This is a genomic window from Mesorhizobium sp. M0663, assembly GCF_040320585.1.
Lineage (GTDB): Bacteria > Pseudomonadota > Alphaproteobacteria > Rhizobiales > Rhizobiaceae > Mesorhizobium.
On sequence record NZ_JAMYPX010000010.1, the window covers coordinates 57,326 to 170,901 of the forward strand.

The window sequence follows — 113,576 nt, forward strand, 5'->3', positions numbered from 1 at the left end:
CCAACGGCCACTTCTTTTGCCGCTCGAGCCGCGCGCGGAAATCCCGACGCGGGCCGACGGCTCGTCGATCGCCTATCGCCGCTGGCTGAAGGAGAAGGGCATCACCTATGGCACGACGGCGCAAGCCGCATGAGCGGCAGCCCTTCCGATATTGTCATCGGCATCGACGGACGGGCAATCGCGCTCTAGCGCTTCGCGACGGCAGTGCGTAGCTGTTCTTCAGCGGAGGACAGGTGAGCGACCTGAGCGGCAAGACGCTTCTGGCCAGCGGCTTTCACGCGCCGGAGCGCGGGCTCGTGGAAGAGTTGCGCCAAGCCCTGATCGCAATCGATCAATCAGGCATCATCGCCTCGGTGCTGCATCCGCATGATGCCGGCTATGACGAGGCGCTGGAGGCCGCGCGCCGGACCGGTTCGCTGGCGACCTTGCCGGCACAGAGTTATCTGCTGCCCGGCTTCGTCGATCTTCACGTGCACGCGCCACAATATCCGCAGCTCGGCCGGGCGCTGGACGTGCCGCTCGAGGCCTGGCTCCACAAACACACGTTTCCCCTGGAGGCGCGCTACGCCGATCTCGCCTTCGCGCGGCGCAGCTACGGCTTGCTGGTCGACGACCTGATCGCTAACGGCACGACCACAGCGCTCTACTTCGCAACCATCCACCAGGACGCGACAAAGCTGCTCGTCGACATTTGCCTCGAACGCGGGCAACGTGCGCTGGTCGGCAAAGTGGCGATGGACAATGCCGACGAGTGCCCGGCCTATTATCGCGATACCTCGGCGGACGCGGCCATCGATGGCACGCGCGCTCTGATCGACTACGTGCATGGGCATCCGGACAATGCCACGGGACGGGTAAAGCCGGTCATTACGCCGCGCTTCATCCCCTCCTGTACCGACGCCGCCCTCGAAGGGCTCGGCACGCTTGCGCAGGAATGCGGCTGCCATGTGCAGACGCATTGCTCGGAGAGCGACTGGGCGCATGGCTACGTGCTGCAGCGCCACGGGATCAGCGACACGTCGAGCCTTGATCGCTTTGGCCTGCTGCGCGCCGGCAGCGTGCTCGCGCACGCCAATTTCATTACGCTTGCCGACATGGAGACGATCCGCGTGCGCAAGGCGGCCGTGGCGCACTGCGCCGTCTCCAACGCCTACTTCGCAGGCGCCGTGTTCCCGTTGAGGGCGGCCCTCGAGAAGGGTGTCAAGGTCGGGCTCGGCACCGACATTTCCGGGGGACCGAGCGCCTCGATGTTCGATGCGATGCGCGCGACGGTCATGTCGTCGCGCATGCTGGAAACCGGCACCGACCCGGCGCTAGCGGCCGAGACGCGCGGCACGGCCGGAACAGCACGCGTCGACTTTCGCGAGTCCTTCCACCTGGCGACGGCAGGCGGTGGCGCGGCACTCGGCTTGCCTGTGGGGCGATTCTCGCCTGGCTACCATTTCGATGCGATCCTGGTCGACACCGCCGCGCCCAGAGGCACAATTCACCTGTGGGACGAACTCGACGACGGCGACGGCATCCTTCAGAAGATCGTCTACTCCGCTTCCAGGGCCAACATCGCGTCGGTCTGGGTCGGCGGGAGAGCTGTTCTCGCCTAAGCGGACGGGAGGCTGTGCCGAGAACCAGGAATCTTCCCGTGTTATTCCTTACGATCGGGGCACGTCATGGATTTTAATCAGTATTCGCCGACGTCGATGACAGCCTGGGCAAAGGCTTGCGGGGCTTCTTGAGGCAAGTTGTGGCCGATACCGCCGGTGATGATCCGGTGCGTGTATCTGCCCGAGAATTTCTTGGCGTAGGAACTGCTGTCGGGATGGGGTGCGCCATTGGCATCACCCTCAAGGGTAATGGTCGGCACTGTGATCACGGGAGCTTCGGCCAGCCGGTTTTCCAGACCGTCATATTCCGGCTCGCCCTGTGCCAGGCCGAGCCTCCAGCGGTAATTGTGAATGACGATGCTGACGTGATCCGGGTTGTCCAAGGCTGCGGCGCTGCGCTGGAAGATTTCATCGTCGAAATTCCACTGCGGCGAAGCGAGTTGCCAGATGAGTTTGGCGAAATCGCGCGTGTATTTCTCGTAGCCGGCGCGGCCGCGATCCGTGGCGAAGTAATACTGATACCACCATTGAAGCTCCGCCTCCGGTGCCAGCGGCACCATGCCGACCTGCTGATTTCCGATGAGATAGCCGCTCACCGAGACGATCGCCTTAAAACGCTCAGGCCAGAGCGCGGCAACGACATTGGCCGTTCGGGCGCCCCAGTCGCAGCCGGCGATCGTGGCCTTTTCGATCCCCAGCGCATCCATCAGGGCGATCGTATCCGCGGCGAGCGCCGACTGCTGGCCATTGCGCATCGTCTCGTCCGACAGGAATCGCGTAGTGCCGTAGCCGCGCAGGTAGGGCACAATCACGCGGTACCCCTTTGCGGCAAGCAGAGGAGCGACGTCGGTGTAGGTGTGAATGTCATAGGGCCAGCCATGAAGCAGGATCACTGGAGCACCTTCGGCAGGCCCCAGCTCCGCATATCCGACGCTCAGTTTTTCGGCATTGACCTGTCTGAGCGAGCCGAATGATTCCGGCCTGGCTTGCGTCGCGGATGCCCTCGCCTCGACCATCCAAGTGGCTGCCGGCGCGCTCAAGCCGAGTTCGGTGGCGGCGAACGTCATTGCTGTCGCACCGACAATGCGCCGGCGGCGATGATCGACCGTGTCGGGAGCCTTACTCGCATTCATGATGAAGCCTCTATGATGACCAACAAGCGGGAACAACTAGACCGGCCGCTGCATCGGCCGACAGGAAATATTGCGCTTATTTCGACGGTGACTGCGGCGAATCCAGTATTGCAACCACTCGGCCAGGGGGCAGTGCGGCGAGCTCTGACTGAACGTCGGTAAGGTCCAGCGTTTCCTCGATTTCCCTCCGGAGAAATTCGAGACGTAGGCCATCCCCGCGCTTGGAAGCGGCTGGATGTAGCATCCGCAGGAACGGCAGCATGAGAATGACTCCTGATCTTCTGTTTGGGCGAGAGGATATGTTGCATCTGATCTTATGCTCGAAGTCGCCCTCGGCTTCAGACGAGGCCCTCACGATCCATTGCGATGCGCACGGCCGGTCGGGCAGCCATTCGGACGCGAAGGGCTTGCAAAGGCGCGGGAACAGGGACGTGGAAGCGGGCCGCCCAAAGCAGCATCACGAAAAGATAAAAATCCGCGACGCTGGGTTTGTCGCCGAACAGATAGTCGGTCTCGAGCCCGTCAGCGAAGAACTCGAGTTGGCTCGTAATCGTCGCGCTCGCCCTGGCCTTTTCGGCATCGCTGCTTTGGTGCCACATCGGCTTGAAGCTTCGGTGTATTTCAGTTGAGACGTAGGTCAGCGCTTCGAGAAGGCGGGTACGGCCCAACGGCCCCGCCACTCCTAGTGGCGGGTATTGCGACGCAATCCAGTCGAGGACGGCGATATTTTCCGTCAGCGTTTCGCCGCTATCCAGCACGAGGGCTGGAACGTAGCCCTTGCGCGTGACGGTAGTGAAATCATCCCCGGAGCCTGTCCGTTTGGTCTTGAGGTTCACACTTTCGCGCTCGAAGGAAACACCGGCCTCTTCCAGAGCGATGTGGTCCGCCAGGCTGCAGGCGAGAGGGCTGTAGTAGAGTTTCACCGCTTTCTCTTTTCTAAACCCGATTGAATCCCGCAATTGGTCGTCGCCGAGCGGAAAACCTGCCCCGCGCCACGCGAGACAACCGCTCCAGAAACTCGCACTTCGCGGAGACGACGATTACGACACCGACAGCCAGGCGTGCCTATGCCGAGGTATGGTCGGGCTGAAGTTCGGGATCGCCGTGCGCAATGCCGGGGCGTATGCCAGCTCAGTGGCCAACGTTTATCTGGAGGAATCCAGAACCTTCCATGATGGCATCATCGCCAGCCCTGCCAGTCCTTCGCTCAGGAAATCCTAAACGAAAGTATTGGACGCACGTGCCGTTGGCACGATGGCTCACACCCGGCCACGGCCGGCATATTTCACGCGACGTGAGCAGACTGGAAAGGCGAAAGCCGTGGCCTGCTTTTGCTCGATTGCCACCAACGCGATGACGCAGCTTCCAACAATAGGAGTCGCCATCATGGCCGACCTTTCCGAAACCCCCACAGCCGAGCACACATTGCGCGTCGAAGCGCCCGCCGCGATCGAGGTCGACGTCTCCTCGCTGACGCCGGGAACGTCGCTGATCGTCGACTGGCACGGCAAGCCGGTGGTCGTGCGCAACCGCACCGAAAAAGAGAGGAAGGACGGCCAGGCAGTCAGTCTCGCCGAGCTCAAGGATCCAATTGCCCGCAACGCCAACCTGCCGGCCGATGCGCCGGCAACCGACGCCAATCGAACTATGCCGGGCAAGGAAGCCTGGGTGGTGATGATCCAGGTCTGCACCCATCTCGGCTGCATCCCGCATGGTCAGGAAGGCGATTTCGACGGCTGGTTCTGCCCCTGCCATGGTTCGCAATACGACACCGCCGGCCGCGTCCGGAAGGGGCCGGCGCCGGAGAACATGGCGGTGCCGGTGTTCCAGTTCATTTCCGACACCAAGATCCGTATCGGCTGAGGCAGGGGGCATTTCGATGAGCGGCGACAAACACTCGACCTATACGCCCAAAACCAGAATCGAACGTTGGTTCGATGCCCGCCTGCCGCTGCCGCGGCTGGTCTATGACAGCTTCATCGTCTATCCGGTGCCGCGCAACCTGAACTACGCCTATACGTTCGGCGGTATTCTCACGATCATGCTGGTTTCACAGATCCTGACCGGCATCGTGCTGGCGATGCATTACGCCCCTGATACGGGGCTGGCCTTCAACTCGGTCGAGCAGATCATGCGCGACGTGAATTCGGGCTGGCTGCTGCGCTACCTCCATTCCAACGGCGCGTCGTTCTTCTTCATTGCCGTCTACCTCCACATCTGCCGCGGGCTCTACTATGGTTCGTACAAGGCGCCGCGTGAGCTGCTGTGGGTGCTCGGTTGCACCAACCTCCTGCTGATGATGGCGACGGCCTTCATGGGCTACGTGCTGCCTTGGGGACAGATGTCGTTCTGGGGCGCTACTGTCATCACCAACTTCTTCACCGCCGTCCCACTGATCGGCGACTGGCTCCAGCAGCTTTTGCTCGGCGGGTTCGCGGTCGACAATCCGACGCTGAACCGCTTCTTTGCGCTGCATTACCTGCTGCCATTTGTGCTTGCGGGCGTGGTGACCTTGCATATCTGGGCGCTTCACGTCGTCGGCCAGAACAATCCGACCGGCATCGAGGTCAAATCGAAAACTGATGTCGTGGACTTCACGCCCTATGCCACCGTCAAAGATGCCTTCGGCATCCTCGTGTTCCTGTTCTTCTTCGCCTATTTCGTTTTCTACCTGCCGAACTACCTCGGCCATCCCGACAATAGCAGCATCGCCAATCCGCTGAAGACGCCGGCCCACATCGTCCCGGAATGGTACTTCCTGCCGTTTTACGCGATCCTGCGGGCCATCACCTTCAATATCGGGCCCATCGATTCCAAGCTCGGCGGCGTGCTCGCGATGTTCGGCTCGATCGCGGTGCTGTTCCTGGTGCCGTGGCTCGACACCTCGAAGGTGCGCTCGGCGGTCTATCGGCCCTGGTACAGGGTGCTCTTCTGGCTGTTCGTTGCCAATGCCCTCTTTCTCGGCTGGCTCGGCTCCCGGCCGGCGGAAGGCGCATACGTCGTCATGTCCCAACTGGCGACGCTTTACTATTTTGCGTTCTTCATTATCGCCATGCCGGTGCTCGGGCTGATCGAAAAGCCGCGACGGCTGCCGAATTCGATCACCGAAGCAGTTCTCGAAAAAGACAAGGCCAGCGGCAGAGGCCCGATCGCCGGGCCGGAGACCAAACATTGAACTTGGCATCGCGGGGATCGTTCATGAGCTGGTGGAACTCTCCTCTGGTCTACATCGTGTTGCTCGGCCTCGCCGGGATCGTCGTTTGGTCCCTCATCCCCAGACGCTTCGCCAATGCGAAGCTGGTCGTCCAACTCGGCTTTTTCCTCGCCATGTCGGCCATGGTTCTCGACCTGCGCGTCGTGCCATACGAGACCGCAGGGGACAACGAGACAACCGGAGGAGCGATCCTCATCGGCTCGGTCAAGCTGCTCTGGTGGGTTCACCTTGCCTGGGCGCTAATCGGATTTGTCCGTATCTATCTCGTCTTCGAGCGAAAGCCGCGCGAGGCACGTCTCCTGCAGGACGTCGTGGTCGGTGTCGTCTACGCTGGAATGTTCCTGTCGATCCTGGCGTTTGTCTTTGCAGTGCCGGTCGGAACGCTCATTGCCACGTCGGGCGTGTTTGCCGTCATCCTGGGACTGGCGCTCCAGAATACGCTTGGTGACGTATTTTCGGCGATCGCGCTTAACCTCGGCCGCCCTTACGTGCTTGGAAACTGGATCATTCTAGGCGACGGAACCGAAGGCCGCGTTGTCGAGACCAATTGGCGGTCGACCCAACTTCTGACCCCGACACACAATGTCGTGGCGCTGCCAAACAGCCTTCTCGCCAAGATCGGGGTAACAAATCTAAGCGGTCCGGACGAGAGCCATGGACTTGCCGTAACCGTCAAGGTGGCGCCAACGAAGACGCCGGCGATCATCGTAGAGCTCATGCGCACTGTCTTGCTGAGCTGCAATTCAATCCTCCAGGAGCCTTCGCCTTCGGTCACCATCAGAAGCCTGGATGCCGCAGCTATCGAGATCGAGTTGTTTTTTCGCGTCGCAAGTATCGACCAGCGAAGTGCCGCTCGGAACGAAATCTTCGATCTCATTTATCGCCATTCAAAGTCGACCGGCATGCTGCTGGCGGAGCCATTTTCGGGCTCGATTGCCATGACCAACCGGCCGGGCCACGAGATGGCGGCCTCCCAAGGCTTCACCCCGATCGACCTCATCAATTCCATACCGGTATTCTCGGCGCTAACGGATACCGAGCAGGAGTCGCTCGCCAAAGCGGCCTCGGTTCGTACCTATCATAAGGGCGAAATCATCGCACGACAGGGAGAGATGCTGCCGTCGCTCATGATCGTACGGACGGGAGTCATCGTCCGGCAAATTGGCGAGGGCGATGATCAACTGCAGGAGATCGGCCGGCTTGCACCTGGCGATTTCTTCGGCGAGACCGGCTTGCTCGCCGGCATTGGCGAGATGTCAAGTTTGCGGGCAATGACCCCCATCACGGTTTACGAGATAGACCAGGAAAACTTTGCGCCGCTGCTGCACGACAGGCCCGAAATGGCCGAAGATCTTGCCGCGATCCTGTCGATGAGGGTGTCGGCTCTTAATGAAAGCGGCATCGCCGGACAGGACCACGCGGGCTCCAAATTCGCGCTCCTCAAAGCCATTCAGACAGTCTTTCGCGCCGCTCCGTTCAAGCGCGTTCGGGCACCTGGCTGATAAGGCATGCAGAAGGACAGAGATCCATGACCATCCGCCAAAGCGATATCACAGGCATCGATACACTCATCCAGCCGGCTATCCGTGATTTTGCGGACGGACTGAAGATAAGGCGCGTATTGCCGTCCTCGAATCGCCTGATGATCCGGCCCTTCATCCTGTTCGACCATTTCGGCCCCACTATGTTCGACGCAGGTCACGGTTTCGATATGGGACCACATCCGCATATCGGCATTGCGGCCGTGACCCACCTGATCGATGGCGAGATCGTCCATCGCGACAATTTGGGTAAAGTGCAGACCATCCGTCCTGGCGAGGCCAACTGGATGACGGCCGGGTCGGGCATCGTCCATTCCGAGCGCACGCCACCGGACGTTCTCCGACATGGTCTATGCCGAAATTGTGCTCACGAGCGGTGCGCGCTACCAGGTGAAACCCGAACACCGTGAGCGTGCGATCTACATCGTCGCCGGTGAGGTTGGAATTGTCGGCCAGCTCGGTACGTTTCATGAGCCGAATTAGTAGCTCTGGCGCGCGGCGTTGAGATTGTGCTCCAGGCGCCTGCCTTCCATGCGGCGAGACTGATGCTGATAGGAGGTGAGCCCCTGGCCGAGCCACGTCATATCTATTGTAACTTCGTCTCCTCTTCAGCCGAACGGATCGAGCAGGCAAAGGCGGATTGGCGCGAACGCCGCTTCCCCGGCGTGCCGGGAGAGCACGAGCTCATGCCTCTGCCGGATGGCAGCATGTGAGGGATAAGGCAGCGGATGGTGACCTCAGCGCCGCGACAGCTTGACGCCGGGTGGCGCAGGCAGACCACTACGACATCAAGTAGAGATCGTTCATCGTTTCCTCATCGAGCAAACCGTCGAACCAGACGTCGAAGATTGTCTCGAGCAGGAACTCGTCGTTGCTTGCTTCGGAAAACAGCGTCAGGGACGCGTGCAACTTCTTCGCATCAACGTCACCGAAGACAGCGCGAGCGCTTAGGCCGGAGAGCCGCTGCAGGGTGCCAACGCATTCCCGATAACGGCCTCCAAGGATCGGAAATGACAGATAGGCGCTGGCTTCGTCGAGCGATGTGATTGCATATGGCTCAGGCGCAGTACCGCTTCGCCTGGTGGCCAACCTTGGGAAGATGAACTCCATATAGGGAGTGCACATCATCCCTCGACGTAGAATGGCCAGCGCGTCGTCGTAGACCGGATCCTGTGCGCTGACGAACCTCTGCAAATCATACTCGTCAGGCATTTGGATAGATCCTTGGGAAACCCTCAACATTGGTGCCCTGACTAGCCGTCGACGACATCTGCATAGTCCGGGTGCTTGGCGAAAAAGCGGCTCATGAAGGGACATTTCAAGATCGCTTTACGGCCGGTTTTGCGGAGCAGTTCGAAGGTCCCTTGGGCCAATCGCGACGCGATCCCTTGTCCGGAAAATTCCGACGGGACTTCGGTGTGTATCAGCGCGACCTGCCCGCCCTCGAGCCGATAGTAGGCCGCCGCAAACATATCGCCGGCGATCGGCAACTCGAAACGGTGCTGTTGGACGTTTTCAACGACTTGTGCATCCATCTCTATCTCTCGATTGTATGTCACGTCTGTCACCGGGGGGAGATTGGCCGGCCGCTATCGCACCGCAGGCAACCGCAGAGTGACGGTCGTGCCTGCCCCGAGCGTGCTCTGAAGGTCGATGCTTCCGCCTGACTGCTCGACAAAGCGCTTCACCATCGGCAAACCGACGCCGCCGAGGCCTTCGCTTTTGGTGGTGAAGAACGGATCGAAGGCGCAGACCATTGTCTCGCTGGTCATCCCGATACCGTTATCCGCGACACGGATATCTACCTGACCGGCGGTAGAGCTTTCAGAGGCCAAGCCGGCATCGATCGAGATGAAACCGCCGTCAGGCATTGCATCGCGCGCGTTGAACAGAAGGTTCAGAACCGCATTTTGCAACCCAAAGCGATCGCATCTCACCAAAGGCAGGTCGGACCCAACCCGAAGCTCAAGACCGAAATTGGCATCCAAGGCGCTCCGCACGAGGGTTTCGATCTCAGCCAGGCAAGCATCTACGTTTGTGTATTCGATTTCCGCGTGGCTCTCTCGAGCCAGGCTGATGGTTTGCCGGACAAGGTCCCCAGCCCGTTCCAAAGCCGTTTTGGCGCCGGCAATTACAGGCCCAAGCGCCGGAGTCGCTTGGATGCTCGGATCGCGGGCCAGGTGGTTCAACGCCGACGAGGCGACCTGAATGAGATTGCCGAGGTCATGGACGATGCCGGCCGTCGACATTTGCACGGACATACCACTTCCAAGACCATCGGGCGGGCCGTCGAAGACATCTTCTTTTATGTCCGGACGAAACATTTCATAACCCCGTTGGCTCAGTCGACACCCATTTGCTTCAATACGCTATAATTTACGGCATTTATTGTCAATTATATCTAAGACGCCTCCGATACATACTTCTGTATATCCAAACGATAGACCAAGCTCTATTGATAGCCGATCCCGCTGATGTAGTTGGCAAGCAGCCGTTCCTGCAGTTCCTCTTGTTTGAAAAGCGCCTTCATCGCATCACGGATATCGAGGACGCCTAGCGGTTTCGAGTCAGCCCCTAGCACCGGCACATTCTGAAGGCCTTGCGCGGCCATGGTCTGCCAGACTGAATGAAGGTCGTCATCGGGACCACAGGACACGATGGACGTGCTCATCAATGCCGCAATCGGCGCTTCTGTTGGCCCTGAATTCGCCAGATGGCGGACAAGGTCGGACTTGCTCAGCACGCCTGCCGCCTCCCCACTGCCGTGGCACACCACGACCAGGCCTATTGCGGGCCCGGAAAGTGAGAGTGCTGCACTGCGGAGTGGAGCGTCGACATCAATCACCATGAGACGGGCCGATATTACTGGATGCAGACTGTCAATGCGCATGACGCCCTCCTGAGAGCGCCTCGCGGCCGCGGCCGGGAGGCTGAGATCGGTTCCAGTGTTGGTCGCCGAGCTCGGCGCCTTCGCCTGGCCGGTCAGAATGGCGCGCAAACAAGCGCCATTCTGACCCGTTCCAAAGATTAGCTCAGTGCTGCTTTGCTCAGGCCAAACTTCGCATCCCCCGAGCCCGGGACGGGTTTGAAGCCGATGTTCAGACGGTTCCAAGAATTGACCGCCATGACAACGAAGGTCAGATCGGAAATTTCCTTCTCGGAAAGCTGTGACCTGACCCGATCGTAGATCTCGTCGGGGACACCCTGCTCGGGCAGCTTGGTCAAGACTTCCGTCCATGCCAGGGCTGCACGCTCGCGAGGAACGAACAAGGTCGAATCCCGCCAGGCTGCCAGGTGGTAAAGGCGCAGTTCGCGCTCGCCATGAATCTTCGCCTGTTTGACGTGCATATCAAGGCAGAAGGTGCACCCGTTCACCTGCGCGGCTCGGACTGCAACAAGGTCGCGGATCGGTTCTTCGATCGACCCCTCTCGCGTCGCACCAAGAAATTCAATAAATTTCTTCAGAAGTTCCGGCGACTGCTCGGCATAACTCGCGCGTTGGGCGACGGCTTTTCCTTTCGGAGCGACCGGTGACGCTGCAATATTCATTACTTATCTCCTTGAGGTGTTTGCAATCCATTGCAGCGTAAGGATGACCGGTGAGACGAACTGTTGCTATCGTGCCGATGATATGTATTGCCACTCGATTGGGTTGGGGCGCCTAAACCGAAGTATAGGAGGTGGAAATTGGCACCTGACCGCTGCCCTCGGCAATTCGCTTTGGCGCAGGCATGCGACGGGCGCACGGCGTTTGGGTCACTTGAAGGGCGAGGCTGAACCGACCGGTGTCGATAGAACCTGGATCGAAACTGCGTTCACTCTTCGAAGGGAGCGTTCATCACAAGATCAACTGCCGAAGTCGCCTTGTAGCCTGAAACAAAGCGCTCGCCGAAGTCCCGGGCAAAGTTGTCGTAGGTGGTTTCGGGCCTGATCTCGGCGATATGGCAAAAGCATCGCGTCATCCGCCGCTTCATCCCGAGGCGCGGAAATTCGCCAACGATCTTTGCAATCTCGGCTGACGAAACGAGGCTGTATTGCAAGCCGACGACATCGAGGCAGATGCCGGCTGTGCAAAGCGCCACCTCAGCCTCCTTGTAGAGGCCGATTGACGGCGTCGAGTTGAGGGCGACGCTGTCCCAGATCAATTGGGCGCGCCGCTCGTCGAAGCCGCCCTCCCGAACGAAGGTGCGGGCAAGATCGGCGCCTTCCACTTCGAAACGGCGCGGCCCGGCGAAGTCCTCATTGAGCGTGACGTCATGCAACAGGGTTGCAACGGCAACAACCTCCGCGTCGTGCTGGATATTCTGAATCTGTCCGATCCGGGCCGCGAAAAGCCAGGATCGGACCACGTGGTTGAACAGGTAGGGTTCACATCGCTGGCGGGCATGTTCGATCGCTCGGCCAACAAGCGGAGTATCGGGGACCAAAATCCCCGCAAGTGTGCGGATGGCGATCAAATTCATGTCACTGACCGTCCCTTCGCGTACGCCCCGATGGTCCCGGGGGCTACGATTTCATTTCGCGTTCGTCGTAAGTTCCGTCTCGCTGGTGTCGACGACGAAAATAGCAAGCAGACGAGCGCCTTCCGTCTTGCTGGCGTTTTCGCTGACGGCATGACGGTCGCCAGGGAATTCCGAGAAACTCTCGCCGGCGCGATAAGTCTTCACCGGCCCGTCGTTGACCTGGCTTCGGATCGCCCCCTCCAGGACCGTGGCATAGATGAACGCGGATTTGGGATGGGTATGAGCCGGCGACGTACCCCCAGGCGCGTACTCGACGAGCACGGCTTTCATGCTCTTGCCGGGCACGTTTGGAAGAGCCTGGTCGTAGACAAGCTTTACGTTGGCGGCGTCATTGGCCATTGCTGCGGTGACGGAAGCGGAGGTGAGCGCGGCGCAGAGAAGTGTTTTGATCATGTCTGGTCTCCTTGTTGTGCGAATGGCGGGCCTATCCGATGATTACTTACTTCGGTGGTGTGTATCGGCTGAGCCAATCATCGAAACGCACGGCGCCGATGCGCGCGTTCTCGCCGGGCACCAGCGTTCGATCGTCGATTGCCACTTGGCCGTAGTAGAGCGCGCCGGGATCCGGGACGACTTTGCGCGGGTCGTTGGTGGCCTTCAGGAAGCGCTCGACAAGTTCGCTCATGCGAACACGCTCCGGGCCGGCAATTTCGATCATGCCGTTCAACGGCGCGGCAAGCGCGACGTCCGCCATCGCATCGGCAACATTATCAGCCGCCATGGGTTGGAAGTAGGCCGGCGACATATGAATGGTATCCCCGACGGCGCCCGTGTTTGCGATGGCGGCGGTGAATTCGAAGAATTGAGTGGCGTGAACGATGGTGTAGGGAATTCCGGACTCCCTGATCAGCTTTTCCTGAAGCAACTTGCCGCGGAAATAGCCCATGCCCTGCAGCCGGTCGGTACCGACGACCGACAGCGCCACGTGATGACGGACGCCGGCGGCCGTTTCGGCGGCAAAAAGATTACGCCCGGATGCCTCGAAGAACTCCAGGGCAGCCTTTTCCTCGAACGACGGCGAGTTCGCGAGGTCGACGACGACCTGCGCACCGGCAAGCGCGGCCGCCAGACCCTCTCCCGTAACGGTGTTGACGCCCGAATTCGGCGACGCCGCAAGCACGTCGTGTCCTTTGTTTCGCAGTCTCTCCACGGTCTTTGAACCGATCAGCCCGGTTCCGCCGATGACGACGATCTTCATGTCTGGTCTCCTGGTGTTGCGTGTCTATTTTTCGTTGCTCGATCGGATGCTGGGCGTTTCCGGCCTGCTACTGACTGACCGATGCAGCAGCATCCTCGATGAGTGACGTGACCTCGTCGGGATGCGAAACCATGAGCGCATGGGACGCACCCTCGATGACGACGGTCTTTACCGCATGCGCACGCTTGGCCATGAAGCTCATGACGGCTGCCGGGATGTTCCGGTCATCCGAGCCGTAGATCATGTAGGACGGCAGCGTCTTCCATGAGGCGACGCCCGAGGCTTCAGCCAGAGCCGCCTGCGCAACAGGGCGTTGAGTGGCAGCCATCAGCAAAGTCTGCTCTTGCGGAACGTCGGCGGCGAACTGGGCGCGGAACTTGGCCGGCTCGATGAAGAGGTCTTGTCCGCCGTCCGGCAACGCGACTGGAGCAAGCGCGCTCCCCAAGGTGCTGCCGGGAAACATGCTGGACAACGTAAGGCTCGATTCGCCGGTATCCGGCGCGAAACCCGCCACGTAGACCAATGCCTTCACATTGGGATTGCCATTGGCGGCCTCGGTGATGACAGGCCCGCCGTAGGAATGCCCCACCAGCACGACCGGCCCGGAAACCGACCGGACGATGGCTGAGACTGCTTTCGCATCGCTGGCAACGCCGCGGAGCGGATTAGCTGCGGCTATCGCTACATAACCGTCTTTGCTGAGCTTGGTGATGACTGCATCCCAGCTCGACGATTCCGCGAAGGCGCCGTGCACCAGTACGATCGTCGGCTTGGGCTGAGAATTCGCGGCCTGCGCCATCCCGCCGCCCGACGCGGCAAGCGCTGCGGTGAGGGCCAGGACTCGAGTTATGTTTCGCATTTGCTTTCTCCCGTGTGGCCTGTGGTGACCAATGCTCAGGAGAATGCGCCGACGCGGCCCGCCAACCTATTGTGCGGAAGGGTCTGTCATACAATGCCAAGGTGCAGGGTAGGTCACCAGGGAGATCAGGTGCCCTGCAGCATGATTGAGGTATCTATGCGGGGTGTGCATTGGCGGCGGTCGCCGGAACAGACACTGAGGGCGCGCGGCCAGAGAGTTGTGTTTGCAAGACGCCGCTGCCGCCGTGGCGAGAGCCTGGCGCGGTCGATCCGTTGAGCGCTGGTGAGCCGGCCGGATCGAACACGGCGGCAAAGCCTCCTCTCGTCAACGACATAGTTCCTGGCCTTCGGCCCGCATCGCCCAATGCCTTGGTATGGGTCAAACAGCCGGACCGGCGTTATTCGCCAGTCTATTGGCGCGACATCGCAGTCGTGGCTCAGAGCACTGCCATCCCGCCGTCGACCCGCAGATTGATGCCCGTGACGAAACTGCTCGCGTCCGAGGCAAGGAACAGGGCGGCTTTTGCCAGCTCTTCCGGCTGCCCCATCCGGCCCAGGGGTATTGCCTCCGCCATCGCCTTTTCAAACAGCCCGCGCTGCTCAAACGGTACGCCTAGCTTATCGAGAATAGCCGTATCCACCGGACCTGGGCTGAGCACGTTGACCCGGATGCCGCGAGACTTCAGTTCGATCGCCCAACCGCGCGCAAAGGCATTTATGGCCGCCTTCGAGCCCGCGTAAACAGCATGACCGTCCAGAACCTTCTCGCTGGCCAGCGAGCCTGTGAGGATGATTGCGCCGCCATTCCGCATGACCGGAATCAGCTTCTGGACGCCGAAGAAGACGCCTCGCGTATTGACGGCAAATTGCGCATCATATTCTGCCTCGGAGACGTCGGCCGAGTGCGTGATGGTGTTTATGCCGGCGTTCGCCATATAGATGTCGAGCGCCCCGAACCTCTGGCGGATCTGTTGCGCTACCTCGTCATGGTGCGACACGTCGGCCACATTTCCCTGAATGCCCAGCGCGCCTGCCCCGATCTGTGCGACCGCTTCCTCGACCGCCTGCCGCCGGCGGCCGGTAATGACGACTTGCGCGCCCTCGGCCGCAAAGATTTTTGCAGCCGATAGTCCGATCCCGCTGTTTCCGCCGGTGACCACCGCGATCTTGCCCGAGAGTGCGCCCATTTCGTTCCTGCCTTCGAAAAATAGTGCCGGTGCTGCTGCGATAGTCGCAACTGCTGGCCAAGAAAATTTCACGCCGAATTGAGACCGCCAAAATGAGCGGCAATCGCAAACGGCTACCGATTGATAAACTCCCGGCGCTTAGCCAGTTTGACGTCTTGGAGAGCGCTTTGGCCTTCAAGGCAGAACAAGCGCGCGGCGGCGACCCCCGACAGCGCGACGTAGTGTCGAACGCCGGCGATCGCCTCCGCGCTGCACAGGCGCAGTTGCCCGAGCGGCAGCCGTGGCGCAGCATATGTTTCGCGCCTCTGCCAGCGCTCCAGCTCGATGGCGCAGTGGTTCGGTTCCACAATCCGGGACATGAGCCGACAGAACCAGCATTCAGGCCACCGCTCGGCTATGCGAGCGCACAAGGTTTGACCTGGCGCGCCACCCGAAATGCGGTTCAGGGCGCGCGAAATATTGCCAAAGGTGGTCATCGGCGGCTCCAAGGAATTGCGGACAACATGCGGTCGTGACTGAGGGCGTGCTATCCTTTGATGAAGGCGAGCAGATCAGCATTGACCTGATCTTGGTGCGTGGCCGTGATCCCGTGGGGCGCGCCGGGGTAATAGATATCCTTTGCGCCTTTGATCAATCGGGCCGACTTGACTGCCGAGTCCTTGACAGGGACGATCTGATCGTCCTCGCCATGCAGGACGAGGGTTGGTACGTCGAACTTCTTGAGGTCCTCGGTAAAATCGGTCTCGGAGAACGCCTTGACGCTTTCGTACGCGTTCACGAGACCCGCCTGCATGCTCCAGAGCCAGAACTGATCCAGAGTCCCCTGGGAAACCTTGGCGCCCGGCCTGTTCGCGCCATAAAACAACGGTGCGAGGTCCCGGTAGTACTGCGAACGATCCTTGACGAGGCCAGCCCTTATGCCGTCGAATACCTCGATCGGCAGGCCTTCCGGATTGGCCGGCGTTTTCACCATGATCGGCGGAACAGCGGCGATAAGAACAGCCTTGGCCACCCGCTTCGTGCCGTGCCGTCCGATATAGCGAGCAACCTCGCCTCCTCCGGTGGAATGGCCGACCAGCGTGGCGTCCCGGAGATCCAGCGCCTCGATCACGGCTGCAAGATCGTCCGCATAGCCGTTCATGTCGTTGCCGGACGTGGCCTGGCTCGATCGGCCATGGCCGCGCCGGTCATGCGCAACGACGCGAAAGCCGTTATGGGCAAGAAAGAGCATCTGGCCGTCCCAGGCGTCGGAATTCAGCGGCCAGCCGTGCGAGAACGTGACGACAGGACCCTTGCCCCAATCCTTGTAGTAGATTTCGGTGCCATCCTTGGTCGTGATGGTGCTCATCGTCTTGGTTCCTTTGATTGAGGGGGAAGAGGGAAGGTTTTGTTTTCGGCTCGTTGCCGAAGCAGCGCGGGGCAGTCCGGCGGCAACCGTAGAGATCAGGCCTGCCAACAAGACATCGCGGCGAGATCCGCCGACGGAGAAAAGTCCGTCTTTGTTCATCATGTCCATCCATGTGCTTTGAACATCCTGCTCACCATCACGACCGTCGAGTCGGCCTGTGCGGTCGCGTTCGGGGAGGAGCGAGCGAGGAGCGGTAGAAACGCGACGGTCGTGATGGCTTGCGAGGAACAGGATGCATCGATCCGGGCCGCGAACCTATTCTACGGAAGCATCTGTCATACGATGCCAAGGTGCAGGGCAGGCACGCCGAAGATAGGGCCGGGCTAAGGCAAGCTCTTATAGACACACGTCAATTTAGGCTTGGGTAGCGGCGCGGGGACCGACGCGGCATCGCCGGCGTCAGTTGCTGATGCATGAAATGTTGCGAGTTTGTCGGTCAGACTGGCGCCGCCAAAGAGCGCCGCTCAGTGGTAACCGATGTTTGGCGCGGGCCTTGCCGCGAAACACCAACAGGACCACCGATGTACATCAGGATCACCCGCAGCAGCACGAGCGTACCAACAGGCAGGAAGGCCTGGGCGCGCTGAGAAAGCACCTGAAATGGCCGGGCGCGCCGGGCGATCCTATTGGATGGGGCATGGATCGGCTTGTGCCAAATTCTAGACTTCGCGCATCGGCGCGGGCAGCGTTTCCCACGCCCGGATCAGCTCACCGATGGAAGCGGCTTCCATCTTGCGCATGACATTGCCGCGGTGAAGCTTGACCGTCACTTCACTGATGCCGAGGTCGAAGGCGATCTGCTTGTTGAGGCGTCCGCGCGCCACTTCACGCAGGACCTCGCGCTCGCGCGGCGTCAGCGTCCCGACGCGCTCGATATTGCGCTTGACGATCACGGCATCCACCCGCCGCTTGGCATCCACCGCAATGCCGGCGATCACAGCGTCAAGCAGCGTCTGATCCCGCACCGGTTTGGTGAGAAAGTCCACGGCGCCGGCCTTCATCGCCTGGACAGTCATCGGGATGTCGCCATGCCCGGTCAGGAAGATGATGGGTTTGGGGTTGCCGTTTTTCGCAAGATGGTGCTGCAGATCGAGACCGCTCGTCCCCGGCATGCGCACGTCGAGGATCAAGCAGCCGGGGCTCTCCAACACGTCGGCGTCAAGCAATTCACGGGTTGAGGTAAAGCACACCGGCAGGAAACCCGCCGACAGGATCAATTCAGACAGCGCCTCCCGAACAGAGGCATCATCATCGACAATAATGACCAGCGGCTGCTCGGCTTCAGCCCTTCGCTGCTGTGATGACGGCGTCGATCTCGGTAAGGGCAATTGGTCAACTCTCATGTTTAGCCTCCGTTTCTGGGTTGCGTAAAGCGTCGCCGATCGCCGCAAGCAGTGCCTGGCCATCGAACGGCTTGCGGAAAAGCCCGCCAATGCCCTTGGCGCGGTGCTGATCCACTATCTCGTGGCGGCCGGTGATCAGGAACACAGGCAGGTCCGGACGCGCCTTCTTGACCAAGTCACGAAGTTCAAAGCCGTCCATGCCGGGCATCCCGATGTCGGTGATAAGCATGTCCAATCCAGACAGGCCGCTGACCAGCAACGCCCCCGCCGACGAGAAGCTGCGGGCCACATAGCCGGCGGACTCCAGAAGGTCCTCCAGCGACTCGAGCAGTCTTGGGTCATCGTCGACAATCGCCACGACAGGCCTCCGCTTGCTCACGCTCAGCTCCCCCCTGCCCTGCGCGAGTGCGTGATCGGTATTCCCAATCGCTCGGCGATGCGCACTAGGTCGGCGAGCGACGCCGCGACCATCTTCTGCATGACGTTCCTTCTATGAATTTCCAGCGTAACTTCGCTGATCCCCAGTTCAGCGGCGGCCTGCTTGTTGAGCAAGCCGCTGACCACCAGCGGCAGCACCTCACGTTCGCGCGGCGTCAGCTCGAGATAACGTTGCTTCAACACGCCCAGCTCGGCGCGCTCCGATCGCTGTACCCGATCCTGGGCAATCGCCGCATGGATTGCGGCCATGAGGTCTGCATCGCTGAAGGGCTTAGTCAGGAAATCCACCGCGCCGTGCTTGATCGCACGCACCGAGGACGGGATATCGCCATGTCCCGTCAGGAAAACGATCGGCGGATGATCGCCCTCGGCAATCTGCCGCTGCAGATCGAGGCCGTTAATATCCGGCAACTCGATATCGAGGATGAGGCAGGCAGGGACGTCCGGCTTGTCAGCGCGGATATAATCGCCCGCCGATCCGAACTCTACGGCACGCATGCCATGTGCGGCCAGCAGCTCACTGAGCGCCTCCCGGACGCGTTCATCGTCATCTACGATGAAGACAATTTGGCCGTCCGTCGTCATGACGCCGCTTTCGCTTCAATCGGCAACGTGAAGATAAACGTCGCTCCACGTGGTTCGTTCTTCTCGACCCATAAACGCCCGCTGTGCGACTCGATGATCGAACGGCAGATCGCCAGTCCCATGCCCATCCCTTGCTCTTTCGTGGTAAAGAACGGTTCGAATATCCGGTCGGGAAACTCGACGCCCCGGCCGCGATCTCTGACTTCGGTCTGGACAACATCCCCGATATGGCGCACGCGGATGCTGATAACTCCGTCATCCGCACAAGAGTCCATCGCCTCCATGCCGTTGCGGATGAGATTGACCAGAACCTGCTGGATTTGGACGCGATCGAACGCGACTAGCGGAATGTCGCTTCCGACATCAACGCTGATGCGAACGCCCCGCCGCATCGCTTCCTCGGTCACGAGGTCGCGTGCCTCTGCGATGACACTGCTGAGCGTCGCATTGGTCCTCGTCTCGGTGGATTGCTTGAACAGCGCGCGAATGCGGCCGACGACGTCCGCCGCCGAATTGGCGTCCCGTATAATGCGCTCGGCCGTAATCTTCGCGCGTTCGACGTTCGGCGGGACGGCGCCCAGCCAACGGTGGCATGCATGGGAATTGGCGACGATCGCGGCCAGCGGCTGATTCACCTCGTGCGCGATCGAAGCGGAAAGCTCGGCGAGACTTGCAGCCTGAGTGGCTTGCGCGAGTTTGTCGGAGGCTTGTCGCAGCGCTTCCTGGGCGCGCACCTCTTCGTCGATGTCGAGGGAAACCCCGTACCATTGCACAACCGCCCCGTCTTCATCACGCCGCGGCTCCACCCTGCACTCCGCCCAGCGATAGCCATCTGTTTCGCGCCAGCGAAACCGCATCGCGGAACCGCCGCCTGTTTCGAAACAGCTCAGCAACGTGCGCAGCACCTCGGGAGCATCTTCAGGATGAACCAGTTCTTGCAGCAATTCCTCGATGCGCGGCTCTCCGAGTGTTTCGAAATTGGCGATGACGGCGCGGAAATGGTCCTGGTATCGCTTGTTGAAGTAGACCGGCCCGCCGGTCGGCACCGCGCTCCAAATGCGGACCGGCACAGCGTCGATCATCTGCTGAAGCTGCAATTCGCTCCGCCGCAGCGCCTCTTCGGCTTGCATCTGATCGTCTATATCGTGACAGAGGCCGTACCACTGCACGATCAGGCCAGCGTGATCGCGCATCGGCTCTGCCCGGCTCGACATCCAGTGATAGACGCCATCGGCGCGGCGCAGGCGATACCTCATGGAGAAGCGCTCGCCGGTAGCAAGGCAGTGACTGAGCGTATCGCCGAATGCTGCGTCGTCGTCCGGATGGACGGTGGCCGCTATCATCGCCGCCAGCCGGCCGATGCCCTGTTTGTCCAAATCCGTTACGTCAAGGCCGAGAAAATCGACCATTCGCTTGTTGAAAAAGGTCGGCTCGCCGTCCGGCGTCAGGCGCCAAACGTGGCTCGGAACCATGTCGACAAGCTGCGAGAGCTCCCGCTCCCGGTCGCGCAATGCCTCCTGCGCGCGCACCTCATCGTCGATGTCGATGCTGGCCGTGTACCATTGCACGATCGCCCCACTCTGGTTCCGCAGCGGCTCGGCGCGGCCCTCCCTCCAGCGGTAGACACCGTCAGCGCGACGCAGGCGATACCGTATGGGATAGGGTTCGCCGGTGGCGAGGGAGCGGCTGAGCCATTCTCTCATCCTGGGTCCATCGTCGGGATGGACGGCTGCCGCGACTACGGTCGCCAGGCGGCTCGTGCCCGGCTTGTCCCAGCCCGCGATGTCGTTGAGGCCGATATAGTCTGTCGTGCGCTTGCTGAAGAAGGTTGGTTCGCCGTTGGGCGCCATACGGGCGATGTGAGCGGGGATCATTTCGACCAGCAACGAGAGTTCTCGCTCCCGCTCCCGCAAGGTCTCCACACTTTGGCGCAAAGTGAGCACCGCCGCCTGATGCTGCCTGGAAATGGCGGCCATGACGAGCGCCGAAAATGCAGAGATGGCCAGAAAAAGCTGCAGCATGATCTGGTTGTGCTTCTGGGACTCGGGATCGCCGGCAAATTGGCTGGCGCCGGATATCGTGAATACCGCCGTGATCAGAGCGAGAACGGTCAATGCTACGGCGGCGCCTCGGAACTCAAAGCGCACCGCGGCCCAAAGAAGAGGCGGCATGATGATGTAGGCGAAGGGCAGATAGCCGCTCAAGGAAAGGGCGGCGATACCAAGAAAGGTCAGCCCCAGGACGCAAGCTTCCATCCACCGCGCCGCCGAGAGCTGCGCCTTGCCGCGCCAGTTCTGGAACACGACCAGCGCCAGTGGCGCTACGATCAGGACTCCCGTCGCGTCTCCGATCCACCACAGCGGCCAAGCCGTCGCAAAGGTTTGCGATTGTATGCCAAACCACGCAAGCGCCGCACTTCCCACCGTCGCGCTTGCAACTGGCGCAACTCCAGCGGCCAGTGCGACGAATGCGAGAACGTCCCGCAACGTTTCCAGCCGAACTGGGCGCTTGCAGGTCTGGTTCACAAGCCATGCGCCGGCCACCGCTTCAAGAGCGTTGCCGGCAAAGATCAGGAAGGCCGCGGGCAGCGGAGTGTGGAACCACAAGAAGTTGCTGAACAGTTCTGCCACACAGGCCCCCAGCACCCACCACGGCCAGCTATACCTGGAGGCGAAGACAAGCGTAGCGATGAAAAGCCCGCTCGGAGGCCAAATGGAAATCCCTGTTCCAGGTATGATTGCGAGCGACTGGGCGAAGCCGCAGCCCAGGACATAGGCCGTAATAAAAAGCCCCAGATGCAAGAATTGGGGACGGTGCGACCAGGCGCGCGACAACCTGCCTCTTTCAAGATCGCTGATCATGTTGCCGCGAATCAGGCCCGGTTCATTCGTCGCGAAAGATCGGCCACTTCCCGATCCGGATCGGTCCAAGTCATGCGTTAACGCGCGCGTTGCGTTGGAATCGGTCTCGCCAAGTGAGTTGGGCGCTATCGTCATCGGGTGCCCCTGACGGACAAACAAACTCTGGAGATTGTCGGCGCTTCGTGTAGCACTTGCTCTTGATAGCTGGACTGGGCTGACGGACTCACGTAGCCACCCTAATCCCGCCACGCCCCAACCGCACCTCATGGAAATCCATGCATTGCACGGGGCGGCGGCGCCCCTTCACCGAGAGCCGAAAAAACCAAGCGCTTACTGAGCGCCGCCAGTTATTGCGCAGCTTTCGCTTCAACCGGGAGGGTGAAGATGAATGTCGCCCCACGCGGCATGCTATTCACCGCCCAAAGGCGTCCGCCGTGAGACTCGATGATCGAACGCGAGATCGCGAGCCCCATGCCCATTCCGTTCCCTTTCGTTGTAAAGAACGGCTCGAATATCTTGTTAGGAAGTTCGATACCCGGGCCTCGGTCGCGGACCTCGGTCTGGATCGTGTCCTCTATCCGGCGCACGCGCATTCCGAGAACCTTGTCGCCCGCCGTGGTGTCCATCGCCTCCATGCCGTTGCGAATGAGGTTGACCAGGACCTGCTGAATCTGGACGCGATCGAACGCAACCAGCGGAAGGTTGCTTTCGACGTCGATGTCCATGCGAACGCGACGCCGCATGGCTTCCTCGGCCATAAGGTCACGTGCTTCGGCAACGACGCTGGGGATCGGTGTGCTGGTTCTCATTTCAAGCGAAGGTCTGAACAAGGCACGGATGCGGCTGACGACATCCGCCGCCGAGTTGGCATCGCGGATGATACGCTCGGCCGTGATCTTCGCGCGCTCGACGTTCGGGGGCTCGGCGGACAGCCAACGGTGGCATGCGTTGGAGTTGGCGACGATGGCGGCCAGCGGCTGGTTCACCTCATGAGCGATGGATGCGGAGAGTTCGGCAAGGCTCGCCGCCTGGCTCGCACGCGCAAGTCTCTCTTGTGCCAGCCGAAGCTCCTCTTGTGTCCGCATCTCATTTTCGATGTCGAGGCAGATAACGTTCCACTGCACGATGGCGCCTTCAGCGTTGCGCATCGGCGCGGCGCGCGTCTCGACCCAGCGATATTCACCATCGAAGCGCCGCAGACGGTGCCGTCGCGCATACGGCTCGCCTGTGGACAGACAATCGGCATATCTCTCTTTGACACCTGTCAGGTCGTCGGGATGAACACCGGCGTCGAGTGTGCCAGCCAGCCGGGACTTTCCCGCTTCGTCCAATTCCTCAAGATTGTATCCGAGGAATTCGCGGAGCTGCTGGCTGCGATATATCGGTTCGCCATCCGGCGCGGCGCAATCGATCATTGCCGGCAGTGTTTCAACGAGCTGCCAGAGAGCCCGTTCTCTCTCGCGCAGCGCCTCTTCGACGCGCAGCTGATCGTCGATGTCGTGCGTAAGGCCGTACCATTGGACGATGCGTCCACCCTGGTCCCGCAGCGGCTCCGCGCGGCCCTCCATCCAACGATAAACGCCATCGGCACGGCGCAGGCGATACTTCATGAAGAATCGCTCGCCGGTGGCAAAGCAGCCGTCGAGTGCTTCCCTCAGGCTGGCTGCATCGTCGGGATGGACGACGGTGGCAATGAAGGCCGCCAGCCGGCTCGTGTCCGGCTTTTCCGCGTCCGCTATGTCCAGGCCGAGAAAATCTATCAGGCGCTTGTTGAAGAAGGTCGGCTCACCGTTGGGAGACAGCCGCCAGAGGTAGCTCGGAACCATGTTGACGAGTTGCGAGAGCTCTCGTTCCCGGTCGTGCAACGCGGCTTGCGTGGTCACCAGGTCATGGATGTCGACGCTCACGCCGTACCATTGGAGAATGCTGCCATCTTCGTCGCGCAGCGGCTCGGCGCGAGTCTCGGTCCAGCGATAGCCGCCGTCAGCCCGCCTCTGGCGATATCTCTGAACGTAAGGCACGCCCGTTGCGAATGAATGGCGGATCGCCTGCCGTGCGGCGTCGATATCGTCTGGATGGATCACGCTCAGCGACGGCGAGCCGTCCGGGGCGGTGATGTCGTGGAGCGTGGCCCCGGTTACATCGGTGAACCGTTTGTTGACGTAGGAAGGCGTCCCTTCCCGTGTCGTACTCCAGATCAAAGCGGGCACGGTGTCGATCAGCTGCTGGAGGCGCCGCTCACTTTTGCGCAACGCCGCCTGCGCGCGCACCTCATCGTCGATGTCGAGAGAAACCCCGTACCACTGCACGACCGTTCCGTCGTCATCGCGCCGCGGCTCGACCCTGCACTCAGCCCAGCGATAGGTGCCGTCCTTTTCGCGCCAGCGAAACCGCATCGCGGAGCCGCCGCCAGTTTCGAAACACCTCAGCAACGTGCGCTGCACCTCGGGCGCATCTTCGGGATGAATCACCTCGTGCAGCAACGTTTCGATGCCCGGCTCGCCGAGCACATCAAAGTTCGCGATAACGGAGCGGAAATGGTCCTGGTATCGCTTATTGAAGTAGACCGGCCCGCCGGTCGGCATCACACTCCAGATGCGGACCGGCACCGCGTCGATCATGTGCTGAAGTTGCTGCTCGCTCTGCCGCAACGCCGCTTCGGCGTGCATCTGATCGTCTATGTCGTGACAGAGGCCGTACCACTGGACGATGCGGCCAGCGTCATCGCGCATCGGCTCCGCCCGGCTCGACATCCAGCGATAGACGCCATCGGCACGGCGCAGGCGATAGCGCTTCGCGAAGCTCGCACCGGTAGCGAAGCAACCACGGAGTGCATCGCCGAATGCTGCCGCGTCGTCCGGATGAACGGCGGCCTGTATCATCACCGCCAGCCGGCTCATGCCCGGTCGGTCCAGATCCGCTACATCGAGGCCGAGAAAGTCGACCATGCGCCCATTGAAGAAGATCGGCTCGCCGTCGGGATCGAGCCGCCAGATGTGACTCGGGACCATGTCCACGAGCTGCGAGAGTTCCCGCTCCCGGTCACGCAATGCTGACTCGGCCCGCTTCTGGTCCTCAATGTCTATTGTCGTGCCGTACCATTGAACGATGCGCCCCTGGCTATCGCGAAATGGTCGTCCTGAGCTTCGAAACCAGCGATAGACGCCATCGGCGCGCCGCAGGCGATGCTCGGTATCATAGGGATCGCCGGTTTCGAGGCAATGCCGCCATCTGGCGGCTACAGGATCATAATCGTCGGGATGGACGGCTCGACGCCAGCCGAACTCATCGTCGTCTTCGGAAGTGTTGAGACCCTCATGCGTGTTGCCGAGGAACGCCAGGGTGTTTGGGCTGAGATAGGTGAATCTTCCGGCGGCATCGGCTGCCCACGCGTGGCCGGGCATGCTCTCGATGATTTGCAGCGCAAGCGTTGCTTCGGGGTCGATTTCGCCAAGTGAGTTGGACGCTGATGTCATTGGCTTCTCCTGTCGGACAAAAAAGCCTGGGGACGGTCAGCGCTTGATATAGCACTTGTTTTCAATATCTGGACAGGCGAACTCACCGCCTAAATCTAGTTCCGCCATGCCTCGGCTGCATCTCATGGAAATCCATGCATTGCGCGGAGATATCGCCGCTACGGGGACCCTAACGATGGCCTCGCGCGAGGAGCGACGCGGATCGATGCATCAACACCTACCACTGGGAATACGAGCCGGACAGGTAAGACGCTCGGCTGCCTCTTCGTCGGCTGCAGAGTGAAACCGGAAAAACCTCTGCATTCGTCATCCCTGTCTCGTCCGGTTAAGACGGCTCATGAGATAATCTGGAAGCCTCTCCCGACCAATAGATCTGTTCCAAAGTATAGGGCGTGGACGCGGTTTTAGTTCTGCGGAGCGGCTTGGCGGCCGAGCAATTGTTTGGCGACAATGAGACAGGGCGCAGCGACCGCGAACAGCAGGACGAGCGCGAAGAAAGCTTCGTCGAACGAGATCGTGGCGACCTGCTTCTCAAGCGCGCGCTGCAGCAGCGGCAGGGCGGCCTTTGTCGCCGCAGTGCTGTCGACACTGTTCGCCAGAGCATTCGCAGTTGCTCTCAAGCGCTGGTCTACGGCTGGATCGCCATTGACGAGGTGGGACGCCAGTATCGTCCGGTTGTGGACATTCTGGTGATCAATATACGTTTGCAAGAGGGCTGTGCCGGTCAGACCGCCCACCTGCTTGCCGAAGTTGAATAGCCCGATGCCAAACGGCAGCGCATTGGCGGCAAGGCCCTGCAGCGTAACCAGCGCCAGTGCCACGAACAGAAGGCCGAGGCCGAATCCTCGCAGCAGCAAGGGTCAGGTCCGGTGATCCGCTACCGCTCGTCGAAGCGGACAGCAGCCACATGGCGCCTGCGAAGAGCAGAATGCCAAATGGCGCAAGCGTGATCGGGCGCATCCCGGTCCTTTGGATGACGAAGCCGGACAACAGAACCTGATCGGTAGTTCGTACTGAACCTCAGCACAGGTCGTATTATCAGTCAGCCGGATTCCTCAGGCGCGCGAACGTGCCGGCGCGGACCTCCGTATTGCCGAAGACCGCCTACGAGAAATCCACTTTGAAGTAATTCCGGATCATCCCGTGGCAGCAATGATCGCAGAGAGCGCCCTCTTGAAGAGTTCGGTTGTCTTAACGTTCACCTATTTTGACAAGCGCAACACGCATTCGCTGTGCGCAGTTGCGACGGTTCATGAAAACAACCCGCTATCTTGCCGCCGGCTAACGCGGTGCGACACGCAGCCCGGCGGCATCGAAGAGATGCATGCGCTCCGGCGGCAGAGCGAGGTTGATCGGCGGCCCTTGCGTTTCAACGCCCTGCTGCTTGAGAACGGCGATAAGTTTGCTGTCGCCGGCAATGGTGGCGTGGACAACTGTTTCCGGTCCCAACGCCTCGGCCAGCGTTACCCGCGCTTCCACCGATCCCTTGCCGCCATTCGAAAGTTGGATGTCGTGTGGCCGGATGCCAAGCGTCGCGTCGTCTCCCGGTTTCAGCGCGACCCCGTCGACGGCGATCGAGGCCGACAGCCCGCCTGGACCTTCGACACGCACCTCGGCGCCGCTTGCCGAACGCACCTTCACCGGCAGCAGGTTCATCCGCGGCGCGCCGATGAAGCCGGCGACGAACAGGTTGGCCGGCGCGTTGTAGAGATCGAGCGGCCGGCCGACCTGTTCGATCCGCCCCGAGCGCATGACCACGATGCGGTCCGCCAGCGTCATCGCCTCGATCTGGTCATGGGTGACGTAGACCATCGTGGTTGCCAGCCGCCGGTGCAGGCCCGCCAGTTCAGCGCGCATGGTGATGCGCAGTTCGGCATCGAGGTTGGACAGCGGTTCATCGAGCAGAAAGGCGGTCGGATTGCGCACCACCGCACGGCCGATCGCCACGCGCTGCTTCTGGCCGCCCGACAATTGACCGGGCCGGCGGTCTAGATAGGGAGCAATTTCCAGCATGCGCGTCGCTTCCGTGATCCGCGCGTCGATCTCGGCCTTCGGCATACGAATGTTTTCAAGCCCGAAGGCGAGGTTCTGGCGCACGCTCATGTGCGGGTAGAGCGCGTAAGACTGGAACACCATCGCCAGACCGCGTTGCGCGGCCGAAACGTTAGTGACGTCGACCCCGTCGATCTCGACCTTGCCGTCGGTCGGCCGATCGAGCCCGGCAATCAACCGCAGCAGCGTGGACTTGCCGCAACCCGACGGGCCGACGAGGACCAGCATCTCGCCGTCACCGACGTCGAGGTTGATGCCGTGCAAGATCTTCATCTTGCCGTAAGCGCGATCGATGTTGGTCAGCGTTATCCGTCCCATGACATCCTCACTTCAGCCCGGTGCCGGCAATGCCGGAAGTGATGTAACGCTGCAGGAAGACGAAGACGAGGACGACGGGGATCATCGTCACCACGGTCATCGCCAGGATGTAGTGCCACTGCACGTTTAGCTGGCCGGCATAGGTGTTGAGGCCGACCTGGAGTGTGTAGAGTTCCTTGCGCGACAGCACCACCAGCGGCCACAGAAAGTCGTTCCAGCGCCAGACGACCGAGAAGATCGCCAGCACGGCGAGCGCCGGTGCTGCAAGCGGCAATACGATGCGCCAGTAGATCTGCCATTCGGAAGCGTTGTCCATGCGCGCCGCATCGAGCAGCTCGTCGGGGATGGTCAGCATATATTGGCGCAGCAGGAAGACGCCGGTTGGCGTCGCCACGGTCGGCAAAATCACGCCCCACAGCGAATCGAGCAGTCCGACGGCGCCCACCACCGAATAGAGCGGCACCAGGATGACCGACAGCGGCACCATCAGCGTACCGACGATCACAAGCATCGTCAGATCGCGACCGCGGAACTTGTATTTCGACAAGGCGAAGGCGGCCATCGAATTGGTGAGCAGCGTGATCAGCGTTGCCATTGCCGTCACAAAAACCGAATTGCGCAGATAGCGCAGGAAGTCGAAATGGACGAAGGGCTCGGTGTAATTCTCCGTCGCGAAGCCGATTTCGCGCACCGGCTGCCGGTCGGCGATGTTGACCTTCACGATATCGTTCGGCGCCTGCGGATCCACCATTTGCGCCACGATGCCGATGCGCCGCACCTCGGCCAGCACCTTGGTCGAACCATCCGGCAACTTCACCCTGTAGAGGGTCAGCGGCTTGTCGTAGCCTTCGACCCTCGCGTGTTGGCTGACATAAGGCATTATGGTCGGCGGGAACTCGGCGAGCTGTGCCGGCGTCTTGAATGACGAACCCACCAGCCAGACGGCCGGGCCGAACATGATGACAACGCCGCCGAGCAGCCACAGCCAGCTCACGATATCCGTCCAGTGCCAGCCGCGACCGCCGCGCCGGCGGGTCAGGAATGTCATCACGCCGCTCATTCGCGGGCTCCTTTCCGCTCACCCCGGCGTCCGACCTGCAGCTGAACCAAGGTGAGCACGACCAGCACCAACCCCATCAGGATCGAAGCCGCCGAAGCCAGCCCCGGGTTGCGCAGCAGGGAGGCGAAGCCGATCTCATAGATGTACTGCGTGATATAGAGGGTCGAGGTTCCCGGCCCTCCACCCGTCAGCACATAGACTTCGTCGAAGATCTGCACAGCGCGGATCAGCGCCAGTACGATAACGACAAGCAGATTCGGCATCAGCAGCGGCAGCGTGATGCGCCAGAACACCCGCGCCGGCTTCGTGCCGTCCATCTCGGCCGCTTCGTAAAGGTCGCGCGGGATCGCCTGCAATCCGGCAAGCAAGATCAGCGTATAGAAGCCCATATGTGCCCAAACCGAAACGCTGACCGCGGCGGTGAAAGCCCAGAAACGGTCTGTCAGCCAGTTGTGCGGCTCGCCGCCCAGATCATGGACGATCAGGTTGAGCAGGCCCTGGCGCTGCAGGATCCAACGCCAGATCAGGCCGGTGACGACGGGCGACAACAGCACCGGAAAGAAGAACACCGCGCGCCAGAAGCTGCGCCCGACGATCTCGCGGTTGAGGATCAACGCTGTCGCCATCGACACGACCGTCATCAGCGCCACCTGCACGACGACGAACAGGCCGGTATTGTGCACGGCCTTCCAGAAGAGATCCTCGTGGCAAGTGGCAGTGTCCAGGTAGTTGCCGCAATCGAGCAGGCGCTGATATTGCTCGAGCCCCACATAGGTTCGGTCCTGCAGGAAGTAGGCCGTTCCCGACGTGGCCGAATAGAAAAAGTTGATGATCATCGGCACCAGGACGAAAATGCCGAAGATCGCCATGTTTGGGGCGAGGAAGAACGCGGCCATGCCGCCGGTGCCCGTCGCTCGCTGCCAGAACTTCAGCGGCACGTTGACGATCGACGCCAGCCACACGACCGGCGCCGCGAGGGCGGCGCCAATCCCTGCCTTCAGTGTCGCGGCGGCGGTCACTTCGCCTCGGCAACCTTGTCGGCGATATCCTGGTCGATCCTGCCCCAGGCATCGTCGAGGCTGAGCTCGCCGGCCATCACCTGGCTGACGCGCGTCACCAGCGCGGCGAAGTAAGCGTTGGCCCACTTCCACGGCGGCAGCGCATCGGCCGCCGGCAGGGTTTCACCCGCCGCCTTGACGAACTTGTCGAGCGCCGGACCGACGTTCTTGTCGGCCGAGACCCATTTCAGCCCGCCCTTGTCTACGACGCCCTTGTGCGCGGGCAGAAACAGCGTGCGCTCGCTGAACTCTTTTACCACGTCTTCACGGGCCAGATAATCCATGACCTTGGCGACGTCCTTGGGATTCTTCGTGTATTTGATGGCGACCAGCGCCGCGCCGCCCTTCACGCCCGAACAGCCTGCGGTAGCGCAAGGCGAGCCGGTCGCCACCCAGTCGAAACTATCGCCGATCTTGGTCGATAGATTGGCGACCTGCCAGCTACCCGAATAATAAAACGGGATCTGGGCGTTGATGAAGTCGTCGGCGGCCGCGCGATAGGTCGAGCCTGCCGCCGAAACCCAGGTATCCTTCAGCATCAGGCCCTTGGCGGTCCAGTCGACGAGCTTGCCGACGAAAGCCTTGGTGCCGTCGTCCACTTTCGCCGGCATGCCATCGGGGCCGATATAGTTCGCTCCGAAGGAGACATTCGGACCCGAAATGCGGTGACCGGAACGGTCGATGGCGAAGGCAGCCGGAAGCTGCTGGCTCTTCGCCACCTCGGCGGCGGCTTTGACCCAGTCGTCCCAGGTCGCCTTGTCACCGGGCAGCGGCACGCCGGCCTGTTCGAACAGCGTCTTGTTGGCGAAGCCGCCGGTGAGCGTGAGCTGGGTCATGAAACCCGGGATGGCGTTGGAGCCGTCGGGGCGCATCCAGTCCAGCGTGTCAGCGAAATTGTCCTCCCAATATTTCGGATCGGCCACCAGTGGCCTGAGATCGAGCCAGTGCTGGGCAAGCTCCTTGATGTTTGTGACGCGGGCGATGTCCGGACCCTGGCCGGCTTCGAGCTGGATGGGCAACTGCTCCTGGATCACCTTGTAGGCGACGTTGTCGAGCGTGACGTGGATGTCGGGATTGTCCTTCATGAAGCGGTTCAGAATGTCCTGGATGACATCGCCCTCGACACCGTCCGAATACCACATGATGCGCACGTCGCCGGCAAACGCGCTGGTCGATGCGAGCAGGCTGACCGATAGCGCGGCCAGCAAAGTGCGGGTCTTATTCATGCTTCGTCTCCTCCTTTAGCGGGGCGGCGCCCCGATGGTTCAAGCCTGCTACGCCCTCCTCCTCTTGAGCGTCGCAGCCGATCTCCTCCCTACTCTCTGTGCTTCATGCGCATCGCCTCACCGCGCACGGTCCAGTTGGCCGGATCGAGTGTACGTCCCTCAGCCACGATCCTTGCGTCGGCGAGGAAATGCACCGTGCCGTATTCCGGATCCTCGACGATCAACTCGCCGCCGGGACCCGACCGCACCGACAGGTCCCCAAAAACGGCAGTCCAGGCGTCGAGGGCCGGCCGATTGGCATTCTGGTCACCGAGGCGAATGATCCATGTCGTCCTGCGTCCCGCCGCCCGCAACTCGTTGCCGGCCGTCGGGCCGGCCACTACCTGCGTGAGCGGAACATCCGTCTTCAGCATGACGAAGGCGTCGCCCGATTGCGCGAACGCCCGATCGCCACCCACTTGCACGGCATCGAAGGCACGTGCGGGAAACCAGGCGTGCGTGAAGTCGGGTTGTTCATCCGAGCAGAAGAAGCTGACGACGGCGAGGTCGCGGTATTGGTGAAGCCGGGGCAAAGTGCCTGAGCCACCCCAATATGATGGTCTGCCATATCCCGACTGCAGCACTTCGCCGGGGTGGTTGATCCAGATCTGCGCATCCGGATTCTTGCCCAGCCGGGCGTGAATGACGGTCTCCTGATAACCCCATTGGTTCCAGCGGTAGCCAGCGGCGCTGCCCATCGCATGGTCGCGCGTCTTGTAGTGGTAGAGCCGCGCGAAGCGGTCTTGTCCCTGCGCAAAAGTCCATTCCCACGCCGTATCGTCGGTGAGGGAAGCAATTGCTGCCAACCCGTCCGGAACGCTCAAATCGTGATCCCGCAGGCACAATGCCAGCTGCGGCAGCGCGTGAAAGCGCATGCCGTAGTTGCCCTTGCCCCAAAGCATGCGGCAGATGCCGGATAATTCCAGGGAACGCGCGGCGCGCAGCGTGTGCTCATAGGAGCGGCCCTGCGCCCCGGTGAGGATGCCGCGATGCGCCGAGCGGGCGACGATTTCAAGCAGGCGTATGATTGCCTTGCCGGCACGTTCGGCGATGTCCTTGTCCGGGGCCAGCGCGTAAAGCGCGCACAGGCCCTTGAGGTCGATCGGGAAATAAGGCGCCGAGTTGAACTCGGCCATCTCCCATGCCTCGAAATGGTCGAGCCAGGCGCGTACACGCGCGGCTCCAACCGCGGACTGTTCGCGGCCAAGGCGGCCCGACCGCACGAACCGCACATCAGGCAACAGGCCCCCGGCAATATAGGCGGCGGTGTGGAAGAGCAGCGCGTGGTTCTCGGAGAAGTACCACTGCACATCATTGCCGGGCTCGTCCATCCAGTAGCGATAGCCGAGGATGGCGTTGTCGACGCGCGCGCGCAGGCTCGCTTCCAGCCGATCGCCATAGGCCTTGCGGCACCACAGCAGCGGCACCAGGATGAAGTCGGCGCAATCGTGACAATCCTCGATCGCCGGCAGCGTGCCAGAGATCATGGCGTCGGTCTCGGCGCCCTGCCGCCCGATCGCCAGGCGCGCCAGCGCGCGCACGGTGTCGGCCTCGGCGTGACCGGCGACCTCGCGCAGGGCTTCATCTATACGCGCGGTAAGCGTTTCCGGCGCATCGCCCTGACGGCGCGCGTGGCATATCTCGACGCCGAAGACACGCGATACGGAATGGTCTGCGACCGTCAGCGCCACCTTGAAATGGCGAAAGTCGGCCGGCAGCTGCTCGGTATCGGCGATCGGCAGCCGCGTCTGGCCCGCCGGCAGATCGAAGGCGAAGCGCACCGGCGTCTCGATCGACATGAAATCGCCTTCGATCTCGATCTCGACTTGCGCGTCGCGCGGCAGGGCCACGCCGGTGACGAGCGCCACCTCGCCGCCGTCATAGGCGGGACGGTCGAAATGCATGTCGTCAAGGGCTGCTTCCATCGCATCGGCAACGCCGCTCTCGACTTCGATCGGCAGTGCCACCGAAGCAGCCGGACCGGATAGATAATCGAGCTGGAAATAGTAGCGGGCGTCGCGCTCTGCGAGATCGTCGAACCATATCCGGACGTCGTTGCGGCCAGCCTTCAGCGCGATCTTGAAATGCTCTGCACTTTCCAGGTTGCGGCCGTAGGGCGCCATCCAGCCGGCTTCCTCGCCATTGGCAAAGAGTGTGGCGCCGCCGCATGTGCGCAGCCGCACCAGCGCCTCGCCAGTCGAGGCCGCCTCGATGGTGGTCTCGGCCCAGGTTCCAAGCACCGTCGGCCGGAACCAGAAGCCCGATAGGTCGATGCGCGGCGAGGCGAAGGGCAGCCAGATGCGCTCGGCGCCGAATTCGGCGCTGACCTGTGGTCGCTTGCCGCGTCGTTCCGCTGCGAACTGCGTGCGGCACGGATATTCATGGGGAATGAAATTCTTGTGCTTGGTCAGGAAGAAGAAGGGATCCATCTCGCCTTGCATGGGCTGGTCGGCCACGTCGTAGCGTTGCTCGGCGATAGACCCGAGCCGCCAATAGACGATTGGCTGCCCCGCCATGAGCGGCCGGCGCAGCGTAAAGTCCGTCCGAACGCTTTGCGCGGCCTCGCTCATCGCAAATCCTTCACGGCAACTGGATCGACATCGGTGTAGGCCTGGTTCTCGCCGGTCATGCCCCAGACGAAGGCATAGGGGCCGGTGCCGGCACCCATATGGATAGACCAGGCAGGCGACAGGACGACGTCGCCGTCAGCGACCATCAGGTGGCGCGTCTTGTCTGGCCGGCCCATCAGATGGATTACACGGTCGGCCTCGGCGAGGTCGAAATAGCAATAAGCTTCCATGCGCCGCTCATGCAGATGCGGCGGCATGGTGTTCCACACACTGCCCGGCGCGAGGTCGGTGATCCCCATCAGCAAGAGGCAGGACGGGGCCACTTCGGGATGGATGTACATGCGCAGCGTGCGCCTGTTCGCGCGGGCCTCCTCGCCGAGCACAAGCGGCTTGGCTTCGCTGCTGACGATGAGACGGTGCGCAACATTGGCGCCGGCCGGCACCGAGTTCATGTAGAAGCGTGCCGGCCTCTCCGGATCGTCGCTCTCCAGCGTCACCTCACGCGCTCCGCGTCCGACATAGACGATGTCGCGGTTAGCCACGTGAAAGCGCCGGCCGTCCACCGCGACCGCGCCATTGCCGCCGAGATTGGCGATGCCCATCTCGCGCGCGTCAAAGAAGAGCGGGGTGCCGACTTCGGCCCCGTTGCCGAATGCCAGCGGGTTGGCCAGCGGCACCGCGCCACCGACGATCATGCGGTCGACATGGGTGTAGACGAATTCGATCGCGCCAGGCCGGAACAAGCCGTCGACGAGGAACTCGGCCCTCAGCCGGTCCGTGTCCATGCCGGCAATATCGCCCGGCGACGCGCCATAGAGCGCCCGCATCATGCCGCCTCCACCTTCGACTGCAGATGCCGCGCCCCTTCGGTCAGGCACAGAATGGCCAGCGCCTGCCCGTAGCCCGTCGGATGGATGGGTATATCGCGATAGAACTGCAGGTCGGCGCCCATGCGTGTGCCATAGGACACGTTCGCCACCACACCTTTGTCATCGATGTTGGCCACCACGGCTTCCAAGGCGCGGAGGCCGGCGGCACGGCACTCTGTCGAGCCGATTCCGAGCCGCGCGGCCTTCATCAACCCGTAGCCGAAGCCGGCCGTGGCGGAAATCTCCTCGTAAGATGTCGGGTCGTCGAGCAGAGTGTGCCATGCGCCCGAACCTGCCTGCACCTCGAGCAGGGCGTTGATCTGCGTGTCCAGCACGCCGAGCAGATAGGCCCGGACCGAAGGTGCAATTTCGGCGAACTCCACCAGTTCCAGGATGCCGACGGTAATCCAGGCATTGCCTCTCGCCCAACGCGCGCGGGCGAAATTGTGCCGTCCCGCGAACGTCCAGCCGTGAAACCACAGCCCTGATGCCGGGTCAGCGAGATAACGGGCGTGGACCAGGAATTGCCTTTCTGCTTCCTCGACGAAGCGACGCTGGCCGGCAGCCTGGCCGTAGGATGCGAGGAACAGCGCCACCATGAACAGCGTGTCGTCCCACAATTCGTCGTCATTGACCCGGTCCGAAACATCATGCTGGAAACCGCCTTCGGGCGTCCGCGGCAAGGCGGTGGCCACGCGCTCGGCCCATTCGCGCAGCACCGGCTCGAAGCGCGGCTGGCGCCGGCGCCGCCACAATTCGCTTAGCGCCAAAAGGGGCGCGGTGGTGTTGACGTTCATCGCAGGGAGACCGGCAGCGATGCGTCGGTCGTACCAGGCCTCGATCGTCTGCAGCAGCCGATCGTCGCCGGTCTGCGCCCACAGCCGAACCAGCCCGTAGAGCCCGACGCCTTGCGGCCATTCCCAGCTGTCGAAGCTGACATAATCGCCCGGCGTGCCGTCGAGATTCGGCTCATGGAACCGCCCGTCATGACGCAAGCCGGTCATGCCCGCCACGAGGCTGGCAAGCGCGGAATTCAGGCGTTCGGCCGATAGCGGCATCACTCCTCCCGTTTCTCCCGCTTCATCAGAACTGTTTCACAGCCATTTTTCTTGCGCAATCTGAAAATTTTTTGCATTAATCGGATGACTTTGCCGGAGACGACGGAGCGGATGAATATCCAGGGCAAGCGCGGCCGCCCCAGCCGCCGCATTCGACTTGAGGAGATCGCGGCGCGTTGCGGCGTGTCGGTCAGCACCGCCTCCCGTGCGCTGAGCGGTGTCGGCGGCGTGAGGGACGAGCTTCGCACCAGGATCATCGAAACGGCGAAGTCGATGAACTATGCCATTCCCGCCTCGGTTGCCGGCCGCAAGGTCATCCTGGCCGCAAGCAGCGTGGCAATGGTGGACAGTGCCCGCAATCAGTTCACCTACCATGTCCTTGATGGACTCAACGAGCGCGCCCGGTTGCTGGGCGTCGAACTCGTGACCCGGCCGGTTTCGGCGCCCGAGGACGAAATCGCGCTGCTGCGTGAATCCGAGCGCGACGACAGCGTCGCCGGCTGCCTGTTTCTGACGCTGGACGATGACGATGTGCTGACGCTGACAGCCGGATTCGCCAAGCCGATCGTGCTCGTCAACGGCGACGATCCCTCGATGCGCCATTCGAGCGTGACGCCCTGCAATCGCTCTGCCGCCATGCTTGCGGCGCAGCATCTGATCGGCCTCGGCCACCGCCGGATCCTGTTCCTGATGCGGCGTGGCCGGCGCACGATCGAGCGGCGCTATGAAGGTTGGCGCGACGCGCTGATCACGGCCGGCATTGCCGGCTTCGACGACTTCGTGGTCGAGGTGCAGGACTGGCTGCCGGAACTTGCGAGCAGGGCCGTGACCGAGCGCATCGCGGCCCGCGGCCTCGATTTCACTGCCGTGCTGACGGCCGGCGACAGCCTGGCGTTTGGTGCCATCGCCGGCGTCCAGGAGGCCGGATATTCGGTGCCTGGCGATGTGTCCGTGGTCGGTATGGACGACTTGCCGCTCGCTGCCTTCTGCAACCCGCCGCTGACGGCGATGCACATTCCCATGCGCGAGATCGGATCGGCGGCGCTTAGCCTGCTGCTCGACGATATGGCCCATTCGGGGTCGCCGCCGCGTCGCGTCGAACTTGCCTGCAATCTCGTGGTGCGCCAGTCGACGGCACCAGCCCGAAGCGGCGCCGGCGGTCATCAACTGGCCTCTTGAGCGCGCGACTTGCCGCCAGCAAAGAGCAGCGGCAAACCCTCTTGCGTCTGCAGTTCAAGGACACGTCCAAGCAGGATCATATGGTCGCCAGCCGGGAAGCGGTCGGCGACGCTGCATTCGAACCGCGCCAGTGCGCGCGGCAGCAATGGCACGCCGTGCTCGCTCCACGACAGGTCAAGATCCGCAAAGTCCGTCCCCGACTTCGAAAAACGCCAGCACAGATCGATTTGATCTTCCGCCAGCACGTGAATGGCGTAGTGCGCGGAATTGGCGAAGGCTTCGAACCGGCGCGAGTGGCGGCCGATAGACCAGAGCACCAGCGGCGGATCGAGCGACACGGATGAGAAGCTGTTGGCAGTGATTGCGACCGGGCCGTCGGCCGTGCCGGTGGTGACGACCGTGACGCCGGTGGCGAAGCGCCCGAAGGCATTGCGCAAAAGGCGTGGATCGCACACGACATGCTCCATCAGCGGCGCTCCCCCGTTCCCAATGGTGTCGCCGGGGTCCGTTCCGGCACACGGCCATAGGCGTGCGGGAGCGAGCATGTCTTGAGCTGGGGCAACACCTTGGTGCCGAAATGACGCGCCTCGTCGAGATGCGGGTAGCCGGAAAAGATGAAGGCGCGGATCCCCATCTTCATATACGTCTCGATTTCCGACAGAACCTGATCGGCCGAGCCCACCAGCGCCGCGCCGCAGCCAGAGCGCGCTCGCCCGACGCCCGTCCACAGATGCGGCTCGACATAGCCTTCGGCATCGGCGATCTGGCGGTTCCTGGCTTGGTGCGATACGCCGAGCGATCGGGCGTCGAGCGCGCGCTCGCGGATCGCCCTGCCCTGCTCGTCGTCCAGCTTCGAAACCAGCTCCCGGGCATATTCCTTTGCCTCGGCCTCGGTGTCGCGCACGATCATGTGGACGCGCAGGCCGTAGTCGAGCGTCCGCCCATGGCGCTCGGCGCGTTCGTGGACGGCCTTCATGCGGCCGGCAAGTTCCTCCCTGGTTTCCGGCCACATCAGGTAGACATCGCACTGTTCGGCGCAAAGCTCGAGCGCGTCGGGCGAATAACCGCCGAAATAGAGCAGCGGGCCGCCATTTTGCTGATAGGGCTTCGCTGGCGCCGTCGAGAGTCCTTTATAGCGATAGACCTCACCCTCGAAATCGATGCTGTCCCTGGTCCACGCCTGGCGCAGGATCTGCACAGCCTCGCGCGAACGCTGATAACGGTAGGCGCTGTCGGCTGTCTCGCCCGGAAAGTCCGACGAAATGATGTTCACCGTCAGCCGGCCTTCCAGCATGTGATCCAGCGTCGCAATCGTGCGCGCCAGCATGATCGGCTGCATCTCGCCGCAGCGCACAGCGGCGAGCAGATTGATCTTCGAGGTGATCGGCGCGCAGCCGGCTACGAAGCTCAGCGTGTCCTGGCCGACCTGATAGGACGACGGACACAGGATGTTGCGGAAACCTAGTTCCTCGGACGTCTTCACGATCTCGGAGCAATGCGCCCAGCTCGAGCGCAACGCGCCGTCCGGCACACCGAGATAGCGATAGTCGTCCGAGCAGAGTGCGGCGAACCACGAGACTTCGGCTGCATCGAGATCCGGCGAAGTGATTGGGACGATGCTCATTGCCACTCTTCAAAAAAGAAGCCCGGGCCATTCTTCAAAGAGGTCCGGAGCTGCGAATAGGGCTTGCGTAGCATTCGTTTTGGTGTAGATCAATACTGTATCAATTTGAGCCAAACCCGAAACCGGGATGCGATTGGAACGCGGGATGCATTTGACAAGGGCTGACCCCGGCCACCGATCCAGCCAGATGCGCGGGCCCTTGCCTGTGCACTTGCAGACCAGCGAAATGCTGATCCGCGAAATCGCGGCCGGACGGCTGGCCGACGGGGCGCGGCTGCCGCCCGAGCGCGAGATGGCCGCGAGCCTTGGGATTGCCGTCGGGACGCTCAGGAGGGCGCTGGCAGATTTGACCGAAAAGGGCCTTCTCGACCGCATCCAGGGCTCGGGTAACTATGTGCGGGCGCGCGGCGACTTGCTCGGGGTCTATGCCTTTTTTCGCCTGGAGCGCATCGGCGGCGGCGGCCTGCCGAGCGCCGACGTGCTGTCCGTCGAGCGACTGCCCAAGCCCGCCGACCTGCCGCAATTCGGCAGCGCCGGCGAAGCCCACCGTATACGCCGGCTGCGGCGGCTCGACGGCGAGCCGGCCGCGGTCGAGGAGATCTGGCTGGACGTCAGCCGCGCCGAGCGGCTCAAGCGCCAGGATTTGTCGGAATCCCTCTATCTCCACTACCGGCTCGCGCTCGGCTTTTCGATCGTTCGCGCCGAAGACCATGTTGCCGTCGCACCCGCGCCGGACTGGGCCCCGCTCGAATTCAGGCCAACGCCGGGGACGGTCGTGGGGTTCATAGAACGTATCGCCTGGGCTGGCGACGGCGCCAGGGCGGAATATTCCCGCAGTTGGTTCGATCCGGGCGCGGCGCGGTACGTCACGCGTTTCAGATAGGCCGGAGGAAGACGCAGCGTGACCAGATCATCGATCGGCTACGGCATCATCGGCTGCGGCATGATGGGCCGCGAGCATATCCGCAATGTCGCTCTGTTGCCCGACGCGCATGTGGCCGCGATCGTCGAGCCGGACCCCGGCATGTTGGCGGCGTCGCTGGCGACGGCGTCGGGCGCGCGATCGGCGGCATCGATCGCCGAACTGCTGGCCATGGATGAGGTGGACTGCGTCTTGATTGCCAGCCCCAACCACCAGCACCTCGGTCAGATGGAGCAGATCGCCGCACTTCGACCACTGCCGGTACTGGTGGAAAAGCCGCTCTTCACCGAGGGCGCCGACGAGGGGCGGATCGCGGCGTTGAAAGCTCGGCTTCCGCTCGTCTGGGTGGCCATGGAATATCGCTATATGCCCCCCGTCGCCGTATTCGTCGAGCAGGCGCGCCACGCCACCGGCGGCATCCGCATGCTGACGATCCGCGAGCACCGCTTCCCGTTTCTGGCCAAGGTCGGCGACTGGAACCGCTTCAACCGCAACACCGGCGGCACGTTCGTCGAGAAGTGCTGCCACTTCTTCGACCTGATGCGGCTGATCCTCGGATCGGACCCCGTCCGCGTGATGGCGAGCGCTGGACAGGCCGTAAACCATCTCGACAAACGCTATGGCGGTGAGAGGCCGGATATCCTTGACCATGGCTATGTGCTGGTTGACTTCGCGAGCGGCGCGCGCGCCATGCTGGAACTCTGCATGTTTGCCGAGGGCAGCCGCTACCAGGAGGAACTCTGCGCTGTCGGCGGCGACGGAAAGATCGAGTGTCTGGTGCCCGGACCAGGCCGTTTCTGGTCGACCCACCTTGGCCCTGCGCCAGTGCCCCAGTTGATCGTTAGTCCGCGCAATCCGCCTGGACCACGACTGCTGGAGATTCCCGTCGACCCCCGGCTGCTCGAGGCAGGCGATCATAACGGTTCGACCTATTTCGAGCACGCCCGCTTCACCGCTGCGGTGCGCGGACAAGGCAAGGTGGAAGTGACCTTGCAAGACGGCTGGTGGGCCGTCGTCATGGGTCTTGCCGCCCAGAGATCGGCCCGCGAAGGCCGCGCCATCGAACTCGCCGGTGAATTCGCGTTGCCGACCTAGGCCGACGACGCATTACCGGACCACCGAGTCAGATGCGCCGACCGGTTGCTGCGTCGAACAGATGCGCACATGCGCGGTCGATCTCGATCCGCACCCCTTCGCCTTGCTTGAGCGCAAGCCTTTCTCGGAAAAGGCAGGAAATTTCTTCACCGGAGCAGTCGACCCTGGCGAAGATTTCCGAGCCTGTCGCCTCGAGAAGCGTGATCGTGCCCGGCACGCCTTGCCCCGTCGCCCGGATATGTTCCGGGCGAATGCCGTAGACGAGTTCGCGTCCTGCGGCATCCGCCGGCTGGGCGCCTTCCGGCAACGGCAGGATCAACCCGCCGGCGCTGCGGAACACGCCCTCCTCGATGCGGCCGGCAATGAAGTTCATGGCGGGCGAGCCGATGAAACCGGCAACGAAGAGGTTGGCCGGATGGTCGTAGAGGTCCAGCGGCGCGCCGATCTGCTCGACCAGGCCGTCATGCAGCACGACGATCTTGTCGGCCATCGTCATGGCCTCGATCTGGTCGTGCGTGACATAGATCGTCGTGGTACCCAGCCGCTGGTGCAGGGCCTTGATCTCGCCGCGCATCTGGACGCGCAATTTGGCATCGAGGTTGGAGAGCGGCTCGTCGAACAGGAAGACCTCTGGGTCGCGTACGATCGCGCGGCCCATGGCGACGCGCTGGCGCTGGCCGCCCGAAAGCTGGCGCGGATAGCGGTCAAGCAGCTTTTCCAGGCCGAGGATGCCGGCTGCCTTCCGGACCCGGCCAGCGGTGTCGGCCGGATCGGCTCTCTTGATCTTGAGGGCAAAGCCCATATTGTCGGCCACAGTCATATGCGGATAGAGCGCATAATTCTGGAACACCATGGCGATGTTCCTGTCCCGTGCCCGCAGATTGTTGACCATACGCTCGCCGATGGCGATCTTCCCGCCGGAGATCGTCTCAAGGCCTGCGATCATGCGCAGCAGCGTCGATTTTCCGCATCCCGACGGGCCGACCAGGATGACGAACTCGCCGTCGGCGATATCGACGCTGACGTCGTGAATGATCTTGGTGGCCCCGAAGGCCTTCTGCACGTTGTTGATCGTTACCGATGCCATTGGATCTTTCCTGGAAAAGAGTGATGTCAGGGCGCCCCTCAGCCGCCCTTGACGGCGCCGGCGGTCAGCCCCGCGACGATCTGCCTTTGCGCGAACATGGTCAGGATCAGCACCGGCAACGTCACCACCAGCGCCGCCGCGGCGAGCGGCCCCCAGCTCACCTGCTCGTAGGACAGCATGTTGTAGACGGCGACCGGCAGTGTGCGCGTCTCACGGCTGGCGAGCACCACGCCGAAGACGAAATTGTTCCACGAGAAGATCACGGACAGGATGAACGCGACGACGATGCCCGGCTTGGCGATGGGCAGGGCAACCAGCCGGAAAACCTGCCAGGAGCTGGCGCCGTCGATGTTGGCCGCCTCTTCCAGTTCCATCGGCGTGGTCTCGAAATAGCCGATCATCACCCACACCACGATCGGCACCGTCACCACCAGATGGATGATGATCTGCGGCCACAGCGTGCCGAGTATCCCGATCCATTGGAACAGCAGAAACAGCGGGATGAGATAGGATAGCCCAGGCGTCATGCGGGCGATCATGATGACGACCGCCGATCGTTCAGCCTTGAGCCGTGCGATGCCATAGCCGGCCGGCACGCCGATCAGCAGCGCCAGCAAGGTCGCCGTGCCGGTCACCAGAACCGAATTCCAGAGATAGAGCAGGAAATTGTTCTCCTCGAACACCTTTACATAGTTCGACCAGGCGAAGCGTTCGGGGATCAGGATCGGCGGATAGGCACCGTTGTCGATCTCGAATTTCAGCGACAGCGAGATCATCCAGAGGAAGAACAGGATCGCCGGCGAGACGAAAACCAGGGCAGCGAAGAACAGACCGATCTGGTTGAGCAGCCGTGAACTCATCTATTTGCCCTCCGTATCGATCCACTGCGAGCGTTGGCGCAGCATCAGCAGGACAAACGACAGGGCCACGATGACAATGAAGAACACCACGGCCATGGCCGAGCCGTAGCCGATATCGTAGTAGGAGAAGGCGGTGTTGTAGAGATAGATGTTGATGGTCTCCGACGCCGTTCCCGGCCCGCCCTGGGTCATCGCGTAGATGATGTCGAAGCTCTTCAGCGCATCGATGGTGCGGATGATGACCGCGATCATCAGGAACGGCGCGATCATCGGCAGAGTGAGATAGCGGAATTGCTGCCAGGCATTGGCGCCGTCGATCTCGGCGCTTTCGAAGGGCTCGCGCGGCACCGAGGCCAGCCCGCCAAGCGCGATCAGCATGACCAGCGGCGTCCACTGCCAGGTCTCGACCGCAACCAGCGACGGGATGACCGTGTTGGCGTTGAATATCCATTCCTGAGCCGGGATGCCGACCAGCGACAGCAGGTAGTTGAGCACGCCAAGCTGAGGATGGAACATCATTGTCCAAACCAGTGCGACGGCAACGGGTGTCGCCATCATCGGCATGACGAAGACGCCGCGCAGCAAGCCGCGCAGCGGAAACCTGGCATCGAAGATCAGGGCGGCCAGAGTGCCCAGCAGCATCGGCGCTGCAACCGAGAGGAAGGTGTAGGTCAACGTATGAACAAGGGATTCCCAGAAACGTGGGTCGCTGGCCAGGCGGAGATAGTTTTCCATCCCGGCAAAGCTCCGCGACTGGCCGAGCGTCCAGCGATTGACGCTCATCCACAGGGTGAAAGCCCAGGGGAAAACGATGACGGCGCCGACGACGACGAGTGCGGGGACAACGAAAGGCCAGTAGTTGGGAGCCAGCCGGATCGTCTGGCTCCCGTCGATAACCGGCATCGTCACCCCGGTCTGTTCTGGGGTGGTGGCCGACATCAGCCCTGCTCACTCCTGTCGAGAACCGGCTGGAACTGTTCGGTGGCCTTCTTCAGCTCCGCGGCTGGATCGGCGCCGGCAATCATGTTGGTCAACGCCACGCCATAAATGTCGCGGAATTCCGTGACGGGGATGATGACCGGCAGTGCCAGCCGACTGATATTGCCCGAGCCGACCACGGCATCAAGCCAGCTTGCCGGCATGGTGACGCCTTCACGCACCTTGGGATCCTCCAGCACGGATTTGCGGAACGGAACGCCGGCCCCGGCCTGCAACAGCCGTGCACCCATGGTTGGCGATACCGCCCACTGGCAGAACAGATAGGCAGCCTCCTTCTTCTCGCTGGCGGCGGTAACGCCAATCCCGTCGCCGAAGGTGCCCGAGGCATGCGCCTTGGGACCCTTGGGCATCACGCCATAACCGACCTTGCCGACCACCCTCGATTTTTCCGGATTTTCCATCGGCGGGGCAAAACCCACGCCGTCGAGCCACATGCCGATCTTGCCCTGCAGGAAGGCCGACTGTGCTTCGGCCCAGTTGAACCCGGTAACGCCCGGAGGGGCGGACTTGGTCATCAATCTTTGATAGAGTGCGGCAGCCTCGATCGCCTCGGGAGCCTCGGTGCGCAGCTTGCCCTTGTCATCTAGCGGCGTCATGTCGTAGCCGAGCATCAGCGACGTCCACACCGGCGTGTTTGCGTTCTTGAGCCCGCGGGCGACGAAGCCGTATGTATTGGTCGAGGGGTCGGTCAGCGCTTCGGCGGCTGCCACCAGTTGTTCGAAGGTCTCTGGGTATTTGAGGCCCTTGGCCTCGAACAGCTCCTTGTTCCAATACAGGATCCAGTAGTCCACCGAGAACGGTAGCGAGCGCAGCACGCCCTGGCCGTCCTTGGCAAACAGCATGCCGGCTTCGGCGAAGTCGCTTTCGACCAGCGCCGGGTCGGTGAGCGACGGATCGGCGAGATAGCCGGCGATGTCGGCCAGCCAGCCACCCTTCTCGAACTGGCGCTTCTGCACGTGGTAGCTCAGATGCACGACGTCGAAGCTCGGCTTGCCCGAGCTCAACTCGATCACCGTCTTCTGGCGCTGCTGCTGCTCGGGCGTTGCCTCGGCATTGACCTTGATGCCGGTCAGTTCCTCGAACTCGGCGAGATATTTCAGGATGGTGTCGCTGCGCGGGCTTTTCACCAGATTGACGTCAAGCGTCGTCCCGGCAAAGCGTTTCCAGTCAACGCCTGCGGCAAAGCCGGGGCGAAGCCCCACAAGGCCGGCCGCGGTTAGCGCCGCGGTTCCGGCAAGGAGTTGCCTCCTGGTTGGGTTGAACAGATTGGACGACATTTCTTCCTCCCGGTTGCTGTCGTTGTGGATGCGCCGCGAACCGCGGCGCGGCTATATTTCCTCAGATCTGGAGCGCCAGCCGGCGCGCATTGTCGATATGCAGACTGATCGCTTCAACCGCTTTTTGCGGATTGCGGCTCTCCATGGCTTCGATGACTGCCAAATGTTCGCGCATCACCGGCACCACACGACCGTCGATGCGGAAACGCTCCTGGTGGATCAGCCGGATTTTCACCGAGTTGACCAGATAGGCCTTGGCGATAATCTCGTTGCCGAGCGCATTGATGAAGGTGTCGTGCATCGCCCAGTCGATGTTCTGAGCCTTGGCTTCCATTTCCGGCGTCGGCGCCTGCCCGAGAGCTTGAGCCAGCATCTCTTCATGTTCGCGCCGCATGCGGGCAAGTTCGGCATCAGAAGCGCTGGTCGTGAATAGCGCCACTGCCTCGCGTTCCATGAACAACCGAAACTGAAACGCCTCGCGGATCAGATTGATATCGATATGCGCGATCTGCATGCCGCGCTGCGGGATGGTGGTCAGCAGTCCCTCGGCCTCGAGACGCGGGACGATCTCGCGAATGGCACCCAGCGGCAGCCCGGTGAAAGCGACCAGTTCGCGCTGTGACACGAACTGCCCCGGCCGCAGATCGCGGGCCAGCAAATGCCGCGTGAAGCTGGCATAGGCCTTCTCCCGGAGAGTGATCGGTTCGCTGCCGTCTTCCACTTCAGCTCGCTTCCTTGTCGGTCGGCCCGGCCTTGTCGGTCAGGCCGCCTCTGTCGCAAACAGCCTGTCGTAGGCAGCGGCAAGCTGCCGCTGTCCCTGTGGATCGATCGCCTCTAGGGGCGGGCGGACCGCCAGCCAGCGCTCGTCGCCGGTCTTGCGCGCGACCATGACCTTCACCGCCGGCGTGACCGGGTATTTGAGCAATTCGAGCACGAAGTCTTCGACGCGTGGGTCGTCGCCCCCGTTTTCGACCATTGCCCGGATTTCGCCGGTAACAAAATTAGCCATGCCGGAAATCGCGCCCTGTCCGCCGCGGCGGACGCTTCTCGCCAGATGCCGTTCGTCGCCGATGAGGATCACCAGATCGCCGTGCGCCTCAAGCAGCGCCTCACTGTAGCTCCAGTCCCCGCCGGAATCCTTCACCCCGGCCACCACAGCGGGAAAAGCGGCGCGCAGCCGGCCGATCAGCCCAAGCGGGAGCGGCACCATGGTGACTGAGGGGATGTTATAGAGCAGCACGTCGCGCGCCAGCGGACCGAGTGCGGCGAAGACGGCGGAAAACCATCCGAACAGCCCGTCCTCGCCGACATTCTTGAAGTAGCTCGGCGGAGCGAGCAGAATGTTGCGAACGCCGCGCTGCAAAGCGTGCCGGGCCTGATCGGCGGCATCTTCGGCTGCATCGACCAGCACTCCGGCGACGAGCTGATGTGGCGGAATACCGGCCGCCAGCATGGCCTCGGTGACGATCCGTCGCTCGTCGGTGCCGACCGAGGCTCCTTCGCCGGTGGTGCCGAACAGCGTCGCGCTGCTGCAGCCGGCGCCAAGGCAGGCTCGGGCATGCGCGATCATCGGCGCGAGCGCTATCTGCCCCGACGGGTCGAAGGGTGTGGTCAGGGCAACCGAAAGACCAAAGCGGGAAGCCAATGCGATCTCCGTTGAAATCAATGTGGGCGTAGCGTTAACACGCTAACATGTCAGATGTAAACGGGTGATCTTGCCAACTCGGCATCGCCGAACGGCGCTGCCGCGGCAGCGCCATCGCCGATCATTTTCCGCCACTCGAACATCACATATGCAGCTGTCCCCGAGCCTCTGCGGGATTGGCTGGACGAGGCAGCCTAAGCTCGATCAAGTGGCGACGAGGTGGCCGTCGCCAACATCTTCGAGCTTGAGTTTCCGGGGCTCGTCACCGATGCGCCGCACAGCGCTTGGAATTTCGCTGTCCAAACGGGCGAACCTGGCGCGGCGCCGGCCTGGATCGGGAACCGGAACGGCTTCGATCAGCCGCTTTGTGTAAGGATGGCGCGGGTTGGAGAAGATCTGGTCGCGGGTGCCCATCTCGACGATCTGCCCCAGATACATTACCGCCACGCGATCGGAGATGTTCTCGATCACCGCCATGTCGTGCGAGATGAAGAGATATGCGACGCCGAATTCGCGCTGCAGCTCCTTCAGCAATCTTAACACGCGCGCCTGCACCGACACGTCGAGAGCAGAGACGCTCTCGTCGGCAATGATCAGCTTTGGTCGCAGCGCCAGCGCCCGTGCAATGCAGATTCGCTGGCGCTGCCCGCCGGAGAATTCGTGGGGATAGCGCTCCATCTGGTCAGCGGAGAGGCCGACGCGTTCGAACAGAGCGGCGATCTGTGCATGCCGTTGCTCTCTGTCGCCGAGGCCGTGGATCAGCAGAGGCTCGGCGACGAGATCGCCGACCCGCATGCGCGGGTCGAGGGACGCGAAGGGATCCTGAAAGATCATCTGCACATTGCGGCGGACAGCCTTGCGCTCCTTGCGGCTGAGCGCCGACAGGTCGTGGCCGCCGATTGAAATGCTGCCGGTGAAGGGCACCAGTCCGGCGATCGCCTTGGCCGTCGTCGACTTGCCGCAGCCCGATTCGCCGACCAGCGACAGGGTTTCGTGCGGCGCGATCGAGAAACTCACGCCTTCGATCGCGTGCACCCTGCGGTCAACGCGGCCGAAGAAGCCGCCGTGCAGGTCGAAGCGGACGTGAAGATCGCTGACAGATACAAGCTCGGCCGGCATGTTGGCGGCATCTTGTCGGTCTTCGGCCGTCCGTCCGCCGCCGATACGCGGCACGGCGGCCAGAAGCTCGCGTGTATAGTCGGCCTGCGGGCGATTGAAGATGTCAGCCGCCCTGCCCTGCTCGACCATCCGGCCGTCGCGCATGATGATGACGCGGTCCGCCATCTCGGCGACGACGCCCATGTCGTGCGTGATCAGGATAACACTGGTGCCGTGCTCGCGCTGCAGGTCGCGCAGCAGCTCCAGCACCTCGCCCTGAACCGTGACATCGAGGGCAGTCGTCGGCTCATCGGCGATCAGCACGTCCGGGTTCAGGGCCAGAGCCATGGCAATCATCACGCGCTGGCGCATGCCGCCTGAGAGTTCGTGCGGATAGTGCTCGAGCCGCCGTTCGGCATCCGGAATTCGGACTGCCTTCAGCGCCTCGAGCGCCCTCAGCCGCGAGTTGGAGCGCGACATCGAGGTGTGTGCCTCGATCGCCTCCGTGAGCTGACGGCCGACGGACAGAACCGGATTGAGCGATGTCATCGGTTCCTGAAAGATCATGGCAATACGGTCGCCGCGGATGCGGCGCATACCGCTCTCGCTGAGAGCCGCGAGATCCTGATTGCCGAGCCGGATGGAGCCTGATCCGATGCGTGCCGCCGGCTGCGGCAGCAAGCCCATGATGGCCAGCGCCGTCATCGACTTGCCGGAACCGGACTCGCCGGCGATGCAAAGCGTTTCGCCGCGCATCAGGCCGAATGTCAGGTCGGAAACGACGTCGCGCTCGCCCTCCTCGCCGCGCACGGCGACGCTCAGACCTGAGACGCTGAGTACCGGCCTGACAGAGCCACTCTCCGCGGCGGCCTGCCCGGATCGTTTGATGTCCTCCACCTTCATTCAAAGACGCAGCGGGGGAAGTAGAACGAAACCACCCAGTTGGGCATGTCGACGATCTCGCTGATGCGCAGGTCACCGCAAACCGAGACGAGCATATAGGCATCTACCGGATCCATGCCGTAGCGGCCGGAGAGCAGGTCGATCATCTGGGAAACGGCGCTCCTGGCGCCGTGCATCAGATCCGGCCCGATACCGGTTGTCACCTCATAGCCCTTGGCGTCGAGATGCCGCGACACCGGACCGGGCGTTGTGAAACGCGGCGTCCGCAGCCGGGCATCCTTGACCAGATCGAGCGTCAGCACGGCGTTCATGGGGCTCTCGATCGCCGTGCCGCAGACCTCGCCGTCACCCTGCGCGGCGTGCGTGTCGCCGACCGAGAACAACGCGCCCGCGACCTCCACGGGCAGGTAGAGAACCGTGCCGGCGGCGAGATCGCGGATGTCCAGATTGCCGCCCACGCGCCGCGGCGGGACCACCGAATGCAGACCCGGCTCAGCCGGGGCACTGCCGATGGTGCCGGCGAAGGGCTTGAGCGGCACCCGGCCGCTCTTGCCGAACAGCGCCGGTTCGAGCGAGGCGGCGTCGTACTTCCAGATATTCAGTGCCGGTTGAGTGAAGTCATCCGCCAGCAGACCGAATCCCGGGATATTCGCCGTCCAGCCGAAGCCGGACGGCTTGAACGCCTCGATGGTGATTTTCAGGGCATCGCCCGGCTCTGCCCCTTCGACATAGATTGGCCCAGTGACCGGGTTCACCTTGGCAAAGTCGAGCAAAGCAACGTCGTCGACGGTGCTCTCCATCGTCAGCTGCCCGCCGGACGAGTCCAGGCACTGGAACTCGATCGTCGACCCTGGCGCCACCCGTTCGGTCGGGACAAAGGAATTGTCCCAGCCGAAATGATGGTGGCGCCCGTGGATGGTGTAGTCGCAGTTATTGCACATCGGTCACATACACATTGTCGTAGTTGATCGGGATGTGGACCGGGTCGACGTAGAGGTTGTCGGCACCACCCATGCGGGTTGATTTCATGGTGAAACGCTGCTCGTTGAAGACCGGTGCCCAAGGCGCGTCTTCCATGATCTTGCCGTAGATCTCGCTCCACATCTTGGCGCGTTCGCCAGCCTTGGCCGGGTCGACGATTGAGTCGGCTTCGGCCGCCTTGGCGTCGAGCTCCTTGTTGCAATACCACGACCAGTTCCAGCCGCCCGGGACGGCACCAGCGCAGCCGAGGATCGGGCCGTAGAAGTTCGACGGATCGGGGAAGTCGGCGATCCAGGCCATGCCGCCGGACCAGATCATCGGCGCACCGGCCTTGTCGCCGCCGGCGGCGATGACGTTGGCCTGCGCGAGCGACTGGATGCTGGCCTTGATGCCGACCGCCGCCAGATCCTGCTGAATGGCCTGCGCGATGCGCGGGTTGGGATCGGTGTTCATGGCAAACAGCTGCGTGTCAAATCCGTCGGGATGCCCGGCCTCGGCAAGCAAGGCCTTGGCCTTGGCCAGGTCATAGGGATAGCCCTTGAATGCCTTGTCATAGCCGGGCATCGACGGCGGCAACGGCTGATTGGCCGGCACCGCACGGTTGTTGATCAGCTGGACGATGCGGTCCTTGTTGATCGCCATGTTGACCGCCTGCCGCACCTTCACGTTGTCGAAGGGCGCCATGGTGGTATTCATGGTGATATAGCCGGTGTGCAACTGGCCGCCCTCGACGACACGGGCCTTCTGCTCGGGATCGGCCATCACCTCCTGGAATTTCGCCGGCGGAATGCCGTCGCCGGGAACGTCGATCTCGCCTTTCTGGAGCCGCAGCAGCGCCACGATCGGCTCCTGGCCGATCTCAAAGGTGATCTTGTCGAGATGCGGCAGACCCTTGTGCCAGTAATCCGGGTTGCGCTCGAAGACCACGCGCTGGCCGAGCGTCCATTCGGCGAGCTTGAAGGCGCCGGTTCCGACCGGATGTTTGCCGAAGTCCGCGCCGTATTTTTCGACTTCTTCCTTCGGCACGACATGCGAGAAGTTGATCGCCATGACATGCAGGAAGGTGGCGTCGGGCCGGGTCAGCTCGAACTTGATCGTGTAGGGATCGACGACGGTTATGCCCGCCAGGCTTTCCGCCTTGCCGGCAGCGACGTTGTCATAGCCTTTGATCGAGCCGAAGAAGCCGGCACCCGGGCTCTGTGTCTTTGGATTGGTGACCCGGTCGAGCGAATATTTCACGTCGTCGGCGGTCATCTCGCGGCCATTGTGGAACTTCACGCCGTGGCGCAGCTTGAAGGTGAAGGTCTTGCCGTCGGGCGCAATCTCGTAGCTCTCGGCAAGGTCGGGCCGCAGGTTGGTGGTGCCCGGCTCGTAGTCCATCAGCCCGTCGAACAGGCTCTTGATCATCGACCAGTTCTGCCAGTCATAGCCGATGGCCGGATCGAGCGTGGCGACGTCGTCCTTGTAGGTGATGGTGATCGCGCCGCCCTGCTTGGCATTCGGATCGACGGCGTCTTCGGCACGTACGCTTGTCATGCCAAGCACCAGCGCAAGCGCCGATGCCGCCACGGTCGATATCAGATATTTTCTCATGTCATGTTCCCTTTCTCTGGTTTTCTTGGTTTTCATCTGAGCTTGATGCGTGGATCGATGAACGGTGCGACAGTGTCGGCCAGGAGATTGCCGAGCACGATGGCAAAGGCCGAAACCAGGGTGACCCCCATGATGATCGGAATATCGATGCGCTGAATGGCCTGCCAGGCTAGCTGGCCGATGCCTGGCCAGCCGAACACGCTTTCGACAACCACGATGCCGCCCATGAAGATGCCGATGTCGATGCCGATCATGGCGATGACCGGCAGGATGGCGTTGGGCAGCGCGTGCCGGAAGATAATGGCGCTGCGTGTAAGACCCTTGGCACGCGCGGTACGCACGTAATCCTGGCGCAGCACGTCGATCATCGACGAGCGCATCATGCGGGCGTACCAGCCGGCACCGAGAATTCCCATGGTCAGCGATGGCAGCACCAGATGACGCCAGGTGCCGTAACCGCCGATCGGGAACCAGCCGAGCCGCACCGCGAACACATAAAGCAGCAGCAGGCCGACGACGAATTGCGGCGCCGAGACGCCGACGAAGGAGGCGACCATCAGCGACTGGTCGGTGGCGGTGCCACGCTTGACGGCGGCGATGAGGCCCATCGTCAGCCCGATCACGACTTCGCAGGCAATTGCGCCGAGCATCAGCAGCAGGCTTGCCGGCAGCCGCGAGACGATAAGCTCCGTGACCTCCGAGCGCTGGATGTAGGAGCGCCCCAGATCGCCGCTGAGCAGACTGATCAGATAGTGCCAATACTGGACGACGAAGGGCTGATCGAGGCCGAGCTGCCGGCGGATGTTTTCGACCGTCTCGGGCGTGGCGCTGCGGCCGGCGATCTGGCGGACGGGATCGGCGGGCAGCAGATAGAGCAACGCAAAGGTGATCAGGGAGACGCCGAGCAAGATGAGCACGGACTGGACAACGCGGCGGCCGAGATAGGCGATCATGCCCGCCCCCTTTGCGTCGGATCGAGGATGTCGCGCAGCGCATCGCCGACCAGGTTAAAGGCTAGCGCCAGCGCCAGGATCGCCGCACCCGGAAAGAAAATCAGCCAGGGCGCTGCCTGAAAATAGGTTTGGTTTTCGAAGATGATGTTGCCCCAGGAAGCAGTCGGCGGTTGCACGCCGATGCCGAGATAGCTGAGCGTCGCTTCAAGAAGCACCGTCGTCGAGATGCCGAGCGTGCCCCAGACGATGATCGTCGGCAAAAGGTGCGGCAGGATATGACGAAACAGGATGCGCGGGGCGCTTGCGCCGATGGTGCGCTCGGCATCGATGAACTCGCGCTCGGAGAGCGAACTTGTCTCGGTGTAGATGACGCGGGCGGTCTGCACCCAGTTCACCAATGCGATCACCATGGCGACGATCCATAGGCTCGGCTGGAGCACCGCCGCCAGGCAGATGGCGAGCAGCAGCGCCGGGAAGGCCATCATCAAATCGGTGAAACGCATAAGCGCGCTGCCGATCCAGCCGCGGAAATAGCCGGCCGTGATGCCGACCAACGTGCCGATCAGAAGCGCCACGCCATTGGCGACGATGCCGATGATCAGCGACGTGCGCGCGCCGAAAAGGAGACGGGTCAGCAGGTCGCGGCCAAGCAGGTCGGTGCCCAGCCAGAATTGGGCCCCCGGCGGCAGTGGCGCGCCTTCAAGCGTGAGCCCGTCGAACATCTGCTCGTTTGGATCGTAGCCTGTCAGCCACGGTGCAAGAATGGCGCCGGCCAAGACAACGGCAATAATCCCGAGGCCGAGCAAAGCGAGAGGCCGTTTTAGCAGACGTCGCCAGACGCCGGCGCGAGGCTTGGCTGGCATACGCCCGGCGGCCGAAAGCTCAGGCGCGATCGGATTGGTCATCGTCGCCTTCTTCTTGTGTCATCGCCACGATCCTGCGCGCGGCTTCCTCGACACTGATTTGCCAGCTCATCGCCAGCGAGCGGAGCTGCGCATAGGCACGGCCGTCCTCGGCGCCCTTCGACAAGACCTCCACCGCGCGTACGATGGTCTGGCGCTCCGCGACCCGCTGACGAAGCGAGGCAATCTCGCTGGCCAGAAGCTTGCGCGCCTCGAAACTCTGCCTTGCGATCAAAAGCGCGCTATAGACGCCGGCATTGCCGACCGGTTTCAGCAACTGCGCATCGGCCTTGTGCGACAATGCCCATTCGACGCGCCCCGGCGCCTCGGAGCCGATCAGTGCTATCAGCGGCATCGGTGCCTCGCCCGGCTTCCACGGAAATTGCTCGTCAAAGCCGAGATCGACGTCGAAGAAGACGAAGTCCGCCGCCAAGGCTTCGGCCGGCAGTTCCGGCCAGAAGCCAATCGCCTCAAGGCCGATGGCCGACAATTGCCTTGTGATCGCCTGCACGGTCGGATGTGGACGATGCAGGACAAAAGCCCTGGCGCCTCCAAGGTTCGGGATACGCGCCATCTTGCTCACGACACCACCCGCAGGCGTGGCCGCCCGAACGTCTCCGTCCGGTCATAGCGGGAAAGGTAGGGATCGGGTGCCACGCCCTTCGTCAGCGTGACCGTTTTGAACGATGTTCCATCGATACGTCCGATTAGCACCGGCAAGGTAGCATGCTGGGTTTGCGGGTCGATGGCGATGTCGCCCAGTGGCGTTCGAAATGATGTTTCGGTAAAGAACTTGGGAAGGTCCGTCCATTGTGCACCGGGGTTGCGGGTGAGGATCTCGGCGAGCATGCGCACCGAGGCATAAGCCGCCGCCTCGAAGGATGAGGCCGGCATGACGGACGGCACTGGAGCCGCACCGCGATCCGCCCCCGAGATGTCGTGAAAATAGGGCCCAACGGAAAGGTGGCCATCGCCTGCCCCGTTGAGTGCCGGCAATTCGCATTCCGTGAGATTGCAGGACAGGATCGGGCAACGCTCCGGCCTGAAATGCGGGTCGCGCCGGCCAAGCTCCGCATAGGCAGCGATGAAGGCATAAGAAGAAGGGCCGATGAGATTGTTCAGAATGAAATCAGGTCTCGTCGCCTGTATCTCCGCGATCAGCCGCGCAACATCGACCTCGCCGAGCGGCAGATAACGTTCGCCCAGCACCTTGCCGCCAGCGTCCGCAATCAGGTCGCGCGCCACGCGGTTGGTCTCCCAACCCCAGATGTAGTTGGAACCGAGCAGGAAGCCGTCGGCGCCGAAACGAGGCACGACATAGGCAAGCAGCGGTACGAGATGCTGATTGGGGCAGGCGTGTGTGTAGACGACATGCTCGTTGGCTTCGAAGCCCTCGTACGGGCAGGCGTACCACAGCGTGCTGCCTGCCCTCTCCAGGATTGGAATGACCTCCTTGCGGCTCCACGAGGTGACGCAGCCAACGATGTGACGCGCGCCGCTGTTGGCGAGGATGTCCGCGCAGCCGCTTGCATAGCGATCGATGTTGCCCTGCGGGTCGCGCTCGATCGGGATGAATTCGAATGGGATAGCGGGATCGGCGTTGACGTCGGCGATGGCGTTCATCGCACCCGCACGGCAGGATTCGGACACCAGCCGGTAGTTGCCGGACCGCGAATAGAGAATGCCGATCTCGATATGCCGTTTCAAGCAATGCCTCAAAATGACAATGCCCCGCAGCCACCGCCGCCAGGCGAGAGCATACGAGGCATTCTTGCCGCCCGGCGGTCAGAGCCGGTATTTGTCCTCACCGTATTACGCCCGCGCTCCCAGTCAAGAGCCGCCACGCGAAACTTTGGCCAGCCGAAACGGTTCGGCGCGGAGCACGCAACTCATGCCGCTGGTCGTGTAGAGTCCGCCAGGAACCAAAATTGCTGATGTCCAGGTATGGGGCCGGACAAACCCGGTTCGCTACCATTCAAAGCAACGACTTTAATATCGGTTTACCTGAATCTGCTAGCAGCAATGACGCCGGTTTTTCGTCGGTCAAGCAAAGGGTTCCACCTTGCCGCAGCAATTCAGCACTCCGTTCGGTCACCGGGGCGATCGCAACTGGCCGAGGTTGCACGGCTTCATGGGCGTCGAGTTGGAACGCGCGCCCGATGTTCTCGTGCCTCGCGTCGCCTTGGCCCGGAAGCTCGGTGGATGGGACTTTGGTGGCGGGAGCCGGGCTTGAGCGTCATTCGCGCCTTGCAAGGCGCCGACCTCCCGGCAGTTGCGAACATGTTTCAGCGCGTGCTGTTGAAGGAGAGGACCGAAGCGCCGGCCTCTCTCGTGGAATACATGAAACGGTTTTATCTGGATGCGCCCGGTTGCGCAGACAACCTCCGGTCGCTTGTCCATGTCAACGACGCCGGTCGCGTCTCCGGATTTGTCGGCGTCCACGTCCTGCCGATGACGTTCAACGGCCGACAACTACGCGCGGCCATCTGTAGCTCGCTCATGGTCGAGGACCATGAGCACGACCCGCTGGCCGGCGCCCGCTTGCTGAAAGCTTACCTGGATGGTCCGCAGGACATCTCCTTCAGCGAGACGGCCAACGATATTTCCGTGAAATTGTGGACCCGGCTGCGCGGCGTGGTCCTGCCGCAATACAGCCTTGACTGGGTCCGCGTGATGCGCCCCGCGGCCTTCATGCTCAGCCTTTCCGCCAATCGCATGGCGCTTGCGCGAATGCTCAGTCCGCTGGCGCGTACAGTCGACCGATTTTACTGCAGAAGGATGACGTCCAGCGAACGACGTTGGTCGGGTGTGGCGGTGGACGGGGCAGGCCACGGAGCATTTCGTACATCCGAAATCGACAGCCACGCATTTGCCAAGCTCATCGAACCGTTTACCGCTCAATTCGGCCTGCGCCCGGAATGGACGGGAGACCAACTCGACCACATCCTGACCGATGCCGCACAAAAGCCGGATCTGGGCGAGCTTGTGTACGTTTGCGTGACATCGCCAGTCGGCACCAATGTCGGCGCTTTCGCCTATTACGCACGAAAGTATGAAATTGGTCGCGTGCTGCAGATCTTCGCCCTCCCCGGCCAGGCGGGCCCGGTGATTGACTGCCTGATCGATCACGCCGCCGCGCGCGGCGTCAGCGGCCTGCGCGGACGTATTCAACCTGCACTTCTGGAGGCGATGCTTGGACGACGCATTGCTTTCCTGACCGTTGCCTCAACGGTGGTACATTCACGTGATCCAGAGCTGTTGGGCGCCATGAAGAACTCGCAAGTCTTCCTGAATGGGCTTGCGGGCGAGCAGTGGAGCCGGCTGATCGGTAGCCGCTTCAGCTGAGGCGGGATGCTTTCAAGTTGAACCGAGCATCCCGCTCTATCTATTTATTTTAGGCGCGTTTCCACTTGGCTGCAAAATGCTTGGGTCAAAACCCAATCACTCTGAACGACCGAGTTCGACCCTTTGCCGTCATCCAGTTGGGAGCGTCGCATGACGCGATCTGACCCTTGTCCGACATTCGGGCTCTCATGCAGCAAGGTACACAGACCCGAAAAGCTGTCTTTCAGGGGCGGCGGCAATGGCATCAACCTGCGACCTGCTGTAAGCTTGGAAAGCGGGTAACAATCCGCGAAGGATTGGGGGATGGAACGTCATCTCGCAGCCGTCCTGATTGCCGATGTCGTCGGCTATGGCCGCTTGAGCCAGATCGACGACGAGGGTACGCGTGCGCTTTTCCGAACCGACCTGAACGAAGTATTCGAGCCAAGGATCGCTGCGCACCATGGTCGACTGGTGAAAACCATGGGAGATGGGATGCTGGTGGAGTTCCACAGTGTGGTCGACGCCCTACGCTGCGCCGTCGAAATCCAGCAACAGAAGGCGGAGGTGAACGTTCTCACGCAGCCAGAACGGCGGCTTGATTTCCGCATCGGCATCAATCTGGGCGATGTTATCGTTGAGGGTGACGACATCCACGGCGATGCGGTGAACATCGCCGATCGGCTGCAAGGGCTGGCGGAACCTGGAGGAATCGCGATTTCCGCCACCGCCTGCGACCATGTGAGGGGAAAGGTGCCGATCGGCTTTGCCTCACTCGGCGTGCAGAAAATGAAAAGTATCGCCGAACCGGTTCGCGTGTACCGTGTCTTGATCGACCCCGCTACTGCGGGCAAGATCGTCGGTGCCAAACCAGGCCTTTCTTCCGGCGACGACAGTAAGCCGCCGGTAATTGCGGTTTTGCCGTTCGAAAACCTGAGCGCCGACGACGGCTGGACGCGGCTGGCAGACGGCCTGTCGGCCGACATGATCGGCGACCTAGCGCGCTATCCCGACCTTGCGGTCATTTCGCGCCAGACCATGCAGTCCTATCGGGGACGGGCGAGCGACACACGCTCGGTTGGACGGGAACTGAACGCCGATTACCTGCTGGAAGGTACCCTCCAGGCGATCGGGCGGCGTGTCCGCGTCGCGGTGCAGCTGGTCGACACCCGGACCGGAGCCAACCTCTGGTCGGCGCGGTTCGACGAGTCGACCGATGATTTTTTTCTCATGCAGGACAGCATCACACAGAACGTCATCAATGCCCTGGCAGGCACTTTCGGCAAGCTCGCCAATCTCGGGCGCGAGGTGGCTCGGCGGAAGCCTCCCTCGAGCCTGGGTGCTTACGACTGCTATCTACTCGGGGTGGAACTGCACGACAGATTCACGACCGATGCGAGGGCAGAAGCCATGCGCATGCTGTCCCGCGCCGTGGAACTCGACCCCGGCTTCGCGCGGGCCTGGATGACGTTGGGATTGGCACATGCGGTCGATGCCTTCAATGCCTTCACGCCAGATTCAGCCGCTTCGGTCGAGCGCTGGCGAGAATGCGTGGAAAAGGCTCTGGCGCTCGACCCTGCCGATCCGATGACGCGCCTTTACATGGGCGCTCTCCGCGCCATTGACGGCGATATCAGCGGGGCCGCAGAGGAATACGACCGGGCGCTGGCCCTGGCACCCAATGACGCCGATGTGCTGTCGATGCTTGCCTCAAGCCGAGCTCTCGTGTGTGGAAATCCGGAAGAAGGCTGTGCTCTTGCCGAACGGGCGCTTCGCCTCAATCCGCAGGCTCCGAGTTGGTACTCCGCGCAGCTCGCCCGGGCGCGGTTCGTCGCCGGTCGCTATGCCGACAGTCTGTCGTCGCTGCGCCAAAGTCCGCCGGATATTCCCGTCACTCTGATGTTCCGTGCCCTGTGTCACGCGCTGCTCGAAGAGCCGGCGCAGGCGCAGTCGATCGCCAGGCGGATTGCCGTCGAGTTTCCAAGGTTCACCGTCGAGAACTTCATCCGAACCTATCCCGTCACCAATCCTCTGGCCCTCGCTGCGATTAAGGAAGGGGCTCGTCGCGCAGGTATAGCGTAGAGCCGAAAACGGTGCCTAGCTGAGGAGGGGGACCCGCTTCCTGGATATGCCACTTGGTAAGCCGGGCCCCGCTTCCGGCACAGGCTGAAGGTCTGCTTCGTAGCGCTAACTGGGCGCTGGCGTGACCCCTGCTAAGCTTCCGCTCCGGCGCAACGTGCTCGTCTGGCAGATGAGACGAACGGCAACTTCCCGCCCATCTCGGCCATTGGCGGCAGCCTGCTGATTGAGTTTTGACCCTAAGGCGCTTTTTGGGACGTGGCGGTCTCGAAGCAGGTCAGGTACCGAGTTCTTCGACTTCCTCGACGAGTTGCGGACGCATGTGCAGATAACGTGTCGCCTTGCGTTTGGCGATGACATCGGCCCAGACGCGTTCCACTTGTGTAGCGGCCAACCCCGCCGCCTGCCCCACCACTTCGGCCGCCATGCCGTTGTTGAGACCGTAAAGGCAAAGATCCATACGGTCATAGGGAAGCGAGAAGTAGAACTCCTCCTGGGTCTGCGCCAGCGAGTAGGTATCGGTGGTCGGCGGCCGGTTCCGGATTTCTTCCGGAACACCGAGATGAGCCGCCAGCGCATAGACCTGCGTTTTATAGAGGTGGGCAATCGGCTTGACGTCCGCGGCGCCGTCACCGTTCTTCACGAAGAAACCCTGATCGTATTCCAGCCGGTTCGGCGTTCCAAGGACGGCGAAGTTCAAGCGATCGGCATGATAGTATTCGATCTGCTTGCGGGTGCGCTGCTTCATATTGGTAGCGGCGACGACGCCGAGATAGACAGGCAGCGGCATTCTCAGTTTCGTCTGCTTGCCTTCGGGATCCTGCACCACCAGCGACGAGATATTATAGCCTTGGCCCTCGAGCGCGTTCGCGATCACGATCTTCGAGGCCCAGCCTTCGCCGTATCCCGGGACCAATTCGCGGATGAAGGCGTCGCGGCGCTGGTAGCAGCCCATCGCGCGCAAGGCCGGCCCGATATCCTCCGTCACAGCCTCGATACCAAAAGTTTCGGCGACGAGACGGCCGAGCCGCAGGCTTTCAGGATCGGAATCGCTTTCCGGCATGAACAGGCAAAGCACATTCTTGGGGCCGACGGCTCGTGCCGCCAACGCGACCGACACGCTCGAATCGATCCCACCCGAAAGACCGAGCACAAGGCCCCGCTTGCGAAGCCCGCGCAACTGCTGGCGCAAGGCCGTTACGATACGGTCCGTTTCGGTGATCAGGTCGATTGCCAGAGCCTGCGCCAGAAAGGTCCGCGCATCCTCGGTCGGGCGAACATTCATTGCGCGGCCTCCATGGTTTCTGCCGCAAGCCGACGGCTGACCTTGCCGGTATCGGTCTTCGGCAGCTCGCGGCGGAACTCGATGACCTTGGGGACCATGAAGTCCTCAAGGTGGCGTGCACAGTGGCGTATGATATCCTTTTCGCTAAGCGCTGGGTCGGACCGTACGATAACTGCGCCGATCGCATGCCCGAGCACGGGATCCGGCACACCGACAACCACCGCTTCCGCGATGCCCGGATGAGCATGAAGCACGGCTTCCACTTCCTTGGGCGCCACCTTCTCTCCCCGCGACTTTATGATGTCGTCCTTGCGGCCGACGAAATAAAGAAAGCCTTCCTCATCGGCCCTGAACAGATCGCCGGTGTAGAGAACCTTCTCCCAAGGGTTCGGACCCGGGCGCAAGGCTCGTGCCGTCGCAGCTTCGTTTCGCCAATAACCCTGCATGACGTGCGGCCCGCGAATGACCAGCTCACCTGCTACGCCCGGCGGCACCCGTTGCCCCTCGTCGTTGACGACAAAGGCTTCGGTGTTCGGAATGGCTATTCCGACCGAGCCCGGCCGGCGGTCGAGCTCCTCGGGCGGCAGATAGGTGCAGCGCTTGCATTCCGTCAGGCCATACATCGAATAGAGCCTGACACCGGGGAAAAGGAACCGAAGGCGTTCTATGTGAGGCGGCGGCAAGGCAGCCGCCGTGTTGGAAATATAGCGAAGGCTGGGCAGGAAGCCCGGCGCCAGGTCCCTCATCTGCAGGATCATCGCTGCCATCGTGGGCACGAGCGGAAGCCCGGTGACGCCTTCCTGGCGGATGCGTTCAAAGACCGCCTGGGGAAAAGCGAAGGACTTCTCGAGCACGAGCGTGGCGCCGAGCCTGACGGTCATCAGCAATTGATAGAGGCCGTAGTCGAAAGCGAGGGGCAGAACATTCAAGATGATGTCGTCTGGGGAGTTGCGCAGATAAGTGATGATGGAGCCCGCCGCCGCGTCGCAATTGCGGTGCGTCATCATCACGCCCTTGGGCCGGCCGGTCGAGCCCGAGGTGTAGATCAACATCGCAAGATCGACGTCAACGCCGCGGTGGTCAATCTCCCTGGCTTGGAGCGTCAAGCAATCCGCCAGGGATGTGGCCCCTGCCGGGCATTGGTTATCGGCACCAACGGTGGAGGCCACGAAGATGCCGGTCTTGCCGGACGATCCGCACGCATCGGCGACCACGGGCATCAGTTTTGCTTGCGTGAGGATCGCAGCTGCGTCGCAATCGGCGATGATGTAGGCCAGCTTTTCGGCCTTGGTGGATGCATTGATCGGACTGAAAGTCGCGCCTGCTTTAAGAACTGCGAAAATCGAAACCGCAGCCTCCCAGCAATTGTCCATGAAGATCAGGACCCGGTCGTCGCGACTGACGCCATTCATGAAAAGGGCGGCGGCCAGACGGCTCGAAAGATCGTCCAGCTCTTCATAGCACAGCCTTTTGTGCTCGGTGATCAATGCCGTTTTGGCTGGATGGGCAGCGGCCTTCGCCGTCAGAAAATGTTCGATCCGCACGGACGCTCCTCGCCGATGGCGCCTACGCTGCCAGCGCTTCTGCCTTTGCCTTGATGAAGGCTGAGATGCGGTCAATCGAATCCAGATTGGCCGGTACGATGTCGGCATCGACCATCGCTATGCCGAAATCATCCTCTATGAATGCCACGAGCTCCAACACGGCCGTCGAGTCGATGATGCCGTTCTCGATCAGTGATGCGGAGTCTGCAAGCTCGTAGGACGTGTCCCCGAACAGGAAGTTGTCGACGATAAAGGTTTTGACCTTGTCCTTGATTGCTATCATGATTTTTCATTCCCTCGATTTCTCAGGCCGCTCGTGCTGCACCGACCTTTTCGCCGGTGAAAATCTTCTGCCACAGTTGCGTCGACAAAATGCCGACGAAAGCCGCATTGTCGCGGAATCCGGAAGCTGGCTGCAAGCGGCATTTCTCGTGCAGGTTCGCCACCGCCTTGGCGTTGAATAGTCCTCCGGCGGCGATGCTCGCCTCGCTCAGTGAATCGCGTACGTAGTCCAGTTCTCCCGCTCCAACGAAGGAGCGGGCTTCCGGTGCCCGGTAAGGCTGTTTGGTGCGCTCGCGGATGGCCGTCGGAAGCAGGTGCTTGGCAGCTTTGCGCAATATGTGTTTTTCCACCAGTCCCTTCAGCTTCATCTCCGGCGGAAGTCTGGCCGCAAACTCTACCAAGCGATGGTCAAGGAAGGGGAAACGCCCTTCGATACCGTGCGCCATGGCCATGCGATCGCCCTGGCTGGAGAGGATGTAGCCCGGCAGGAGAAAGCGGGTTTCGAGATATTGCGCCTGATGCAGCGGATGCCACCGGGAAAATGCCTCAGGCAACCGGCTGGCCAGGTCCTCGGCTGCGTCATACCCCTTCAATGTCGCGCGCAGGTCACCGGAAAAGAACATCTTCGCCGCTGATGTGGTCTTGAAACGCGGCCGATGCGAGAACAGCGGATCGTCCAGGGCAGAGCTGCCGGTTCCGAAGAACGCAGCCAGGTACTCCACGGACTGCTGTTGCAGGCCCGGCAGATAGGGATAAAGCTTGCGGAACAGTTGTGGCCTTATGCGCGATGCCGGCTGTCGCGCGCAGAAACGGCGAACCCGCGCTTCCTTGAAGACATCATAACCGGCAAACACCTCGTCGGCGCCTTCGCCTGTCAGCACCACTTTCAAACCGGCCTGGCGAACGAGGCCAGACAATTGATAGAGGGGGGCCGGGGCGGTGCGGATGATCGGCCGCTCGGTAAAGCGGATGACTTCGGGAAACACACCGGCGATATCGCCGGCACGGCAGGCGATGGTTCGATGCTGCGTGCTAATTGCCGACGCCATTTCGGTCTGGAAGGCGCTTTCGTCATGCTCGGCGCTGTCGAACGTCACGGAAAATGTCTGCAGCTTAAGAGGAGTCATGCCGGCCGCGAGTGCCGAAACGAGGGATGAATCGAGCCCGCCCGAAAGGTAAGAACCGACCGGCACGTCGGCGCGCATGCGAAGCCTCACCGCGTCGGTCAACAGGGCCTGCAGTTCCTCGGCCGCGTCGTCCTCATTGGTGATCTTCGATGGCGTATCCGGATACGGGTAGTCTAGGTGCCAATATGGTTTGACCGTGACTTGCCCCTGTGTCGCGATCATCACGCTTGCCGGCTCCAGCTCGTGGATGTTGCGGAAAGCCGTGCGTGGAGCGATCGGCGCCCACAGCGTAAAGATCTGGTCGAGTGCAATCGGATCGATTTCGGCCGAGACGCCGGGTACCTTCAGCAGGGCCTTTATCTCCGACGCAAAGTAGAGCACCCCGTCCTTGCTGGTGTAGAACAGCGGCCGAACACCCATGCGGTCTCTTGCAAGCACCATCCGCCGCCGCCGGTTATCCCAAATCGCGAAGGCGAAATCACCGTTCAGGAGCGACAGGCAGTCTTCGCCCATCTCGTCATACAGCTGCAGGAGAACTTCGGTATCGCTCGATGTGCGGAAGCGTCGGCCCTTGGCCAGCAGCCCTTCGCGCAATTCCACGTAGTTGAAGATCTCGCCGTTGAACGCAATCGTCAAATTGCCGGTTTCGTCGGACATCGGCTGCTGGCCATCACCAATTCCAATCACCGACAGCCGCGCATGCCCAAGCCCAGCCTCGGGCGCTACGAATTTCCCTTGTTCATCCGGCCCGCGATGGGCGATCGCAGACGTCATGCGCGCAAGCAAAGCTTCCGCATCCCGGACTGAACCGAAATAGCCCCCGAATCCGCACATCCACACAGCTCATACTGAACAGCAAGCCACGAAACATAGCGGTCATAAGCGCCTCAAAGGTTAATCGGATACTTTTCAGCAAGCATGTGGTTAACAGGATGTTAGGACAAAACGATGCTTTTGCGGACCGACTTGCGCCCCACTCCAGGTGTCACGCTTGAAGGCGTCACGGCGAGCGATGCAAATCACTGCTTCGAGTACGGCCGGTACCAGTCAACAAACTTCTTCAGCCCGTCCTTTATCGAAACGCTAGGCCTGAAGCCGAAATCCCGCTCCAGCGCGGTCATGTCGGCGTAAGTCTTCTCGACGTCGCTCGACTGCATCGGCTCGTTGTGGCGGATTGCCTTGACCTCGAGCAGCCTTTCCAGAATGTCGATGAAGTCGCCCAGGCGCACCGGCCGGTTGTTGCCGACATTGTAGAGCCTGTTCGGCGGAACGTCAGCCGCCGGCGACTTGTCGAGCACGGCGACAACCGCCTTCACAACATCGTCTATGTAGGTGAAATCGCGCCACATTTCGCCATTGTTGAAGACCCGGATCGGCTTGCCCTCGAGCATCGCCTGGGTGAACATCCAATAGGCCATGTCGGGACGGCCCCAGGGACCGTAGACCGTGAAAAACCGCAGGCCGGTCTGCGGTATGCCGAACAGATGGGCGTAGGTGTGGCTCATCAACTCATCGGTTTTCTTGGTGGCAGCGTAAAGCGAAACGGGCTTGTCGACCTGATCGGCTTCGCTGAACGGCACGCTGCGGTTGCCGCCATACACCGAGCTCGACGAGGCATAGACCAGATGCTCGAATGCCGGTTCGGCGCGACAGAATTCGAGCACTTCGAGGTGGCCCATGACATTGGAGCGGATATAGAGCCGCGGATTGTCGAGTGAGTGGCGCACGCCTGCCTGCGCTGCAAGGTGCACGATCCTAACGATGCCTTGCCCGGCCAAAGCGGCTGCAAGCGTGCCCTGTTCGGCAATATCGATCTGGTGGAATGAAAAATCCTTGTGGGGCAGAAGGCGGGCAAGCCGCCCCTTTTTGAGCGCCAGGTCGTAATAATCGTTCATGTTGTCGACGCCGACGACCGCTTCTCCCCGGTCGAGCAGATGGTGGCAAACGTGGCTGCCAATGAACCCCGCGGCTCCGGTGACAAGTATAGGCAACAAGCTTCTCCACGCGCATAGCCGGGCCGGTATCTGGAGCGGCAGATCCGGCCCATTTTCTCGTGCTATAGTCGAAAGCCGAGGTGGAGACCACCATTAAGCTGATGCGTCAGCTTGCCTCGCGCATGGCTTCGGCCGCCTGCAGGTCTACCGACACCAGTTGGCTGACGCCTTGCTCGGCCATGGTCACCCCAAACAGCCGGTCCATGCGCGCCATGGTGATCGGGTTGTGTGTGATGATGACGAAGCGCGTTTCGGTGGTTGCGGCCATTTCGTCCATCAGATTGCAGAAACGCTCGACATTGTGGTCATCGAGCGGCGCGTCGACTTCGTCGAGCACGCAGATCGGCGCCGGGTTGGTCAGGAACACGGCGAAGATCAGCGACATCGCCGTCAACGCCTGCTCGCCGCCGGACAGCAGCGTCATCGTCTGCGGCTTCTTGCCGGGCGGTCGCGCCAGGATCTCGAGCCCCGCTTCGAGCGGATCGTCGGACTCGATCAGTTGCAGCTCGGCGGTGCCGCCGCCGAACAGGTGCGAAAACAGCCGTTGAAAATGGCCGTTGACCACCTCGAAGGCAGCGAGCAGCCGCTCGCGGCCTTCACGGTTCAGGCTGTGGATCGCCTGCCGCAGCTTGCGGATCGCCTCGATGATGTCGTCGCGCTCTGAAACGATGGCCTCCAGCCGGTCCGACAATTCCTTCTGCTCTTCCTCGGCGCGCAGATTGACGGCACCGAGCCGTTCGCGTTCGACCTTCAGCCGGTCGAGCTGACGCTCGATCTCGGCCATTTCGGGCATCGGGCTGTCGGGTTCGAGGCCGGTGTGGCGGATCACCAGATGCGGCGGCGTGTTCAGCGTTTCCTGGATGCGCGCCTCGACTTCCAGCCGACGCTCGTCGGCGGCGGTCAGCCGCTCTTCGGCGCGAACGCGGGATTCGCGCGCCTCGGCCAGCGACTGGATGGCAGCAGTCGCAGCCTTGTCCAGCTCGGACTGCCGGTTCTCCGCTTCCTGCAAGCGGTCGCCCGCTGCCTTGCGCAGGCTTTCGGCCTCGGCGAGTTGCGACAGCAGGGCGCGCCGCTTGGCGTCGATCTCGTCGGGGGCGTCGGCCAGTTGCTCGCGCTCGGCCTCGGCCTCTGCCTTGCGTTCGCCGAGCGCCGCGATCTGTGTCGAGGCGTTTTCGGCGCGCTCCACCCAGTTGCGCCGTTCCGCGCAGATGGCATCGAGCCGACGCGCACGTGCCTCGGCTTCCCGCCTCAGGCCCTCGTGAACGGCACGCGCATCGGCAAGGGCGGCGCGGTCGCGGGCGACGTTGGCCGCCGACTGCTCGAGCTGCAACTGCAGGTCGCCGAGATCGGGCGCGTCCTGCAGCAGCATTTCCGCCTCGACGAATGCCGCCGCCGTTTCCTCATGGCTGTCGACAATGCGTGCGCGCGCCTCGTCAAGTGCTGCACGCCGGCTCGACAGCTCGCCGCCGGCTTTTTCGGCCTCGGCCAGCGTATTGCGGGCAGCGTCGAGCCCGTGCTGGGCGTCGCGCCCGGCCTGTCGGGCGTTGCGTTCGGCCTCGCTCGCCTGGGCAAGCGCCTGTTCGGCCTGGGCAAGGGCTTGTTCAGCTTCGCGCAGGGTGCGCGTGGCATGGACTGCTTCGGCATCGAGCTCGGCCAGCCGGTTTTTCTGCGCCAGCCGCTGCGCGGCGGCGGTCGGGGCATCGGCGCTGGCGGTGAAGCCGTCCCAACGCCAGAGCGCGCCTTCGCGGCTGACTAGCCGTTGACCGGGAGCAAGCAGCGTCTGCAGCCGTCTTCCGTCGGCGGCTTCGACAATGCCGATCTGGGCCAGCCTGCGGGCCAGCTGTGCCGGCGCACGCACAACGCTGGCGAGGCTCCTTATGCCTTCGGGCAATGCGGCGTCGGCAGGCTGGATTTCGCTCTGGCCCCAATGTACCGGCGCACTGCGGTCGAGCGGCACGTCGAGATCTTCGCCAAGCGCGGCACCCAGCGCCGTCTCGTAGCCGCGCTCGACGCTGATCTGCTCCAGCACCGAGGGAAATAGATCGCCGCTGGCGGCGTTGAGGATCTTGGCCAGCGTGCGGGCCTCGGTTTCGATCCGCGCCAGCTCGGCCTTTGCGTCCTGAACCGGTGGGCGGCCAGCACTTTCGCCTGCACGCGCCTCGGCGACCGCCTGTTCGGCGGCAATGGCGGCTGCCTCAGCCTCTTCGAGCAGCGCCAGCGCCTGATCGACCAGCAGCCGCTTCCCGGCGGGATCGGGCAGGCCGGCGACTCTGGAGACGATCTCCGACAGTTCGCGGTCGACATCGGCAAGCTGGCGGGCAAAGCGGTCGCGGCGCTCAGCGGTGTCGCGCAGCGTCCGTTCGATCTGGTTGCGCGAGGCGGCAGCCTCCGCCCGTTCGGCGGTCAGCGCGGCGAGCCTGGCCTCGCTCGAGGCAAGCGTCGATGCCGCCTGCTCGAAAGCCGCGCGGGTGCTGGCCTCGCGCTCGGCGGCGCCGGCGTTTTCGGCGTTGAGCGCGGCTTCTTCGGCGGCGAGGCGTTCGAGGATATCCGCATTGTCGCGGACCATGCGCTCCTCGCGGGCAAGGTCGCCATCGAGCTGTTGCAGTCGGCGGTCGAGCTCAGCCTGGCGGGCGCGGATGCGGCCTGCCTCTTCCTCGATCTGCGCCTTGGCGATCGATAGACGCTGGAAGGCGGCGGCGGCAGCGGCTTCCGCATCGCGCAGGTCCGGCAGCCGGTGGGCGTTGATGCCTTGTTCCCTGGCGGCAGCCATCTGGGCGGCGGCACGGTCGCCGACCAGCGCGGTGGCAATCGCCAGCGCCGAACGCGCTTCGCCTTCCTGCGTCTTGGCCAGCGTCCAGCGCAGATGCAGCAGCGTCGCTTCGGCCTTGCGGATGTCGGCCGACAGGTTCTTGAAGCGCGAGGCCTGGCGGGCCTGGCGTTTCAGGCTTTCGATCTGACCCTCCAGCTCGCCGACGACGTCGTCCAGCCTTTCGAGGTTCTGTTCCGCCGCCTTCAGCCGCAGCTCGGCTTCGTGGCGCCGTGTGTGCAAGCCGGAAATGCCGGCCGCCTCCTCCAGCAGCGCGCGGCGCGCCTGCGGCTTTGCCTGGATCAGCTCGCCGATGCGGCCCTGGCCGACCATCGAGGGCGAGCGGGCGCCGGTCGACTGGTCAGCGAACAGCAGCTGAACGTCCTTGGCGCGAGCCTCCTTGCCGTTGATGCGGTAGAGCGAGCCGGCCTCGCGCTCGATGCGGCGCGAGACCTGCAATTCGTCGGCGTCGTTGAAGGCGGACGGCGCGGTGCGGTCGCTATTGTCGAGGAACAGCGTGACTTCGGCGGTGTTGCGGGCCGGACGCGTTCCCGAGCCGGAAAAGATGACGTCGTCCATGCCGGACGCACGCATGTTCTTGTAGGAGCTTTCGCCCATGACCCAGCGCAGCGCCTCGACCAGGTTCGACTTGCCGCAGCCGTTCGGCCCGACGATGCCGGTCAGACCGCGTTCGATGACGAACTCGCCGGGTTCGACGAAGGATTTGAAGCCGAGGAGGCGAAGGCGCGAGAACTTCATTCGCGCCGGCCCATAGCCAAGTTTCGCAAAACTGTGCCGCGGTTTTGCAAGGAGAACCCGCGGCAAGACAAAGAAGTGCGCACGCCGAAGCTACGCCGCTTCGGCGCTGCCGAAACGTCAGAGCAGAGGGTCGATGATGGCCGACATTTCCGCAATCGACATCGCCCCTTTGTAGGTCTTTCCGTTGATGAAAAAGGTCGGTGTGGAATCGACCTTGAATTCGTCGGCGCCGCGCTTCTGGACAGATCTCACATCGTCCAGAAGTTTCTGGTCCGTCAAGCAGGCCTCGAAGGACTCCTGTGTAAAACCGGCAAGCTTGGCGATTTGCAGCAGTGCGTCCTTGGTATTGTTCACACCAACCCAGTTCGCCTGCTGCCTGAACAGTACGTCGACCATCGGGAAATAGTTGTCCTTGGAGCAGCGCGCCAGCATGAAACCGGCCTCGGCGCTGGGATCGAACGGAAACTCGCGCAGTATGTAACGGGCCTTGCCGGTGTCGATATATTTCGTCTTCAGCTCCGGAAAAGTGGTCTCGGCGAAATGCGCGCAATGCGGGCAGGTCATCGATGCATATTCGACGATAGTGACCTTTGCATCGTGCTTGCCGAGCTGCATGTCGGGCAATGCGCCGGGCTTCAGCAGTGCCGCCATATCGACCGTGCCCTGAGCCTCCGGCGCCGCCGCGGCGGCCGGAGCGGCCGGCTTCGCAGGTTCCGGAGCCGCAGGCTTCACATCCTGCGCCTCGGCTTTCTCGCCCGAGTCGCTGCAGGCGGCAAGCAGCGCCACCGCTGGTATTGCGGCCAGCGAAGTCAAAAGGTTTCTGCGGGACAAGGAACGGATCATACGAATCACCTGGCAATAGTTGGATTTTGCAATGCAAAGTCTACAAAAAGCGAGAGTTGGCGCGAATTAAGGCATTACCGCCCCTATTCCAATCGCCAAATCCGGGCATACCATCACGATAGCGCGAGATCACGGTTTCTTTTGACCGAGAATGGTGGCGCCAAGCCGCTCCAGCGAGGCGCGCAGCCCGCCGTCCTCGATCAAACCAACGGTGCCCGACAGCTTCGCTTTCTCGGCCGCAGTCAGCGGCCGCAAACTGGGTTTCGGCTTGTCCTTGCCCGCCATTACCGGCTTCTGCACGATCCTGATCCGGCCGATCGCATTGAAACCGAGGAAGGCATTGACCCGGTTGATGATCTCGCCGGTCTCGTGCTGCAGATGCAGTGCCGCTACACCCTCGCAGGCAATCACCAGCACCGCCGGTTCGAAAGGATCGTCCTCATGCATGCGGCGCGGCCACTGGATCTTTTCCGGGCGCGAGCGGCCGGCAAGCCGCGGCCCGGCAATTTCTTCCCATGACTGGACCAGTCCGATCGACATACCGGCCCGCTTGCGCAGCACCGGGTCGAGGATCTCGGTTGCGAGATCGCTCACCGGAACGGGATTGCCGAAGGGCCTTTTCCCTGCCATGTGCGTTCTCCAGCTTCAGCACCAATGGATTAGGGCCGACCCTCGATCAATGGCACTGCACGACCAGACCCGCAAGGCCGTATCCGGAGACAATGTCGAGATCGCCTCCCGGCTGCTTGCCTGGTACGACGCGCATCACCGCGACCTGCCCTGGCGCGTTTCGCCGCGCGCGCTGGCGGGCGGGGCGCGGCCCGATCCCTATCTGGTCTGGCTTTCCGAGGTGATGCTGCAGCAAACCACGGTCGAGGCGGTAAAATCCTATTTTCAGGCGTTCATGCAGAAATGGCCAACGGTCCAGGCGCTGGCGGCGGCACCGACCCAAGACGTCATGAAGGCCTGGGCCGGGCTCGGCTATTATTCCCGCGCCCGTAACCTCAAAGCCTGTGCCGATCTCGTCGCGCGGCAAGGCGGCCGCTTTCCGGACAGCGAGTCCGGCTTGAAGGAACTGCCCGGCATCGGCGCCTATACGGCGGCGGCGATCGCAGCGATCGCCTTCGACCGACCAGCCGCGGTCGTCGACGGCAATGTCGAACGGGTCGTCTCACGGCTGTTTTCGATCGCCACGCCGCTGGGCGAAGCCAAGGGCGAGATACGCGGCCAGGTCGAACGCATGGTTCCCCTGACAAGGCCCGGCGACTTCGCGCAGGCGATGATGGACCTGGGCGCGACGATCTGCACGCCGCGCCGGCCCCGCTGCATTCTGTGCCCCGTTCGCGTGGACTGCAGCGCCACGATCTCGGGCGACCCCGAACGCTTTCCGGTCCGCCTGCCCAAGGCCGAAAGACCCTTACGCCGCGGTGCCGCCTTCGTTGCCGTCAGGTGCGACGGCGCCATCCTTCTGCGCAAGCGCGCGGACAAAGGCCTGCTCGGCGGCATGACTGAGGTGCCGACGACCGGCTGGACGGCGCGCATAGACGGCGCCACCACGGAAGCGGCGGCCCCGCTCCCCGGCAACTGGCAGCAGGCCGGACGCATCGGCCATATCTTTACCCATTTTGCGCTTGAACTCGACGTGTTCAAGGCGGAGACCGACGTTGCCGCCCCGGTCGGGCATTTCTGGTCGCTGGCCCATGAAATTTCCGGGGAAGCGCTGCCGAGCGTCATGAAAAAGGTAATCGAAGCGGCGATGCCGGGCGCGACGAAAAAGCAGCGGCCGCGTTGAAAGAGAGAAGAATGACTGAAATCCGCCACATCGTTTTCGACATCGGCAAAGTGCTGATCCACTATGATCCGGACCTGCCCTTCAGTCGCTTGATCCCCGATCCCGACGAACGGAAATGGTTCTTCGACAATGTCTGCACGCATGATTGGAACATCGAGCAGGATCGCGGCCGCAGTTGGGAAGAGGCCGAAGCGCTGGCGATCGCGCAATATCCCGAGCACGCCGAAAATATCCGCAATTTCCGCCGGCACTGGCACGAGATGGTGCCTCACGCCTATGAGGACAGCGTCGCCATCATGATCGGCCTGATCGACAGCGGCCATGACGTGACGATGCTCACCAATTTCGCTGCGGATACGCTCGCCGAGGCCCGCGAGCGCTTCGATTTCCTCAATCGGCCGCGCGGCGTCACCGTTTCCGGCGACATCCGCCAGATCAAGCCGGATCGCGCCATCTATGACCACCACGTCGCCGCGTTCAGCCTCGAACCGTCAGCGACGCTGTTCATCGACGACAGCCAGAAGAACGTCGACGGCGCCAAGGCGGCGGGCTGGCAGTCGGTGCTGTTCACCGATGCAAAGACGCTCAGGGCGGACCTTGAGCGCCTTGGGATCAAAGTGTGATTTGAATCGGTTCCAGGAGTTGGTTGAGCCTTCGCATTAACCGATCTGTCGCAACTCGGAAGCCGTCAGGCGCCCGCCCGCTCCATGCCTAGCCGAGCAATGCGGCGAAGCTCGTCGATCGGGGTCAGGCCGCCGCTGCGCTCATAATGCCAGAAGGTCCATCCGTTGCAGGCGTCCAGCCCCTGCACCTCGGCGCCGATCTTGTGGATCGACCCGGCACTGTCGCCGATCGCCAGCGTGCCGTCGGCGCGCACTTTTGCCGCCCAGCGCTTCTTGGCGTCGTAAAGCGTGGCGCCTGGCGCCACCAGGCCATTGTCGAGAAGCGTGACGAAGGCGACGCGCGGCTCAGCGCGCTTGCCGGTCAGTACCGTCAAATTGGCGCCTTCCAGCGGCCGGACCGCATCGATACGTTCCATGGCGGCATCGATATAGGTTTGTTCGCGCTCGATGCCGACGAAGTGGCGGCCAAGCCGCTTGGCCACAGCCCCGGTGGTTCCTGAACCGAAGAACGGGTCGAGCACGATGTCGCCCGGCCTGGTCGATGCCGTCATGACGCGGGCAAGCAACGCTTCCGGCTTCTGCGTCGGATGCAATTTGTCACCATTGTCGTTCTTCAGGCGCTCGCCGCCGGTGCAGATCGGAAACAGCCAGTCCGAGCGCATCTGGACGTCGTCGTTCGATGCCTTCAGCGCCTCGTAGTTGAAAGTGTAGCCCTTGCCCTTCTGGTCGCGCGATGCCCAGATCATCGTCTCATGCGCGTTCTGGAAACGGCGGCCACGGAAATTGGGCATTGGATTGGTCTTGCGCCAGACGACGTCGTTGAGGATCCAGAAGCCCAGGTCCTGCATCTTTGCCCCGACCCTGAAAATATTGTGGTAGGAGCCGATAACCCAGATCGTGCCGTTGGGCTTCAACACACGGCGCGCCGCCAGCAGCCAGGCGCGGGTGAAGGCGTCGTAGGCCTCAAAACTGTCGAACTGGTCCCAATGGTCGTCGACGGCATCGACCTTGGATTGGTCGGGCCGGTGCAGATCGCCATCGAGCTGCAAATTATAGGGCGGATCGGCGAAGATCACGTCGATCGACTTTTCCGGCAGCCGTTCGAGCGCGGCGACGCAGTCGCCCTTCAGGATCGTATCCAGCCACTCGGATTGCTGGGGAGCATCGGAAAGCTCGTCGAGAAGACGCACGGCAGACATTGTGACACCCAAGGCACGCGTTACTGTTTACTGTCCGTTATGGTTACCGATCAGCGTAAATATTCAGTGAAGCAGCCCGCCGAATTTGCGAAGCCCGGCCTGTTGGTGTATGCCGCGCCGCCTGAGCCGTTTGGACCAAAGGGCCCTCGGCATTCCCCTCATCCCGCTTTCCGGATCACCATGCCCCAGCCAGACCTTGTCATCTTCGATTGCGACGGCGTGCTCGTCGATTCCGAAATCATCGCCGCGCGGATCGATGCCGAGCTGTTGACCTCGGCCGGCTACGAGATATCGGCCGAGGAGATTTCCGAGGTTGCCGGGTTGACTTTCAAGGACATCATGATGCGGGTCGAGGAAAAGTCCCGGATCCCGTTCCAGGCCTCGCTGATCGACAAGGAGGAACAGCTGGTCGATCGTCGGCTGCGCAGCGACGTGCGTGCCATCGACGGGGCGCACGAGGCTGTCGCCGCGGTAGCAGTGCCGCGCTGCGTCTGTTCGAATTCGCGTTCGGAGCGAATCGAATTCATGCTGGAGAAGGTGCAGCTTTTGCCGTTCTTTGCCGGCCGTATCTTTTCCTCGCTGGAAACCCCGACCGGGAAATCCAAGCCGGCGCCGGACGTGTTTCGGTTCGCCGCGGAAAAGCTCAAGGCCGATCCTGCGAACACCTTTGTCATCGAGGATTCGGTGCATGGCGTCACCGGCGCCAAGACGGCGGGAATGCGCGTCATCGGCTTCACCGGCGCGGCGCACAGCTATCCCGGCCACGCCGATGCGCTGACCGAGGCCGGCGCGGAAACGGTCATCCGCCGCTGGGCGGAACTGAAAAGCGTGATCGCCGCGCTGTCGGAATGGTCGGCGGACGCCTGAGAGGCCGCCTCCAACCGCCGTGGCGCGAATGCAGCGGCTCAGTTGGTCGCGGCGGCTTTCTTCTTCCTCGGCTTGTCTGTCGCTACTTTCGGAGCGCCCTCGTCATACCCGGCATATGCCTGGTAGTCCTTCGCCGTCGGCTCCGGAACGACGACGTTGGAATCGGTGAAGACGAACTGCGTGGCACTCGAAGGATCGGTAACCTGGACCTGATAGGAGTGAAGCTGCGAATAGAGAACTTCGGTGCCGTGCATCACCGCGATGCGGATCGGCATGGTGATGGTGCCGGGGGTGAACATCGGGCCAGGCACGACCTTGCCGGCGACGGCTATCTTCATCGACAAGGAGCCGTTGGCGCGGCTGCAGTCGCGGGTCACATCGGTGATCGAAGCCTGATAGATGATCTTGGCGGAATCGTCCGGCTGATCGGCGCCAGCCGCGTCCGCTGCCGGCTGGGCGGCTTCCTCGGCGGCAACATCGGTTTTTTTCTTCGGCTTCGGACCGCTCTTGGCGTAGGTATTGAAGAAGGCAGTGCCGTCACGCAACGTCACTTTCGGGCAATAGGCCTGCAGCTGGCTGGAAAGCACCTTGGGATCGGGTGGCGGTGGCGGTGTCGTATCCTTTTTGCCGAAGCCGAGAATTCCATTGTCGCTCGATTGGCAACCTGCGGCGGCAAGCATAAAGCCGGCGAGCGCCAGACCCGCGACAAAACGACCGTTGAATGAATGAAACGCCATGAACTGCACTTCCCTCTCGCAAAGCCGGTGACGTATATCAACCGCGCGGCAAAAATGCGACTGAGCCTGCGCAGAAATCCACCACCTCGCGGCGGGCGAAAATTCCCGGCAGCAATGGAAACGTGACGATGCAATATGTGAGTACCCGCGGGGAAGCGCCCGCGCTTGGATTTTCCGACGCGGTGCTGGCCGGACTGGCGCGCGACGGCGGGCTCTACCTGCCGAGCGCCTGGCCGCATTTTTCCGCAGCCGAGATCCGCGCCATGCGCGGCCTTGCCTATCCCGATCTTGCCATCCGTGTGCTGTCGCCGTTCCTCGGCGGCGAGATCGCGGCGCCGGTGTTCGAACGGCTGGTGCGCGAAGCCTATGCGACCTTCCGCCATGAGGCCGTCTGCCCGCTGGTGCAGACCAGGCCGAACAGCTTCGTGCTCGAGCTGTTCCACGGCCCGACGCTCGCGTTCAAGGACGTGGCGATGCAGCTTCTTGCGCGGCTGATGGACCATGTGCTGGCCGAGCGCGACCAGCGCGCCACCATTGTCGGTGCCACCTCCGGCGACACCGGAGGGGCCGCCATCGATGCCTTTGCCGGGCGCAACCGCACCGACATCTTCGTGCTTTTCCCGCACGGGCGCGTCTCGCCGGTACAGCAGAGGCAGATGACGACCTCGACCGCCGCAAACGTCCATGCGTTGGCGATCGAAGGCAATTTCGACGACTGCCAGGGCCTGGTAAAGGACATGTTCAACGACCACGGTTTTCGCGACCGGGTATCGCTGTCCGGCGTCAACTCGATCAACTGGGCCCGCATCATGGCCCAGATCGTCTATTATTTCTCCTCCGCGCTGTCGCTCGGCGCGCCCGACAGGCCGGTTTCCTTCACCGTGCCGACCGGCAATTTCGGCGACATCTTCGCCGGCTATGCCGCCAAGAAGATGGGGCTGCCGATCGAACGGCTGATCATCGCCACCAACGACAACGATATTCTGGCACGCACGCTGGCGACCGGCGAATACCGCATGAAGGGGGTCTTTTCGACCACGTCGCCCTCGATGGACATCCAGGTGTCTTCGAACTTCGAACGCTTGCTGTTCGAAGCGTCCGGCCGCGATGCCTCGACCGTACGGCGCTACATGAACGGGCTCAAGCAGTCCGGCGCCTTCACCATCGAGGCCGGCGAAATCGCCAAGATCCGCTCCGAATTCGACGCCGGCCGCGCCACCATGGACGAGGTCGCCGCCACCATCCGCACCACACTTGCGGCGAGCGGCTATCTGCTCGACCCGCATACGGCCGCGGCCGTGCATGTGGCCGCCGGCAAGGCTGCGGGTGAGGTGCCGATGGTGGTGCTGGGCACTGCGCACCCGGCAAAGTTTCCCGCCGCAGTCGAAGCCGCCAGCGGCGTGTCGCCTGCCCTGCCTGCATGGCTAGGCGGGTTGATGAGCGCCCAGGAAAAATACACGGTACTTCCATCCGACCTGAAAATGGTGGAAGATTATCTCGGCCGCCACACGCGGGCGGCGCGTTAGGGAGTAATTGCCATATGGGTGTTGAGGTAAGCCGTCTGTCGAACGGCCTGACAGTCGCCACCGAAACCCTTCCAAGCCTCGAATCTGTTGCCCTTGGCGCCTGGGTCAAGTCGGGCGCACGCAACGAGCGTGACGAAGAGCACGGAATGGCGCACTTGCTCGAGCACATGGCTTTCAAGGGCACCAGGCGGCGAAGCGCCTTCGAGATCGCCTCGGAGATCGAGGACGTCGGCGGCGAGATCAATGCCGCCACCAGCGTCGAGACGACCTCCTACTATGCAAGGGTTCTGAGCGACGACGTGCCGCTGGCCGTCGATATCCTTTCCGACATCCTGCAGGAATCCGAATTCGATCCGCAGGAGTTGGAACGAGAGCAGCATGTGATTCTGCAGGAGATCGGCGCCGCGCACGATACGCCCGACGACGTCGTTTTCGATCACTTTACCGAGACCGCCTTCCGCCACCAGACTATCGGCCGCTCGATTCTTGGCACGCCGGAAACCGTCAAATCCTTCACTTCGAAGCAGCTGCACGACTTCATCGAACGACAGTACGGCGCCGAGAACATGGTGATGGTGGCGGCCGGCGATATCAAGCACGACGATTTCGTGCGGGAGGTCGAAAAGCGTCTCGGCAGCTTCCGCGGCAAGGCCGACGGCACCATCCCGCAATATGCGCAGTATGTCGGCGGCGATTTTCGCGAGGACCGCGACCTGATGGACGCCCAGATCGTGCTGGGTTTCGAGGGCCGCGCCTATCACGTCCGCGATTTCTATGCCTCCCAGGTCCTGTCGATGATCCTGGGCGGCGGCATGTCGTCGCGACTTTTCCAGGAAGTCCGCGAGAAACGTGGCCTGTGCTATTCGGTCTATGCCTTCCATTGGGGTTTTTCCGACACGGGCGTCTTCGGGGTCCATGCGGCGACCGGACAAAGCGATATTGCCGAGCTGGTGCCTGTGATCATCGACGAGCTGCAAAAGGCCGGTGAAAACATCCTGCAGGAGGAGCTTGACCGGGCGCGTGCCCAATACCGCGCCGGGCTGATCATGTCGGCCGAGAGCCCGGCCAGCCGCGCCTCGCAGATCGCCAGGCAGTTGCTTCTGTTCGGCAGGCCGATCGCCAAGGAAGAGCTGATGGAGCGGCTGGCGGCGTTGACTGTCGAGCGGCTGACGGATCTGTCGTCCCGGCTTTTTTCGACCAAGCCGACGCTTACAGCCGTCGGGCCGGTGGGTACGCTCGCGCCCTATGAGGCCATCCTCGATTCGCTTTCGGGCACGCAGACCACTGCCCGTAAGCTTGCCGTCTAAGCCTATTCGAGCGTCGTGTTCGCGCTCCCTTTCTTTCGCCGCGACCTGCCGGCACTGAAGGGCGAGCTTGTCACGCTGCGCGTACCGCTGACCAACGACTATCGCGAGTGGTCGGTGCTGCGCAGTGAAAGCCGCGCTTTTCTTGAGCCGTGGGAGCCGCGATGGACCCCTGACGAACTCGACCGCACGGCGTGGCGGCATCGTATCGGGCGCTACCGCGAGGACTACGCGCAGGGGACGGCGATCGCCTTCTTCATCTTCGAGAAAAGCAGCGGCAAGCTGGCCGGCGGTATCACCCTCGGCAATATCCGCCACGGGGTCGCCCAAAGCGGCCATATCGGCTACTGGATCGGCGAGCGCTTCAGCGGACGCGGCCTGATGACCGATGCCGTCAAAGTGGTGACGCGTTTCGCCTTCGAAACGCTGCGATTGCACCGGATCGAAGCTGCCTGTATTCCCGACAACGCCCGGTCGATCCGCGTGCTTGAAAAAGCCGGATTCCGGCGCGAAGGACTGCTACGATCCTATCTCAGGATCAACGGCATCTGGCAGGACCATTACCTATACGCCCGAATCGCGGACGATCCGCCGGGCGTTGGAACAAAGGACTGATTTTGACGAATTTTCTGCGCAAGGGGTCGCTGCTTGCCTTTATGCTGGCGGCAATCGTCACGCTCTGCGCGGCATCCTCGGCCTTTGCCGTAGAACCGATCAAGATCGCCCGCGACGACGTTGCGCTCGATCTTTCGGGGGCCGTCTCGATCTACCGGAACCAGGGCGAGAATTTTCAGGTGTCGACCGCGCCAGGCCCGGACGGCATCGTGCGGCGCATCGAGGTCGAGGCAAATGATGCGCGCTCGACCGGTGACTGGGCGGTGTTCGCGCTCGCTAATACCACCGACCAGCAGCTCGACAGGCTGATTGTCGCACCGCATTTCCGGCTGGTGAATTCCGGCCTGTTCTGGCCGGATCTCGGCTCGACCCGTATCGCTGCGATCACGCCCAGCGAAGGCTTTGCGCTCGACCGTCAGACCAGCCCCGACGCCGACGTGTTCCGGGTGACGTTGAACCCGGGAACGGTGATTACCTTCATCGCCGAGCTCGCCTCGCCCAAGCTGCCGCAGGTCTATCTGTGGGACCCTGAATCCTACAAGGACTCGGTCAATTCCTACACGCTGTTTCGTGGCATCGTCATCGGCATCGCCGGCCTGCTGGCGCTGTTCCTGACCATTCTTTTCGTCGTCAAGGGGACCTCGATGTTCCCGGCAACGGCGGCCCTAGCCTGGGCGGTGCTTGCCTATATCTGCGTCGATTTCGGCTTTCTCAACAAGATCATAGAAATCTCACCGGGCAATGAGCAGATGTGGCGCGCCGGAACGGAGGTGGCGCTCGCGGCGACCTTCGTGGTGTTCCTGTTTGCCTATCTCAACCTCAACCGGTGGCACGGCCATTTCAGCTACGGCGCACTGGTCTGGATTCTGGGGCTAGTGCTGATCGCCGGTGTCGCCATCATCGATCCGGCGGTTGCCGCCGGCATTGCCAGGCTGTCCTTCGCCGCCACCGCGCTGACCGGGCTCGGCCTGATCATCTTCCTCGGTATCCGCGGTTACGACCGCGCCATCATGCTGGTGCCCAGTTGGGTGATGGTTCTGCTGTGGCTATGCGGATCGTGGATGGCAATCACCGGCATGCTGGACAACGATATCGCTCAGCCGGCGCTGGGCGGTGGGCTGATCCTCATCATCCTGCTGATCGGCTTCACCGTGATGCAGCACGCTTTTGCCGGCGGCGCGCTGCATCAGGGCCTGTTCTCCGACCTTGAGCGGCAGGCGCTGGCGGTTGCCGGATCGGGCGATACTGTGTGGGACTGGGACGTGCTGCGCGACCGCGTCGTCACTCGTCCCGACGTCAGCATTCAGCTCGGTCTTACCCCCAACAGCCTCGGCGGCCCTGCCCGCAACTGGCTGCCGGTGCTGCATGCCGACGACCGCGACACGTTTCGCACGACACTCGACGTGGTGCTCGAGCACCGGCGCGGCCGGGTGTCGCAAAACTTTCGCCTGCGCGGCGCCGACGGGCACTATCACTGGTTTTCGTTGCGCGCCCGGCCGGTGATCGGCTCGGACGGCGAGGTCATCCGCTGCGTCGGCACCATGGTCGACGTGACGGAGCAGAAGAAATCCGAGGAACGGCTGCTGCATGACGCCGTGCACGACAATCTGACCGGCCTGCCCAACCGCGAGCTGTTCATGAACCGGCTGGAGGCGATCATTTCGATTGCCCGCACCGAAGAGAAGGTGCGCCCGACCGTCTTCGTCATCGACATAGACCGGTTCAAGCAGGTCAATGACGGGCTCGGCATCTCGGCCGGCGATACGATCCTTTTGACTATCGCGCGGCGGCTGCACCGACTGCTCAAGCCGAAGGATTCGCTGTCGCGCTTTGCCGGCGACCAGTTCGCGCTGATGCTTTTGTCGGAGCAGGATCCGGCCCGCATCGCGGCCATTGCCGATGCCATCAAGCACGCCATCAACAACCCGATCACCTTCGCCAAGCGCGAGATCGTGCTGACGGCCTCGATCGGGCTGATCACCTGGACCGCCACGCAGACCTCGGCCGAGGACATGGTCAAGGATGCCGAGCTTGCCATGCATCAGGCCAAGCGCTTCGGCGGCGACCGGATCGAGCCGTTCCGTCCCGCCTTCCGCACCGTCGGCACCGACCGGCTGCAGTTCGAGTCCGATCTGCGCCGCGCCATCGAACGACGCGAATTCACGCTTGCCTACCAGCCGATCGTGCGGCTGGAGGACGGCAGCGTCGCAGGCTTCGAAGCGCTGCTGCGCTGGGACCATCCGCGGCGCGGCATGATCCCGCCGGCGGATTTCATTCCGGTCGCCGAAAACTGCGGCTTGATCGTGCAGCTTGGCCTGTTCGCCATGCAACAGGCTGCCGAAGACCTGGCGGGATGGCAAAAGCAGATCGGCGATGCGCCGCTGTCGGTCTCGGTCAATCTGTCCAGCCGTCAGCTCATCCGCCGCGACCTGGTCAGTGACGTCCGCTCGGTTATCGCACGAGCCAACCTGAAACCGCGCTGCTTCCGGCTCGAACTCACCGAATCGCTGGTGATGGACAATCCCGAGCAGACCGCCCATGTGCTGACCAAGCTGAAGCAGCTTGGCATCGGCCTGTCGCTGGATGATTTCGGCACCGGCTATTCATCGCTGGCCTATCTGACGCGCTTTCCGTTCGACACTATCAAGATCGACAAGAGCTTCGTCGACGACGCGACGCCGAAACGTGCGGTGCTGCTCAAATCCATGGTCAACATGGCGCATGAACTCGGCCTGTCGGTTGTCGCCGAAGGCATTTCGGACGAGAGCGATGCGCTGGAGTTGCGGCAGATGGGCTGCGAATACGTGCAGAGCTTCATGTTCGGCGCGCCGATGCCGGGCGACCAGGTGCTGAAGACGCTGAAGGAACAGTATCCGTTGACCCAAGCGTGACAAGTTTCGGGGACGTGATGAGGCTCAGGCGTGACCGGCAGCCAGGCTGAGATGCGCGAGATCGATGCCGATCGAGGCGAGGATCCGGTCATATTTGCGATCGATGTCGGCGTCGAACAGAAGCTCGGCACTTGCCGGGCAAGTCAGCCAGCCATTCTCGACGATCTCGTTTTCAAGCTGGCCCGCACCCCAGCCGGCATAGCCGAGCGCCATCAGCGCCCGCCGGGGTCCGCGGCCGGAGGAGATGGCGCGCAATATGTCGACGGTCGCGGTCAGACAGACATCGTCGGACACGGCGAGCGAGGATTCCACCCGGTAGTCGCCCGAATGCAGAACGAAGCCGCGGCTGCGATCCACCGGTCCGCCATTGCGCACGACGAAGTCGCGCGCCGGCGGCGGCAGGCGAATTGCCTCCAGCTCGTTCATGATGCCGAGTTGCACGAGCAGGTCCGGAAACAGCATCTGCTGCGTCTGGTTGATGATCAGCCCCATCGCGCCTTCGTCGCTGTGCGCGCAAATGTAGATGACACAGCGCGTGAAGCGGTCATCCTTCATGCCGGGCATGGCAATCAGGAACTGATCGTCGAGAAAGCCGGGTCCTGCGGCCGTCCTTTTATGGCGCAACAAATCCATGGCCACAGCGTAACGCGTTTCCGGGGCGTCGAAAAGATGGGCGGCGCCCGATTTGATCAGGCTCGTAAATCGAAGGTCACGCAAATATGATGCCGGCCGCGTCACGAAATCATTGTGCCGCCATCAACGGACGATCAAATCACCGGCATGCAAAGCTTGAAAATCCTGCTGCTTAGCGTGGCCATTGGATCGGCGACCGGCCTCCCCGCCTCAGCCTCCTCATCGGCCTGGTACAACAGCGAAGGCGGCAGGGTGCGGCTGGTAACAAGCGGCAAAGCCGACGAGGCCGGACGTCTCCAGGGCGTCCTCGACATTGCGCTGAAGCCGGGCTGGAAGACCTATTGGCGCGATCCGGGTGATGCGGGCGTGCCGCCACAGATCGACGTCTCGGCCAGCACCAACATTGCCGACGCGACGCTTTCGTTTCCGCCGCCGCAGCGCCACGATGACGGCTATGGCAAATGGGCCGGCTACGACCACCCGGTTTCGTTGCCGGTGACGTTCACGCTTGCCGCGCCCGGCCAGCCGGCCGTCATCGATGCGGACATCTTCCTCGGCATTTGCGAAACCATCTGCATCCCGGTGCAGACAAGGCTGACCGTCGATCCCGGCGCCGATCCCGACAACGCCGAGGACGCGGCACTGGTCAAGGCAGGCCTTGCCACCCTGCCCGCCACGGCAACGCCCGATTTCGGCATAAACGTACTGCCGGGCGACCACGAAACGCTGATTGTCGAAGCGAGCTTTCCGGGCAGCCCCGAGGGCGCCGACTTCTTCGTTGCCGGCGAACGCGACTACATGTTCGGTGCCCCGGCACGCAGCGAAAAGGATGGCAAGCTGATCTTTACTGTGCCGATCCTCGACAGGCCGTCGACAACGCCAACCGATGGCGGCCTGCACTACACACTGACAAGTGCCGCAGGCGCGGTCGAAGGCCTGTTGCCATTCCCGTGATGCCAACGTCTGGACGGTTGCCGGGCGCGCCTTAATTCGCTATCGCAAGGACACTCCCTTCCATTTCCAAGCGAGGACCATCATGACGATCTCCGTTGGCGACAAACTGCCCGATGCGACCTTCAAGACAATGACCGCCGACGGTGCAAGGCCGATCACGACGGGCGAGATATTCTCAGGAAAGACGGTCGTGCTGTTTGGCGTTCCAGGCGCTTTCACGCCGACCTGCAGCAACAATCATCTGCCCGGCTACCTGGATAATTACGACGCCATCCTGGCGCGCGGCGTCGACACTATCGCCGTTGTCTCGGTCAACGATGTTCACGTCATGGGGGCTTGGGCGCGCTTCAGCGGCGGTGAAGGCAAAATCCTTTATCTTGCCGATGGCAATGGCGATTTCGCCAAATCGGTCGGCCTCGACGCCGACCTCTCCGGTGGCGGCATGGGGCTGCGCTCGAGGCGTTTTTCGATGATCGTCGATGACGGCAAGGTCACTGCGCTCAATGTCGAGACAAAGCCCGGCGTCGACGAATCCGGTGCGGCTCACATTCTCGGACAGCTTTCCGTCCTGGCGACAGCCTAGGCCAGGCACGGCAAAGGGCGCCTTCGAGCGCTCAACGTCCAAAGGACGCTGACTTTTGCATCGGCGTATGATCCTTCCGAAAGCCGACCCGGTTTTCGGGACCATGCGTCGGCCCTTCGGGACTGTTTGCTTTTGGGGACCTCGATTATGTCTGACATCGTCTGGCGCAGCGTCGCGATCGGCATCGGCGCAACCGCGCTTATGGATGTCTGGGCGATTTTCCTGAGCAAGGTGTTTGCTCAACCGCGGCCGAACTGGGGGCTGGTCGGCCGCTGGGTCTGGCATCTCAGGGAAGGCAAGGTCTTCCATGACGACATTGGCAAGGCCTCGCCCTACCCGCATGAATCAGTACTTGGCTGGGCCTTTCATTATGCTGTCGGCATCGTCTACGGCTTCATACTGGTCGTGCTGGCCGGAACGGCCTGGCTCACCGCGCCGACCTTCCTGCCGGCCTTTATCATCAGCATGGTCACCGTCGGCGCCGGCTGGTTTCTGCTGGCGCCCGGCATGGGCGCCGGCTGGGCCGCTTCGAAGCGGCCCAATCCGATGCAGGTCCGCGCCCTCAATCTTGTGTCGCACACGGTGTTCGCAATCGGACTGTTCGGCACCGCCCTGCTGATCCGATAGGTAATTAACTGTCGCGGCGCTGCGTCGGCCTGTCGATCGGCTGCCATCCATGGATAACGCGACGCGCGCTGATATCGTATGCGAAGTAGTTCCCACCGCCCGCTGGCTGATCCGCCTCGCGGCTGATTTCCCGACCGCTCAAAGAGAGCAGCAGGAGCGTTCCGACACCTCCGTGACCTATGAAAGCAACGTCGACGGCGGCGTCGGTGCGTAGCACAGTGTCTACCTCGCTTAGAATACGACGCTGGGCTTCGATAGCTGGCTCCCATCCACGAATGCTGCTGTTTGGATTGGCGAAGAATTGGTCGGCGACCGCTTCGAACTCCGATGGCGGCAGGAAACCGGTTGCCGATCGGTCATTCTCATGCATCCGTTCCCTCACCTCGACTGCAAGGCGGAGATGCCTTCCGAGTATCTCGGCGGTTTCTATCGCCTTGCGTTCACCCGACGACACGATCCGCCGGATCGACCCAACCCACGGCTGATCGAGCATTGCAGATGTTCTCGCTCGCCCGATGTCGGACAGTCCCCACTCCGGCACTGGAACGTTGGCATCGACCTGAACCTGGGGATGCGTGATGTAGTATGCAATCGGCATGATAAGAGCTTTCCTGCCAGAGAGCGGACCCGCAGCCGGAATTCAATAGCTTTGCGTCGAGCGCCGCGCCTTTGTGGCGGCCGGCTGCTTTGACTGCGAACCTGGTTCTGGCGCCGCAGTCTTGACGAGGCCTTTCTTGAATGGCGCCATGCCGAGCCGCGCCAATTCGTCGGCGCGCTCGTTCTCGGGATGGCCGGCATGGCCCTTGACCCAATGCCAGGTGACCTGATGGCGGTTACGCGCCGCGTCGAGCTGCTGCCACAGCTCGGCATTCTTCACCGGCTGCCTGGCGGCCGTCTTCCAGCCGTTGCGCTTCCAGCCGTCGATCCAGCTGAAAATACCGTCCTTGACATAGTTGCTGTCGGTATAAAGATCGACGGCGCAGGGCTCCTTGAGCGCATTAAGCGCCGAGATGGCCGCCAACAGTTCCATACGGTTGTTGGTGGTGGCAGCCTCGCCGCCATGGAGCTCCTTAATTGCGCCGTTGAAGCGCAGGATTGCGCCCCAGCCGCCAGGCCCGGGATTGCCCGAACAGGCACCATCGGTGAAGATTTCAACGCGCTTGGTCATGTCAGTCCATATTCGGAAGGAGAGTTGATCGCCCGGTGGAAGCGCATCCGGCGGATATACTCGGTCGGGTCGCGTTTCATCACCAGCCCGCCGTCCGGGACCGTCAGCCAGTCGTAGAGCCGGGTCAGCATGAAGCGCAGCGCCGAGCCGCGCGCCAGCATCGGCAGCGCAGCTTTCTCGTCACTGCTCAACGGCCGCACGCTTTGGTAGCCGGCAAGCAACGCCGTGCCCTTGGTCAGATTGAAAGAAAAATCCTTCTCGAAGCACCAGGCGTTGAGGCACGTGGCAACGTCATAGGCATAGAGGTCGTTGCAGGCGAAGTAGAAGTCGATCAGCCCGGACAGTTTCTCGCCGAGGAAGAACACATTGTCCGGGAAAAGATCGGCGTGGATGATGCCCTGCGGCAGACCGTTCGGCCAGTTCCGCTCGAAATCGGCGAAATCGGCATCGACCTCGGCCGCCAGTCCCGGCTCGACCTCGTCGGCGCGGGCGCGGGCGGCATTCCACAGCTTGCGCCAGCCATCGATGGCAAGGGCGTTGGGGCGGGTCATCGGAAAATCCGCGCCGGCGAGATGCAGTGCCGCCAGCGCCTTGCCGACCTCGCCGCAATGCGCAGCCGTCGGCCGCCGCAGCGACAGGCCTTCGAGAAAGGTGATGATGACCGCCGGCCGGCCGGCAAGTGTTCCGATCACACCGCCATCATGTGCGGTGACCGGGAGCGGGCACGAAATGCCCTTTCTGGCGAGGTGGGCCATAAGGCCGAGAAAGAACGGCAGGTCAGCCTTGTCGACGCGCTTCTCGTAAAGCGTCAGGATGTAGGAGCCGCTGCTGGTGTGCAGAAGAAAATTCGAGTTTTCGGTGCCTTCGGCGATGCCCTTGTAGGACAAGAGGTCGCCGACCGGATAGTTCCTGAGGAATGCGCCGAGCTCGCCCTCGTTGACGTCGGTGTAGACCGCCATCGTTGCTACGCGGCCCCGTTGACGAAGGCCATGTCGGCAGCCGTCAGTTCGACATCGCGCAACACCCGCATCACCGGAAAGTCCTCCGTCTCCGTCGCCGTCACGGCCAGCTCGATGGTCACGTCGAAGCGCTGCCTGAACGCATCGACGATCTCGTCGACGATGATCTCCGGCGCCGAGGCGCCCGCCGACAGGCCGAGCGTCGAAATGCCGGCAATCTCATTCCACGGAATTTCGGAGGCGCGCTGCACGAGAAGCGACATCGAGGCGCCGGCGCGCTCGGCCACTTCGACCAGGCGCCGCGAGTTGGAGGAGTTAGGTGCGCCGACAACCAGGAAGAGATCGGCGCCGGCCGCTGTTTCCTTGACCGCTTCCTGGCGATTGGTGGTGGCATAACAGATCGATTCCGCCGCCGGCGCGTGCAGCTCGGGAAAACGCTGCTGCAGGGCGCGGATGATACCGGCGGTGTCCTCGACCGACAGCGTCGTCTGGGTGACGAAGCCGAGCGCTTGCGGGTCTGCAGGCACGAAGCTTGCGGCGTCGGCCTCGGTCTCGATCAGAGTGACCGCGCCGTCCCGCAACTGGCCCATTGTGCCGATCACCTCCGGATGCCCGGCATGGCCGATCAAGAGCACGTGGCGGCCAAGCCGCTGATGGCGCATCGCCTGCTTATGGACTTTCGAGACCAGCGGGCAAGTCGCGTCGAGATAGAACAGGTTGCGGGACTGGGCGTCGGCCGGCACCGATTTCGGCACGCCATGCGCCGAAAAGACGACCGGGCTCTGGCGATGCTCGGGCGGGATCTCGGAGAGCTCCTCGATGAACACCGCGCCGAGGCTTTGCAGCCCTTCGACGACGTAGCGGTTGTGCACGATCTCGTGGCGGACATAGACCGGCGCGCCGTATTTCTTCAGCGCCAGCACGACGATCTGGATGGCACGGTCAACGCCCGCACAGAAACCGCGGGGCTGGCAGAGCCGGATGGTCAGCGGCGGCTTTGTGTGAAGCATGATTGCATCTTACGCTGATTGTAGGCCGGTTGATCGGACTATGACTTCTGAGCTCAAGGCGCGAAATGAGGTGCGCGGCCCTGCCCTGTCAAGGGTAGTGGCGGCGATCATTGGTCTTTCGCCGGGCGGCGGAGCCAGGAGATCAGGACGCCGGCAAGGGCGGCGGCAAGGCCGTACCAGGTTATCGCATATTGCAGATGGCTGTTCGGCAGGTCGATGACGGTGACACCGCCAACTGGCAGCCCGCCGGGGTTGGGCGTGGCGTTCGCATCGATGAAGATCGGCACCAGCGCCGCACCTGTCGGCAGGCCAGCGCTCGAGGCCATCGCGTCACGATCTTTCCAGTAGAAGATATTCTTCTGCGGATCATTGTCGGGAAGCATCATCGAGGGCTTGGCCGGCAGCGGGTTGCGGGCGAGCCCCGTCACCGTCACTTTGCCCGTTACCTGCCCCTGCGGCCGCTTGGTCGGGTCCTTGAAATCGTAAGGCACGAAGCCGCGGTTGATCAGCACGAAACGGCCATCGTCGAGCTGAAGCGGCGTGAAGACGTTGAAACCGGACTGGCCTTCCCAGGTGGCGAGGAAATGCCGCTCGTCTTGATGCAGGAAAGTGCCGGTCACTATCACCGGCGTGTAGTCCACGTCTCCGGCGGCAGCAAACCGCTTTTCGAGCTCGGCCAATGGCACAGGCGCCGAATGCGTGCGCTGGTCTATCGTCTGGACAAGGCCCTCTTTCCAGTGCAGGCGCTGAACCTGCCAGGTGCCGAGCGCCAGCAGGATCAAAAACACGACGATACCCAGGCCGAGTGCCAATGCGCGCTTCGGCCGCGACCGGCCGGCCACCGAACCGGATGCCTCGCTCATTCGCCGCGGTCCAGCCGGCCCTCGGCCGCCTTGTTGCGGTATTGCAGCGTCAGCAGCACGCCCTTGATCAGCCGGAGCGCCGCCAGGCAAAGCACCAGCGTCAGCGGAATCCACAGCAGCAGATGCAGCCAGAGCGGCGGATTGAGCGTCACCTCCATCCACAACGCCAGGCCGACGACGATAAAGCCGATGATCAGGATAACGAACACCGCCGGCCCGTCGCCGGCATCGGCGAAGGAATAATCGAGGCCGCAATTGGAGCAGCGATCACCGACCGTGAGGAACCCGGAGAACAGCTTGCCCTCGCCACAGCGGGGGCAGCGGCCATGCAAGCCGGCCGAGATCGGATCGATTGGTGGCCAGATCGCCTTGTCGTCGCTCATGAGGTCCATCCTAGGAGCATTTGCCGCAAAAGATAAGGCGGCCACGTCGCCGCAGCCGCCTTGTCGATTTCCTCAGCTCGATCTCAGTGCGGTTCGATCATCGCGCCGTTCGATGCCCAGACGTAGATCGAGGCAAACAGGAACAGCCACACCACGTCGACGAAGTGCCAATACCAGGCGGCGGCCTCGAAGCCGAAATGCTGCTTGGGCGTGAAGTCGCCCTTCATGGCGCGGATCAGGCAGACCAACAGGAAGATCGTGCCGATGATGACGTGGAAACCATGGAAGCCGGTCGCCATGAAGAAGGTGGCGCCGTAGATCGAATCCCTGAAGCCGAACGGCGCGTGCATGTACTCGTAGGCCTGCACCATGGTGAACAGCATGCCGAGGCCGACGGTCAGCACCAAGCCATTGATCAGGCCCTTGCGGTCGCCGTGGATGAGCGAGTGGTGCGCCCAGGTCACCGTGGTACCTGACAGAAGCAGGATGACGGTGTTGTAGAGCGGCAGATGGAAAGGGTCGAGAACTTCGAGGCCCTTGGGTGGCCAGACGCCGCCGGTGAAGGCGGTACGGGCGTATTGATGGACCTCGCCCGGAAACAGGCTGGCGTCGAAGAAGGCCCAGAACCAGGCGACGAAGAACATCACCTCGGAGGCGATGAACATGATCATGCCGTAGCGCAGATGCAGCGACACGACACGGGTGTGGTGTCCCTCATGCGCTTCCTTGATCGTATCCGACCACCAGGCGAACATCGTGTAGATGACGATCAGCAGGCCGATGAAGAACAGCCATGGATTGGCGACATTGAAACCGAAGATCGGGAAATCGCCGCCCTTGAGGTATTGCATGTAACAGACGCCGCCGAACGCGGTCACCAGCGCCCCGACGGAGCCCAGGAAAGGCCACGGGCTCGGGTCGACAAGGTGGTAGTCATGTTGTGGTTTTGCGTGTGCGTCTGCCATATCAACCCCCGAGGCTTGCTTCGGTATCTGAAATCTTGTTGCGGCGGCCGTCGGCCGGCACCGATGATGCGACCGGCTTGGTCTTGTCGACCGGGAACATCGTGTAGGACAGGGTAATCGTCGTCAGATCCTTCAATTCCGGCGCGTTGACGATGTCGGGATCGACATAGAAGACGACCGGCATGTCCAGTGTCTCGCCCGGCTTCAGCGTCGTGTCGGTGAAGCAGAAACACTCGACCTTGTTGAAGTAAGGTCCGGCCAGTTCCGGCTGCACGTTGAAGGTGGCGCGTCCAGTGATGGGACGGTTGAATTTGTTGGTCGCGCTGAAATGCGCCTCGGCGGTTTCGCCGATCTTGATGGTGATCGAGCGGGCGACCGGCTGGAATTGCCAGGGAACGCCGGCGGTGTTGGCGTCGAAGCGGATGGTGATGTCGCGATCGAGCACCCGATCGGCATATTGCTGGGTCGCCCGTTTGACGGTGCCGCCGTAGCCTGTCGCCTGGCAGAACATCGCATAGAGTGGTACCGCGGCGTAGGCCATGCCGATCATGCCGCCGAAAAACGCGATGCAGACGCCAGCGACGACGCGGTTCGTGTTTTTCTTCGTAGGATCGGTGACTGTTTGCCTGGTCATTGTGAGCTCACATCGAGCCGGGGAAACTGTGACCAAATTTCACGATGGTCGCGACGTAGAATATGACGACCAGCGCCGCCAGCGCGAAACCGATTGCGGCCGAGCGATTGCGGCGGGCCTTCTGCTGACGTTCGGTCAGCGTGACCAGTTCAAGCTTCTTTTCGGCCATGCTCATGCTCCACCAATGGTCAGCGCGCGCGAGACGACACAATCGCCAAGGTAGGCGGCGAAGATGGCGAAGAGATAGAGCAGCGAATAGCCGAACAAGGCCTTGGCCGGCTTCATCGCCCGGTCGTCATCGGCCATTTGCAGCACCTTCCACGCATACCAGACGAAGCCGGCGCCGAGCAGCAATGCAAGGATGCCATAGACCGGCGTGGTGAACCCGAGAACCCAGGGCAGCACGCCAACCGGCGCGAGGACCAGCGCATAGGCAAAGATCTGGCGTCTGGTCGAGGCCTGGCCGGCGACATTCGGCATCATCGGAATGCCTGCCTTCGCATAGTCCTCCGACTTGAACAGCGCGAGCGCCCAGAAATGTGGCGGCGTCCACAGGAAGATGACCAGGAACAGCACCAAGCTTTCGAGGCTGACCGATCCGGTTACCGCCGCCCAGCCGATGACTGGCGGAATGGCACCGGCAGCCCCGCCGATGACGATGTTCTGCGGCGTCCAGCGCTTCAGCCACATCGTATAGATGACGGCATAGAAAAAGATGGTGAAGGCCAGAAGCGATGCTGCCAACCAGTTGACCAGCACGCCGAGCGTCATCACCGACAGAACCGACAGCACCAGCCCGAAACTCAATGCCTCGCCTGGCCGGATGCGGCCGGCCGGCACGGGACGGCCGGCGGTGCGCGTCATCACCGCATCGATATCTGCGTCATACCACATGTTGAGCGCACCGGAGGCGCCGGCGCCGATGGCAATAGCCAGGATCGCGATCACCGCCAGCAGCGGATTGATGGTCACCGGGGCGGCGACCATGCCGACAAACGCGGTGAACACTACCAGCGACATGACGCGCGGCTTCAGCAGGGCGAAGAAATCGCCCGCCGTCGCTTCCGACATGCGGAAGCCCGGCTCGTCAATCAGTCTGTCTTCGGCAAGGGCCATGCGTACTTAAAGTCCATCATTCCGTTGGCCAAAACCGCCGGCCGGCCGGCGGTTCCGTATTAAGGAGGCAACCGCCTACTTGATCTTCGGCAACTGTTCCCACTGGTGGAACGGCGGCGGCGAAGGCAGCTGCCATTCCAGCGTAGTCGCACCCTCGCCCCAAGGATTGGCGCCGGCGACCCGCTTCTTCTGGAACGCCTCGAAGACGCCGAACAGGAAGATGACGACGCCGACAGCCGAGATGTACGAGCCGTAGGACGACACCATATTCCAGCCGGCGAAGGCATCCGGATAGTCGATATAACGACGTGGCATACCGGAGAGACCGAGGAAGTGCTGCGGGAAAAAGACCAGGTTGACGCCGACGAAAGTGACCCAGAAGTGGGTGTTGGCGATCACCGGCGAATACATGTAGCCGGTCATCTTCGGGAACCAGTAGTACCAGCCGGCGAAGATGGCGAAGACCGCGCCCAGCGACAGCACGTAGTGGAAGTGCGCGACCACGAAATAGGTGTCGTGCAGCGGGCGGTCGAGGCCGGCATTGGCCAGCTGCACACCGGTGACGCCGCCAACAGTGAACAGGAAGATGAAGCCGATCGCCCACAGCATCGGGGTCTTGAGCGAAATCGACCCGCCCCACATAGTGGCGATCCACGAGAAGATCTTCACACCCGTCGGCACCGCGATGACCATGGTGGCGAAGACGAAATAGCGCTGGGTGTCGAGCGACAGGCCCGTCGTGTACATGTGGTGGGCCCAGACGATGAAGCCCACCGCGCCGATGGCAACCATCGCATAGGCCATGCCGAGATAGCCAAACACCGGCTTCCTCGAAAAGGTCGAGATGATATGGCTGATGATACCGAAACCCGGCAGGATCAGAATGTAGACCTCCGGATGGCCGAAGAACCAGAACAGGTGCTGGAACAGGATCGGATCGCCGCCGCCGTCCGGGGCGAAGAAGGTGGTGCCGAAATTGCGGTCGGTCAAAAGCATGGTGATGCCGCCGGCCAGCACCGGCAACGACAGCAGCAGCAGGAAGGCGGTAATCAGCACCGACCAGGCGAACAGCGGCATCTTGTGCATGGTCATGCCGGGCGCGCGCATGTTGAAGATGGTGGTGATGAAGTTGATGGCGCCAAGAATCGAGGAGGCGCCGGCGATGTGGATTGACAGAATCGCCAGGTCCATGGCCGGTCCGGGCTGGCCCGATGTCGACAGAGGCGGATAAAGCGTCCAGCCGCCGCCGACGCCGTAGGCGCCGGGCGCACTCGGAACGAAGGCCGAGAAAATCAGCAGGATGAAAGCCGGCGGCAGCAGCCAGAACGAGACGTTGTTCATGCGCGGGAAGGCCATATCCGGCGCGCCGATCATGATCGGCACCATCCAGTTGGCAAAGCCGCCGATCAGCGCCGGCATCACCATGAAGAAGATCATGATCAGCGCATGCGCGGTGGTGAAAGCATTGTACATGCTCTTGCCCCCGTCGATGGCGGCGTCGCCATTCATGCCGTAGACCATCTGCGCCAGGCCAGTGAATATCTGGATGCCCGGCTCCTGCAATTCCATGCGCATGACGACCGACAAGGCGCCACCGATGCAGCCCGCCATGATCGCGAAGATCAGATAAAGCGTACCGATGTCCTTGTGGTTGGTCGAATACACCCACCGGACCCAGCCATGATACGGCTTGTGGTCGTGGTCGTCGTGAGCTGCAGCGTGCGCCATGGTCGGCTCCGTTCCCTGAATCTTTTCTGGTCGCGGCATCAATTGCCGGCGGCCGCTACCTTGTTCGTGCCATCGACCTCGGCCATCAGCGCCTTGTTGGCGCCGGGAAGGTCGGTTTTGGCTGCCGCCAGCCAGGTCTTGTATTGTGCATCGGAGACGACGCGAATGGCGATCGGCATGAAGGCGTGGTCCTTGCCGCAGAGTTCCGAGCACTGGCCGTAATAGAGGCCTTCCTTGTCGGCCTTGAACCAGACCTCGTTGATGCGGCCCGGCACCGCGTCGGTCTTGATGCCGAAGGACGGCATGGCAAAGGCGTGAATGACGTCGGTCGCCGTCACCAGCACGCGGGTCATGGTGCTGACCGGCACCACCATCTCATTGTCGACGGCGAGCAGGCGCGGATACTCGGCGCGATCTTCCTTGCCGGCAGCAGCCCTGTCGGCATCCTGAAGGATCGCGGAATTAAAGGAAAGCGTGTTGTCGACCTGGTATTCGTAGTCCCAGTTCCACTGATTGCCGGTCGCCTTGACGGTCAGCTTGGCTTCTTCCGGCGGCGTGTATTGCGCGGTCAGCAGCTGGAACGAGGGAATGGCGAGACAGAGCAGGATGACCACGGGACCGACAGTCCAGATGACCTCGATCAGCGTGTTGTGGCTGGTGCGCGACGGCGTCGGGTTGACGCTCGCCCGGAACCGCAAAATGCAGTAGGCGATCAGGAAAAGCACCAAGGCGGTGATCACAATGATGAACGCGAAAGAGTAGTTCCCGAACCACTCGATCTGCCGCATAATGTCGGTTGCCGGAGGCTGAAAACTGGTTTCCCAAGGTTGGGGCTGGGCTGCATGAGCGGATGCAGCAGCAAACAACGTGGCGGCGGCACTAGCTACGATTTTGGCGGTTGCCAGGAATTTTCTCATCGCCCTCGTCATCTCCCAGTTCCTCGCGATCGGACCGCAAGAATGTCGAACAATGCCGGGACGGGAATCCCGGACAATTCAAGGCTGGTTCAAACCATACTCTATTTGCCTCCGCAAGAAAGGAGCGCCGGAACCCGTGCGGCATTTTTGCGCGCAAGCGCGGCTGTGGCTTCGTGCGGTGACTGCTTGCCGCGAATCACCGGAGCGGCATCCGGGTAGAATGAGCCGCGCGGCGTGCGGAGCCGTCGCAATTAGGGCGAAATTGGCACTGAAAAGCGCATTGTCGCCTGTGTCGGGGCAGATCGCTGGGGTCTCGTCCTTTACTTGGGTTTAGTGCGGCTTAAAGTGCCGTGATTCGCAATGGAGCCGTCATGAACCCTTGGCTTTCGAGAACCTTGGCGAAGGTCATCTTTGTTGCCGCCGCAATAGCCTTGTCCGGCGCCGGCCTGGCCAATGCCGCGCAGCCAAGCGGCACGGTGAAGTCAACGCATGGGGCGTGGTCGATCATCTGCGATACGCCCGCCGGTGCTACATCCGAACAATGCGTGATGATGCAGAACGTCGTCGCCGAGGACCGTCCGGAAATGGGTCTTTCCGTTGTCGTGCTGCGCACAGCCGACAACAAGGCCGAAATCCTGCGTGTGCTGGCGCCGCTCGGCGTGCTGTTGCCCAACGGCCTCGGCCTCAATGTCGACGGCAAGGATATCGGCCGCGCCTATTTCGTGCGCTGTTTCCAGGACGGCTGCTATGCCGAGGTCATCCTGGAAAAGCCGCTGCTCGACACGCTGAAGACCGGTACGTCCGCCACCTTCATCGTCTTCCAGACGCCGGAAGAGGGCATCGGCATTCCCGTCGACCTCAAGGGTTTCGCCGACGGCTTCGCCGCCCTGCCTTGAGACTGGGTCTTGTAGCATGATCCAGTGATGTTGACCGGCCGAGGTCACGGCAAATCTCATTTCAGATTGTCTGTGCGGGCCTTCGCGCCTACATCGTGGGAAACAATCCTCCTGCAAATGGACCTGCCATGAACAGCCTGATCGGCCAATTTGACATTTCCGACGATCGCATCAAGCAAATCGTTGCCGAGACTATTAACGGCGCCGACGACGGCGAACTGTTTCTCGAATATAGCGAAAGCGAATCGCTGATGTTCGACAATGGCAAGCTGAAGACCGCGAATTTCAACACCGACCAGGGTTTCGGCCTGCGCGCCGTCGCCGGCGAAGCCAGCGGCTACGCCCATTCCAGCGATCTCTCCGAAGCCTCGCTGCTGCGCGCCGCCGATGCCGTTTCGACGGTGAAGAGCGGCTATTCCGGTACGCTTGCCGCAGCGCCTGCCCGCACCAACCGCCATCTCTACGGCGACGGAAACCCTATCCCCTCGCCTTCCTTCGAGGCCAAGGCCAAGCTGCTTCAGGAAATCGATGCATGGCTGCGGGCCGAGGATCCGCGCGTCAGGCAGGTGACGGCGTCGCTCGCCGCCTCCTGGCAGCATGTCGAGATCGTGCGCGCCGACGGCCAGATGGTGCGCGACATCCGTCCGCTGGTCAGGATCAACGTGTCGGTGGTGGTCGGCGACGGCGACCGCCAGGAGAGCGGCTCCTACGGCATGGGAGGCCGCAAGGATTTTGGTGAATTCCTGATCGAGGACAGCTGGCGGCACGCGGCCAAGGAGGCATTGCGGCAAGCGCTGGTCAATCTCGAAGCGGTTCCAGCACCTGCCGGCACTTTCGACATCGTGCTGTCGAGCGGCTGGCCGGGCGTCATGTTGCACGAGGCGGTCGGCCACGGGCTGGAGGGCGATTTCAACCGCAAGAAGACGTCGGCCTTTGCCGGCCTGCTTGGCCAGCAGGTGGCAGCGAAAGGCGTCACCGTCGTTGACGACGGCACCATGCCCGAGCGGCGTGGCTCGCTTACCGTCGATGATGAGGGCACGCCATCGGCCCATAACGTGCTGATCGACGATGGCAAGCTGGTCGGCTACATGCAGGATCGTCAGAACGCCCGGCTAATGGGCATGAAAGCCACCGGCAACGGGCGACGCCAAGGTTATGCGCACGAACCGATGCCGCGCATGACCAACACCTACATGACAGCAGGCGACATGGAGCCGGACGAGATCATCGCCTCGGTCAAGAACGGCATCTATGCCGTGTCGTTCGGTGGCGGCCAGGTCGACATCACTTCGGGCAAGTTCGTGTTCGGCTGCACCGAAGCCTACATGATCGAGAACGGCAAGGTGACGCAACCGATCAAGGGCGCCATGCTGATCGGCAACGGGCCGGATGCCATGCATCGTGTGGCGATGATCGGCAACGACATGAAGCTCGACACCGGCATCGGCATGTGCGGCAAGGCCGGACAGGGCGTGCCGGTCGGCGTCGGCCAGCCGCATCTCAGGATGAACCAGATGACAGTCGGCGGCACCAGGGTTTGATGGAGTTGACGCCGAATTATCGCCGCTCCGGAACAACCAATCCCCGCCGCCCACTGCCTTGTCATCGCTTTAAGTAGGAGTAGCTTGCGCCTTGAATTTGCCGAGAGCTTCGACTATCTTACATTCGTCTTACACCTAAGGACGTGCCGAGATGGCTGCCGCAGAGAAGCTCGTAACTACGGTCTCGACCAAGGGACAGGTCATCCTGCCCAGCGCGATCCGGAAACGGAGGGAATGGCATGCCGGCACACGCCTTCTGGTCGAGGATACCCCGGAGGGCGTGCTACTGAAGCCTGCGCCAGTCTTCGCCGAGACGCGGCCAGAGGACGTGTTTGGATCGCTGCGCTATAGCGGCAGGCCGAAGACGTTGGAAGAAATGGACGCGGGCGTGCTCGCCGAAGCGCGGCGGCGCCATGCTCGCAATTGATACCAACCTGATCGTCCGCTACCTGACGGGCGATCACCCGTCGCAGTCTTCCCGCGCCCGGGCGCTGATCGATAGCCAGCCGGTCTTTGTCGCCGTCACGGTGATGCTGGAAGTCGAATGGGTGTTGCGCAGCGCCTACGGTTTTGCGCCGCTTGAAATCGCCCGTACGCTACGGGTGTTTAGCGGGCTTCCCACGGTAGAGGTGGAAGACGGGGCGGTCGTGTCGTCCGCGCTCGACCTCTCGGAACAGGGGTTGGATTTCGCTGACGCGCTGCATCTGGGCAAGTCCGCTCACTGCGCTGGCCTCGCGACTTTTGACCGCAAGTTCGTCAGGGCCGCGAAGGCGGCCGGATACGAACGCGTGCAAGAAGCATAGCAGCTCACAGCGGCCCAGCGCGGCACAAAAGCGCGCCACAGGGTCAGCCTGGTTTCAGGCATAGATGCCGGAGCGGACTGCCTCCAGATAGGCAAGCACCTTGTCCGTCTTGCCTTCGCGAACCAGATCGTAGGCGGTCTTTCCGGCCCAACCGGGGATCGGCTGATGCTTGAACCAGATCGCCGCACGATGTTCATCACCGGCCATCTCGCCGGCCATCGCCAGGATACGCACGATGGGACTCAATGCGGCGTCGACCTTGCGCGCACCGGACTTGGCGGCAAGCGTGTTGCGCGCGAGACCGGTCAGCCCCGCCAGTTCTGTCATATTAACCCCTAGCAGTTCAGCGACCCGCCTTGGCGAGAGAAACGGCGCCCGCTCCTCGCCGAAGCGCCATGCCGAAATTTCGAAGGCTGCGGTGCTCATGGCAATTCCCTAGCACAGTCTGAACGACGTGCGTTCAAAATGTGCTTTTTTGGTGCGCGTTTCAGGCCCTGGCTGCTAGCGCCTTCGTCTCGGCTTCTCCAACAGCGCCACGACCTCGACATGCGGCGACCACAGGAACTGGTCGATCGGCGTCACGCTCTTCAGGGCGTAGCCGCCGTCCATGAGGATGCGTAGGTCCCGCGCGAGCGTTACCGGATTGCAAGACACCGCGGCGACGAGCGGCACGTCGGAGCGCGCGATCTGCTTCGACTGGTCCTCGGCGCCGGCGCGAGGCGGGTCGAAGACAACGCCGTCAAAGGCATTCAACTCCTTGAATGTCAGCGGCCTCCGGAACAGGTCGCGACGTTCGCCGGTCACCCGCTTCAGGCCGCTGGCGAAACGGAATGCCCGGTCGAGCGCCGCGAGTGCTGCCGCATCGCCTTCCACCGCATGAACCTCCGATCTTGCGGCTAGGCGCAGCGCGAAGCTGCCGCAGCCGGCGAAGAGATCGGCGACCTTTTTGGCGCGCGCGAAATGCTGGACGACAATGTTGGCCATCGCCTGTTCGGCAGCCTCGGTCGCCTGCAGGAAAGCGCCCGGAGGCACTGCGACGGCGACGCCACCAAACAGGACGACCGGTTTGTTTGGTTCGATAATGACCTCGCCGTCGACCGACAGCCTGGCTAGCCGCTCGGCGATGACGAAGTTGGAAGCGACGCGGCGCTGGTTCTCGCCGAGCTTGCCGGAATCGTGAACCGCGACATCGAGGCCGGAACCGGTCACCGTCACCGCCATGTGGAACGATTTGGTCGTGGTGCAGATCAGTCCGGCAAGCATCCTCAAACGGTCGAGCGCAGCGACGATCTGCGGCAGCGAGATCGGGCATTCCTCGATCGAGATGATCTCGGATGACAGCGCGCGAACAAAGCCGAACTGCATTCCCGCCTCGCTCCGCCGGGCGGTGAAGACGACGCGGCGGCGCGTGTGCGGCGCGCACGGCACCAGCGCCCCGACATCGCAAGCGATGCCCTTGCTCTTCAGCGCATGCACGACCTTTTCGCGCTTCCACCGGTGATAGGCTTCAGTCTCGAGATGCTGGACGGCGCAGCCGCCGCACGCGCCGAAATGCCGGCACGGCGGATCGACCCGCAACGGCGAAGCCTCAAGGACCGACATCAAGGTGGCGCGATCTTTCTCCCGCGCGGCGGTGACGACCTCTCCCGGCAGCGCGAACGGAATGAAAACCTCTCCGGTTTCCGTCTCGGCGATGCCATCGCCCTGCGACCCCAACCTTGCGATCGTGAAACGAGTGCTCATCGCTTCTGGGTCTCGACGTCCTTGATGCCGCCGAGCAGGAACTCGCGGTTGCCGTCGCCGCCCTCTATCGGTGACAGATGAAGCCCCAGCGAGCGCCAGCCGGGAATGGCATCGAGCCAGTCCTGCATCAGGCCGGCAATGCGCGCCGCATCATAGGGGTCCTTAAGCAGGCCGCCCTTGCCGATCGCCTCACGGCCGGCCTCGAATTGCGGCTTGACCAGAAACACAGCTTTTGCGCCATTCCTGGCCAAGGCAAGCGCCGGCGGCAGCGCCAGTTTCAGCGATATGAAGCTGACATCCGAGACGATGAAATCCGGCACACGGCCGCCGAGATCGGCGGCCGACAGTTCGCGCGCATTCAGGCCTTCAATTACCGTCACGCGCGGATCGCCGGCAATGTCGGAGTGCATCTGGCCGTGCCCGACATCGATCGCCGTGACATGCGCCGCGCCGCGTTCGAGCAGCACCTGCGTAAAGCCGCCGGTCGAGGCGCCGACATCGAGCGCTTCGTTGCCGGTGGGGTCGAGGGCGAAATGGTCGAGACCAGCCTTCAGCTTCAGTGCGGCGCGCGACACGTAACCTTGCGCCGGATCGTCAACGACAATGTTGCACTCAGGCAGAACGGCCTGGCCCGGCTTGAGGGCGACGATGCCATCGACCGTCACGGTGCCGCGCTCGACCGCGTCGCGGGCACGCGAGCGGCTGGCAAACAGACCGCGCTGGACGAGCAATTCGTCGAGCCGCTGGCGAATGCTGGCTGGCGGAATGGAAGTCATCGGCCTTCATGGCGAAAGCCAACGATGATGGCAAGGTTATTGGCGATGAGAGAAGGCATAGTTGGAAAATCGAGTGAACTCATCAGCCGCTGCGCTGTTTGTCGAACCTCGCACGAGACCCGACGCAATGCTAAGAAAGAGATGCCGTTTAGCCGTCGAAACGTGGAGGAGGTACATGCTGACGGGAACCTGCCACTGCGGCGCAGCCCACTGGACCCTGGAGGGCGATCCCGGTTCGATCACTGCCTGCAATTGCACACTTTGCCGTCGCTACGGCACACTCTGGGCTTACGACTATGTCGACGAACGCATCCGCCTTGCGGGGCCCGTAAGCGCCTATCGGCGCGTCGGAAAGGCTCATCCTTCGCTTGAGATTCTCTTCTGCCCAACCTGCGCTTGCGTCCTGGCCTGGCGCGGTTTGCATCCCGATGCGGCTGGGCGCTACCGCATCGCCGTCAATGTGAGGCTTGCGCCGCCCGAGGCCGTCGCCGATCTCCCGATCGACCATTTCGATGGTCTCGATACATTCGAGGATTTGCCGAGAGATGGTCGCTGTGTGCGGGATATGTGGTTCTAGTTTCTAGAGTCTCTTCGGGATCATGCTTTAGAATATGGTCCGCGAAACCCGCCGTTCGACGGCCGGCGTCAGATCGTCGCTGCTGTCGCCGGACACCTGCGGGCGCGGCCGGTCAACGGAAATTGACGCCTTCGGCGAGGTATCTGGCATGACGACAAATTGCGGCGCCTGCTTGTAGGAAAAGCCGCCACGGATCTCGCCGATCTTGCCGGCGACGATGCCCATCACCGCCTCTTCGAGTTTGCGGTCGTAGCGCGTTTCGGCCCCGGCCGACACGGCGAAGATGGCCGCAAGCGCGATGCCGCCCAAAAGCGATCTCATTGGTCTGCTTTCCCCTGCCTGGTTGCCTTCTAGCAGGGCGGCGTTGAAAAACGGCCAAAGGACACGGTAAGCAAATCGCCAAACGGCAGCGTAAACAGCATGTTACGACTGTTCGCCGGCAATTTGATTCAAGCAGTTGAGAATTTGATTCAGACTGGCATCTTGCAGCCAAGTTGAATCGCGTCGGCGTCGCGGGAATGCGTCTAAAAGCTAGGCGCGCTGGGCCTGCGCGGTATGCCCCAGCGCCACGAACACGGTGCGCACGATGCCGGCGCTGTCCAGCCCGGCATCGGCATACATCTTTTCCGGCTTGGCATGGTCGACAAATGTATCGGGCAGCACCAGCGGGCGCACCTTCAGGCCGCTCTCCAGCAGCCCTTCATGGGCCAGGAACTGCAGCACATGGCTGGCGAAGCCGCCGACCGCGCCCTCTTCCACCGTCACCAATATCTCGTGCGAACGGGCCAGCCGCCGGATCAGGTCCTCGTCGAGCGGCTTGGCAAAACGGGCATCGGCGACCGTGGTCGAAAGCCCGGCCGCGCCAAGCTCCTCGGCCGCGGCCAGGCAATCCTGCAGCCTGGTGCCGAAGGAAAGCAGCGCAACCTTGGTGCCTTCCCTGACGATCCGGCCCTTGCCGATCTCCAATACCGAGCCGCGTTGCGGCATCTCGACACCAACGCCGTTACCGCGCGGGTAGCGGAAGGCGATCGGGCCGTCATCGTAGCTTGCAGCGGTGCGTACCATGTGGCGCAGCTCGGCCTCATCGGCCGCGGCCATGACGACGAAACCGGGCAGCGTCGCCAGGAAGGTCGTGTCGAAGGCGCCGCAATGGGTGGCACCATCGGCGCCGACGAAGCCGGCGCGATCGATCGGAAAGCGCACCGGCAATTTCTGGATCGCCACGTCGTGGACGACCTGATCGTAGGCGCGCTGCAGGAAGGTCGAGTAGATCGCCGCGAAAGGCTTGAAGCCTTCCGTGGCAAGGCCGGCGGCGAAGGTCACCGCATGTTGCTCGGCGATGCCGACATCGAAGGTCCTCGCCGGAAACGCTTCGCCGAACAGATCAAGCCCGGTGCCGTTCGGCATGGCGGCGGTGATGGCGACGATGCGGTCGTCCTCTCGGGCCTCCTGGATCAGGCTTTCGGCAAACACCTTGGTGTAGCTCGGCGCATTGGCGGGCGCCTTGGCCTGGGCGCCAGTGATGACGTCGAATTTGTTGACGCCATGATATTTGTCGGCCGCCGCCTCGGCCGGGGCGTAGCCCTTGCCCTTCTGGGTCACGACATGGATCAGCACCGGGCCGTCGGCATTGTCGCGGACGTTCTTCAGCACCGGGATCAGGTGCTCGAGGTTGTGACCGTCGATCGGGCCGATGTGGTAGAACCCCATTTCCTCGAACAACGTGCCGCCGGTGACGTAACCGCGCGCATGCTCGACCGCTCGCTTGATGGCGCGATCGGCGCGCTCGCCGAGATACGACGTCAGCTTCTTGCCGAAATCGCGCAAGCCCAGATAGGTCTTGCCCGACGCCAGACGGGCCAGATAGGCGCTCATTGCGCCGGTCGGCGGAGCGATCGACATATCGTTGTCGTTCAAGATGACGATCAGCCGGGCATCGAGTGCGCCGGCATTGTTCATCGCCTCATAGGCCATGCCGGCCGACATGGCGCCGTCGCCGATGACGGCAATGACATTGTTGCGGCCATCGGACAGATCGCGCGCCATCGCCATGCCGAGGCCGGCTGAAATCGAGGTTGAGGAGTGGGCTGCGCCGAACGGATCGTATTCGCTCTCGACGCGACGCGTGAAGCCGGACAGGCCGCCCTCCTGCCGCAGCGTGCGGATGCGGTCGCGGCGGCCGGTCAGGATCTTGTGCGGATAAGCCTGGTGGCCGACGTCCCAGATCAGCCGGTCGTCCGGCGTGTTGAAGACGTAGTGCAGCGCGACGGTCAGTTCGACGACGCCAAGGCCGGCGCCGAGGTGGCCGCCGGTGTGGGAAACGACGTCGATCAGTTCGGCGCGAAGCTCTGACGCCAGCTGCGGCAGGTCGCCTTCGGCAAGCGTGCGCAAATCGGCTGGGACGCGGACCTTGTCGAGAAGCGGCGTATCGGGCTTTGCGTTCACTGTTTGCGAGCCTGGTCAGATTTTCTGTTCATCGTGAAATATGCCGCTGGCCGGCGAATGTAAATGTGGCGGTAACGCGCATCAGCTTTCGGGCAGCGGGATGAACTCTTGCTCGTCTCCAGGAACGATATCGAAGCGGCCTGTCTTCCATTCTTCTTTCGCCTGCTCGATGCGTTCCTTTGAGGACGATACGAAATTCCACCAGATATAGCGTTTCGAACCGAGCGAGGCGCCGCCAAACAGCATGAAATGGGCGCCGCGTTCCGATGAGACAACGATTTCGTCGCCGGGCCGGAAGACCAGCAGCCGCTCGGCCGGGAAGCGGTCACCGGATATCGAAACCTCGCCTTCCAGCGTATAGATGGCGCGCTCCTCGGCATCGGCCGGGATTTTCACGCTGGCACCCGGCGCCAGCCTGAGATCGGCATAAAGCGTGTCCGAAGCGGTGGCGACCGGGGAGCGCAGTCCGGAAAACGCACCGATGATCACACGGCCGCTAACGCCCTCCGCATCGATTTCGGGCAGGCGCAGGGCCGCGGTGTTCTCGAAGACCGGCGCGACTTCTTCCTTGCCGTCCGGCAGCGCCAGCCATGTCTGCAGGCCGGAAACCGACATCGGCGCGCCGCGCAGTTCTTCCGGCGTGCGCTCCGAATGGACGATGCCACGGCCGGCGGTCATCAAATTCACGTCGCCGGGCTGGATTACCATCTCGGTGCCGAGCGAATCGCGATGCCTGATCTTGCCGTCGAACAGGTAAGTCACCGTAGACAGGCCGATATGTGGGTGCGGACGCACGTCGAGCGCCTGGCCCGCTCGCAGAACGGCTGGACCCATGCGGTCGAAGAAGATGAAGGGTCCGACCAGCCGGCGCCTGGCCGTCGGCAAGGCGCGGCGAACCTGAAATCCGCCAATATCCTTGGCGTTCGGAATGACCATCAGCTCGATCTGATCGCTGGCGAAGGCATCGCCCATCTGCGGATCGTTTCCGGGAAAGAAGCTCACGCGGTCCCCTCAGGCGAAGCGAAGTGCAGATTTGGCTTTCGCCTTGGCCGCCACCTCTTCGCGATTGCGCGGATGCTGTGTCGTCTCGAGGCTGTCGAGCAATTCGCGCGCCGAGGCGGCAATGGCCTCGACGGCATGGTCGAACGCATGCTGGTTCTGTTTCGACGGCCGCGTCGTTCCGCTCAGCTTGCGGACAAACTGAAGCGCGGCATCGCGGACCTCGTCATTGGTTGCCGGCGGATCGAAATTGAACAGGGTTTTGATGTTTCTGCACATCGTTCGCAATCTCCTCTCGTCCTGGAGCCGTTTCAAACGGGATGAGTTTTATCCTCAATCGTGATGATGTCCAAAGCCGGTAAGCAAAATTGTCGTTCGAGGCCGCGCCTCAATCCGCGTCCAACGGCTCTGTCCCCGCCGGCTTGCCGTCACGCGACAGCCTGATTTTCTCGACCTTGTCCTCGGCCGCCTTCAGCAGCCGGTCGCAATGCGCCTTCAGCGCCTCGCCGCGCTCGTAGATGCGGATCGACTGGTCGAGCGGAACGTCGCCGCGCTCCAGATCGTCGACGATCCTCTCCAGCGCCTCGAGCGCCTGCTCGAAGCTCATCGCCTTGACATCTTCGTTGGTCTCACCAGCCATCGTCTATCCCTTCATCAGCCGCCCGACATGGGCGGCGACTGAAAATGCCAATCCCTGCAGATCGTAGCCGCCCTCGAGCACGCTGACGAGCCGGTTGCGGCTATGGCGCCCGGCTCGTTCGAGCAACTGGCCGGTCGCCCAGTCGAAATCATCCTCAGTCAGGTTGATCTCGGCCAGCGGATCGCGGTGGTGGGCATCGAAACCGGCGGAGATGATGATGAGGTCGGGCGCAAAATTGTCGAGCGCCGGCAGGATGCGCGACAGAAAGGCGTCGCGGAAACTATCGCTGCCGCTCTGCGGCGCCAGCGGCGCGTTGACGATGTTGCCGGCGCCGGTTTCGCTCACGGCCCCGGTTCCCGGGTAAAGCGGCATCTGGTGTGTCGAGCAATAGAGCACCGATGGATCGTCCCAGAAAATGTCCTGCGTGCCGTTGCCGTGATGCACATCCCAGTCGACGACGGCGACGCGGTCGGCGCCATGGTTCTTCTGCGCGTAGCGTGCCGCGATCGCGGCGGTGTTGAACAGGCAAAAACCCATGGAGGTGGTCTTTTCGGCATGATGGCCGGGCGGCCGTGCGGCGACGAAGACGTTTTCGGCACGGTCGGTGAAGACGTCGTCGACCGCGGCGTTGGCTGCGCCGATCGCGGTCACGGCCGCCTGCCAGCTCTTTGGGCTGGCGGTGGTATCGGCGTCGATACGGGCGATGCCGGTGTCCGGTATCGCTGCGCGGACACGTTCGACGAATTCGGGCGGATGCGCGTAGAGGATGGTTGCCTCGTCGCCTTCGGGCGCCTGGACGCGATCGAGCGCCGCGAAGGCCTCGTCGTCAAGCACACGCTCTATGGCGCGCAAACGGTCCGGCCGCTCCGGATGACCGGGCGGTGTTATGTGCTCGAGGAAAATCGGGTGGGTGTAAAGTCTCGTGACCATGCCCCGATATAGGCGCGCCTCGCCGCTTTGGCCATGTTTTCGCGCGCTGGTGAGGCGATGTTCAACAGGGTTTAGGCAACCGGCGTCGGCTGAACCCACCGCGAGCCGCCTGGGATCGGCGAAAAGAATGATCTCAGGCCGGTGATCGGTCAATCTGGGGCTGCTTCGCTGACGATCGATCAGGCTTAGGCAGCTTGCCGGTGCGATTGAGCAGCCCTTCCAGAAGAACCTTGAACGCCTTCACTGCCTTCTTCGACGTCGCTTCGGGATCGTTCGAATTTGCGATCCACTGCGCCGCATGCAACGAGGCGCCGCTGACCAGCCTTGCCGCGGCTTCGGGATCGACGGCGAGAATTGTCCCCTCGTCGCTCAGTCTTTGCAGGCTCTCTGTCATCGAGCGGATGCATGTGCTCTGGCTTGGCCATTGCGATGGATCGCCGAGCACCGCCGGCCCGTCACGAAGCACGATACGCTGGATCTCCGGCTCCAGCGCCATCTCGATATAGGCGGTGCATTCGTCGACAAAGCCCTGCCAGAGATTGTCCGGCTTGGCCGAAACGACCTTCAGCCGGGCTGCCATTTCGGCGTCGATCTCGGCGATGACCGCCTGGAGAAGGCCCTTCTTGTCGCCGAAGTGATGATAGAGCGCACCGCGCGTCAGCCCGGCCGATGCCGTGAAGTCATCCATCGAGGCTTCGGCATAGCCGAGCGTGCCGAAGGCCTGGCGCGCCGCCCTGATCAGCTTTGCGCGGGTTTCGGCAATCATCTCCTTGCGTGGTCTATGCATGCTCTGGCCCTATTAACATACGTCTCGTATGCCAATTGACATACGCCGCGTATGATCTATTTAAACTCATACGCCACGTATGTAATCGCCGAACCGGCCGTTGTCGAGGAGCCAGACCATGCAAAATCCCTATTCCCAGATCTTTCGCGCGCCCGGCGCCAAGGGCTTTGCCGCCGCCGGCTTCGCTGCCCGGCTGCCGATCGCCATGGCTCCGATCGGGATCGTCGCGATGCTGTCGCAGACCGATGGCGAATACTGGCTGGCCGGCGCCGTCTCCGCGACATATGCGCTGGCCAACGCTTTCGTCGCCCCGCAGGTATCACGGCTGGTGGACCGCCTCGGCCAGACGCGGATTGTGGTGCCGACCACTGTGATTTCCACGCTCGCTTTCGCGATCCTGATTGCGGCGGCCAATCAGCATTGGCCGATATGGACGCTATTCGTCTCGGCGCTGCTCGCCGCCGTCATGCCCAGCATCCCGGCAATGGTGCGCGCACGCTGGACCGAGATTTTTCGCAACCGCCCCGAGCTGAACACGGCGTTCGCCTTCGAGTCGGCGGCGGACGAACTGGTCTACATCGCCGGCGCATCGCTGTCGGTAGGGCTGAGCGTCGCGCTTTTCCCGGAAGCGGGAGTGCTCGCGAGCACATTGTTCCTCGCCTTCGGTTCGACGGCCTTCATCCTGCAGCGCTCGACCGAACCGCGAGCCCGACCGGTGGAACATGGTTCAGGCGGCTCGGCAATCCGCCTGCGGCCGGTCCAGATCATCACCTTGGCCCTGATCTTCATCGGCGCGACCTTCGCCACCACGGAGGTGAGCACGGTGGCGATCACCAAGGAGCTTGGCCAGCCAGGGGCCGCCAGCTTCGTCATCGGCGTCTACGCGCTCGGATCGTTCGTCGTCGGCATCATCATCGGCGCCCTGAACCTGAAACTGCCGCTGCAGATTCAGCTTGCCATCGCAATCGCCATCATTGCGCTTACCACGCTGCCGCTGCTCGTCGCCGACACCGTGCCGCTGCTGGCACTGGCCGTCTTCGTCAGCGGCGTGGCAATCTCGCCGACCTTCATCACGGCATTCGGCCTGATCGAGCGGCGCGTGCCGGAGGCGGTGCTGACCGAAGGCGTGACCTGGGTGATGACCGGCATCGGCATTGGCATGGCGCTCGGCTCGTTCGCCGCCGGCTGGGTGGTGGACGCTTTCGGCGCGCAGAACGGGTTCTGGGTATCGGTGGCATCGGGCACAATCGCGCTGGTCATCGTGCTCGCCGGCCAGCGCAGCCTTGTCGCGCCGGACTGCGACATGGCTGCATGCGACGCAGCCGCGGTCGCTGCGGAATAGTTTCCGGCGCGTCCGGTCCCGAGGCGGGGCCGGACGCATACCAGCATCGTGAGAATGGCCTAAAGAATCTCGGTCTTGGCGATGTGGATGCCAAAACCTTCGAGGCCGACATAATGGCGCTCGCGCGAGGCGATCAGATTGATCGAGGAAATGCCGAGATCCTTGAGGATTTGCGCGCCGAGGCCGATCTCGCGCCATTCGTTTTCGCGCCGGCGCGCCTCTTCATGATCCTCGCGGTCGCCGGCAGCCGGCCGCTTGCGTTCCTGATGGGCGACGCCGACTGAGCCTTCGCGCAGATAGACGATGACGCCGCGCTGGCGCTCGCCCATCGCCTTCATGATGGCGTCCAGCCTGTGGCTGGTTCCGAAGACGTCGCTGACCACGTCCTCGGAATGAAGGCGCACCGGCACCTCGACGCCGTCGCGGATATCGCCGAAGACGACCGCCACGTGATGCATGGAATCCCAGGGCAGCGTGTAGGTGAAGACCTGTGCCTTGCCGCCGGGCGTCTCGATGTCCGAACAGGCGACACGTTCGACCAGCGTTTCCTTGCGTTGCCGGTAGGCGATGAGGTCGGCAACCGAAATCTGCTTCAACCCGTGCTTTTCCGCGAAGGCCTGCACCTGCGGGCCACGCATGACGGTGCCGTCATCGTTGACCAGCTCGGAAATGACGCCGACCGGCGGCAGGCCGGCGAGCTTGCAGAGATCGACAGCGGCTTCGGTATGGCCCGAACGCATCAGCACGCCGCCTTCGCGCGCGATCAGCGGAAAGATGTGGCCGGGGCGCACGAAATCGGACGCGCCGACATTGCCGTTGGCGAGATTGCGCACCGTCAGCGTGCGGTCGTCGGCCGAAATGCCGGTCGTGGTGCCGTGCTTGAAGTCGACGCTGACGGTGAAGGCGGTGGTGTGGGCCGAATCATTGTCAGCGACCATCGGCGACAGGTTGAGCCGCTTTGCTTCCTCGCGCGGCATCGGCGTGCAGACGATGCCCGACGTGTTCCGAACGATGAACGCCATCTTTTCCGGCGTGCAATGGACGGCGGCTACGATCAGGTCGCCCTCGTTCTCGCGGCCGTCATCGTCCATAACGACGACGATCTCGCCGCGCTCGAAGGCGCGCAGGGCTTCAACGATCTTCTTCTGGTCGTAAGGCATAAGTGCTCGCTTCGCTCGCAGGGAGTAGGGGAATAGGGCAGTACGGCAGTAGGGGAAAGCGAAAATGGCTGCCTGGCGGGCATTAACATAAACATACTGCCCTACTGCCCTACTCCCCTACCTGTCTGTCCCCGATGACGCAGATAATGATCGGCAATGGCGCAGGCAACCATCGCCTCGCCGATCGGCACGGCGCGGATGCCGACGCATGGATCGTGGCGGCCCTTGGTCATGATCTCGACGTCGTTGCCGTCCTTGTCGATAGACTTTCGCGGCGTCAAGATCGACGAGGTCGGCTTGACCGCGAAACGCGCGACGATCGCCTGGCCGGTCGAGATGCCGCCGAGGATGCCGCCGGCATTGTTGGACAGGAAGACCGGGTTGCCGTCATTGCCCATGCGCATCTCATCGGCATTCTCCTCGCCGGTGATGCGGGCGGCCCCGAAACCGTTGCCGATCTCGACGCCCTTGACGGCGTTGATCGACATCAGGCCGGCGGCGATGTCCTGGTCGAGCTTGGCATAGATCGGCGCGCCAAGCCCCGCCGGAACGCCATCGGCGACGATCTCAATGACCGCACCGACCGAGGAGCCCGCCTTGCGGATGCCGTCCAGATATTTGGTGAAGACGGCGACGGACGCCGGATCAGGCGTGAAGAACGGGTTTTCAGCGTCGCCGACGAAATTCCAGTTCCAATTGGCGCGATCGATCGATTTATCGCCCATCGACACCAGCGCGCCGCGCACCACCATGCCGGGCACGACCTTGCGGGCAAGCGCCCCGGCCGCCACCCGCGCCGCCGTCTCACGCGCCGAGGAGCGGCCGCCGCCGCGGTAATCGCGCAGGCCGTATTTGACCTCGTAAGTGTAGTCGGCATGGCCCGGCCGGAACTGGCGGGCGATGTCGCCATAGTCCTTGGAGCGCTGGTCGACATTGTCGATCAGCATCGACACCGGCGTGCCGGTGGTGATCATCGTCTCACCGTCCTCATCGAGGATGAAGCCGGACAGGACCTTCACCTCGTCCGGTTCGCGACGTTGCGTCACAAAACGTGACTGGCCGGGGCGGCGCTTGTCGAGTTCGGCCTGGATCTCGTCGCGAGTGAAGCGGATGCCTGGCGGACAGCCGTCGACGACGCAGCCCAGCGCCGGCCCATGGCTTTCGCCCCAGGTGGTGACGCGGAAAAGATGGCCGAACGTGTTGTGCGACATGGAACCAGCCCTGCCGGCGTCGGAGCCGGCTCAGCGCATGACCCCGAAAATCGGAGCGATTTTCGGCAAGGATCATGCACAAAATCAAAAGTGCTACAGCGTCCCTTCCGCGTCCAGGAGGACGCGCGGCGTTGTAGCCTGCCTTCTATTGGCGTTTTCCACAGTGGTCAAACTGTGATCCCGCGGATTTAGTTTTGACACATTCGATTGGTTTCTGCTCAGTTCCGTTCCGTTGGACCGAGCCGCTGTACCGGCAATGATTAAAGAGGACGATGATGCGTATCCTGATTGGCGCTGTTGCCGCCACGCTGTTGATTTCCACCGCCGCCTTCGCCGGCCAGACCGAAGGCCTGATCAAGAAGGTCGACAAGGATGCGCTGACGCTGACGCTGGACGACGGCAAGTCCTACAAGCTGAACGCCGAAACCGACCTCGATGCGCTGAAGCCAGGCATGGACATCGTCCTCGCCTACGACGTGACGAATGGCGAGAACGTCGTCACCGACATGGAACTGCCGGACACCGGATCGACCGAGTAGGACGCGTCGATATTCAGCTGATGCCGGCCCGACCTGATCTCAACATACGCTACGTCATCGGTCTCAAAGCCACTCCAGGCGCCGGCCGTCCAGCCTGAGCACGCGGTCCTGCGGCACTTCCATGCTGACCGCATCTTGTTCGGACATCCCCAGCACGAAGCGGAACATTACGCGCATGACGCCACCATGGGTCAGGCAGACCGTCTGGCGATCGAGCGCGTCGAACCACGGCTTCACCCGTTCGAGCAGCATCTGGTAGCTTTCGGCGCCTTCGCCGGGCGGCTGGAAATTCCATTTATCGAGGCGGCGGTGCCTGGTCGAACCGGGATCGTTCGCCTCGAGTTCGGCAAAGGTGAAACCCTGCCAGTCGCCAAAGCTCAATTCTACGAGTAGCGGCTCGGTACGATAGGCGTGCGGATCGAGCTTCATCGCCGCGCGCAGGCGCTCCATCGTCTCGCGCGTGCGCCGCATCGGGCTGGCGACAAAGTCGAAATCTTCGGGCTTGTCGATGAGTTCGGCCAGCCTGCGCCCGTTGCGGCTAGCCTGCTCGCGGCCAAGCTCGTTGAGGTCGGTATCGGCCTGCCCCTGCAGCCGGGCCTCGGCGTTCCACGCCGTCTGGCCGTGGCGCACGATATAGACGAGCGGGTACATCAGGTCTTCCGGAAGAGGTCAGGCGGTGGCGTCAGTCCTTGACCGTCGAAATATCCGGCGCGTCGACCGCCTTCATGCCGACGACATGATAGCCGGAATCGACATGATGGATCTCGCCGGTGACGCCGCGCGAAAGGTCGGACAGGAAATAGACGCCGGAATCGCCAACCTCCTCCTGCGTGACCGTCTGCTTCAACGGCGAATTGTATTCGTTCCATTTCAGGATATAGCGGAAATCGCCGATGCCGGATGCGGCAAGCGTCTTGATCGGGCCGGCGGAGATCGCGTTGACACGGATCTTCTTGGCGCCGAGGTCGACGGCCAGATAGCGCACGCTGGCTTCGAGTGCCGCCTTGGCGACACCCATGACGTTGTAGTGCGGCATCACCTTTTCCGCACCGTAATAGGTCAGCGTGAGCAGCGAGCCGCCGTCGGTCATCAGCGCCTCGGCGCGTTTGGCGATGGTGGTGAAGGAATAGACCGAAATATCCATGGTGCGCAGGAAATTGTCGCGCGTCGTCTCGACATAGCGGCCGGTCAGTTCGTCCTTGTCGGAAAAGGCGATGGCGTGGACGAGGAAATCGAGCTTGCCCCAATGGCTGGCGATATCGGCGAACACCGCATCGAGGCTGGCCGGGTCGGTCACATCACAATGGCCCGCGACATGCGCGCCCAGTTCCGCGGCAAGCGGCTCGACGCGTTTCTTGAACGCCTCGCCCTGATAGGTCAGCGCGATCTCGGCGCCGTGATCGACACAGGCCTTGGCGATGCCGTAAGCGATCGAGCGATTGTTGGCGATGCCAAGGATAAGGCCGCGCTTGCCGGCCATAAGGCCCCGTCCACCCGCCATGTCAGCGCTCTCCGCAAGGTTCTCTACTTTGTGGAGTGCCTATCGCACAGCCACAGTGCCCCTTCAAGCGTTCAAAGCGGACAGTTCGGGGGACAAAGCGGTTGCTCAACAGCGCCGCGCGTCCTTTGGGCGCGCAAAGGACGCTGTAGCGCCTTGACCTTGCGGTCGTGGGCCAGTGGAAAAATCCGACACTGGTATCGGTGTGGCACGGCGGAAGATGACCCTTTGGCGGAAGTTTCGTTGGCCAGCGGCCGAAGTCACGCTCATGACCCCGAGCCGACTTCCATACTTTGGGCCGTGGACGATCGCTTTGCGCCTCATCTCGGCCATTCAAATTAGCTCGGCCATTGCCTTAAACCGGACATTATAGGCGACCGCACTGGGGGCCGGCATTCGAAACCCTTCACAATAGCTGTGATTCCGGAAGCTTCTTAGAAGCGGCACTTAAGATTAGGCGTCGCCTATTGCAGTCCGATGCGTCCCGTAGCGGACGAAAACGCGGATAAGAAGCTAAACCGCGCTGGAGATCACATCGAAGCCAGTCGACCTCCGCCTGGACAACGGCTCCCGATAAACAGTCCACGCACCGCCGGTATCCCGGCAGCGCCTGGGAAAATTTCAGCCATTGCTCGGTCAGGAAGACGCAGGTGTTCCGTCAGCACGCCCTTTATGATCGATCGTACGTCCGTCGTAGCAGCCAAGTCTGTTCCGCCATGAAGCAGGTCTCGAGCAAGACCGGGCCAGCGATTGCCTACTCGCCCGCCGGCAACGGCGCCACCCATTAACAAGGTGACACTCGCGACGCCGTGATCAGTGCCGCCGTCGGTGTTGGGCACCACGGAACGGCCGAACTCCGTGACCACCAGCACCGCCGTCCTGTTCCAGGCAGGCCCGGACGCTTGGGCAAATGCAATGAGGCCCCGCGCCAGCCCATTCAAACTCCGCGCCAGCCTTCCGAAGTCCGCTCCCTGCGCCACATGCGTGTCGAAGCCGGCCACCTCGAGCATCGCGATCCGCGGTCCGCCCGTAGCTGACAGGGCAAGCGCCGCGCTCCTGGCCGCGTCGCCGAAGCGAGCCGCGTCGCATGCGGCATGTTGTTCCAGCAGGCTTTCGCTGCCCTTTGCGCCGGACGGCCAAGTGCCCTCGGCGCAGAGGCGGACGAGGTCGAGCCGAGGATTGGCCAGCGCAAGATGGGCCAGCATGTCCGTCGATCGATCGGCCGGTCTGGCCCGCCACACCGCCTTCTGCCGGCGCGACAGTACAGACGAAGCCCGGTCGAGCCATCCGGCGCTGCCGCCGTCGATATCGCCGTCGAACAGCGCCGCCTGGGCGGCCGCGTGGGACCGGCCCGCATCCGGAATGGCGGTCGCGGGCACGATGAGCAACTCGCCGCACGAGTAGTGGGGCAGGAGAGACCCGAGCGCCGGATGAAGCGCGAAGAGCCCGTCGAGCTTGAGCATCTCGGCGACGCCAGAGTTCGGGAAAGGCACGAGGGGCCCGCGCGCCGAGGCAAAATGCGGATCGCCGTAGGGCGGCACGGCAGCTAGTGCATCGAGTCCGCCACGCACGTGGACGAGCAGAAGGCGAGGATCTTCGTCCACAAGCGAGGCACCGGCCAGACGCACACTACCGAACGCGGACGCCAAGGCCAAACCTTGCAGCGCTGCCCTTCGGGTCAGTTGCATTTAGGCTCGTCCGAACTTGGGTTCACCGGCGTACCCGCGGTCATATACCCTAGCAGATCCGTATTCGGGCTAAGACTTCCCGTTGTCAGAGCCTTGTTAGTCGGCTGCGCGTTGCGAACCAAAAGGCCGGCAAGTGCCGGGGCTGCGAAAGATGTGCCCGAACAGATGTTCCTCCGGAGCTTGCCGTTCTTTCGGCTCTTCCACAGTGACAGGACATTGACGCCCGGTTCGGCATAGGACGCGCCGAACGCCCCCCCGCGCCATAGCGTGTCGCACCAGGCGTTGCTGATGCCTTGGCATTTCCCAGGAGTTGCCACCTGAATATATTCGCTGTTGGAAGCCGAAGCGCTGTATATCGCTCCCACCTTGTTTCCTGTCGTCACAGGCGAAAAATAAGTCGCCGCATTGGCCGGGAAATAAGACTGTACCCAAGGGCCCTCTTCGTCTTCCCGGGGGTTGCCCGCAGCTACCACAACGCGCACCTGACGGTCGGCGATCTGATAAAGAAGGGCGTCGAGAAATTTAAGATCTTGCAACGTGCTTCCGCGTCTGGTGCTCTCCAGATATAATGCACCCCAACTCAAGTTCAGAATATCCCCAGCGACCGCGTTGTCCCGAACATGGCGAAGCGCGAGAAGAGGCGGGCCGAAAATTTCGGTCTTCAGCTTACTGAAGGCCTTTACGATCTTGAGCGGGGCGTCGGGGCTGACACCAACCAGACCTATATACTGGTCGCCCTGCTTGACACGCTTTCCGCCGATAACTGCTGCCACCATCGTCCCGTGCCCTACTGTGTCGTCGAGGCTCGACACGGTCTGGCATGGGCTGCTCGTGCAATCGATGGCTTCCTGAACCTTGAGGAGCCCGGCGGTGACAACGCTCCAATCCACTCCGCTGTCGATGATCCATACGGTGGGCGATCCTGAAGCCACCGGCTGTGGTGACCCGACGACCCTGCAGACGCTGGGAGGGACAACATCCGCAGTCGGCGAGATGCCCAGGAGTTCCGGCCCCTCGCAGGTGGCACCATCGAACAGGTTCACCACGAAAGGATCCGGCTCCTCATATCCCCTGGAGCGCAGCTCTTCGATCTCGCTCTCGGAAAAGGTCCCCGTCACGATGCTGATACC

The 113,576-nt window shown here is 62.5% G+C and carries 108 protein-coding genes and 1 pseudogene (2 of these 109 running past the window's edge); 28 read left to right on the forward strand and 81 right to left on the reverse strand.

The features are described 5' to 3' along the window. Both NKI54_RS18820 and guaD read left to right on the forward strand, forming a co-directional pair. Positions 1-133, forward strand: partial view of an aromatic ring-hydroxylating dioxygenase subunit alpha gene (locus tag NKI54_RS18820; protein ID WP_352692158.1) — the 3' end only. It extends 731 nt beyond the left edge of the window; 133 of the gene's 864 nt are visible here — the last part of the coding sequence; its start codon lies beyond the left edge, outside the window; the stop codon is at positions 131-133. A 100-nt stretch (positions 134-233) separates the two neighbouring features. Next, complete coding sequence (gene guaD, locus NKI54_RS18825) at positions 234-1,601, forward strand: guanine deaminase (RefSeq protein WP_352692159.1); 1,368 nt, start codon at positions 234-236, stop codon at positions 1,599-1,601. A gap of 77 nt (positions 1,602-1,678) precedes the next feature. Here the strand turns inward: guaD and NKI54_RS18830 are convergent, their stop codons facing one another. Further along, positions 1,679-2,734 (reverse strand): alpha/beta fold hydrolase, encoded by a 1,056-nt coding sequence (locus NKI54_RS18830; protein ID WP_352692160.1) that lies wholly within the window; start codon positions 2,732-2,734, stop codon positions 1,679-1,681. A 338-nt stretch (positions 2,735-3,072) separates the two neighbouring features. Further along, the gene (locus tag NKI54_RS18835) at positions 3,073-3,657 is read right to left on the reverse strand and encodes a glutathione binding-like protein (protein ID WP_352692161.1); all 585 of its coding nucleotides are present in this window, start codon (positions 3,655-3,657) and stop codon (positions 3,073-3,075) included. A gap of 463 nt (positions 3,658-4,120) precedes the next feature. On the opposite strand from NKI54_RS18835, the gene petA reads away from it, so the two are divergent. From petA to NKI54_RS36505, 4 genes and pseudogenes are all read left to right on the forward strand, one after another. Beyond that, positions 4,121-4,597 carry a ubiquinol-cytochrome c reductase iron-sulfur subunit gene (petA, locus tag NKI54_RS18840; protein WP_352592517.1) on the forward strand — a complete coding sequence of 159 codons (477 nt, stop codon included), beginning with the start codon at positions 4,121-4,123 and terminating at the stop codon, positions 4,595-4,597. A 16-nt stretch (positions 4,598-4,613) separates the two neighbouring features. Beyond that, entirely contained in the window at positions 4,614-5,909 is a 1,296-nt protein-coding gene (locus NKI54_RS18845) for a cytochrome b (RefSeq protein ID WP_352622865.1), read from the forward strand. Between the two features lie 23 nt (positions 5,910-5,932). After that, positions 5,933-7,450, forward strand: a complete 1,518-nt coding sequence (locus tag NKI54_RS18850; RefSeq protein WP_352692162.1) for a mechanosensitive ion channel family protein — start codon at positions 5,933-5,935, stop codon at positions 7,448-7,450. Positions 7,451-7,476: 26 nt separating this feature from the next. Next, positions 7,477-8,202: pseudogene (locus NKI54_RS36505) on the forward strand (pirin family protein). Between the two features lie 67 nt (positions 8,203-8,269). On the opposite strand, the gene NKI54_RS18865 reads toward NKI54_RS36505, so the two are convergent. From NKI54_RS18865 to bglB, 25 genes are all read right to left on the reverse strand, one after another. Continuing rightward, positions 8,270-8,701: a DUF1810 domain-containing protein gene (locus NKI54_RS18865; protein WP_352592508.1), complete on the reverse strand. Its 432-nt coding sequence runs from the start codon at positions 8,699-8,701 to the stop codon at positions 8,270-8,272. A 41-nt stretch (positions 8,702-8,742) separates the two neighbouring features. Continuing rightward, the gene (locus NKI54_RS18870) at positions 8,743-9,024 is read right to left on the reverse strand and encodes a GNAT family N-acetyltransferase (protein ID WP_023674211.1); all 282 of its coding nucleotides are present in this window, start codon (positions 9,022-9,024) and stop codon (positions 8,743-8,745) included. Positions 9,025-9,078: 54 nt separating this feature from the next. After that, positions 9,079-9,813, reverse strand: coding sequence for a sensor histidine kinase (locus NKI54_RS18875; protein WP_352592505.1), 735 nt, complete (start codon positions 9,811-9,813; stop codon positions 9,079-9,081). 128 nt (positions 9,814-9,941) lie between these two features. Continuing rightward, a complete protein-coding gene (locus NKI54_RS18880) occupies positions 9,942-10,379 on the reverse strand; it encodes a CBS domain-containing protein (protein ID WP_352592502.1) in 438 nt (145 codons plus the stop codon). Between the two features lie 137 nt (positions 10,380-10,516). Further along, on the reverse strand, positions 10,517-11,038 hold the full coding sequence (locus tag NKI54_RS18885; protein ID WP_352592499.1) for a carboxymuconolactone decarboxylase family protein: 522 nt from the start codon (positions 11,036-11,038) through the stop codon (positions 10,517-10,519). 266 nt (positions 11,039-11,304) lie between these two features. Continuing rightward, on the reverse strand, positions 11,305-11,952 hold the full coding sequence (locus NKI54_RS18890; protein ID WP_352692164.1) for an HD domain-containing protein: 648 nt from the start codon (positions 11,950-11,952) through the stop codon (positions 11,305-11,307). A 51-nt stretch (positions 11,953-12,003) separates the two neighbouring features. After that, positions 12,004-12,405 (reverse strand): cupin domain-containing protein, encoded by a 402-nt coding sequence (locus NKI54_RS18895; RefSeq protein ID WP_352455791.1) that lies wholly within the window; start codon positions 12,403-12,405, stop codon positions 12,004-12,006. 46 nt (positions 12,406-12,451) lie between these two features. Next, entirely contained in the window at positions 12,452-13,210 is a 759-nt protein-coding gene (locus tag NKI54_RS18900; RefSeq protein ID WP_023674205.1) for an SDR family oxidoreductase, read from the reverse strand. A 67-nt stretch (positions 13,211-13,277) separates the two neighbouring features. After that, positions 13,278-14,069 (reverse strand): alpha/beta fold hydrolase, encoded by a 792-nt coding sequence (locus NKI54_RS18905; protein ID WP_352592496.1) that lies wholly within the window; start codon positions 14,067-14,069, stop codon positions 13,278-13,280. Between the two features lie 436 nt (positions 14,070-14,505). Next, positions 14,506-15,255 (reverse strand): glucose 1-dehydrogenase, encoded by a 750-nt coding sequence (locus NKI54_RS18910; protein ID WP_023674202.1) that lies wholly within the window; start codon positions 15,253-15,255, stop codon positions 14,506-14,508. Between the two features lie 113 nt (positions 15,256-15,368). Further along, complete coding sequence (locus tag NKI54_RS18915; RefSeq protein WP_023674201.1) at positions 15,369-15,731, reverse strand: hypothetical protein; 363 nt, start codon at positions 15,729-15,731, stop codon at positions 15,369-15,371. Positions 15,732-15,781: 50 nt separating this feature from the next. Further along, positions 15,782-16,762, reverse strand: coding sequence for an alpha/beta fold hydrolase (locus tag NKI54_RS18920; protein WP_502894826.1), 981 nt, complete (start codon positions 16,760-16,762; stop codon positions 15,782-15,784). A 560-nt stretch (positions 16,763-17,322) separates the two neighbouring features. Next, complete coding sequence (locus NKI54_RS18925; RefSeq protein WP_352692198.1) at positions 17,323-18,006, reverse strand: response regulator transcription factor; 684 nt, start codon at positions 18,004-18,006, stop codon at positions 17,323-17,325. Further along, a complete protein-coding gene (locus NKI54_RS18930; protein WP_023716983.1) occupies positions 17,996-18,385 on the reverse strand; it encodes a response regulator in 390 nt (129 codons plus the stop codon). The genes NKI54_RS18925 and NKI54_RS18930 overlap by 11 nt, the downstream gene beginning before the upstream one ends. Before the next feature lie 2 nt (positions 18,386-18,387). Beyond that, a complete protein-coding gene (locus NKI54_RS18935; RefSeq protein WP_352692165.1) occupies positions 18,388-19,029 on the reverse strand; it encodes a response regulator transcription factor in 642 nt (213 codons plus the stop codon). Further along, on the reverse strand, positions 19,026-21,863 hold the full coding sequence (locus tag NKI54_RS18940) for a sensor histidine kinase (protein WP_352692199.1): 2,838 nt from the start codon (positions 21,861-21,863) through the stop codon (positions 19,026-19,028). Before NKI54_RS18940 ends, NKI54_RS18935 begins: the two co-directional genes overlap by 4 nt. Positions 21,864-22,237: 374 nt before the next feature. Further along, the gene (locus NKI54_RS18945) at positions 22,238-25,366 is read right to left on the reverse strand and encodes a PAS domain-containing protein (protein WP_352692166.1); all 3,129 of its coding nucleotides are present in this window, start codon (positions 25,364-25,366) and stop codon (positions 22,238-22,240) included. Between the two features lie 404 nt (positions 25,367-25,770). Further along, positions 25,771-26,187, reverse strand: a complete 417-nt coding sequence (locus NKI54_RS18950) for a hypothetical protein (RefSeq protein WP_352692167.1) — start codon at positions 26,185-26,187, stop codon at positions 25,771-25,773. A 460-nt stretch (positions 26,188-26,647) separates the two neighbouring features. Further along, positions 26,648-27,736: an ABC transporter ATP-binding protein gene (locus NKI54_RS18955; RefSeq protein ID WP_352692168.1), complete on the reverse strand. Its 1,089-nt coding sequence runs from the start codon at positions 27,734-27,736 to the stop codon at positions 26,648-26,650. Positions 27,737-27,743: 7 nt separating this feature from the next. After that, positions 27,744-28,796 (reverse strand): carbohydrate ABC transporter permease, encoded by a 1,053-nt coding sequence (locus tag NKI54_RS18960; protein WP_023674192.1) that lies wholly within the window; start codon positions 28,794-28,796, stop codon positions 27,744-27,746. After that, positions 28,793-29,815 carry a carbohydrate ABC transporter permease gene (locus NKI54_RS18965; protein WP_023674191.1) on the reverse strand — a complete coding sequence of 341 codons (1,023 nt, stop codon included), beginning with the start codon at positions 29,813-29,815 and terminating at the stop codon, positions 28,793-28,795. The genes NKI54_RS18960 and NKI54_RS18965 overlap by 4 nt, the downstream gene beginning before the upstream one ends. Continuing rightward, complete coding sequence (locus tag NKI54_RS18970; RefSeq protein WP_352635289.1) at positions 29,812-31,080, reverse strand: ABC transporter substrate-binding protein; 1,269 nt, start codon at positions 31,078-31,080, stop codon at positions 29,812-29,814. Before NKI54_RS18970 ends, NKI54_RS18965 begins: the two co-directional genes overlap by 4 nt. An 89-nt stretch (positions 31,081-31,169) precedes the next feature. Beyond that, entirely contained in the window at positions 31,170-33,689 is a 2,520-nt protein-coding gene (locus tag NKI54_RS18975; protein ID WP_023674189.1) for a hypothetical protein, read from the reverse strand. Next, positions 33,686-34,519, reverse strand: a complete 834-nt coding sequence (gene kduI / locus NKI54_RS18980) for a 5-dehydro-4-deoxy-D-glucuronate isomerase (protein ID WP_352635291.1) — start codon at positions 34,517-34,519, stop codon at positions 33,686-33,688. Before kduI ends, NKI54_RS18975 begins: the two co-directional genes overlap by 4 nt. Further along, complete coding sequence (bglB, locus tag NKI54_RS18985) at positions 34,516-35,616, reverse strand: beta-galactosidase BglB (RefSeq protein ID WP_352571374.1); 1,101 nt, start codon at positions 35,614-35,616, stop codon at positions 34,516-34,518. Before bglB ends, kduI begins: the two co-directional genes overlap by 4 nt. Positions 35,617-35,727: 111 nt before the next feature. On the opposite strand from bglB, the gene NKI54_RS18990 reads away from it, so the two are divergent. Next, positions 35,728-36,795 carry a LacI family DNA-binding transcriptional regulator gene (locus tag NKI54_RS18990; protein ID WP_352455781.1) on the forward strand — a complete coding sequence of 356 codons (1,068 nt, stop codon included), beginning with the start codon at positions 35,728-35,730 and terminating at the stop codon, positions 36,793-36,795. Here the strand turns inward: NKI54_RS18990 and NKI54_RS18995 are convergent. Then, positions 36,780-37,262 carry a flavin reductase family protein gene (locus NKI54_RS18995; protein ID WP_023674185.1) on the reverse strand — a complete coding sequence of 161 codons (483 nt, stop codon included), beginning with the start codon at positions 37,260-37,262 and terminating at the stop codon, positions 36,780-36,782. The genes NKI54_RS18990 and NKI54_RS18995 overlap by 16 nt on opposite strands. Then, positions 37,262-38,419: an LLM class flavin-dependent oxidoreductase gene (locus NKI54_RS19000; RefSeq protein ID WP_352692169.1), complete on the reverse strand. Its 1,158-nt coding sequence runs from the start codon at positions 38,417-38,419 to the stop codon at positions 37,262-37,264. Before NKI54_RS19000 ends, NKI54_RS18995 begins: the two co-directional genes overlap by 1 nt. 226 nt (positions 38,420-38,645) lie before the next feature. Here NKI54_RS19000 and NKI54_RS19005 point away from each other — a divergent pair, with 226 nt between their 5' ends. Continuing rightward, positions 38,646-39,302, forward strand: a complete 657-nt coding sequence (locus NKI54_RS19005) for a GntR family transcriptional regulator (RefSeq protein ID WP_352692170.1) — start codon at positions 38,646-38,648, stop codon at positions 39,300-39,302. A 60-nt stretch (positions 39,303-39,362) separates the two neighbouring features. Next, positions 39,363-40,436: a Gfo/Idh/MocA family protein gene (locus NKI54_RS19010; RefSeq protein WP_502898230.1), complete on the forward strand. Its 1,074-nt coding sequence runs from the start codon at positions 39,363-39,365 to the stop codon at positions 40,434-40,436. Between the two features lie 28 nt (positions 40,437-40,464). Here the strand turns inward: NKI54_RS19010 and NKI54_RS19015 are convergent, their stop codons facing one another. The 13 genes from NKI54_RS19015 to NKI54_RS19075 form a co-directional block, all read right to left on the reverse strand. Further along, positions 40,465-41,523, reverse strand: a complete 1,059-nt coding sequence (locus NKI54_RS19015) for an ABC transporter ATP-binding protein (RefSeq protein WP_352455777.1) — start codon at positions 41,521-41,523, stop codon at positions 40,465-40,467. Between the two features lie 38 nt (positions 41,524-41,561). Further along, positions 41,562-42,383 (reverse strand): carbohydrate ABC transporter permease, encoded by an 822-nt coding sequence (locus NKI54_RS19020; RefSeq protein ID WP_023674179.1) that lies wholly within the window; start codon positions 42,381-42,383, stop codon positions 41,562-41,564. Further along, positions 42,384-43,286 carry a carbohydrate ABC transporter permease gene (locus NKI54_RS19025; RefSeq protein WP_352692200.1) on the reverse strand — a complete coding sequence of 301 codons (903 nt, stop codon included), beginning with the start codon at positions 43,284-43,286 and terminating at the stop codon, positions 42,384-42,386. It lies immediately after the preceding gene. Between the two features lie 35 nt (positions 43,287-43,321). Then, positions 43,322-44,659 carry an extracellular solute-binding protein gene (locus NKI54_RS19030; RefSeq protein WP_023674177.1) on the reverse strand — a complete coding sequence of 446 codons (1,338 nt, stop codon included), beginning with the start codon at positions 44,657-44,659 and terminating at the stop codon, positions 43,322-43,324. A gap of 61 nt (positions 44,660-44,720) precedes the next feature. Beyond that, positions 44,721-45,380 carry a GntR family transcriptional regulator gene (locus NKI54_RS19035; RefSeq protein ID WP_023674176.1) on the reverse strand — a complete coding sequence of 220 codons (660 nt, stop codon included), beginning with the start codon at positions 45,378-45,380 and terminating at the stop codon, positions 44,721-44,723. Between the two features lie 39 nt (positions 45,381-45,419). Beyond that, complete coding sequence (locus NKI54_RS19040; RefSeq protein WP_031211068.1) at positions 45,420-46,304, reverse strand: dihydrodipicolinate synthase family protein; 885 nt, start codon at positions 46,302-46,304, stop codon at positions 45,420-45,422. Between the two features lie 204 nt (positions 46,305-46,508). Next, positions 46,509-48,305 (reverse strand): ABC transporter ATP-binding protein, encoded by a 1,797-nt coding sequence (locus NKI54_RS19045; RefSeq protein ID WP_352692172.1) that lies wholly within the window; start codon positions 48,303-48,305, stop codon positions 46,509-46,511. Then, positions 48,302-49,246, reverse strand: a complete 945-nt coding sequence (locus NKI54_RS19050) for an acetamidase/formamidase family protein (protein ID WP_352692173.1) — start codon at positions 49,244-49,246, stop codon at positions 48,302-48,304. The genes NKI54_RS19045 and NKI54_RS19050 overlap by 4 nt, the downstream gene beginning before the upstream one ends. Beyond that, positions 49,236-50,879 carry an ABC transporter substrate-binding protein gene (locus tag NKI54_RS19055; RefSeq protein WP_352692174.1) on the reverse strand — a complete coding sequence of 548 codons (1,644 nt, stop codon included), beginning with the start codon at positions 50,877-50,879 and terminating at the stop codon, positions 49,236-49,238. The genes NKI54_RS19050 and NKI54_RS19055 overlap by 11 nt, the downstream gene beginning before the upstream one ends. Positions 50,880-50,911: 32 nt before the next feature. After that, on the reverse strand, positions 50,912-51,832 hold the full coding sequence (locus NKI54_RS19060) for an ABC transporter permease (RefSeq protein ID WP_352592449.1): 921 nt from the start codon (positions 51,830-51,832) through the stop codon (positions 50,912-50,914). After that, positions 51,829-52,695, reverse strand: a complete 867-nt coding sequence (locus NKI54_RS19065) for an ABC transporter permease (RefSeq protein WP_352692201.1) — start codon at positions 52,693-52,695, stop codon at positions 51,829-51,831. The genes NKI54_RS19060 and NKI54_RS19065 overlap by 4 nt, the downstream gene beginning before the upstream one ends. A gap of 19 nt (positions 52,696-52,714) precedes the next feature. Next, a complete protein-coding gene (locus tag NKI54_RS19070) occupies positions 52,715-53,317 on the reverse strand; it encodes an ANTAR domain-containing response regulator (RefSeq protein ID WP_352455770.1) in 603 nt (200 codons plus the stop codon). Then, positions 53,314-54,441 carry a transporter substrate-binding protein gene (locus NKI54_RS19075; RefSeq protein WP_352692175.1) on the reverse strand — a complete coding sequence of 376 codons (1,128 nt, stop codon included), beginning with the start codon at positions 54,439-54,441 and terminating at the stop codon, positions 53,314-53,316. The genes NKI54_RS19070 and NKI54_RS19075 overlap by 4 nt, the downstream gene beginning before the upstream one ends. 522 nt (positions 54,442-54,963) lie before the next feature. On the opposite strand from NKI54_RS19075, the gene NKI54_RS19080 reads away from it, so the two are divergent. Beyond that, complete coding sequence (locus NKI54_RS19080) at positions 54,964-56,079, forward strand: hypothetical protein (RefSeq protein WP_352692176.1); 1,116 nt, start codon at positions 54,964-54,966, stop codon at positions 56,077-56,079. A 303-nt stretch (positions 56,080-56,382) separates the two neighbouring features. Then, positions 56,383-58,140 (forward strand): adenylate/guanylate cyclase domain-containing protein, encoded by a 1,758-nt coding sequence (locus NKI54_RS19085; RefSeq protein WP_352692177.1) that lies wholly within the window; start codon positions 56,383-56,385, stop codon positions 58,138-58,140. Between the two features lie 274 nt (positions 58,141-58,414). On the opposite strand, the gene nadE is transcribed toward NKI54_RS19085, so the two are convergent. The 8 genes from nadE to NKI54_RS19125 form a co-directional block, all read right to left on the reverse strand. Next, the gene (gene nadE / locus NKI54_RS19090; RefSeq protein WP_352692178.1) at positions 58,415-59,422 is read right to left on the reverse strand and encodes an NAD(+) synthase; all 1,008 of its coding nucleotides are present in this window, start codon (positions 59,420-59,422) and stop codon (positions 58,415-58,417) included. Then, positions 59,419-60,966, reverse strand: coding sequence for a class I adenylate-forming enzyme family protein (locus NKI54_RS19095; protein ID WP_352692179.1), 1,548 nt, complete (start codon positions 60,964-60,966; stop codon positions 59,419-59,421). Before NKI54_RS19095 ends, nadE begins: the two co-directional genes overlap by 4 nt. 22 nt (positions 60,967-60,988) lie before the next feature. After that, positions 60,989-61,252, reverse strand: a complete 264-nt coding sequence (locus tag NKI54_RS19100; RefSeq protein WP_352692202.1) for an acyl carrier protein — start codon at positions 61,250-61,252, stop codon at positions 60,989-60,991. A gap of 19 nt (positions 61,253-61,271) precedes the next feature. Further along, positions 61,272-63,209, reverse strand: a complete 1,938-nt coding sequence (asnB, locus tag NKI54_RS19105; protein WP_352692180.1) for an asparagine synthase (glutamine-hydrolyzing) — start codon at positions 63,207-63,209, stop codon at positions 61,272-61,274. Positions 63,210-63,394: 185 nt separating this feature from the next. Further along, positions 63,395-64,366 (reverse strand): NAD-dependent epimerase/dehydratase family protein, encoded by a 972-nt coding sequence (locus NKI54_RS19110; protein WP_352692181.1) that lies wholly within the window; start codon positions 64,364-64,366, stop codon positions 63,395-63,397. Between the two features lie 109 nt (positions 64,367-64,475). Further along, complete coding sequence (gene smc / locus NKI54_RS19115; RefSeq protein WP_352692182.1) at positions 64,476-67,934, reverse strand: chromosome segregation protein SMC; 3,459 nt, start codon at positions 67,932-67,934, stop codon at positions 64,476-64,478. Between the two features lie 117 nt (positions 67,935-68,051). After that, positions 68,052-68,777: a DsbA family protein gene (locus NKI54_RS19120; protein WP_352571386.1), complete on the reverse strand. Its 726-nt coding sequence runs from the start codon at positions 68,775-68,777 to the stop codon at positions 68,052-68,054. Between the two features lie 129 nt (positions 68,778-68,906). Continuing rightward, on the reverse strand, positions 68,907-69,407 hold the full coding sequence (locus NKI54_RS19125; RefSeq protein ID WP_023674157.1) for a DUF721 domain-containing protein: 501 nt from the start codon (positions 69,405-69,407) through the stop codon (positions 68,907-68,909). A 49-nt stretch (positions 69,408-69,456) separates the two neighbouring features. Here NKI54_RS19125 and mutY point away from each other — a divergent pair, with 49 nt between their 5' ends. Together mutY and NKI54_RS19135 are read left to right on the forward strand one after the other, a co-directional pair. Next, positions 69,457-70,569, forward strand: a complete 1,113-nt coding sequence (mutY, locus tag NKI54_RS19130) for an A/G-specific adenine glycosylase (RefSeq protein ID WP_023674156.1) — start codon at positions 69,457-69,459, stop codon at positions 70,567-70,569. 11 nt (positions 70,570-70,580) lie between these two features. After that, positions 70,581-71,192 (forward strand): HAD family hydrolase, encoded by a 612-nt coding sequence (locus tag NKI54_RS19135; protein ID WP_023674155.1) that lies wholly within the window; start codon positions 70,581-70,583, stop codon positions 71,190-71,192. Positions 71,193-71,257: 65 nt separating this feature from the next. Here NKI54_RS19135 and NKI54_RS19140 read toward each other — a convergent pair whose 3' ends face one another. Then, the gene (locus tag NKI54_RS19140; protein ID WP_023674154.1) at positions 71,258-72,391 is read right to left on the reverse strand and encodes a site-specific DNA-methyltransferase; all 1,134 of its coding nucleotides are present in this window, start codon (positions 72,389-72,391) and stop codon (positions 71,258-71,260) included. 180 nt (positions 72,392-72,571) lie between these two features. On the opposite strand from NKI54_RS19140, the gene NKI54_RS19145 reads away from it, so the two are divergent. Then, the gene (locus NKI54_RS19145) at positions 72,572-73,258 is read left to right on the forward strand and encodes an HAD family hydrolase (RefSeq protein WP_352692183.1); all 687 of its coding nucleotides are present in this window, start codon (positions 72,572-72,574) and stop codon (positions 73,256-73,258) included. Between the two features lie 38 nt (positions 73,259-73,296). On the opposite strand, the gene NKI54_RS19150 is transcribed toward NKI54_RS19145, so the two are convergent. Then, on the reverse strand, positions 73,297-73,995 hold the full coding sequence (locus NKI54_RS19150) for a hypothetical protein (RefSeq protein ID WP_023674152.1): 699 nt from the start codon (positions 73,993-73,995) through the stop codon (positions 73,297-73,299). 128 nt (positions 73,996-74,123) lie between these two features. On the opposite strand from NKI54_RS19150, the gene thrC reads away from it, so the two are divergent. Genes thrC through NKI54_RS19170 form a run of 4 tightly spaced genes read left to right on the forward strand, consistent with a single transcriptional unit; the run spans position 74,124 to position 80,331 of the window. Beyond that, positions 74,124-75,521 (forward strand): threonine synthase, encoded by a 1,398-nt coding sequence (thrC, locus tag NKI54_RS19155; RefSeq protein ID WP_352692184.1) that lies wholly within the window; start codon positions 74,124-74,126, stop codon positions 75,519-75,521. Positions 75,522-75,535: 14 nt separating this feature from the next. Continuing rightward, positions 75,536-76,828, forward strand: a complete 1,293-nt coding sequence (locus tag NKI54_RS19160; RefSeq protein WP_023674150.1) for a M16 family metallopeptidase — start codon at positions 75,536-75,538, stop codon at positions 76,826-76,828. A 15-nt stretch (positions 76,829-76,843) separates the two neighbouring features. Further along, on the forward strand, positions 76,844-77,440 hold the full coding sequence (locus NKI54_RS19165) for a GNAT family N-acetyltransferase (RefSeq protein WP_254818464.1): 597 nt from the start codon (positions 76,844-76,846) through the stop codon (positions 77,438-77,440). A gap of 2 nt (positions 77,441-77,442) precedes the next feature. Beyond that, on the forward strand, positions 77,443-80,331 hold the full coding sequence (locus tag NKI54_RS19170) for an EAL domain-containing protein (protein WP_352692185.1): 2,889 nt from the start codon (positions 77,443-77,445) through the stop codon (positions 80,329-80,331). A gap of 24 nt (positions 80,332-80,355) precedes the next feature. On the opposite strand, the gene NKI54_RS19175 is transcribed toward NKI54_RS19170, so the two are convergent. Further along, positions 80,356-80,964, reverse strand: a complete 609-nt coding sequence (locus NKI54_RS19175; RefSeq protein ID WP_352692203.1) for a YqgE/AlgH family protein — start codon at positions 80,962-80,964, stop codon at positions 80,356-80,358. 147 nt (positions 80,965-81,111) lie between these two features. Here NKI54_RS19175 and NKI54_RS19180 point away from each other — a divergent pair, with 147 nt between their 5' ends. The 3 genes from NKI54_RS19180 to NKI54_RS19190 all read left to right on the forward strand — a co-directional run bounded on the left by NKI54_RS19180 (position 81,112) and on the right by NKI54_RS19190 (position 83,128). Beyond that, positions 81,112-81,918 carry a protein-disulfide reductase DsbD domain-containing protein gene (locus NKI54_RS19180; protein WP_352692186.1) on the forward strand — a complete coding sequence of 269 codons (807 nt, stop codon included), beginning with the start codon at positions 81,112-81,114 and terminating at the stop codon, positions 81,916-81,918. An 82-nt stretch (positions 81,919-82,000) separates the two neighbouring features. After that, positions 82,001-82,501 (forward strand): peroxiredoxin, encoded by a 501-nt coding sequence (locus NKI54_RS19185; RefSeq protein ID WP_352692187.1) that lies wholly within the window; start codon positions 82,001-82,003, stop codon positions 82,499-82,501. 147 nt (positions 82,502-82,648) lie between these two features. Further along, the gene (locus NKI54_RS19190) at positions 82,649-83,128 is read left to right on the forward strand and encodes a DUF2938 domain-containing protein (protein WP_352678169.1); all 480 of its coding nucleotides are present in this window, start codon (positions 82,649-82,651) and stop codon (positions 83,126-83,128) included. Positions 83,129-83,132: 4 nt separating this feature from the next. On the opposite strand, the gene NKI54_RS19195 is transcribed toward NKI54_RS19190, so the two are convergent. The 12 genes from NKI54_RS19195 to coxB form a co-directional block, all read right to left on the reverse strand. Beyond that, positions 83,133-83,726 carry a histidine phosphatase family protein gene (locus NKI54_RS19195; protein ID WP_031211060.1) on the reverse strand — a complete coding sequence of 198 codons (594 nt, stop codon included), beginning with the start codon at positions 83,724-83,726 and terminating at the stop codon, positions 83,133-83,135. A 42-nt stretch (positions 83,727-83,768) separates the two neighbouring features. Further along, entirely contained in the window at positions 83,769-84,296 is a 528-nt protein-coding gene (gene rnhA / locus NKI54_RS19200; protein ID WP_023674142.1) for a ribonuclease HI, read from the reverse strand. Next, entirely contained in the window at positions 84,293-85,255 is a 963-nt protein-coding gene (locus NKI54_RS19205) for a homoserine kinase (RefSeq protein ID WP_352456890.1), read from the reverse strand. The genes rnhA and NKI54_RS19205 overlap by 4 nt, the downstream gene beginning before the upstream one ends. A gap of 5 nt (positions 85,256-85,260) precedes the next feature. Then, entirely contained in the window at positions 85,261-86,265 is a 1,005-nt protein-coding gene (gene ispH / locus NKI54_RS19210) for a 4-hydroxy-3-methylbut-2-enyl diphosphate reductase (RefSeq protein ID WP_352456889.1), read from the reverse strand. Between the two features lie 107 nt (positions 86,266-86,372). Further along, complete coding sequence (locus NKI54_RS19215; RefSeq protein ID WP_352456888.1) at positions 86,373-87,128, reverse strand: SURF1 family protein; 756 nt, start codon at positions 87,126-87,128, stop codon at positions 86,373-86,375. Beyond that, on the reverse strand, positions 87,125-87,511 hold the full coding sequence (locus NKI54_RS19220) for a DUF983 domain-containing protein (protein ID WP_352621654.1): 387 nt from the start codon (positions 87,509-87,511) through the stop codon (positions 87,125-87,127). Before NKI54_RS19220 ends, NKI54_RS19215 begins: the two co-directional genes overlap by 4 nt. A gap of 83 nt (positions 87,512-87,594) precedes the next feature. Further along, entirely contained in the window at positions 87,595-88,476 is an 882-nt protein-coding gene (locus NKI54_RS19225) for a cytochrome c oxidase subunit 3 (protein WP_023674137.1), read from the reverse strand. Position 88,477: 1 nt separating this feature from the next. Next, positions 88,478-89,110 (reverse strand): cytochrome c oxidase assembly protein, encoded by a 633-nt coding sequence (locus tag NKI54_RS19230; protein WP_023674136.1) that lies wholly within the window; start codon positions 89,108-89,110, stop codon positions 88,478-88,480. Positions 89,111-89,117: 7 nt separating this feature from the next. After that, positions 89,118-89,285: a cytochrome c oxidase system small membrane protein gene (locus NKI54_RS19235; RefSeq protein WP_023674135.1), complete on the reverse strand. Its 168-nt coding sequence runs from the start codon at positions 89,283-89,285 to the stop codon at positions 89,118-89,120. Next, entirely contained in the window at positions 89,282-90,226 is a 945-nt protein-coding gene (locus tag NKI54_RS19240) for a heme o synthase (protein ID WP_352456887.1), read from the reverse strand. Before NKI54_RS19240 ends, NKI54_RS19235 begins: the two co-directional genes overlap by 4 nt. A gap of 75 nt (positions 90,227-90,301) precedes the next feature. Beyond that, entirely contained in the window at positions 90,302-91,954 is a 1,653-nt protein-coding gene (gene ctaD / locus NKI54_RS19245) for a cytochrome c oxidase subunit I (RefSeq protein WP_031211058.1), read from the reverse strand. 38 nt (positions 91,955-91,992) lie between these two features. Further along, on the reverse strand, positions 91,993-92,871 hold the full coding sequence (coxB, locus tag NKI54_RS19250; RefSeq protein WP_352456886.1) for a cytochrome c oxidase subunit II: 879 nt from the start codon (positions 92,869-92,871) through the stop codon (positions 91,993-91,995). Between the two features lie 371 nt (positions 92,872-93,242). On the opposite strand from coxB, the gene NKI54_RS19255 reads away from it, so the two are divergent. From NKI54_RS19255 to NKI54_RS19270, 4 genes are all read left to right on the forward strand, one after another. After that, positions 93,243-93,767: an invasion associated locus B family protein gene (locus tag NKI54_RS19255; RefSeq protein WP_023674131.1), complete on the forward strand. Its 525-nt coding sequence runs from the start codon at positions 93,243-93,245 to the stop codon at positions 93,765-93,767. A 128-nt stretch (positions 93,768-93,895) separates the two neighbouring features. Continuing rightward, positions 93,896-95,308, forward strand: coding sequence for a metalloprotease TldD (gene tldD, locus NKI54_RS19260; protein ID WP_352456885.1), 1,413 nt, complete (start codon positions 93,896-93,898; stop codon positions 95,306-95,308). A gap of 151 nt (positions 95,309-95,459) precedes the next feature. After that, entirely contained in the window at positions 95,460-95,735 is a 276-nt protein-coding gene (locus NKI54_RS19265) for an AbrB/MazE/SpoVT family DNA-binding domain-containing protein (RefSeq protein ID WP_023674129.1), read from the forward strand. Then, positions 95,722-96,111 (forward strand): type II toxin-antitoxin system VapC family toxin, encoded by a 390-nt coding sequence (locus NKI54_RS19270; RefSeq protein ID WP_352578612.1) that lies wholly within the window; start codon positions 95,722-95,724, stop codon positions 96,109-96,111. Before NKI54_RS19265 ends, NKI54_RS19270 begins: the two co-directional genes overlap by 14 nt. Before the next feature lie 54 nt (positions 96,112-96,165). Here the strand turns inward: NKI54_RS19270 and NKI54_RS19275 are convergent, their stop codons facing one another. From NKI54_RS19275 to NKI54_RS19285, 3 genes are all read right to left on the reverse strand, one after another. Then, positions 96,166-96,537 (reverse strand): antitoxin Xre/MbcA/ParS toxin-binding domain-containing protein, encoded by a 372-nt coding sequence (locus NKI54_RS19275; protein ID WP_352578613.1) that lies wholly within the window; start codon positions 96,535-96,537, stop codon positions 96,166-96,168. A 75-nt stretch (positions 96,538-96,612) separates the two neighbouring features. Next, entirely contained in the window at positions 96,613-97,854 is a 1,242-nt protein-coding gene (locus tag NKI54_RS19280; protein ID WP_352578614.1) for a class I SAM-dependent RNA methyltransferase, read from the reverse strand. After that, positions 97,851-98,630, reverse strand: a complete 780-nt coding sequence (locus NKI54_RS19285; RefSeq protein WP_352593353.1) for a TlyA family RNA methyltransferase — start codon at positions 98,628-98,630, stop codon at positions 97,851-97,853. Before NKI54_RS19285 ends, NKI54_RS19280 begins: the two co-directional genes overlap by 4 nt. A gap of 175 nt (positions 98,631-98,805) precedes the next feature. On the opposite strand from NKI54_RS19285, the gene NKI54_RS19290 reads away from it, so the two are divergent. Beyond that, on the forward strand, positions 98,806-99,207 hold the full coding sequence (locus tag NKI54_RS19290; RefSeq protein ID WP_352593350.1) for a GFA family protein: 402 nt from the start codon (positions 98,806-98,808) through the stop codon (positions 99,205-99,207). A 27-nt stretch (positions 99,208-99,234) separates the two neighbouring features. On the opposite strand, the gene NKI54_RS19295 is transcribed toward NKI54_RS19290, so the two are convergent. The 7 genes from NKI54_RS19295 to NKI54_RS19325 form a co-directional block, all read right to left on the reverse strand. Beyond that, positions 99,235-99,528: a hypothetical protein gene (locus NKI54_RS19295; RefSeq protein ID WP_352692188.1), complete on the reverse strand. Its 294-nt coding sequence runs from the start codon at positions 99,526-99,528 to the stop codon at positions 99,235-99,237. A gap of 210 nt (positions 99,529-99,738) precedes the next feature. Further along, the gene (dxs, locus tag NKI54_RS19300; protein ID WP_023674120.1) at positions 99,739-101,652 is read right to left on the reverse strand and encodes a 1-deoxy-D-xylulose-5-phosphate synthase; all 1,914 of its coding nucleotides are present in this window, start codon (positions 101,650-101,652) and stop codon (positions 99,739-99,741) included. 81 nt (positions 101,653-101,733) lie between these two features. After that, positions 101,734-102,654 carry a pirin family protein gene (locus NKI54_RS19305; protein WP_023674119.1) on the reverse strand — a complete coding sequence of 307 codons (921 nt, stop codon included), beginning with the start codon at positions 102,652-102,654 and terminating at the stop codon, positions 101,734-101,736. A gap of 9 nt (positions 102,655-102,663) precedes the next feature. Next, positions 102,664-102,930, reverse strand: a complete 267-nt coding sequence (locus NKI54_RS19310) for a DUF2277 domain-containing protein (protein ID WP_023716908.1) — start codon at positions 102,928-102,930, stop codon at positions 102,664-102,666. A 109-nt stretch (positions 102,931-103,039) separates the two neighbouring features. Then, entirely contained in the window at positions 103,040-103,291 is a 252-nt protein-coding gene (locus NKI54_RS19315) for an exodeoxyribonuclease VII small subunit (protein WP_352593338.1), read from the reverse strand. Positions 103,292-103,294: 3 nt separating this feature from the next. Continuing rightward, complete coding sequence (locus NKI54_RS19320) at positions 103,295-104,221, reverse strand: histone deacetylase family protein (protein ID WP_352456880.1); 927 nt, start codon at positions 104,219-104,221, stop codon at positions 103,295-103,297. A gap of 133 nt (positions 104,222-104,354) precedes the next feature. Continuing rightward, complete coding sequence (locus NKI54_RS19325; RefSeq protein WP_352571391.1) at positions 104,355-105,008, reverse strand: TetR/AcrR family transcriptional regulator; 654 nt, start codon at positions 105,006-105,008, stop codon at positions 104,355-104,357. Positions 105,009-105,126: 118 nt separating this feature from the next. On the opposite strand from NKI54_RS19325, the gene NKI54_RS19330 reads away from it, so the two are divergent. Then, positions 105,127-106,350, forward strand: a complete 1,224-nt coding sequence (locus NKI54_RS19330; protein ID WP_352692189.1) for an MFS transporter — start codon at positions 105,127-105,129, stop codon at positions 106,348-106,350. 59 nt (positions 106,351-106,409) lie between these two features. Here the strand turns inward: NKI54_RS19330 and ribB are convergent, their stop codons facing one another. Together ribB and aroC are read right to left on the reverse strand one after the other, a co-directional pair. Then, positions 106,410-107,510, reverse strand: a complete 1,101-nt coding sequence (gene ribB / locus NKI54_RS19335; RefSeq protein ID WP_023674113.1) for a 3,4-dihydroxy-2-butanone-4-phosphate synthase — start codon at positions 107,508-107,510, stop codon at positions 106,410-106,412. 101 nt (positions 107,511-107,611) lie between these two features. Beyond that, positions 107,612-108,721 carry a chorismate synthase gene (gene aroC / locus NKI54_RS19340; RefSeq protein WP_352571393.1) on the reverse strand — a complete coding sequence of 370 codons (1,110 nt, stop codon included), beginning with the start codon at positions 108,719-108,721 and terminating at the stop codon, positions 107,612-107,614. 275 nt (positions 108,722-108,996) lie between these two features. Between aroC and NKI54_RS19345 the strand changes: the two genes are divergently transcribed. Then, positions 108,997-109,260 (forward strand): DUF1344 domain-containing protein, encoded by a 264-nt coding sequence (locus tag NKI54_RS19345; protein WP_023716902.1) that lies wholly within the window; start codon positions 108,997-108,999, stop codon positions 109,258-109,260. 63 nt (positions 109,261-109,323) lie between these two features. Here the strand turns inward: NKI54_RS19345 and NKI54_RS19350 are convergent, their stop codons facing one another. The 4 genes from NKI54_RS19350 to NKI54_RS19365 form a co-directional block, all read right to left on the reverse strand. Beyond that, positions 109,324-109,911, reverse strand: coding sequence for a histidine phosphatase family protein (locus NKI54_RS19350; RefSeq protein ID WP_352571394.1), 588 nt, complete (start codon positions 109,909-109,911; stop codon positions 109,324-109,326). Between the two features lie 31 nt (positions 109,912-109,942). Then, on the reverse strand, positions 109,943-110,761 hold the full coding sequence (gene fabI, locus NKI54_RS19355) for an enoyl-ACP reductase FabI (protein ID WP_031211054.1): 819 nt from the start codon (positions 110,759-110,761) through the stop codon (positions 109,943-109,945). Between the two features lie 527 nt (positions 110,762-111,288). Beyond that, the gene (locus tag NKI54_RS19360; protein WP_352692190.1) at positions 111,289-112,446 is read right to left on the reverse strand and encodes a DUF1501 domain-containing protein; all 1,158 of its coding nucleotides are present in this window, start codon (positions 112,444-112,446) and stop codon (positions 111,289-111,291) included. Continuing rightward, positions 112,437-113,576: the 3' portion of a S8 family serine peptidase gene (locus tag NKI54_RS19365; protein ID WP_023674107.1), read on the reverse strand. It continues 228 nt past the right edge of the window; the window shows 1,140 of its 1,368 coding nt (coding positions 229-1,368); its start codon lies beyond the right edge, outside the window — the gene reads right to left on this strand; it ends in the stop codon at positions 112,437-112,439. The genes NKI54_RS19360 and NKI54_RS19365 overlap by 10 nt, the downstream gene beginning before the upstream one ends.

What these genes read in the sequence shown, in the direction of transcription:
- NKI54_RS18830 (WP_352692160.1), bottom strand. Translation starts at nt 2,734, where the DNA reads ATGAATGCGAGTAAGGCTCCCGACACGGTCGATCATCGCCGCCGGCGC.
- petA (WP_352592517.1), top strand. Translation starts at nt 4,121, where the DNA reads ATGGCCGACCTTTCCGAAACCCCCACAGCCGAGCACACATTGCGCGTC.
- NKI54_RS18845 (WP_352622865.1), top strand. Translation starts at nt 4,614, where the DNA reads ATGAGCGGCGACAAACACTCGACCTATACGCCCAAAACCAGAATCGAA.
- NKI54_RS18850 (WP_352692162.1), top strand. Translation starts at nt 5,933, where the DNA reads ATGAGCTGGTGGAACTCTCCTCTGGTCTACATCGTGTTGCTCGGCCTC.
- NKI54_RS18865 (WP_352592508.1), bottom strand. Translation starts at nt 8,701, where the DNA reads ATGCCTGACGAGTATGATTTGCAGAGGTTCGTCAGCGCACAGGATCCG.
- NKI54_RS18870 (WP_023674211.1), bottom strand. Translation starts at nt 9,024, where the DNA reads ATGGATGCACAAGTCGTTGAAAACGTCCAACAGCACCGTTTCGAGTTG.
- NKI54_RS18875 (WP_352592505.1), bottom strand. Translation starts at nt 9,813, where the DNA reads ATGTTTCGTCCGGACATAAAAGAAGATGTCTTCGACGGCCCGCCCGAT.
- NKI54_RS18880 (WP_352592502.1), bottom strand. Translation starts at nt 10,379, where the DNA reads ATGCGCATTGACAGTCTGCATCCAGTAATATCGGCCCGTCTCATGGTG.
- NKI54_RS18885 (WP_352592499.1), bottom strand. Translation starts at nt 11,038, where the DNA reads ATGAATATTGCAGCGTCACCGGTCGCTCCGAAAGGAAAAGCCGTCGCC.
- NKI54_RS18890 (WP_352692164.1), bottom strand. Translation starts at nt 11,952, where the DNA reads ATGAATTTGATCGCCATCCGCACACTTGCGGGGATTTTGGTCCCCGAT.
- NKI54_RS18895 (WP_352455791.1), bottom strand. Translation starts at nt 12,405, where the DNA reads ATGATCAAAACACTTCTCTGCGCCGCGCTCACCTCCGCTTCCGTCACC.
- NKI54_RS18900 (WP_023674205.1), bottom strand. Translation starts at nt 13,210, where the DNA reads ATGAAGATCGTCGTCATCGGCGGAACCGGGCTGATCGGTTCAAAGACC.
- NKI54_RS18905 (WP_352592496.1), bottom strand. Translation starts at nt 14,069, where the DNA reads ATGCGAAACATAACTCGAGTCCTGGCCCTCACCGCAGCGCTTGCCGCG.
- NKI54_RS18910 (WP_023674202.1), bottom strand. Translation starts at nt 15,255, where the DNA reads ATGGGCGCACTCTCGGGCAAGATCGCGGTGGTCACCGGCGGAAACAGC.
- NKI54_RS18915 (WP_023674201.1), bottom strand. Translation starts at nt 15,731, where the DNA reads ATGACCACCTTTGGCAATATTTCGCGCGCCCTGAACCGCATTTCGGGT.
- NKI54_RS18920 (WP_502894826.1), bottom strand. Translation starts at nt 16,762, where the DNA reads ATGAACAAAGACGGACTTTTCTCCGTCGGCGGATCTCGCCGCGATGTC.
- NKI54_RS18925 (WP_352692198.1), bottom strand. Translation starts at nt 18,006, where the DNA reads ATGAGAGTTGACCAATTGCCCTTACCGAGATCGACGCCGTCATCACAG.
- NKI54_RS18935 (WP_352692165.1), bottom strand. Translation starts at nt 19,029, where the DNA reads ATGACGACGGACGGCCAAATTGTCTTCATCGTAGATGACGATGAACGC.
- NKI54_RS18945 (WP_352692166.1), bottom strand. Translation starts at nt 25,366, where the DNA reads ATGACATCAGCGTCCAACTCACTTGGCGAAATCGACCCCGAAGCAACG.
- NKI54_RS18955 (WP_352692168.1), bottom strand. Translation starts at nt 27,736, where the DNA reads ATGGGACGGATAACGCTGACCAACATCGATCGCGCTTACGGCAAGATG.
- NKI54_RS18960 (WP_023674192.1), bottom strand. Translation starts at nt 28,796, where the DNA reads ATGAGCGGCGTGATGACATTCCTGACCCGCCGGCGCGGCGGTCGCGGC.
- NKI54_RS18970 (WP_352635289.1), bottom strand. Translation starts at nt 31,080, where the DNA reads ATGAATAAGACCCGCACTTTGCTGGCCGCGCTATCGGTCAGCCTGCTC.
- NKI54_RS18975 (WP_023674189.1), bottom strand. Translation starts at nt 33,689, where the DNA reads ATGAGCGAGGCCGCGCAAAGCGTTCGGACGGACTTTACGCTGCGCCGG.
- kduI (WP_352635291.1), bottom strand. Translation starts at nt 34,519, where the DNA reads ATGATGCGGGCGCTCTATGGCGCGTCGCCGGGCGATATTGCCGGCATG.
- bglB (WP_352571374.1), bottom strand. Translation starts at nt 35,616, where the DNA reads ATGCCGCTATCGGCCGAACGCCTGAATTCCGCGCTTGCCAGCCTCGTG.
- NKI54_RS18990 (WP_352455781.1), top strand. Translation starts at nt 35,728, where the DNA reads ATGAATATCCAGGGCAAGCGCGGCCGCCCCAGCCGCCGCATTCGACTT.
- NKI54_RS18995 (WP_023674185.1), bottom strand. Translation starts at nt 37,262, where the DNA reads ATGGAGCATGTCGTGTGCGATCCACGCCTTTTGCGCAATGCCTTCGGG.
- NKI54_RS19000 (WP_352692169.1), bottom strand. Translation starts at nt 38,419, where the DNA reads ATGAGCATCGTCCCAATCACTTCGCCGGATCTCGATGCAGCCGAAGTC.
- NKI54_RS19005 (WP_352692170.1), top strand. Translation starts at nt 38,646, where the DNA reads ATGCTGATCCGCGAAATCGCGGCCGGACGGCTGGCCGACGGGGCGCGG.
- NKI54_RS19010 (WP_502898230.1), top strand. Translation starts at nt 39,363, where the DNA reads ATGATGGGCCGCGAGCATATCCGCAATGTCGCTCTGTTGCCCGACGCG.
- NKI54_RS19015 (WP_352455777.1), bottom strand. Translation starts at nt 41,523, where the DNA reads ATGGCATCGGTAACGATCAACAACGTGCAGAAGGCCTTCGGGGCCACC.
- NKI54_RS19020 (WP_023674179.1), bottom strand. Translation starts at nt 42,383, where the DNA reads ATGAGTTCACGGCTGCTCAACCAGATCGGTCTGTTCTTCGCTGCCCTG.
- NKI54_RS19025 (WP_352692200.1), bottom strand. Translation starts at nt 43,286, where the DNA reads ATGCCGGTTATCGACGGGAGCCAGACGATCCGGCTGGCTCCCAACTAC.
- NKI54_RS19030 (WP_023674177.1), bottom strand. Translation starts at nt 44,659, where the DNA reads ATGTCGTCCAATCTGTTCAACCCAACCAGGAGGCAACTCCTTGCCGGA.
- NKI54_RS19045 (WP_352692172.1), bottom strand. Translation starts at nt 48,305, where the DNA reads ATGAAGGTGGAGGACATCAAACGATCCGGGCAGGCCGCCGCGGAGAGT.
- NKI54_RS19050 (WP_352692173.1), bottom strand. Translation starts at nt 49,246, where the DNA reads ATGTGCAATAACTGCGACTACACCATCCACGGGCGCCACCATCATTTC.
- NKI54_RS19055 (WP_352692174.1), bottom strand. Translation starts at nt 50,879, where the DNA reads ATGAGAAAATATCTGATATCGACCGTGGCGGCATCGGCGCTTGCGCTG.
- NKI54_RS19060 (WP_352592449.1), bottom strand. Translation starts at nt 51,832, where the DNA reads ATGATCGCCTATCTCGGCCGCCGCGTTGTCCAGTCCGTGCTCATCTTG.
- NKI54_RS19065 (WP_352692201.1), bottom strand. Translation starts at nt 52,695, where the DNA reads ATGCCAGCCAAGCCTCGCGCCGGCGTCTGGCGACGTCTGCTAAAACGG.
- NKI54_RS19085 (WP_352692177.1), top strand. Translation starts at nt 56,383, where the DNA reads ATGGAACGTCATCTCGCAGCCGTCCTGATTGCCGATGTCGTCGGCTAT.
- nadE (WP_352692178.1), bottom strand. Translation starts at nt 59,422, where the DNA reads ATGAATGTTCGCCCGACCGAGGATGCGCGGACCTTTCTGGCGCAGGCT.
- asnB (WP_352692180.1), bottom strand. Translation starts at nt 63,209, where the DNA reads ATGTGCGGATTCGGGGGCTATTTCGGTTCAGTCCGGGATGCGGAAGCT.
- smc (WP_352692182.1), bottom strand. Translation starts at nt 67,934, where the DNA reads ATGAAGTTCTCGCGCCTTCGCCTCCTCGGCTTCAAATCCTTCGTCGAA.
- NKI54_RS19120 (WP_352571386.1), bottom strand. Translation starts at nt 68,777, where the DNA reads ATGATCCGTTCCTTGTCCCGCAGAAACCTTTTGACTTCGCTGGCCGCA.
- NKI54_RS19125 (WP_023674157.1), bottom strand. Translation starts at nt 69,407, where the DNA reads ATGGCAGGGAAAAGGCCCTTCGGCAATCCCGTTCCGGTGAGCGATCTC.
- mutY (WP_023674156.1), top strand. Translation starts at nt 69,457, where the DNA reads ATGGCACTGCACGACCAGACCCGCAAGGCCGTATCCGGAGACAATGTC.
- NKI54_RS19135 (WP_023674155.1), top strand. Translation starts at nt 70,581, where the DNA reads ATGACTGAAATCCGCCACATCGTTTTCGACATCGGCAAAGTGCTGATC.
- NKI54_RS19140 (WP_023674154.1), bottom strand. Translation starts at nt 72,391, where the DNA reads ATGTCTGCCGTGCGTCTTCTCGACGAGCTTTCCGATGCTCCCCAGCAA.
- NKI54_RS19145 (WP_352692183.1), top strand. Translation starts at nt 72,572, where the DNA reads ATGCCCCAGCCAGACCTTGTCATCTTCGATTGCGACGGCGTGCTCGTC.
- NKI54_RS19150 (WP_023674152.1), bottom strand. Translation starts at nt 73,995, where the DNA reads ATGGCGTTTCATTCATTCAACGGTCGTTTTGTCGCGGGTCTGGCGCTC.
- thrC (WP_352692184.1), top strand. Translation starts at nt 74,124, where the DNA reads ATGCAATATGTGAGTACCCGCGGGGAAGCGCCCGCGCTTGGATTTTCC.
- NKI54_RS19160 (WP_023674150.1), top strand. Translation starts at nt 75,536, where the DNA reads ATGGGTGTTGAGGTAAGCCGTCTGTCGAACGGCCTGACAGTCGCCACC.
- NKI54_RS19175 (WP_352692203.1), bottom strand. Translation starts at nt 80,964, where the DNA reads ATGGATTTGTTGCGCCATAAAAGGACGGCCGCAGGACCCGGCTTTCTC.
- NKI54_RS19180 (WP_352692186.1), top strand. Translation starts at nt 81,112, where the DNA reads ATGCAAAGCTTGAAAATCCTGCTGCTTAGCGTGGCCATTGGATCGGCG.
- NKI54_RS19185 (WP_352692187.1), top strand. Translation starts at nt 82,001, where the DNA reads ATGACGATCTCCGTTGGCGACAAACTGCCCGATGCGACCTTCAAGACA.
- NKI54_RS19190 (WP_352678169.1), top strand. Translation starts at nt 82,649, where the DNA reads ATGTCTGACATCGTCTGGCGCAGCGTCGCGATCGGCATCGGCGCAACC.
- NKI54_RS19195 (WP_031211060.1), bottom strand. Translation starts at nt 83,726, where the DNA reads ATGCCGATTGCATACTACATCACGCATCCCCAGGTTCAGGTCGATGCC.
- rnhA (WP_023674142.1), bottom strand. Translation starts at nt 84,296, where the DNA reads ATGACCAAGCGCGTTGAAATCTTCACCGATGGTGCCTGTTCGGGCAAT.
- NKI54_RS19205 (WP_352456890.1), bottom strand. Translation starts at nt 85,255, where the DNA reads ATGGCGGTCTACACCGACGTCAACGAGGGCGAGCTCGGCGCATTCCTC.
- ispH (WP_352456889.1), bottom strand. Translation starts at nt 86,265, where the DNA reads ATGCTTCACACAAAGCCGCCGCTGACCATCCGGCTCTGCCAGCCCCGC.
- NKI54_RS19215 (WP_352456888.1), bottom strand. Translation starts at nt 87,128, where the DNA reads ATGAGCGAGGCATCCGGTTCGGTGGCCGGCCGGTCGCGGCCGAAGCGC.
- NKI54_RS19220 (WP_352621654.1), bottom strand. Translation starts at nt 87,511, where the DNA reads ATGAGCGACGACAAGGCGATCTGGCCACCAATCGATCCGATCTCGGCC.
- NKI54_RS19225 (WP_023674137.1), bottom strand. Translation starts at nt 88,476, where the DNA reads ATGGCAGACGCACACGCAAAACCACAACATGACTACCACCTTGTCGAC.
- NKI54_RS19230 (WP_023674136.1), bottom strand. Translation starts at nt 89,110, where the DNA reads ATGACCAGGCAAACAGTCACCGATCCTACGAAGAAAAACACGAACCGC.
- NKI54_RS19235 (WP_023674135.1), bottom strand. Translation starts at nt 89,285, where the DNA reads ATGAGCATGGCCGAAAAGAAGCTTGAACTGGTCACGCTGACCGAACGT.
- NKI54_RS19240 (WP_352456887.1), bottom strand. Translation starts at nt 90,226, where the DNA reads ATGGCCCTTGCCGAAGACAGACTGATTGACGAGCCGGGCTTCCGCATG.
- ctaD (WP_031211058.1), bottom strand. Translation starts at nt 91,954, where the DNA reads ATGGCGCACGCTGCAGCTCACGACGACCACGACCACAAGCCGTATCAT.
- coxB (WP_352456886.1), bottom strand. Translation starts at nt 92,871, where the DNA reads ATGAGAAAATTCCTGGCAACCGCCAAAATCGTAGCTAGTGCCGCCGCC.
- NKI54_RS19255 (WP_023674131.1), top strand. Translation starts at nt 93,243, where the DNA reads ATGAACCCTTGGCTTTCGAGAACCTTGGCGAAGGTCATCTTTGTTGCC.
- tldD (WP_352456885.1), top strand. Translation starts at nt 93,896, where the DNA reads ATGAACAGCCTGATCGGCCAATTTGACATTTCCGACGATCGCATCAAG.
- NKI54_RS19265 (WP_023674129.1), top strand. Translation starts at nt 95,460, where the DNA reads ATGGCTGCCGCAGAGAAGCTCGTAACTACGGTCTCGACCAAGGGACAG.
- NKI54_RS19270 (WP_352578612.1), top strand. Translation starts at nt 95,722, where the DNA reads ATGCTCGCAATTGATACCAACCTGATCGTCCGCTACCTGACGGGCGAT.
- NKI54_RS19275 (WP_352578613.1), bottom strand. Translation starts at nt 96,537, where the DNA reads ATGAGCACCGCAGCCTTCGAAATTTCGGCATGGCGCTTCGGCGAGGAG.
- NKI54_RS19280 (WP_352578614.1), bottom strand. Translation starts at nt 97,854, where the DNA reads ATGAGCACTCGTTTCACGATCGCAAGGTTGGGGTCGCAGGGCGATGGC.
- NKI54_RS19285 (WP_352593353.1), bottom strand. Translation starts at nt 98,630, where the DNA reads ATGACTTCCATTCCGCCAGCCAGCATTCGCCAGCGGCTCGACGAATTG.
- NKI54_RS19290 (WP_352593350.1), top strand. Translation starts at nt 98,806, where the DNA reads ATGCTGACGGGAACCTGCCACTGCGGCGCAGCCCACTGGACCCTGGAG.
- NKI54_RS19295 (WP_352692188.1), bottom strand. Translation starts at nt 99,528, where the DNA reads ATGAGATCGCTTTTGGGCGGCATCGCGCTTGCGGCCATCTTCGCCGTG.
- NKI54_RS19310 (WP_023716908.1), bottom strand. Translation starts at nt 102,930, where the DNA reads ATGTGCAGAAACATCAAAACCCTGTTCAATTTCGATCCGCCGGCAACC.
- NKI54_RS19315 (WP_352593338.1), bottom strand. Translation starts at nt 103,291, where the DNA reads ATGGCTGGTGAGACCAACGAAGATGTCAAGGCGATGAGCTTCGAGCAG.
- NKI54_RS19320 (WP_352456880.1), bottom strand. Translation starts at nt 104,221, where the DNA reads ATGGTCACGAGACTTTACACCCACCCGATTTTCCTCGAGCACATAACA.
- NKI54_RS19325 (WP_352571391.1), bottom strand. Translation starts at nt 105,008, where the DNA reads ATGCATAGACCACGCAAGGAGATGATTGCCGAAACCCGCGCAAAGCTG.
- NKI54_RS19330 (WP_352692189.1), top strand. Translation starts at nt 105,127, where the DNA reads ATGCAAAATCCCTATTCCCAGATCTTTCGCGCGCCCGGCGCCAAGGGC.
- ribB (WP_023674113.1), bottom strand. Translation starts at nt 107,510, where the DNA reads ATGCCTTACGACCAGAAGAAGATCGTTGAAGCCCTGCGCGCCTTCGAG.
- aroC (WP_352571393.1), bottom strand. Translation starts at nt 108,721, where the DNA reads ATGTCGCACAACACGTTCGGCCATCTTTTCCGCGTCACCACCTGGGGC.
- NKI54_RS19345 (WP_023716902.1), top strand. Translation starts at nt 108,997, where the DNA reads ATGCGTATCCTGATTGGCGCTGTTGCCGCCACGCTGTTGATTTCCACC.
- NKI54_RS19350 (WP_352571394.1), bottom strand. Translation starts at nt 109,911, where the DNA reads ATGTACCCGCTCGTCTATATCGTGCGCCACGGCCAGACGGCGTGGAAC.
- fabI (WP_031211054.1), bottom strand. Translation starts at nt 110,761, where the DNA reads ATGGCGGGTGGACGGGGCCTTATGGCCGGCAAGCGCGGCCTTATCCTT.
- NKI54_RS19360 (WP_352692190.1), bottom strand. Translation starts at nt 112,446, where the DNA reads ATGCAACTGACCCGAAGGGCAGCGCTGCAAGGTTTGGCCTTGGCGTCC.